The sequence below is a fragment of the Kitasatospora sp. NPDC101235 genome (assembly GCF_044767505.1).
GTDB lineage: Bacteria > Actinomycetota > Actinomycetes > Streptomycetales > Streptomycetaceae > Kitasatospora.
Map to the genome: position 1 here is coordinate 1 of NZ_JBIWNZ010000002.1, position 113,676 is coordinate 113,676.

At 73.6% G+C, this 113,676-nt stretch carries 95 protein-coding genes, 4 tRNA genes and 1 pseudogene (1 of these 100 only partly in view); 66 read left to right on the plus strand and 34 right to left on the minus strand.

The genetic code is table 11. The annotated features are described in order from the left end of the window. The first annotated feature begins 189 nt into the window (after positions 1 to 189). The 5 genes from ACIRRH_RS03480 to ACIRRH_RS03500 all read left to right on the plus strand — a co-directional run bounded on the left by ACIRRH_RS03480 (position 190) and on the right by ACIRRH_RS03500 (position 2,313). Positions 190 to 504, plus strand: coding sequence for a helix-turn-helix transcriptional regulator (locus ACIRRH_RS03480; protein WP_224285451.1), 315 nt, complete (start codon positions 190 to 192; stop codon positions 502 to 504). Then, positions 501 to 911, plus strand: coding sequence for an SRPBCC domain-containing protein (locus ACIRRH_RS03485; protein WP_403061129.1), 411 nt, complete (start codon positions 501 to 503; stop codon positions 909 to 911). The genes ACIRRH_RS03480 and ACIRRH_RS03485 overlap by 4 nt, the downstream gene beginning before the upstream one ends. A 99-nt stretch (positions 912 to 1,010) precedes the next feature. After that, positions 1,011 to 1,502, plus strand: coding sequence for a hypothetical protein (locus tag ACIRRH_RS03490; protein WP_403061132.1), 492 nt, complete (start codon positions 1,011 to 1,013; stop codon positions 1,500 to 1,502). A 137-nt stretch (positions 1,503 to 1,639) separates the two neighbouring features. Further along, positions 1,640 to 1,993, plus strand: coding sequence for an antibiotic biosynthesis monooxygenase family protein (locus tag ACIRRH_RS03495; RefSeq protein WP_403061135.1), 354 nt, complete (start codon positions 1,640 to 1,642; stop codon positions 1,991 to 1,993). Positions 1,994 to 2,058: 65 nt separating this feature from the next. Beyond that, entirely contained in the window at positions 2,059 to 2,313 is a 255-nt protein-coding gene (locus tag ACIRRH_RS03500; protein ID WP_403061138.1) for a hypothetical protein, read from the plus strand. A gap of 40 nt (positions 2,314 to 2,353) precedes the next feature. Here ACIRRH_RS03500 and ACIRRH_RS03505 read toward each other — a convergent pair whose 3' ends face one another. Together ACIRRH_RS03505 and ACIRRH_RS03510 are read right to left on the minus strand one after the other, a co-directional pair. Then, positions 2,354 to 3,025, minus strand: a complete 672-nt coding sequence (locus tag ACIRRH_RS03505; RefSeq protein ID WP_403061141.1) for a DsbA family oxidoreductase — start codon at positions 3,023 to 3,025, stop codon at positions 2,354 to 2,356. 122 nt (positions 3,026 to 3,147) lie between these two features. Next, complete coding sequence (locus ACIRRH_RS03510; protein WP_403061144.1) at positions 3,148 to 3,861, minus strand: tetratricopeptide repeat protein; 714 nt, start codon at positions 3,859 to 3,861, stop codon at positions 3,148 to 3,150. Here ACIRRH_RS03510 and ACIRRH_RS03515 point away from each other — a divergent pair. After that, positions 3,829 to 4,659, plus strand: a complete 831-nt coding sequence (locus ACIRRH_RS03515; protein WP_403061147.1) for a hypothetical protein — start codon at positions 3,829 to 3,831, stop codon at positions 4,657 to 4,659. The two genes, ACIRRH_RS03510 and ACIRRH_RS03515, sit on opposite strands and share 33 nt — an antisense overlap. Here the strand turns inward: ACIRRH_RS03515 and ACIRRH_RS03520 are convergent. Then, a complete protein-coding gene (locus ACIRRH_RS03520; protein ID WP_403061150.1) occupies positions 4,635 to 5,030 on the minus strand; it encodes a MerR family DNA-binding protein in 396 nt (131 codons plus the stop codon). The two genes, ACIRRH_RS03515 and ACIRRH_RS03520, sit on opposite strands and share 25 nt — an antisense overlap. On the opposite strand from ACIRRH_RS03520, the pseudogene ACIRRH_RS03525 reads away from it, so the two are divergent. Then, positions 4,999 to 5,346: pseudogene (locus ACIRRH_RS03525) on the plus strand (oxidoreductase); the annotation flags it as partial. The gene ACIRRH_RS03520 and the pseudogene ACIRRH_RS03525 sit on opposite strands and share 32 nt — an antisense overlap. Positions 5,347 to 5,357: 11 nt before the next feature. Here ACIRRH_RS03525 and ACIRRH_RS03530 read toward each other — a convergent pair. Together ACIRRH_RS03530 and ACIRRH_RS03535 are read right to left on the minus strand one after the other, a co-directional pair. Next, the gene (locus ACIRRH_RS03530) at positions 5,358 to 5,876 is read right to left on the minus strand and encodes a hypothetical protein (RefSeq protein WP_403061153.1); all 519 of its coding nucleotides are present in this window, start codon (positions 5,874 to 5,876) and stop codon (positions 5,358 to 5,360) included. A gap of 105 nt (positions 5,877 to 5,981) precedes the next feature. Further along, complete coding sequence (locus ACIRRH_RS03535) at positions 5,982 to 6,698, minus strand: chitinase (protein ID WP_403061156.1); 717 nt, start codon at positions 6,696 to 6,698, stop codon at positions 5,982 to 5,984. Between the two features lie 240 nt (positions 6,699 to 6,938). Between ACIRRH_RS03535 and ACIRRH_RS03540 the strand changes: the two genes are divergently transcribed. Further along, the gene (locus ACIRRH_RS03540; RefSeq protein ID WP_403061159.1) at positions 6,939 to 8,900 is read left to right on the plus strand and encodes a hypothetical protein; all 1,962 of its coding nucleotides are present in this window, start codon (positions 6,939 to 6,941) and stop codon (positions 8,898 to 8,900) included. 21 nt (positions 8,901 to 8,921) lie between these two features. Here the strand turns inward: ACIRRH_RS03540 and ACIRRH_RS03545 are convergent, their stop codons facing one another. Beyond that, on the minus strand, positions 8,922 to 9,143 hold the full coding sequence (locus tag ACIRRH_RS03545) for a DUF6011 domain-containing protein (protein ID WP_403061162.1): 222 nt from the start codon (positions 9,141 to 9,143) through the stop codon (positions 8,922 to 8,924). 61 nt (positions 9,144 to 9,204) lie between these two features. On the opposite strand from ACIRRH_RS03545, the gene ACIRRH_RS03550 reads away from it, so the two are divergent. Next, positions 9,205 to 9,972 carry a TetR/AcrR family transcriptional regulator gene (locus ACIRRH_RS03550; RefSeq protein ID WP_403061165.1) on the plus strand — a complete coding sequence of 256 codons (768 nt, stop codon included), beginning with the start codon at positions 9,205 to 9,207 and terminating at the stop codon, positions 9,970 to 9,972. On the opposite strand, the gene ACIRRH_RS03555 is transcribed toward ACIRRH_RS03550, so the two are convergent. Beyond that, the gene (locus ACIRRH_RS03555; RefSeq protein ID WP_403061168.1) at positions 9,956 to 10,357 is read right to left on the minus strand and encodes a winged helix-turn-helix transcriptional regulator; all 402 of its coding nucleotides are present in this window, start codon (positions 10,355 to 10,357) and stop codon (positions 9,956 to 9,958) included. The two genes, ACIRRH_RS03550 and ACIRRH_RS03555, sit on opposite strands and share 17 nt — an antisense overlap. Positions 10,358 to 10,458: 101 nt before the next feature. Here ACIRRH_RS03555 and ACIRRH_RS03560 point away from each other — a divergent pair, with 101 nt between their 5' ends. Beyond that, positions 10,459 to 11,310, plus strand: coding sequence for an SDR family oxidoreductase (locus tag ACIRRH_RS03560; protein WP_403061171.1), 852 nt, complete (start codon positions 10,459 to 10,461; stop codon positions 11,308 to 11,310). A gap of 293 nt (positions 11,311 to 11,603) precedes the next feature. Next, positions 11,604 to 12,584: an EamA family transporter RarD gene (rarD, locus tag ACIRRH_RS03565; RefSeq protein ID WP_403061174.1), complete on the plus strand. Its 981-nt coding sequence runs from the start codon at positions 11,604 to 11,606 to the stop codon at positions 12,582 to 12,584. Here the strand turns inward: rarD and ACIRRH_RS03570 are convergent. The 3 genes from ACIRRH_RS03570 to ACIRRH_RS03580 are packed head-to-tail and all read right to left on the minus strand — an operon-like array spanning position 12,574 to position 15,829. After that, entirely contained in the window at positions 12,574 to 13,485 is a 912-nt protein-coding gene (locus ACIRRH_RS03570; RefSeq protein ID WP_403061177.1) for an ABC transporter permease, read from the minus strand. The genes rarD and ACIRRH_RS03570 overlap by 11 nt on opposite strands. Then, entirely contained in the window at positions 13,472 to 14,587 is a 1,116-nt protein-coding gene (locus ACIRRH_RS03575) for an ABC transporter ATP-binding protein (RefSeq protein WP_403061180.1), read from the minus strand. The genes ACIRRH_RS03570 and ACIRRH_RS03575 overlap by 14 nt, the downstream gene beginning before the upstream one ends. Before the next feature lie 3 nt (positions 14,588 to 14,590). Then, positions 14,591 to 15,829, minus strand: a complete 1,239-nt coding sequence (locus ACIRRH_RS03580) for an outer membrane lipoprotein carrier protein LolA (protein ID WP_403061182.1) — start codon at positions 15,827 to 15,829, stop codon at positions 14,591 to 14,593. A gap of 182 nt (positions 15,830 to 16,011) precedes the next feature. On the opposite strand from ACIRRH_RS03580, the gene ACIRRH_RS03585 reads away from it, so the two are divergent. Both ACIRRH_RS03585 and ACIRRH_RS03590 read left to right on the plus strand, forming a co-directional pair. Beyond that, positions 16,012 to 18,630, plus strand: coding sequence for a bifunctional FO biosynthesis protein CofGH (locus ACIRRH_RS03585; protein ID WP_403061185.1), 2,619 nt, complete (start codon positions 16,012 to 16,014; stop codon positions 18,628 to 18,630). Between the two features lie 163 nt (positions 18,631 to 18,793). Beyond that, positions 18,794 to 19,909 carry an ADP-ribosylglycohydrolase family protein gene (locus ACIRRH_RS03590; protein ID WP_403061188.1) on the plus strand — a complete coding sequence of 372 codons (1,116 nt, stop codon included), beginning with the start codon at positions 18,794 to 18,796 and terminating at the stop codon, positions 19,907 to 19,909. Between the two features lie 104 nt (positions 19,910 to 20,013). Here the strand turns inward: ACIRRH_RS03590 and ACIRRH_RS03595 are convergent, their stop codons facing one another. The 3 genes from ACIRRH_RS03595 to ACIRRH_RS03605 form a co-directional block, all read right to left on the minus strand. Then, entirely contained in the window at positions 20,014 to 20,229 is a 216-nt protein-coding gene (locus ACIRRH_RS03595) for a DUF397 domain-containing protein (protein WP_403061191.1), read from the minus strand. Then, the gene (locus tag ACIRRH_RS03600; RefSeq protein WP_403061194.1) at positions 20,226 to 21,089 is read right to left on the minus strand and encodes a helix-turn-helix transcriptional regulator; all 864 of its coding nucleotides are present in this window, start codon (positions 21,087 to 21,089) and stop codon (positions 20,226 to 20,228) included. Before ACIRRH_RS03600 ends, ACIRRH_RS03595 begins: the two co-directional genes overlap by 4 nt. 600 nt (positions 21,090 to 21,689) lie before the next feature. Further along, a complete protein-coding gene (locus ACIRRH_RS03605; RefSeq protein ID WP_403061197.1) occupies positions 21,690 to 22,430 on the minus strand; it encodes a GPP34 family phosphoprotein in 741 nt (246 codons plus the stop codon). A 298-nt stretch (positions 22,431 to 22,728) separates the two neighbouring features. Between ACIRRH_RS03605 and ACIRRH_RS03610 the strand changes: the two genes are divergently transcribed. Next, positions 22,729 to 25,164 carry a hypothetical protein gene (locus ACIRRH_RS03610; RefSeq protein ID WP_403061199.1) on the plus strand — a complete coding sequence of 812 codons (2,436 nt, stop codon included), beginning with the start codon at positions 22,729 to 22,731 and terminating at the stop codon, positions 25,162 to 25,164. A 140-nt stretch (positions 25,165 to 25,304) separates the two neighbouring features. Here the strand turns inward: ACIRRH_RS03610 and ACIRRH_RS03615 are convergent, their stop codons facing one another. Then, entirely contained in the window at positions 25,305 to 26,843 is a 1,539-nt protein-coding gene (locus tag ACIRRH_RS03615) for a glycosyltransferase family 39 protein (RefSeq protein WP_403061202.1), read from the minus strand. A gap of 242 nt (positions 26,844 to 27,085) precedes the next feature. On the opposite strand from ACIRRH_RS03615, the gene ACIRRH_RS03620 reads away from it, so the two are divergent. Then, positions 27,086 to 27,158, plus strand: a tRNA-Arg gene (locus ACIRRH_RS03620). A 264-nt stretch (positions 27,159 to 27,422) separates the two neighbouring features. Then, the gene (locus tag ACIRRH_RS03625) at positions 27,423 to 29,891 is read left to right on the plus strand and encodes an FtsX-like permease family protein (RefSeq protein WP_403061205.1); all 2,469 of its coding nucleotides are present in this window, start codon (positions 27,423 to 27,425) and stop codon (positions 29,889 to 29,891) included. Between the two features lie 42 nt (positions 29,892 to 29,933). Here the strand turns inward: ACIRRH_RS03625 and ACIRRH_RS03630 are convergent, their stop codons facing one another. Beyond that, positions 29,934 to 30,302 carry a nitrilase-related carbon-nitrogen hydrolase gene (locus ACIRRH_RS03630; protein ID WP_403062390.1) on the minus strand — a complete coding sequence of 123 codons (369 nt, stop codon included), beginning with the start codon at positions 30,300 to 30,302 and terminating at the stop codon, positions 29,934 to 29,936. Further along, on the minus strand, positions 30,280 to 31,131 hold the full coding sequence (locus tag ACIRRH_RS03635) for a phosphatase PAP2 family protein (RefSeq protein ID WP_403061207.1): 852 nt from the start codon (positions 31,129 to 31,131) through the stop codon (positions 30,280 to 30,282). Before ACIRRH_RS03635 ends, ACIRRH_RS03630 begins: the two co-directional genes overlap by 23 nt. Before the next feature lie 423 nt (positions 31,132 to 31,554). Between ACIRRH_RS03635 and ACIRRH_RS03640 the strand changes: the two genes are divergently transcribed. Together ACIRRH_RS03640 and ACIRRH_RS03645 are read left to right on the plus strand one after the other, a co-directional pair. After that, positions 31,555 to 32,526: a sigma-70 family RNA polymerase sigma factor gene (locus ACIRRH_RS03640; RefSeq protein WP_224281973.1), complete on the plus strand. Its 972-nt coding sequence runs from the start codon at positions 31,555 to 31,557 to the stop codon at positions 32,524 to 32,526. A gap of 149 nt (positions 32,527 to 32,675) precedes the next feature. Next, on the plus strand, positions 32,676 to 32,897 hold the full coding sequence (locus tag ACIRRH_RS03645; RefSeq protein WP_403061210.1) for a hypothetical protein: 222 nt from the start codon (positions 32,676 to 32,678) through the stop codon (positions 32,895 to 32,897). A 33-nt stretch (positions 32,898 to 32,930) separates the two neighbouring features. On the opposite strand, the gene mscL is transcribed toward ACIRRH_RS03645, so the two are convergent. The 4 genes from mscL to ACIRRH_RS03665 all read right to left on the minus strand — a co-directional run bounded on the left by mscL (position 32,931) and on the right by ACIRRH_RS03665 (position 37,639). Then, positions 32,931 to 33,350, minus strand: coding sequence for a large conductance mechanosensitive channel protein MscL (mscL, locus tag ACIRRH_RS03650; RefSeq protein WP_403061213.1), 420 nt, complete (start codon positions 33,348 to 33,350; stop codon positions 32,931 to 32,933). Between the two features lie 643 nt (positions 33,351 to 33,993). Beyond that, entirely contained in the window at positions 33,994 to 34,302 is a 309-nt protein-coding gene (locus ACIRRH_RS03655; RefSeq protein ID WP_403061216.1) for an FmdB family zinc ribbon protein, read from the minus strand. A 127-nt stretch (positions 34,303 to 34,429) separates the two neighbouring features. Further along, on the minus strand, positions 34,430 to 35,818 hold the full coding sequence (locus ACIRRH_RS03660) for an MFS transporter (RefSeq protein ID WP_403061218.1): 1,389 nt from the start codon (positions 35,816 to 35,818) through the stop codon (positions 34,430 to 34,432). Positions 35,819 to 36,154: 336 nt separating this feature from the next. Further along, a complete protein-coding gene (locus tag ACIRRH_RS03665) occupies positions 36,155 to 37,639 on the minus strand; it encodes a potassium/proton antiporter (protein WP_403061221.1) in 1,485 nt (494 codons plus the stop codon). A 239-nt stretch (positions 37,640 to 37,878) separates the two neighbouring features. On the opposite strand from ACIRRH_RS03665, the gene ACIRRH_RS03670 reads away from it, so the two are divergent. After that, positions 37,879 to 40,596 (plus strand): penicillin acylase family protein, encoded by a 2,718-nt coding sequence (locus tag ACIRRH_RS03670; RefSeq protein ID WP_403061224.1) that lies wholly within the window; start codon positions 37,879 to 37,881, stop codon positions 40,594 to 40,596. Between the two features lie 63 nt (positions 40,597 to 40,659). Here ACIRRH_RS03670 and ACIRRH_RS03675 read toward each other — a convergent pair whose 3' ends face one another. After that, complete coding sequence (locus ACIRRH_RS03675; RefSeq protein WP_403061227.1) at positions 40,660 to 41,235, minus strand: 5-formyltetrahydrofolate cyclo-ligase; 576 nt, start codon at positions 41,233 to 41,235, stop codon at positions 40,660 to 40,662. Positions 41,236 to 41,298: 63 nt separating this feature from the next. On the opposite strand from ACIRRH_RS03675, the gene ACIRRH_RS03680 reads away from it, so the two are divergent. From ACIRRH_RS03680 to ACIRRH_RS03725, 10 genes are all read left to right on the plus strand, one after another. Next, a complete protein-coding gene (locus tag ACIRRH_RS03680; RefSeq protein WP_403061230.1) occupies positions 41,299 to 42,219 on the plus strand; it encodes a GGDEF domain-containing protein in 921 nt (306 codons plus the stop codon). A 51-nt stretch (positions 42,220 to 42,270) separates the two neighbouring features. Beyond that, positions 42,271 to 43,191: a UTP--glucose-1-phosphate uridylyltransferase GalU gene (galU, locus tag ACIRRH_RS03685; protein ID WP_403061232.1), complete on the plus strand. Its 921-nt coding sequence runs from the start codon at positions 42,271 to 42,273 to the stop codon at positions 43,189 to 43,191. Between the two features lie 34 nt (positions 43,192 to 43,225). Next, positions 43,226 to 44,563, plus strand: coding sequence for a gephyrin-like molybdotransferase Glp (gene glp / locus ACIRRH_RS03690; protein ID WP_403061235.1), 1,338 nt, complete (start codon positions 43,226 to 43,228; stop codon positions 44,561 to 44,563). A 127-nt stretch (positions 44,564 to 44,690) separates the two neighbouring features. After that, entirely contained in the window at positions 44,691 to 45,131 is a 441-nt protein-coding gene (gene moaC, locus ACIRRH_RS03695; protein WP_403062393.1) for a cyclic pyranopterin monophosphate synthase MoaC, read from the plus strand. Next, entirely contained in the window at positions 45,128 to 45,631 is a 504-nt protein-coding gene (locus ACIRRH_RS03700; RefSeq protein WP_403061238.1) for a molybdenum cofactor biosynthesis protein B, read from the plus strand. Before moaC ends, ACIRRH_RS03700 begins: the two co-directional genes overlap by 4 nt. Before the next feature lie 38 nt (positions 45,632 to 45,669). After that, a complete protein-coding gene (locus ACIRRH_RS03705; RefSeq protein WP_403061241.1) occupies positions 45,670 to 46,254 on the plus strand; it encodes a GNAT family N-acetyltransferase in 585 nt (194 codons plus the stop codon). Positions 46,255 to 46,404: 150 nt separating this feature from the next. After that, positions 46,405 to 47,406 (plus strand): hypothetical protein, encoded by a 1,002-nt coding sequence (locus ACIRRH_RS03710; RefSeq protein ID WP_403061244.1) that lies wholly within the window; start codon positions 46,405 to 46,407, stop codon positions 47,404 to 47,406. Between the two features lie 82 nt (positions 47,407 to 47,488). After that, positions 47,489 to 47,562, plus strand: a tRNA-Ala gene (locus tag ACIRRH_RS03715). 351 nt (positions 47,563 to 47,913) lie between these two features. Next, entirely contained in the window at positions 47,914 to 49,110 is a 1,197-nt protein-coding gene (locus ACIRRH_RS03720; RefSeq protein ID WP_403061247.1) for a glycosyltransferase 87 family protein, read from the plus strand. Positions 49,111 to 49,153: 43 nt separating this feature from the next. After that, entirely contained in the window at positions 49,154 to 50,770 is a 1,617-nt protein-coding gene (locus ACIRRH_RS03725; protein ID WP_403061250.1) for a DUF2079 domain-containing protein, read from the plus strand. Positions 50,771 to 50,836: 66 nt separating this feature from the next. Here the strand turns inward: ACIRRH_RS03725 and ACIRRH_RS03730 are convergent, their stop codons facing one another. Then, on the minus strand, positions 50,837 to 51,709 hold the full coding sequence (locus ACIRRH_RS03730) for a peptidase (RefSeq protein WP_403061253.1): 873 nt from the start codon (positions 51,707 to 51,709) through the stop codon (positions 50,837 to 50,839). Between the two features lie 2 nt (positions 51,710 to 51,711). After that, entirely contained in the window at positions 51,712 to 53,040 is a 1,329-nt protein-coding gene (locus tag ACIRRH_RS03735) for a VWA domain-containing protein (RefSeq protein ID WP_403061256.1), read from the minus strand. Between the two features lie 165 nt (positions 53,041 to 53,205). Between ACIRRH_RS03735 and ACIRRH_RS03740 the strand changes: the two genes are divergently transcribed. The 5 genes from ACIRRH_RS03740 to ACIRRH_RS03760 all read left to right on the plus strand — a co-directional run bounded on the left by ACIRRH_RS03740 (position 53,206) and on the right by ACIRRH_RS03760 (position 58,848). Further along, positions 53,206 to 54,057 carry an ATP-binding cassette domain-containing protein gene (locus ACIRRH_RS03740; protein ID WP_403061259.1) on the plus strand — a complete coding sequence of 284 codons (852 nt, stop codon included), beginning with the start codon at positions 53,206 to 53,208 and terminating at the stop codon, positions 54,055 to 54,057. Continuing rightward, positions 54,057 to 54,740: an ABC transporter gene (locus ACIRRH_RS03745; RefSeq protein WP_403061262.1), complete on the plus strand. Its 684-nt coding sequence runs from the start codon at positions 54,057 to 54,059 to the stop codon at positions 54,738 to 54,740. The genes ACIRRH_RS03740 and ACIRRH_RS03745 overlap by 1 nt, the downstream gene beginning before the upstream one ends. A 174-nt stretch (positions 54,741 to 54,914) precedes the next feature. After that, positions 54,915 to 55,406, plus strand: a complete 492-nt coding sequence (locus ACIRRH_RS03750) for a DUF1269 domain-containing protein (RefSeq protein ID WP_403061271.1) — start codon at positions 54,915 to 54,917, stop codon at positions 55,404 to 55,406. 389 nt (positions 55,407 to 55,795) lie between these two features. Beyond that, entirely contained in the window at positions 55,796 to 57,286 is a 1,491-nt protein-coding gene (locus ACIRRH_RS03755) for an amino acid permease (protein ID WP_403061274.1), read from the plus strand. Positions 57,287 to 57,414: 128 nt separating this feature from the next. After that, positions 57,415 to 58,848 carry a glycosyltransferase 87 family protein gene (locus tag ACIRRH_RS03760; protein ID WP_403061277.1) on the plus strand — a complete coding sequence of 478 codons (1,434 nt, stop codon included), beginning with the start codon at positions 57,415 to 57,417 and terminating at the stop codon, positions 58,846 to 58,848. Positions 58,849 to 58,878: 30 nt separating this feature from the next. Here ACIRRH_RS03760 and ACIRRH_RS03765 read toward each other — a convergent pair whose 3' ends face one another. Together ACIRRH_RS03765 and ACIRRH_RS03770 are read right to left on the minus strand one after the other, a co-directional pair. Further along, positions 58,879 to 60,627, minus strand: a complete 1,749-nt coding sequence (locus tag ACIRRH_RS03765; RefSeq protein WP_403061280.1) for a penicillin-binding transpeptidase domain-containing protein — start codon at positions 60,625 to 60,627, stop codon at positions 58,879 to 58,881. Between the two features lie 187 nt (positions 60,628 to 60,814). Beyond that, a complete protein-coding gene (locus ACIRRH_RS03770; protein WP_403061283.1) occupies positions 60,815 to 62,605 on the minus strand; it encodes a dolichyl-phosphate-mannose--protein mannosyltransferase in 1,791 nt (596 codons plus the stop codon). Positions 62,606 to 62,702: 97 nt separating this feature from the next. Between ACIRRH_RS03770 and rsmI the strand changes: the two genes are divergently transcribed. The 7 genes from rsmI (at position 62,703) to ACIRRH_RS03805 (ending at position 70,835) form a co-directional block, all read left to right on the plus strand. Further along, entirely contained in the window at positions 62,703 to 63,572 is an 870-nt protein-coding gene (rsmI, locus tag ACIRRH_RS03775; RefSeq protein ID WP_403061286.1) for a 16S rRNA (cytidine(1402)-2'-O)-methyltransferase, read from the plus strand. 235 nt (positions 63,573 to 63,807) lie between these two features. Continuing rightward, positions 63,808 to 64,233 carry a hypothetical protein gene (locus ACIRRH_RS03780; RefSeq protein ID WP_403061288.1) on the plus strand — a complete coding sequence of 142 codons (426 nt, stop codon included), beginning with the start codon at positions 63,808 to 63,810 and terminating at the stop codon, positions 64,231 to 64,233. Between the two features lie 86 nt (positions 64,234 to 64,319). After that, on the plus strand, positions 64,320 to 65,942 hold the full coding sequence (gene metG, locus ACIRRH_RS03785; protein ID WP_403061291.1) for a methionine--tRNA ligase: 1,623 nt from the start codon (positions 64,320 to 64,322) through the stop codon (positions 65,940 to 65,942). Position 65,943: 1 nt separating this feature from the next. After that, positions 65,944 to 66,849, plus strand: coding sequence for a TatD family hydrolase (locus tag ACIRRH_RS03790; protein ID WP_403061294.1), 906 nt, complete (start codon positions 65,944 to 65,946; stop codon positions 66,847 to 66,849). 89 nt (positions 66,850 to 66,938) lie between these two features. Beyond that, positions 66,939 to 67,934, plus strand: a complete 996-nt coding sequence (rsmA, locus tag ACIRRH_RS03795; RefSeq protein WP_403061297.1) for a 16S rRNA (adenine(1518)-N(6)/adenine(1519)-N(6))-dimethyltransferase RsmA — start codon at positions 66,939 to 66,941, stop codon at positions 67,932 to 67,934. Beyond that, positions 67,931 to 68,848 (plus strand): 4-(cytidine 5'-diphospho)-2-C-methyl-D-erythritol kinase, encoded by a 918-nt coding sequence (locus ACIRRH_RS03800; RefSeq protein ID WP_403061299.1) that lies wholly within the window; start codon positions 67,931 to 67,933, stop codon positions 68,846 to 68,848. Before rsmA ends, ACIRRH_RS03800 begins: the two co-directional genes overlap by 4 nt. 121 nt (positions 68,849 to 68,969) lie before the next feature. Next, positions 68,970 to 70,835: an ABC-F family ATP-binding cassette domain-containing protein gene (locus ACIRRH_RS03805; RefSeq protein WP_403061302.1), complete on the plus strand. Its 1,866-nt coding sequence runs from the start codon at positions 68,970 to 68,972 to the stop codon at positions 70,833 to 70,835. A 6-nt stretch (positions 70,836 to 70,841) separates the two neighbouring features. Here the strand turns inward: ACIRRH_RS03805 and ACIRRH_RS03810 are convergent, their stop codons facing one another. Then, on the minus strand, positions 70,842 to 72,773 hold the full coding sequence (locus tag ACIRRH_RS03810) for an FUSC family protein (RefSeq protein ID WP_403061305.1): 1,932 nt from the start codon (positions 72,771 to 72,773) through the stop codon (positions 70,842 to 70,844). A gap of 391 nt (positions 72,774 to 73,164) precedes the next feature. Here ACIRRH_RS03810 and ACIRRH_RS03815 point away from each other — a divergent pair, with 391 nt between their 5' ends. From ACIRRH_RS03815 to ACIRRH_RS03830, 4 genes are all read left to right on the plus strand, one after another. After that, on the plus strand, positions 73,165 to 73,647 hold the full coding sequence (locus ACIRRH_RS03815; protein ID WP_403061308.1) for a hypothetical protein: 483 nt from the start codon (positions 73,165 to 73,167) through the stop codon (positions 73,645 to 73,647). After that, the gene (locus ACIRRH_RS03820) at positions 73,604 to 75,313 is read left to right on the plus strand and encodes a hypothetical protein (protein WP_403061311.1); all 1,710 of its coding nucleotides are present in this window, start codon (positions 73,604 to 73,606) and stop codon (positions 75,311 to 75,313) included. Before ACIRRH_RS03815 ends, ACIRRH_RS03820 begins: the two co-directional genes overlap by 44 nt. A gap of 99 nt (positions 75,314 to 75,412) precedes the next feature. Beyond that, a complete protein-coding gene (locus ACIRRH_RS03825; protein ID WP_403061314.1) occupies positions 75,413 to 76,798 on the plus strand; it encodes a S8 family serine peptidase in 1,386 nt (461 codons plus the stop codon). Positions 76,799 to 76,945: 147 nt separating this feature from the next. Next, complete coding sequence (locus ACIRRH_RS03830) at positions 76,946 to 78,289, plus strand: MFS transporter (RefSeq protein ID WP_403061316.1); 1,344 nt, start codon at positions 76,946 to 76,948, stop codon at positions 78,287 to 78,289. 12 nt (positions 78,290 to 78,301) lie between these two features. On the opposite strand, the gene ACIRRH_RS03835 is transcribed toward ACIRRH_RS03830, so the two are convergent. Then, positions 78,302 to 78,898, minus strand: a complete 597-nt coding sequence (locus ACIRRH_RS03835; RefSeq protein ID WP_403061319.1) for a flavodoxin family protein — start codon at positions 78,896 to 78,898, stop codon at positions 78,302 to 78,304. 156 nt (positions 78,899 to 79,054) lie between these two features. Here ACIRRH_RS03835 and ACIRRH_RS03840 point away from each other — a divergent pair, with 156 nt between their 5' ends. The 5 genes from ACIRRH_RS03840 (at position 79,055) to ACIRRH_RS03860 (ending at position 83,048) form a co-directional block, all read left to right on the plus strand. After that, positions 79,055 to 79,489: a winged helix-turn-helix transcriptional regulator gene (locus ACIRRH_RS03840; protein WP_403061322.1), complete on the plus strand. Its 435-nt coding sequence runs from the start codon at positions 79,055 to 79,057 to the stop codon at positions 79,487 to 79,489. A 98-nt stretch (positions 79,490 to 79,587) separates the two neighbouring features. Beyond that, positions 79,588 to 79,663, plus strand: a tRNA-Thr gene (locus tag ACIRRH_RS03845). 170 nt (positions 79,664 to 79,833) lie between these two features. Then, positions 79,834 to 80,502 carry a LuxR C-terminal-related transcriptional regulator gene (locus ACIRRH_RS03850; protein WP_403061324.1) on the plus strand — a complete coding sequence of 223 codons (669 nt, stop codon included), beginning with the start codon at positions 79,834 to 79,836 and terminating at the stop codon, positions 80,500 to 80,502. Between the two features lie 219 nt (positions 80,503 to 80,721). Further along, on the plus strand, positions 80,722 to 81,684 hold the full coding sequence (galE, locus tag ACIRRH_RS03855) for a UDP-glucose 4-epimerase GalE (RefSeq protein WP_403061327.1): 963 nt from the start codon (positions 80,722 to 80,724) through the stop codon (positions 81,682 to 81,684). A 335-nt stretch (positions 81,685 to 82,019) separates the two neighbouring features. Continuing rightward, positions 82,020 to 83,048, plus strand: a complete 1,029-nt coding sequence (locus tag ACIRRH_RS03860; RefSeq protein WP_403061330.1) for a LuxR C-terminal-related transcriptional regulator — start codon at positions 82,020 to 82,022, stop codon at positions 83,046 to 83,048. A gap of 135 nt (positions 83,049 to 83,183) precedes the next feature. On the opposite strand, the gene ACIRRH_RS03865 is transcribed toward ACIRRH_RS03860, so the two are convergent. Next, positions 83,184 to 83,681 carry a MarR family winged helix-turn-helix transcriptional regulator gene (locus ACIRRH_RS03865; RefSeq protein ID WP_387749532.1) on the minus strand — a complete coding sequence of 166 codons (498 nt, stop codon included), beginning with the start codon at positions 83,679 to 83,681 and terminating at the stop codon, positions 83,184 to 83,186. 110 nt (positions 83,682 to 83,791) lie between these two features. Between ACIRRH_RS03865 and ACIRRH_RS03870 the strand changes: the two genes are divergently transcribed. After that, on the plus strand, positions 83,792 to 84,589 hold the full coding sequence (locus tag ACIRRH_RS03870; protein WP_403061333.1) for a methyltransferase domain-containing protein: 798 nt from the start codon (positions 83,792 to 83,794) through the stop codon (positions 84,587 to 84,589). Between the two features lie 37 nt (positions 84,590 to 84,626). Here ACIRRH_RS03870 and ACIRRH_RS03875 read toward each other — a convergent pair whose 3' ends face one another. Both ACIRRH_RS03875 and ACIRRH_RS03880 read right to left on the minus strand, forming a co-directional pair. Next, on the minus strand, positions 84,627 to 85,229 hold the full coding sequence (locus ACIRRH_RS03875; RefSeq protein ID WP_224285115.1) for a TetR/AcrR family transcriptional regulator: 603 nt from the start codon (positions 85,227 to 85,229) through the stop codon (positions 84,627 to 84,629). A gap of 206 nt (positions 85,230 to 85,435) precedes the next feature. Then, complete coding sequence (locus ACIRRH_RS03880; protein WP_403061336.1) at positions 85,436 to 86,494, minus strand: acyl-CoA desaturase; 1,059 nt, start codon at positions 86,492 to 86,494, stop codon at positions 85,436 to 85,438. Between the two features lie 249 nt (positions 86,495 to 86,743). Between ACIRRH_RS03880 and ACIRRH_RS03885 the strand changes: the two genes are divergently transcribed. The 6 genes from ACIRRH_RS03885 to ACIRRH_RS03910 all read left to right on the plus strand — a co-directional run bounded on the left by ACIRRH_RS03885 (position 86,744) and on the right by ACIRRH_RS03910 (position 91,640). Then, positions 86,744 to 86,814: transfer RNA gene (locus ACIRRH_RS03885), tRNA-Gln, on the plus strand. 143 nt (positions 86,815 to 86,957) lie between these two features. Further along, positions 86,958 to 88,412, plus strand: a complete 1,455-nt coding sequence (glmU, locus tag ACIRRH_RS03890; protein WP_403061339.1) for a bifunctional UDP-N-acetylglucosamine diphosphorylase/glucosamine-1-phosphate N-acetyltransferase GlmU — start codon at positions 86,958 to 86,960, stop codon at positions 88,410 to 88,412. A gap of 201 nt (positions 88,413 to 88,613) precedes the next feature. Beyond that, positions 88,614 to 89,591: a ribose-phosphate diphosphokinase gene (locus ACIRRH_RS03895; RefSeq protein WP_403061342.1), complete on the plus strand. Its 978-nt coding sequence runs from the start codon at positions 88,614 to 88,616 to the stop codon at positions 89,589 to 89,591. A gap of 279 nt (positions 89,592 to 89,870) precedes the next feature. After that, positions 89,871 to 90,464: a 50S ribosomal protein L25/general stress protein Ctc gene (locus ACIRRH_RS03900; protein WP_403061345.1), complete on the plus strand. Its 594-nt coding sequence runs from the start codon at positions 89,871 to 89,873 to the stop codon at positions 90,462 to 90,464. 146 nt (positions 90,465 to 90,610) lie between these two features. Then, entirely contained in the window at positions 90,611 to 91,189 is a 579-nt protein-coding gene (pth, locus tag ACIRRH_RS03905) for an aminoacyl-tRNA hydrolase (protein WP_224281799.1), read from the plus strand. A 136-nt stretch (positions 91,190 to 91,325) separates the two neighbouring features. Then, on the plus strand, positions 91,326 to 91,640 hold the full coding sequence (locus ACIRRH_RS03910; protein WP_403061349.1) for a hypothetical protein: 315 nt from the start codon (positions 91,326 to 91,328) through the stop codon (positions 91,638 to 91,640). A 71-nt stretch (positions 91,641 to 91,711) separates the two neighbouring features. Here ACIRRH_RS03910 and ppc read toward each other — a convergent pair whose 3' ends face one another. Next, complete coding sequence (gene ppc / locus ACIRRH_RS03915; protein WP_403061352.1) at positions 91,712 to 94,510, minus strand: phosphoenolpyruvate carboxylase; 2,799 nt, start codon at positions 94,508 to 94,510, stop codon at positions 91,712 to 91,714. 259 nt (positions 94,511 to 94,769) lie between these two features. Between ppc and ACIRRH_RS03920 the strand changes: the two genes are divergently transcribed. Beyond that, positions 94,770 to 96,038, plus strand: coding sequence for a sensor histidine kinase (locus ACIRRH_RS03920; protein ID WP_403061355.1), 1,269 nt, complete (start codon positions 94,770 to 94,772; stop codon positions 96,036 to 96,038). Positions 96,039 to 96,102: 64 nt separating this feature from the next. On the opposite strand, the gene ACIRRH_RS03925 is transcribed toward ACIRRH_RS03920, so the two are convergent. Then, positions 96,103 to 96,630 (minus strand): SUKH-3 domain-containing protein, encoded by a 528-nt coding sequence (locus tag ACIRRH_RS03925; RefSeq protein ID WP_403062396.1) that lies wholly within the window; start codon positions 96,628 to 96,630, stop codon positions 96,103 to 96,105. 60 nt (positions 96,631 to 96,690) lie between these two features. Continuing rightward, a complete protein-coding gene (locus tag ACIRRH_RS03930) occupies positions 96,691 to 97,152 on the minus strand; it encodes a YwqJ-related putative deaminase (RefSeq protein ID WP_403061358.1) in 462 nt (153 codons plus the stop codon). A gap of 648 nt (positions 97,153 to 97,800) precedes the next feature. On the opposite strand from ACIRRH_RS03930, the gene ACIRRH_RS03935 reads away from it, so the two are divergent. The 4 genes from ACIRRH_RS03935 to mfd all read left to right on the plus strand — a co-directional run bounded on the left by ACIRRH_RS03935 (position 97,801) and on the right by mfd (position 107,595). Then, positions 97,801 to 98,802: an SMI1/KNR4 family protein gene (locus tag ACIRRH_RS03935; RefSeq protein WP_403061361.1), complete on the plus strand. Its 1,002-nt coding sequence runs from the start codon at positions 97,801 to 97,803 to the stop codon at positions 98,800 to 98,802. Positions 98,803 to 98,869: 67 nt separating this feature from the next. Continuing rightward, complete coding sequence (locus ACIRRH_RS03940; RefSeq protein WP_403061364.1) at positions 98,870 to 101,563, plus strand: SUKH-4 family immunity protein; 2,694 nt, start codon at positions 98,870 to 98,872, stop codon at positions 101,561 to 101,563. 266 nt (positions 101,564 to 101,829) lie between these two features. Beyond that, positions 101,830 to 103,245 (plus strand): hypothetical protein, encoded by a 1,416-nt coding sequence (locus ACIRRH_RS03945; protein WP_403061367.1) that lies wholly within the window; start codon positions 101,830 to 101,832, stop codon positions 103,243 to 103,245. Between the two features lie 690 nt (positions 103,246 to 103,935). Continuing rightward, positions 103,936 to 107,595, plus strand: a complete 3,660-nt coding sequence (gene mfd, locus ACIRRH_RS03950; protein WP_403061370.1) for a transcription-repair coupling factor — start codon at positions 103,936 to 103,938, stop codon at positions 107,593 to 107,595. Between the two features lie 122 nt (positions 107,596 to 107,717). Here the strand turns inward: mfd and ACIRRH_RS03955 are convergent, their stop codons facing one another. After that, entirely contained in the window at positions 107,718 to 108,335 is a 618-nt protein-coding gene (locus ACIRRH_RS03955) for a DUF4352 domain-containing protein (RefSeq protein ID WP_224284424.1), read from the minus strand. A 209-nt stretch (positions 108,336 to 108,544) separates the two neighbouring features. Here ACIRRH_RS03955 and ACIRRH_RS03960 point away from each other — a divergent pair, with 209 nt between their 5' ends. The 4 genes from ACIRRH_RS03960 to ACIRRH_RS03975 all read left to right on the plus strand — a co-directional run. Further along, complete coding sequence (locus ACIRRH_RS03960; protein WP_403061373.1) at positions 108,545 to 110,701, plus strand: N-6 DNA methylase; 2,157 nt, start codon at positions 108,545 to 108,547, stop codon at positions 110,699 to 110,701. A 193-nt stretch (positions 110,702 to 110,894) separates the two neighbouring features. After that, positions 110,895 to 111,584, plus strand: a complete 690-nt coding sequence (locus ACIRRH_RS03965) for a hypothetical protein (protein WP_403061376.1) — start codon at positions 110,895 to 110,897, stop codon at positions 111,582 to 111,584. Then, a complete protein-coding gene (locus ACIRRH_RS03970) occupies positions 111,581 to 113,209 on the plus strand; it encodes a protein kinase (RefSeq protein ID WP_403061379.1) in 1,629 nt (542 codons plus the stop codon). The genes ACIRRH_RS03965 and ACIRRH_RS03970 overlap by 4 nt, the downstream gene beginning before the upstream one ends. 147 nt (positions 113,210 to 113,356) lie before the next feature. Then, a protein-coding gene (locus tag ACIRRH_RS03975; RefSeq protein ID WP_403061382.1) for a MazG family protein crosses the window boundary here: on the plus strand, positions 113,357 to 113,676 show its 5' end (the start). Its footprint extends 718 nt past the window's final position; 320 of the gene's 1,038 nt are visible here — the first part of the coding sequence; it begins with the start codon at positions 113,357 to 113,359; its stop codon lies beyond the right edge, outside the window.

Consider the following 113,676-nt stretch of genomic DNA (forward strand, 5'->3'; position numbering starts at 1 on the left):
GGACCCTGTGGGAGAGTAGGACGCCGCCGAACAATTCTTCAGAAGAACCCCCATCCGGGACCCGGATGGGGGTTCTTCGCATTTCCGGGCCGGCAGCGGGCCGGGCGTGGCGGGCAGGTGACTGTCCCCAGTCCCCGGACGCGTCGGAGGTTCTTGACGCGTCGGAAATTTCCGACGCATACTGGTGTCATGCCAACGGACGTGTTCGGCGCGCTGGCCAACCCAGTGCGTCGCAGACTGCTCGAAAGTCTGCGAGAAGGCCCTCGCTCCACAGGGGAACTGGCCGGGATGTTCGAGCTCGGGAGGCCCGCGGTCTCCGAGCACCTGGCGGTGCTCCGTGCCGTCGGGCTGGTGCGCGAGGAGCCACGTGGCCGACACCGCTTCCACCACCTCGAACCGGCACGGTTGGCCGAGGTGAGCGAGTGGCTGCATCCGTTCGAGCACTACTGGAAGCAGCGCCTGGACGCGCTGTCCGACCTTCTGGACGAAGACAACGGGACATGACCGAGAACAACACCATCACCTGCGAGAAGTTCCTGCCCCACCCGCCGGCGGCGGTGTGGAAGGCCCTGACCGACCCTGACCTCCACGCCCGCTGGTGGGCCGCCGGCGACATCAAGCCCGTCGTCGGGCACCGCTTCACCCTCGACATGGGCAACTTCGGCAGCCAGCCCTGCGAGGTGACCGAGGTGGACGACCAGCGGCTGCTGGCCTATCGGTTCGCCGAGGGCTCGCTCGACACCACCATCACCTGGACGCTGCACCCGGAGGGTGGGGGCACCCGCCTCGTCCTCGTCCACGCGGGCTTCGACCTCGACTCCCCGATGGGCCGACAGGCGTACGACGGCATGGGCAAGGGCTGGCCCCACGTCCTGAACCGTCTCGACTCCGTCCTGGGCGGGACCGCCTGAGGAGATCACGGGAGGGCCGGCCGGGCCGTCGCGGCCCGGCCGGGCCCGAGAGCGATGGGACAGCACCGGCACCGCCCTGAAGCGAAAGTGATCGATCTCGTGATCTCGACTCAGAACGCGCCCGAGCCCGACCGCACGGGCGAGTTCACGACCCGCCTCGACAGCACCTGGGAGTGGTGGCACGCCGCCATCGAGGAGGCCCAGGACGGCCGTTGGATCCGCAGCCCCGTCGAGCGCCAGGTGATGGACGACCTCGCCGCCGCGACCGTCGGACTCGGCTACCTGGATCCGTCCGTCGAACTGCCCCTGCGCAACCGGCTCTGCCGCATCGCCACCTGGGCGGGCGTGCTCCGGCTCGCCGCCCGGGCCGGCGGCTGGGAACTCGTCCCCGTCACCGGGGTGACCCCGCCGCGGCCCGCGGGGATGGCCGAACTGCTCTCCGCCGTCCATGCGGTGGGGGAGCAGGGTGAGACCTGGCTGCGGCGGCTCGGCGCTGACGGGCCGCCACCGCCCCGTGCGGTCGCCGGTTTCGAGGCCTTCCTGTTCGGCCCGGGCTCGGTCGAGGACCTCCGCCAGTTCTTCTACGACTAGTGCCGCACCGGTCGACGTTCGCCCCGGTGTTCCCCGGCGGAGGAGCTCCGACGGTTTGGCAAAGAGCTGGATCCCTTGTGGATCCCGTTCGGCAAAGACGTTGGATCGTCAGGTGCGCCCCGCCTTACGGTGACGTCGTGAGCAATGATGCGCAAGCGCCTGTCGTGCCCGTCGAGGCCTATGAACCCCCCTACTACGCGGCTGTCTTCACTGCGGTGCGAACCCAGGACCAGAGCGGCTACAGCGAGACCAACGAACGCATGGAAGACCTGGTGAAGGGCATCCCTGGGTACCTGGGGATGGACTACGCGCAGACTCCTGGCGGGCTGGCCATCACCGTCGCGTACTTCCGTGACGCCGACGCCCTCACGGAGTGGCGGACCAATGCCGAGCACCGCGCGGCGCAGCGGCGCGGGCAGGCCGAGTGGTACCAGCGCTACACGCTGCACGTGGCGAAGGTGGAGCGGAGCCACGGGTTCGTGCGGGGGTGACTTCCGCAAGCCCGACAGCAGTTGCCGAGTCCAGGTCAGTCGGGCAGGGCCCGTAACCTGCTGGTGTGACGACTCCCTGGCCCGACGAGGCCACGTTTGCCCGCGGCGAGCGGGTGGCGCTGACCACCCCGGACCCGCCGCGCCCCGAACTCGGCCACCTGGGCGAGACGATCGTGGGCACCCGGGGCGTGGTCCTTGAATGCGTCATCGTGGCCGACGACCGGGACGGCGGCCACGTCGGGCCCGTGTACCACGTCGAGACGGAGGACGGCAGCCCTTGGCGGCTGCGGCCGGAGTTCCTCGACTCCCTCGACCGCTAGCACGGAAGTCGGCCCGTCCGGCTTCCTGCTGCCGCACGCCTCATTCCTTCGGCGCGAGCGGCGTCAGCGGCAGGGCGACCCGGCTCTCCCAGGCCTGCTCCAGCGCCCGGGTGAACGTTTCCGCGGGCTGGGCGCCGGAGACGCCCAGCCGCCGGTCCAGGACGAAGAACGGCACGCCCGTCGCCCCCATGGCGGTTGCCGTGGTCTCGTCCTCGCGCACCGCCTCCGCGTGGGCCTCCGGGTCGGCCAGGACGGCCGCGGCCGCCTCGCCGTCCAGCCCGGCCTCGACGGCCAGCTCGACCAGGCGGCCCGCCTCGAAGGCCGAGCGCTCCTCGGCGAAGTTCGCCCGGTACAGCGCGTCCAGCAGCTGCCCCTGGCGGCCGTGCTCCTTGGCGAAGTGCAGCAGGCGGTGCATGTCGAAGGAGTTCGCGGCGTCGCGCCCCTCGCGCAGGTACGGCAGGCCCTCGGCGTGCGCGTTCTCGGCGATCCGGGCCTCCGCCGCCTCGGCCTGTTCCAGGCTCATCCCGTACTTGGCGGCGAGCAGCGGCACGACCGGACGCGCCTCGTGCGGCGCCCGCGGGTCCAGCTCGAAGGAGCGGTGGACGACCTCCACCTCCTCGCGGTGCGGGAAGGCCGCCAGCGCCTGCTCGAACCGGGCCTTGCCGACGTAGCACCACGGACAGTTGACGTCGCTCCAGATCTCCACGCGCACGGCGCCGCACTCCTTCCAGCCTCGCGCGGACCTCCCGCGCCGACGCCTGGCGCAACGCCTCCGAGCACCTGGATATTTCTCTCACTGAAATATCCGGGCCGGCCGGTCGGCGGCCTCCTGTCTCAGCGCCGCTCCCAGGCCTCGCGCTGGGCGGGCACCGTGGGGATGGCGGCGACGGCCTCGGCGTAGCGGCCGTGCCTGCTCAGGATCTCGGCAACCGCTCGGTGGGCCCCGTGCTCGGTGGACGACCGGAGCAGGTCGAGGGCCTCGTCCGTCCGGCCGTCCAGATCCAGCAGCCAGGCCAGCGTGGTGTCCCACTGGCCGGGCTCCCGCTCGCTCAGGGCCCGCGCCTCCGCGATGCCCTCGGCGTAGCGCCCGGCCTTCGCGAGCAGGCGCAGCCGGGTGTGGCGCAGTACATCGCAATGCGCGTCGACGTACGCGGCGCCGAGGCCGTCCACGAGCTCCAGCGCCCGCTCCGGGCGGCCCGCCCTGATCAGCAGTTCGATCGCCTCGTGGAGGAGGAGGTTCCCTTCGGCGTGCTCGTACGTGGGCCGTCCGACGTCGACGGCCTCGTCGAGGCGTCCCTGGCGGGCCAGGAAGGTCATGAGGCGCCAACGGGCGTGCCGGCCGTCCGCTTCGAGGGCCTCGCGCAGGACGGCTTCGGCCTCCCGGACCCGCCCCTGCTCCTCCAGCACCTCCGCGTACCGGTTCCGGGCGAGCTGCGCGTGCTCGCCGGCGGCCAGCTCGTGGAGCCGGTCGATCCGGCCCTGGCCGGCGAGGAGGTCGGCGTACAGCCAGGCGACGTGCGGGACGACGGGCAGGACCTGGCCCAGCATCCGGATCGCCTCGTCCGCCCGGCCCATGCGCTCCAGGACCCGGGCGTACAGCGGCGGGCCGCGGCGGCGGCGAAGGCGGGTGGCGGGCACCTGCGGGAGGGGGAGTGCGAGGCGGTCGCCGTACCGGCCGCCGCCGACCGCCCGCTGGCGGTGCGGGCCACCACCGAACCGTCGGTGTTCGACGAGGAGCCGACCGTCGCGACCCTGGAGATCGAGCTCGGCCTGCCATGGCCCGAGGGCGTGGACGGTCCGGTGCTGCTCGGGGACCTGCCGGTCGACCGGTCCGGCATGGTGGTCGGCGACGCCGTGGGGCTGGACGCGTGGACGGGGCTGGAGGACGAGCCGGCCGACGGGCTCGCCGACCTCTCCTACTGGGGCCGGTACGAGGACGACGCCCACGCGCGGTTCGGTGGCGAGCGGATCCCCCAGCACGGCGGCGTCCAGGGACCGTACGGGTGGCTCGACCTTCCGGTGGCGGAGGCGGTCGCGCTGGAGGCCGAGCTCAGCACCTGGCGGGGCGGCCTGTGGCGCAGGGGGGTGGCCGTCATGGTGGAGAAGCACGTCGACTACCTCCGCTTCCGGCGGGCGGGCGTGCACCACCCGCTGAAGGCCGGCGTGATCGAGGTGGGTGGCTGCCGGGTGCTCGGGATCGACTGGTGCCAGGGAGACCACTCGCTCCGGCACCACGGCGGGCGGGACTGGGGCCAGGCCTTTCCGGTCACCCTCGAAGCCGACGGCGCGGGCGGCACGGTGCTGCGCTGGACCATCCCGCCCTACGAGGAGGGCGAGGACGACTGACGGGGAGCGGGCGGCGGGTCCGCCGGCGAACCCGCCGTCGGGTCCCAGAGCCCGGCGGCCTCGCCGCGAGCCAGGTGGTCGGCGTAGACGGCGGCCTTCCAGGCGATCAGCGAGCGGCACTCCTCCAGTGCCCGGATCCGCTCGTCGACGCGCTGCTGGTGGACGTCCAGCAGCCGCAGCCGGTCGGCTTCGTTGCCCGGTCCCTGCCGTACCAGTTCGGCGAAGTGGCGGAGGTCGGCGAGCGGCATGCCGGACTCGCGCAGCTTGATGCAGATCTCCAGCCACTGCACGTCGAGCGCGGCATATCGCCGGCGCCCGCCCGCCGTGCGCCGCACCGGGCGGGCGTTCGCGCTCCATCCGGGCAAGATCATCACCGGGCTCCAGCGGGAGATGACCCGGCAGGAGCAGGTCGAGCGCGGCTGGGTGGACGCGCAGGGCAGGGTGATCGGCGCGGGCTTCAAGACTCCTTCCCAGGGTGCCGCGACCGGTCTGTGGGCGGCCACCTCGCCGCTGCTCGACGGCCGCGGCGGCCTCTACCTGGAGGACTGCGAGGTCGCCCGGCTCTGCGGCCCGGACACCCCGATGGACGACGGCGGCGTCCGTCCGTACGCCCTCGACCCCGACGAGGCCGCCCGCCTCTGGGAGCTTTCGCTGGCCGCGACCGGCGCCGCACCGGTGATCCGCTGAGCCTCGGGCCGCTACAGGCTCATCCAGCAGTACAGCTGCTCGCCGGCCGCCCGCGCCCGCCGGGCGAGGGATATCAACTCCTCGGCCAGCGGAAGCAGATCGGACTGGTCGGCGCCGTCCCACTCCTCCGCCTCGGCCCACCGTCCGACGACCTCCGGCACGCGCTCGTCGGGCACCCCCGCGAGTGCGTCCCGGGCGGCGGTGCCCAGCTCGGCGGCCCACGGGCCCGTCGCCCACGGGTCGTCCTCGTCCTCGGGCCCGGACGGGCCGGGCTTCGGCGTGGTCGGCCAGACCGCCGTCTCCGTCACCAGGTCGACCCGCCACGGCTCCCCGAGGGCGGCCGCCACCAGCTGGCCGAGCAGGACGTCCGGATCGACGCCCTTGGCCTCCACCCCGTCGAAGGCCCCGTCGAAGGCCTCGTCGGAGGAGCCGTCGCCGTCGAGCGGCGGCAGCCCGCCGTCCCTGAGCTCCAGCGCCCGGACGACCGTTGCCGCATCGGCCGCGCGGAAGTAGTCGGTCAGCACACCCATCGCGGCCACACCTTCGTTCGACGTAGGGCGCCAGTGAAGCAGCCGGCACTGACAGGGAGTGGGAAGTCGGCCCGGTCGACTTCCCACTCCGGGCCGAGGGCCCCGTCAGCAGGAGAGGCTGCCGCCTCCGACGTCCGTCTTCAGGGCGCCGACGAACTTCCTGAACAGGTTGATCCGGTCGTCGCGCTGGTCCGGGTTCTTGCCGTCGCACTCCAGGGCGCCGTTGATGGTGCGGATGGTCTCGCCGAAGCCCTTGTCGTTGACGACGGCGTCGTGCGAGGTCATCCGCCCGGCGCCGGTCTGGCTGTTCCAGAACCAGAGGGCGGTCTTCCAGGAGACGGCCGGGTCCTTCTCGGCCCTGTACGGGTCGTGCAGCAGGTCGATGTGCAGGGCGTCGCCGGCCGCCTTGTAGTTGAAGTTCCAGCTCAGCTGGAGCGGCCCGCGCCCGTAGTACGCGGACTGCCCGGCCGGACAGCCGTACGGCTGCGAAGCGTCGCAGTAGTGCGGGTAGTTGGCGGTGTTCTGCTCGACGACGTACCGCAGGCCGCCGGTCTCGTGGCTGACGTTGGCGAGGAAGGCCGCCGCCTCGCGCCTGCGGGTGGCGTCGTTGCCGGTGGTGGTGAACTCCGGGTAGGCGCTCAGGGCGTCGACCAGGCCCTTGTAGGTGTAGAAGCCGCTCCGGTCCGGGAACATCTGGTTGAACTGGGACTCGCTGACCACGAAGGAGCCGGCGGCGGAGGCCGGGGCGGTCTGGCCGGCGATGGCGAGGGTGCTCAGAAGGGCGGCGGAGGCCGCCAGTGGCAGGGTGCGCGAGAGCTTCATCGATGTCCTCGATTCCGGTGGCAGGGTTGGCACTTCGCCGGCGAAGAACCTCGGACATCGTGGTGGGCGCCGACCGCCGGCCGTGCCCCTCGGAGGTCTAAACCACCCGTACGAGTCGTATCCGATCCACGAGCTGGACGACGGCCGCCTCCGGGGTGATCATGAGGCTGTCGGTCGCGCCGGATAGCCTCGTGCGGAGCGGGACGGAACAGGGCGAGGCCACCGGGGGAGCAGGGGCGAATGAGCGGTCGAAGCGGCGACGATGGCGACGAGCGACTGGCGGCCGAGGGTGAGGTCGCGGTCGCCCGGCTGGCGATCCACTCCGGCGACCTGAGGCACGCCGCCGACCACCTCTGCGACGCGGTACTCGCCGATCCCCAGCTGCCCGAACTGCACGAGGCGCTGGCCGAGTTGTGCGCGGCGGCGGGCGGCCCGGCGGCGGCCCGCGAGCTGTTCCCGCTGGACGGCCGGGTGTACCTCGGCACGGTGGCCTGCCGGGCCCACGTGGAGGCCGCCGCCGGGGACTGGGACACCGCCGTCGGTCTGCTCGCCTCCGCCATCCAGTACGAGCCGGCCCGCCCCTGGGCGCACGCCGCCTGGCTCGCCCGCGAGGACCTGCCCGGCCTGGTCGACCCGGACGCCGTCGCCCAGGCGGTGGCCCGCGCGACCGGCGCGCTGCCCGACCCGCTCCCGGCCGAACCGGCCGACGCCGTACGGCCGTTCCACGACTTCGTGCAGGCCGTGCTGGCCCGCCACGGCGACCACGTGCCGCTGCTGGCGATGGCCTCCGGTCTGACCCGTCGGCTCGGCGACACCGCCCGCGCCGTCGAACTCGCCGAGCGGGCCCACCGGTTGACCCCCGGCTACCTGCCCGCGGTGATGCTCGGCAACGCCCTGCGCTCGGCCGGCCGCCCGGAGCGGGCGCTCGCCGTCTGGGAGGCCGAGCTGGCGAGGGTCGCACCCGACCGCGACGACTCCAGCAGCTACCTCGCCGTCGACGTCGCCGAGCTGTACGGCGCCCTCGGCCGCCCCGCCGAGGGCCTGCCCTGGCTGGACCGGGTGCTCGCCGCCGAGCCCGACCACCCCAAGGCCGGCCCGGCCCGGTACGGGCTGCGCCACGCCCTCGACGGCGACCCGGCCCACCTGCTCGGCCTGGCCGACCACCACCGCGCCCACCCCGAGCACGAGTACGCCCAGGAGCTGCTGGAGCGGCTGAGCCACCGGGAGCCCTGGCTCGGCCTGGTCTCCGGCGCCACCGAGGCCACCGTCAACGTGCTGCACCAGGTGCTCGCCGCCTCCGGCACCGACCGCGACACCGAGATCGACTGCACGGCCTCCACCGTGGAGCCGCCCAGCTCGGTGCTGGCCGTCCGGCTCGCGCTGCCGCGCTCCACCGTCGGCTACCAGGCCGTCGGCGAGCCCGACCCCCGGCTGCCGCTGACCGAGCCCACCATCCGGATCTGGGCCTGGGACGGCACCGACCCGCGCCCGGCCGTCGCCTCGCCCGCGCCGCAGAGCGCCGAACTCGTCCGCGCCACCGCCGAGATCTTCTGGCCGACCGTCCCCGCCGCCTACGACCACGCCGTCCGGCTGGCCGGGCTGCCGTTGGACGACCTGCTCGGCGTCCTGGTCCACCCGCCGATGCCGCGCGAGGACGAACTCGGCCGCGCCCTGCTCGCCCACCAGCCCGAGCTCTGGGTGCGGGCCGTCCAGGTCTTCGCCTGCCTCGGCATCGCCCACCACCGCACCGACCAGCCCTGGGAGGGCTCCGAGCGCCGCCGCGTGCTGCGCGACCTGCTGCTCGGCCCGGAGGACTGGGTGGTCGAGGCGGCCGGCTTCGCGCTGGTCGCGATCGGCTGGACCCAGCCGCGGACCCGGGCCGACGTCGCCGCCCTGCTCCAGCAGCGGCTGCACCACGGCGCCAGGGCCCGCCGCACCCGGGTGGTGACGATCCTCCGCTCGCTGTCCGCTCTGGTGCTTGCCGCGCCCTGGATGTCCGACGAGGACCGCGCGCTCGCCCGGCACCTGACGGCCCGGGAGGACGCCGCCGACGCCGGGGCGGAGACCGAACCGGAAACGGCGGACCGACCGGGGACGGCGGACCGACCGGGGACGGCGGACCGACCGGGGGCGACGGAGGAGCCGGAGCCTGCGGGCGAGCCCCGCCCCGGCCGCCTGCGCCGCCTCTTCGGCAGAGGCTGAGGGCGGTCGCCCCGGGCCGTCCTACCCCACCCCGGGCAGCGGCTCCTGGTCGACGTCGAACCGTGCGACCCGCTCCGCCGGGTCCCGGCACTCCGGGCCCAGCCGCAGCATCCGCGACTCCGGGTCGTGCAGCGGCCGGTGGCAGCGGCGGCAGGTCACCCGCGGGCGGAGGGTCCGGGCGGTGTCCGTCCCGGGGAGCGGTTCGGGGCCGGTCGGACCGGGCGGGTTGGTCGGGCTGGTCATGGGGAGACGGTAGCCGTCCGCTCCGTCAAGGCCCCCTGCCGGTGCGTGAAACGATGGGCCCATGGCCACCGACCGCAGCAGCGCAGGAGACCCGGCCCGCACCCTCGCCCTGCTCTGGGGGTTCACCGCCGAGGAGAAGCCCGGCCGGCGCGGGCCCCGGCAGGCGCGTTCGACCGGTGAGATCGCCGCCACCGCGATCGCCCTCGCCGATGCCGAGGGCGTGGACGCCGTCACCATGCGCCGGGTCGCGCAGGAGCTGGGGCTCTCCCCGATGGCGCTCTACACCTACGTGCCCGGCAAGGCCGAGCTGCTCGACCTGATGCTGGACACCGTCTACGCCACGATGCCCCGCAGCGCCCCCGCCGACCAGGGCTGGCGGGCCCGGGTCACCGCCGTCGCGGACGACAACCGCGCGCTGCACCGCGCCCACCCGTGGGTCGCCACCGTCTCCACCAGCCGCCCGCCGCTCGGGCCCGGCCTGATGGCCAAGTACGAGTACGAGCTGCGGGCCTTCGAGGGCACCGGGCTGTCCGACGTCGACCTGGACGCCGCGCTGGCCCACCTGCTCGGCTTCGTCCAGACCTGTGCCCGGATGGCCGTCGACGAGCGCGCCGCCCGGCAGGACAGCGCGATGACCGACGAGCAGTGGTGGGCCGCCAACGCCGGGCTGCTCGCCCGGGTCTTCGACCCCGAGCGCTACCCGGTCGCCGCGCGGGTCGGTGCCGCGGCCGGTGAGGCGCACGGCGGCGCGTACAGCCCGGACCACGCCTACGCCTTCGGCCTGGCCCGGGTCCTGGACGGGCTCGACGCCCTCATCGCAGGGCGGTAGCCCGCCCGTCGTACTCCTGGCGCGCCGCCTCGACCTCCGGCACCCGCCGCTCCGACCAGTGCGCCAGTGCCGCGACCAGCTCCGCCGCCTCCCGCCCCAGCGGGGTGAGGCTGTAGTCGACCCGCGGCGGGATCACCGGGTGCGCCTCGCGCAGCACGAAGCCGTCCCGCTCCAACGTCTGGAGGGTCTGGGCGAGCATCTTCTCGCTGACTCCGGTGACCTTGCGGCGCAGCTCGCTGAACCGGTAGCCGCGCTCGTTCAGCGCGCCCAGCACCAGCACGCCCCAACGGCTGGTGACGTGCTCCAGCACGCCCCGGGAGGGACACATCCGGTCGAAGACGTCGGCGGGAGGCAGCCCGCCGGGCTTCAGCTCGCTTACCTTCATGTCAGTACCCTACTTTGAAGTGCGTACTTTCGAAAGGTTAGTGCCATCTCTAGGGTGAGTTTCGAGGTCAGAACCGCTTCACCATCCCTGAGGAGCCCACCATGTACGTCGTCACCGGTGCCACCGGCCAGCTCGGCCGTCTCGTCGTCGAGGGCCTGCTGGCCGAGGTCCCCGCGAGCGAGGTGGCCGTCGCCGTCCGCTCCGCCGAGAAGGCCGCCGACCTGGCCGCACGCGGTGTGGCCGTCCGGGTGGTCGACTACGACAGGCCGGAGACCCTGGCCGGTGCCTTCGCCGGGGGCGACCGGGTGCTGCTGATCTCGGGCAGCGAGGTCGGCCGCCGGATCCCGCAGCACCGGGCCGTGGTGGAGGCCGCCAAGGCCGCCGGGGTCGCGCTGCTCGCCTACACCAGCGCGCCCGGCGCGGCCACCTTCCGGCTGGCCGACGAGCACAAGGCGACCGAGGAGCTGATCCTCGCCTCCGGTCTGCCGTACGCGTTCCTGCGCAACGGCTGGTACACCGAGAACTACCTGGGCGACGCGGCCGGCACGGTGGCGCGCGGCGTGGTGCTCGGCAGCGCCGGGGAGGGCCGGATCGCCACCGCCCCGCGCCGGGACTACGCGGACGCCGCGGTCGCGGTCCTGACCGCGAAGGACGACCGCGGGAACGCCGTGTACGAGCTGAGCGGAGACGCCGCCTGGAGCCTGCCCGAGCTGGCCGCCGAGCTGGCGCAGGCCTCCGGCAGGCCGGTCGAGCACCGGGACGTCACCCCGGCCGAGCACCTGGACGCCCTGGTCGGCGCGGGCCTGCCGCAGGGCTTCGCCGAGGTCCTGGTGGACGTGGACGCGGGCATCGCGCGCGGCGAGCTGGCCGGCACCCCGGGCGACCTGGCCCGGCTGATCGGCCGTCCGACCGTCCCGCTGGCCGAGTCCGTCCGTGCGGCCCTGAACGCCTGAGCCGCCGCGACCCCGAGACTCCTTGGCCGCCGCGACCCCGGGGCTCCTTGGCCGCCGCGCCCCCCGGACTCCTGAGCCGCCGCGCCCCCCGGACCCCTGAGCGGTCGCGTCCCCCGGACCCCTGAGCGGTCGCGGCCGTGGACTCCGGAACGTCGCAGCTCCGGGCCCCGGAGGCGCCGGACGTGTCCGGCACTCAAGCAATGTCATGACCAAAATCCGAAAACGGAGATGACAGTCGCCCCTCCCGCCCGCTACCGTCGCCTCGACACACGCGCGCGGGAGGACACTCGGCCATGGCGGACACAGACCAGCAGGACAACGGCCGGGGACTCTGGTACGGCGTCGCCGCCTACGGCATCTGGGGACTCTTCCCGCTGTTCTGGCCGCTGCTGGAACCGGGTGCCGCCGACGACATCCTGGCCAACCGGATGGTCTGGTCCCTGGTCGCGGTCGTCCTGCTGCTGATCGCCCAGCGGCACTGGGGCTGGATACGCCCGCTGCTGCGCCAGCCCCGCCGGCTCGCCATGCTGGCCGGGGCGGCCACCGTGATCTCGGTGAACTGGGGCGTCTACATCTGGGCCGTCAATGCCGGGCACGTGGTCGAGACCAGCCTCGGCTACTTCATCAACCCCCTGGTCACCATCGCCTTCGGCGTCCTGGTGCTCAAGGAGCGGCTGCGCAGCGCGCAGTGGACGGCGGTGGGCATCGGCGCGGCCGCCGTCGCCGTGCTGACCGTCGCGTACGGGCAGCTGCCCTGGATCGCGCTCACCCTGGCGCTCTCCTTCGCCACCTACGGACTGCTGAAGAAGCAGGTCGGGCTGAGCGGGCTGGAGAGCCTGGCGGCCGAGAGCGCCTTCATGTTCCCGTTCGCCCTCGGCTACCTGGTCTACCTGGAGGTCTCCGGGCGCGGCACCTTCGGGCACACCGTGGCCGGCTCGTACGGCTGGGGGCACTCCGGGCTGCTGATGCTCAGCGGGGTGATCACCGCGATCCCGCTGCTGTTCTTCGGCGCGGCCGCCGTCCGGGTGCCGCTGACCGTGCTCGGGCTGCTCCAGTACCTGGCGCCGGTGTTCCAGTTCCTGATCGGCGTCGCGGTGTTCCACGAGTCCATGCCGCCCGCCCGCTGGGCCGGCTTCGGCCTGGTCTGGGCCGCGCTCGCGGTGCTCACCTGGGACGCGCTGCGCCAGGTGCGGGCCGACCGCGCGGCGCGGGCCGCGGCACGGCCGCAGCCCGCACCCGCGGAGGCGGCCGCCCGCGAGGCCGTCACGCGCTGATGTCCCGGCTGGTGAAGCGGGACCAGGCCGCCGAGCCGAACACGGCGACGTAGGCGGCCTGGAGGCCGAGGTCCTTCAGCACGCCGTCCCAGTGCATCGGTGCCCGCAGCAGGTCCGCGAAGCTCGGCCAGTAGTGGGAGAACAGGAACGGGCTGATGGCGTGCAGCTGCGGGAAGGCGTCCATGATCTGGACGGTGATCACCAGCCCGACGGTGGCGGCCATCGCCGCGATGCCGCTGCCGGTGAGCGTGGAGACGAACAGCCCGATCGCCACCAGCCCGGCCAGCGAGGCCGCGACCACCAGGGCCACCAGCAGGGCGCGCAGCAGCGCGTCGCCGAGGCCGATGGTGTCCCCGGAGATCAGCGTGACCCGGCCGAGCGGGAAGAGCGCGGCGCCCGCGGCCAGTGCCGTCACCGCGACCGCCGCCGTGGCGGCCAGGCAGAACACCAGTCCGGCGGTGAACTTGGCGGCCAGCAGCCTGGTCCGCCCGGCCGGGGCGACCAGCAGGTAGCGCAGCGTCCCGGCGGCCGCCTCGCCCGCCACCGAGTCCCCGGCGACCACGCCCACCGTCATCGGCAGGAAGACCGGCAGGGCCACCGCGAGGGCGGTGAAGACCAGGAAGAGCCCGTTCTGCGTCGTCTGTGCGATGAAGCTCGGACCGCCGCCGCCCTCGTGCGGGCTGTCCGTGTTGAGCTTGATCACCACGCCGATCAGGATCGGCAGCGCCGCCAGGATGCCCAGCAGCACCTTGGTGCGCATCCGGCGGAAGGTCAGGTGCAGCTCGCTGCGGAACAGCGCCAGGAACCCGGCCGCCGTCTGCGGCCGCCGGCCGGTGCCGGTCGGCGGCGTCCCGGCCTGCGACGGCCTCTGCGCCTGCGACAGCGCCTCAGCCCGCGACATCGAAGCCCTCCCCGGTCAGCGCCACGAAGGCGTCCTCCAACGTGCCCCGCTCCAGCCCGAAGCCGTGCACCCGCACCCCGGCCTCGACCAGCGCCGCGCACAGCCTGGGCAGCGCCTCCTCATCCAGGACGCCCGGTTCGCCGTCCACCCGGTCCTCGCCGGGCACCAGGGCGGTGACCCGGTGGGCCGCCAGCACCTCCGCGGCCCGCGCCACGTCCGGGGTGCGGACCACCAGCCGGCCCTGCGCCCGGGCGGCCAGCTCGGCGACGGTGCCCTGCACCACCAGCCGGCCCCGGGACATCACCGCGGCGTGGGTGCAGACCTGCTCGATCTCGTCCAGCAGGTGCGAGGAGAGGAACACCGTGGTGCCCTCCGCCGCGACCTCCCGGACCAGCGCCCGGATCTCCCGCATGCCCTGCGGGTCCAGCCCGTTGGTCGGCTCGTCCAGCACCAGCAGCTCGCGCGGCTGGAGCAGGGCGGAGGCCAGGCCCAGGCGCTGCTTCATGCCCAGCGAGTACGCGCGGGCCTTCTTGCCCGCCGCGGCGCTCAGGCCGACCCGCTCCAGCGCCGTGTCGACCCGCTGCCGGCGGGTGCGGGGGTCGGCGGTCGGGTCGGCGGCGTCGAAGCGCACCAGGTTGTCCCGTCCGGAGAGGAAGCCGTACAGGGCCGGGCCCTCGATCAGCGCACCCACCCGGGGCAGCACGGTGGCGACGGACTGCGGCATCGACTCGCCGAGGACGGTGGCCACGCCCGAGGTGGGGGCGATCAGGCCCATCAGCATGCGGATGGTGGTGGTCTTGCCGGAGCCGTTGGGGCCCAGGAAGCCGAAGACGGAGCCGCGCGGCACGGCCAGGTCCAGGCCGTCCACGGCGAGTTGGCCGCTGCGGAAGCGCTTGGTCAGGCCGCGGGTCCGGATGACGTCGTCGGTGCCGGAACCGGGCGGGTCGGCGGCCTCACGAGGGGCGGCATCGGGAGAGGCGGCGTCGCGAGAGGCAGGGGAGGCGGGGGAGGCGGGTGGAACGGGCGCGGGGTACGGGCGCGGTTCCGCGCCCGTACCCCCGGCCGGCTCCGTAACGTCCCCCGTTACGGGAGCCTTGGTCATCCGTCAGTTCACCCCAGCGGCGTGCTGGAGGACCGGCAGGGTCACCGCGCCGGCCAGGACCCGGCCGTCGTCGGTCAGCAGGACGTTGAGCACCTTGGTGCTCACCAGGGTGCCGCCGTCGACCGGCTTGCCGAGCGACTTCACCATGGCCTGCGGGTTCAGCGACTGCGCCGCCTTGTCCCCGTGGCCGCCGTGCTTGCCGCCCTTGGCGTCGCCCTTCGGCGCCGCGTCCACCGCGCTGGGCAGCCGGGTGGAGACGACCGTCGTCCAGCCCTCGCCGATCACGTTGACGCCCCCGGGCGCCCCGGTGCCCCGGTGCTCCCGGGCCTCGCCCGGCGCGCCCTTGGCCGCGCCGTCCGCCTTCTGCTCCGTCACCTTGGCGCCCGCGGGGGCGGTGAAGTCGAAGGTCTTGTCGGCCGGCTTGGCGAAGGAGACCTGGGTGAAGCGGACGTTCAGCACGGTGCTGCCGTCGACGGACTTCACCGCCACCGACAGCGGCACCCCGTTGTCGGCGGCCACCGCGATCCGGACCTCGGCGAGGGTCGAACCGGACTGGGTGGGCTTCACGCTCAGCTGGTAGGCGTTCTGCCCCGCCACCTTGGCCGTCTCCGCGACGGTCACCGAGGTGGTGCCGGCGCTCTCGGCCAGGAACTGCTTGGCGGCCTCCTGCGGGGTGGTCGGCAGCTCGGACAGCGGCGCCTTGGCGTGCTGCTCGCCGGCGGCCCGCCCGGTCATGTGCACCGCGGTGTTGGACGAGCTGTCCCAGGCCCAGGCCTGGTCACCGTTGCGGACCAGGCTGTAGCCGGCCATCTTCTCCAGCACGTCCACCCGCTGGCGGTCCGGGCCGTCCACCGCGATCCGCAGCGTCTGGTCCCCACCGAGCAGGCCGAGCAGCTTGGACTTCGGGTCCGCGGCGGAGCCCTGGCTGTCGCCGCCGTGCCCGCCGACCGCCCCGCCGGCCGCGCCCAGCAGCTGGCCGGGCACACCGAGGTCGGTGCTGATCGAGACCGTCCCGGACAGCGCCTGCGTCTCGGAGCCGAGCACCTTGGCGACCAGTTGCTCCGCCGTCAGCGCCGGCAGGTCGGGCGCGCCGTCGGCAGCCAGCGCCGGGACCAGCCCCACCCCGGCGGCGATCACCGCGACCACCGCCACCGGCACCCCGGCGCGCATCAGGACGCGTCGCCGGGAGCGGTACGGCACGCCGCCGTCCAGATCGTCCCCCGCCGCCTTCTCATTGGTCATGGCGTCCTCAACTCCTCCGCGTCCGCGTGTGTTTGCTCCTGCTCCTCCATTAGAGGCCGCCGCGCCGCCGCCGTCATCGCCCTGTGGGGGCAGATCGGGGTGGCCTTCTTGGGTACACCGACCCTGAGACGGCCTCAGGGTTGGATCCACCCTGGGTCCCATCGCTGGCGTAGGGTCGCGCCATGGACGGAACCGCCACGGACGCCAGCACCCCGCCGACCGCGAACGCGATGCGCCGCGCCCTGCGCCGCGCCCGGGACGGCGTCGCCCTCGACGTGACCGAGGCCGCCGTGCTGCTCCAGGCCAGAGGCGAGGACCTGCTCGACCTCTGTTCCAGTGCCGCGCGGGTCCGGGACGCCGGCCTCGAAGCGGCCGGCCGCCCCGGCGTCATCACCTACTCCAAGAGCGTCTTCATCCCGCTCACCCGGCTCTGCCGCGACAAGTGCCACTACTGCACGTTCGCCACCGTCCCCGGCAGGCTCCGCCGGGCTCGGGCCACGGTGGGGGCACCTCCCGGGCGAAGCCTGGGGGCGTACATGTCCCCGGACGAGGTGCTGGAGGTGGCCCGCCGGGGCGCCGAACTCGGCTGCAAGGAAGCCCTGATCACGCTCGGCGACAAGCCCGAGGACCGTTGGCCCGAGGCCCGCGAGTGGCTGGACGCGCACGGCTACGACGACACCATCGCCTACGTGCGCGCCATGTCGATCCGCATCCTGGAGGAGACCGGCCTGCTGCCGCACCTCAACCCCGGGGTGCTGAGCTGGACGGACTTCCAGCGGCTCAAGCCGGTCTCCGCCTCCATGGGCATGATGCTGGAGACCACCGCCACCCGGCTGTGGAGCGAGCCCGGCGGGCCGCACTTCGGCTCCCCGGACAAGGAGCCCGCCGTCCGGCTGCGGGTGCTGGAGGACGCCGGGCGCAGCTCCGTCCCGTTCACCAGCGGCCTGCTGATCGGCATCGGCGAGACGTACCGGGAGCGCGCCGAGTCGCTGTTCGCGCTGCGCAAGGTCTCCCGCGCCTACCACGGCGTCCAGGAGCTGATCCTGCAGAACTTCCGGGCCAAGCCGGACACCGCGATGCGCGGCATGCCGGACGCCGAACTGGACGAGCTGGTGGCCACGGTGGCGGTGGCCCGGCACCTGATGGGCCCGGCCGCCTGCCTCCAGGCCCCGCCGAACCTGGTGGACGGCGAGTACGAGCGGCTGATCGCGGCCGGCATCGACGACTGGGGCGGGGTCTCCCCGCTCACCCCGGACCACGTCAACCCCGAGCGCCCGTGGCCGCAGATCGAGCAGCTGGCCGAGCGCTCGGCGGCGGCCGGCTTCGCACTGCGCGAGCGCCTCGCGGTCTACCCCGAGTACGTGCGCCGCGGCGAGCCCTGGCTGGACCCGCGGGTGCTGCCGCACGTGCGCGCCCTGGCCGACCCGGCCACCGGCCTGGCCGACCCGGACGCGGTCGTCCGCGGCCTGCCCTGGCAGGAGCCCGAGGACCTGCCGGAGTCGTACGGGCGCACCGACCTGCACGCCACCATCGACACCGAGGGCCGCACCGGCGACCGCCGGGCCGACTTCGAGGACGTGTACGGCGACTGGGAGGTGCTGCGCGAGCAGGTGCTCGCGAAGGGCGCCCCCGAGCGGCTGGCCGGGGACCTCCGGGAGGCCCTGGCGGTGGCCGCGGACGACCCGACGAGGCTGACCGACGACCAGGCGCTGGCCCTGTTCCACGCGGACGGTCCGGCCCTGGACGCGCTGTGCCGGATCGCCGACTCGGTGCGCCGGGACGCCGTCGGGGACGACGTCACCTACTGCGTCACCCGGAACATCAACTTCACCAACGTCTGCTACACCGGCTGCCGCTTCTGCGCCTTCGCCCAGCGCCGCACCGACGCGGACGCCTACACCCTCTCCCTGGAGCAGGTCGCCGACCGGGCCGCGCAGGCCTGGGAGGTGGGCGCCACCGAGGTCTGCATGCAGGGCGGCATCCACCCGGACCTGCCCGGCACCGCCTACTTCGACATCGCCCGCGCGGTGAAGGAGCGGGTGCCCGGCATCCACGTGCACGCCTTCTCGCCGATGGAGGTGGTCAACGGCGCGACCCGCACCGGGCTGTCGGTCCGGGACTGGCTGCAGCGGGCCAAGGAGTCCGGCCTGGACACCATCCCGGGCACGGCCGCCGAGATCCTGGACGACGAGGTCCGCTGGGTGCTCACCAAGGGCAAGCTGCCGGCCGCCACCTGGGTCGAGGTGGTCACCACCGCGCACGAGCTGGGCATCCGCTCCTCGTCCACGATGATGTACGGGCACGTGGACACCCCGGAGCACTGGCTGGGCCACCTGCGGCTGCTCGCGGAGATCCAGCAGCGGACGGGCGGTTTCACCGAGTTCGTGACCCTGCCGTTCATCCACACCAACGCCCCGGTCTACCTGGCCGGCATCGCCAGGCCCGGCCCGAGCGCCCGGGACAACCGCGCGGTGGTCGCGATGGCCCGGCTGCTGCTGCACCCGCACATCCCCAACATCCAGACCAGCTGGGTCAAGCTGGGCGCCGAGGGCGCGGCCGAGATGCTCCGCTCGGGGGCCAACGACCTCGGCGGCACGCTGATGGAGGAGACCATCTCGCGGATGGCGGGCTCGGCGTACGGGAGTCACAAGTCGGTGCGCGACCTCCAGGCGATCGCCGGGGCGGCGGGGCGCCCGCACCGCCAGCGCACCACCACGTACGGCGAGGTGCCGGCCGAGCGGCAGGCCGCGGCGCTGGCCTCGGACGGGCACCTGCCGGAGCTGCTGCCGGTGCTGGACTGATCCCGGGCGGCTTCCCGGCCGCCGCCCGTACGGCGGCCGGGACGGGGCACCGAAGTCGGAGGGACGACGTCGATTCGATCGGCTCTTCGAATACAGTGCGAGGGCGCGCGCCCGGCCGAGCGTCGCGCGGACCCCCACACCCGAGGAAAGGCGCCCCGTCGTGATGCCACTGTGGTCACGCGCCCAGCAGCAGGACTACCGCAGCCGGGTGCGGGGCTGTCTGCTCGGCGGTGCCATCGGCGACGCGCTCGGTGCCGGCGTCGAGTTCGAGTCGCTGGAGAAGATCCGGGCCCAGCACGGCCCGCAGGGCGTCACCGGCTACGTCCCCGCCTACGGGCGCACCGGCGCCGTCACCGACGACACCCAGCTCAGCCTCTTCACCGTCGACGGGCTGATCCGCGCGCACATCCGGCGCGACAGCGGTAGCTGGCACCCGCCCACCGACCTGCACCTGGCCTACCTGCGCTGGGCCGCCACCCAGCGCGACTGGGGCCCGGACGAGCGCCGCCCCGACCTCGGCTGGCTCGGCCGCGAGGAGTGGCTGTACGCCCAGCGCGCCCCCGGCCAGGGCTGCCTGTCCGGCCTCAGCGGGGCCGACGCCGGGCGGCTCGGCACCCTGGAGGCCCCCAAGAACCCGCACTCCAAGGGCTGCGGCACCGTGGTGCGGGCAGCGCCCTTCGGGCTGCTCACCACCTGGGAGCCGGGCCTGGTGTTCCAGCTCGCGGTGGAGTGCTCGGTGCTCACCCACGGCCACCCCACCGGCTACCTCGCGGCGGGCGCGCTCGCGGTGATCGTCCAGTCCGTCGCCCGCGGCGGCACCCTGGAGGAGGGCGTCCACCTCGCGCTCGCCCTGCTCTCCGAACGGCAGGCGCACGAGGAGACCACCGCCGCGCTGCGGGCGGCCCTGGACGCGGTGCGGGCCGGCGAGCCGTCCGCAGACCGGGTCGAGGCGCTGGGGGAGGGCTGGGTGGCCGAGGAGGCGCTGGCGATCGCGGTCTACAGCGCCCTGGTCGCGCACGACGTGCGCTCGGGCCTGCTGCTCGCGGTCAACCACTCCGGTGACAGCGACTCCACCGGCGCGATCTGCGGCAACCTGCTCGGGGCCCTGCACGGGGACACCGCGCTGCCGCCGGGCCTGCTGGCCGGGCTCGAAGGGCGCGGGGCGATCCTCGAACTCGCCGACGACTTCGTGCTGGAGCTGGTGCACGGTGCCGAACTGCACGACCGGCAGACCCCGGAGGGCGCCAACTGGACCGCCCGCTACCCGGTGGTGAGCTGAGACCGGGGGCCTGACACGGAAGTTGCCCGTAGCGCCGACCGCCGCCGACGGGCGACGGCACCGCTACGGGCAACTGGTCCGAGTGCGGAACCGCGTGGGGTGGGTCAGCCGGGGAGCTCGCCGAAGGCGCCGCCCGCCGCCGCCGAGGCGAAGGCGTTCCAGGCCTCGGCCGAGAAGCGCAGTTGCGGGCCCCGGGGGTCCTTGGAGTCCCGGACGGCCACCTCCCCCGCGCCTGGGACGGCGATCTCCACGCAGGCGCCTTGGCCCCCGCTGTGACTGCTCTTGCGCCAACGGGTTCCGTACTCGGACGGGGTGATCATTCGTGGAATTCCTTCTCGATGTCGGCTATCAGCGACCGGCTCTCCGCGACACCGAGTGCGGCCGCTCTCAGGTAGTCGTACAGACCGGTATAGCGGCGCACGTCCGCCTCCTTCTCCAGGTACAGATCGCTCGTCACACCTTCGAAGTAGACAACCGTGGAATCGGCTGACTCGGGGAACTCCAGCAGCGAGAATGTCCCGGTCATGCCGGGATGGGCGCCGTGCGAGAACGGGATCACCTGGATGGTGATGTTCGGGCGCTGGCTGAGCTCCATCATCTGCTGCAGCTGCTGGGCCATCACCGCCTTGCTGCCGACCTCGCGGCGCAGCACCGCCTCGTCTATGACGGTCCACAGGCTGCCCAGCCGGTTCTCGCCGTGGACACGCTCCTGGCGCTTCATCCGGACCTGGACCCGGCGCTGCACGGCGACCGCGTCGGTGTCCGGCTGGGTGCCCTCGACCACGGCCTGGGCGTAGTGCTCGGTCTGCAGCAGGCCGGGGACGAAGGAGGACTCGTACGCGCGGATCGAGGAGGCCTCGGCCTCCAGCCCGATGTAGACGCTGTACGGGGTCGGCATGTCGTTGAAGTCGTGCCACCAGCCGCGCTGGCGCGACTCCTTGGCCATCTCCATCAGGCTGGCGCGCAACTTGTCGTCGGGCACGTTGTACACGTCGCAGAGGTCGCGTACGTCGCGCTGGCTGATGCTGCGGCGGCCGTTCTCCAGCCGGCTGATCTTCGACTGGGAGACCATCAGCCGGCCGGCGACCTCCTCGGCCGTCATACCCAGGCCCTCGCGGAGCTTGCGCAGCTCCGAACCGAGGCGCCGGCGGCGCACGGTGGGATTGACGTTGGCGGACACTTCGACCTCCGGCCGGACCTCTGGTGCTCGTTGGAACGGCAGTCCTCGGAACACTTCGGACATTGGGACCAACCCCCCTGACTTGGAGCAGCATGTCACCTTGGGCCAGGTCGGCGCCGGGGAATCACAGCAGCGCGGTAGAACAGATCATCGGAAAAGCACTTCCGCGAGACAGCGAAAGCCCCCAGGTGGTAATGCGGCTCGGCGACTCGGACAGGTGCTGCGGCGGCCGTCCCCGGACCGGCCCGCACGTGCCCCCGGCACCTGCGGGGCGGGCCGCTGCCGGGTGTCCGGGGACGGCAGAGGGGCGGTCGCCGGGCGACTCGCGTCGCGGGGCGACCGCCCCTCGGTACTGCTGGTGGTGCCGGTGCTGCTGATGGTGCGTCCGGCGCATCCGGTGCTCGTCGTGCTTCCTGGTGCCGGTGGCACCGGCCGTGCGTCGGGTCGCTCGGCGCCGTCGGGCAGCGTGAGCGGGGCGGCGTGCGCCGTCGGTGGCGCGGCCGGTGGCGTCGGGCGCCGTGGTGGCTGCCCGCCCGGCCGTGCGGACCGTTCAGGCCCCGGCGGTCCTCCGGGCTTCCCCGGCCGTCCTGGCCTCCCCGGTCAGCGGACGCCGACCCGGGAGGCGGGGACCCGTCCGCCCGAACCCCGGCCCGCCGTACGGGCGCCGGGACGGCCGGCAGCGGCCCCGGAACCCTGGGAAGAACGGTTCTGCTGCGCCGGCAGGCCGTTCTGCACGTCCATCACGGCGTGCGCGACCATCCCGCCCAGCGGGTCGTACCGGATCAGGTCGCGCAGCCGCGACCGCGAGGAGCGGCCCTCGTTGCCCGGGTACAGGTGCTTGCCCAGCCCGACCGAGTGGGCGAGCGCCGCCAGCGCGGCCGTCCGCGGGTCCGGTGGAACACCGGTGCGGATCGCGGTGTCCAGCCGTTGCTTGATCGCGGCGTTGGTGCAGTCGTCGGACGCCTGGTACCGGGTCGTCGGCAGCACCCCGCACATCTGGCCCGGCACGGCCGTGACCATGCCGCAGCGCTCCAGGTGCGCCAGATAGGTCTGCCGCAGCCCCAGCCGGGGCCCGCCGATCCAGTGCGCCGCGCGGACCGGACTGCCGCGACGGCGCAGCAGTTCCAGTGCGTGGTCAAGGGTCGGGTCGCCGGTCGGCCGTGCGAGCACGACGGCGATCCGGTCTCCCTCCGGTACGATCCGTCCGGCCAGGGACAGCTCGACGAGCTGCGCCCCGGCGAGTCCGAGGTCGAGGGTCTGCGGCTGCGCCGTGGTACCCGTGGTCGGGTCCAAAGCGAGCAGCAAGAGTTCCTCGGGAACAGTTCTGCGGCTCTTGCCCATCCAAGCCTCCCCGCGTGGATGAGAGACAGGGTGACGCCTCTCACACGGGCTTGTCGAGTACGCCTCCGAATCGTGACCTTGCGGTGAAGGCACGGAACCGGTGGCGGCAGGCCTTGCGTCTGACCGGTGAACAGACCGCGGTGTGGCCGGGCGACGACAATAAGCGCCGGTCGGGCGGGGTGTGCGCGGTCGGAACGGCCGCCGGTGGCGGAGACTGTACAGGTACACGGGGCGGGGCGTCGGCTTCCCGAAATCGGGTTCGCCGGTGCCCCGCCGGGCGTTGAGGAGGCTGGGATACGTGGGCGAGTCCCCCGACAGGGTGCTGAGGGACGGCGAGGGGCGGCAGCGGGACCGCGAACGCGAACGGACCGGTCCGGCGGCCGGCGGTGCCGAGCCGGCCGAGGGCGGCTCCGGGCCGACGGCCGACGGGGCGTCAGCCGTCGCCGAGGCGACCGCCGAGGCCTCCTCCGGCACCTCGCCTGACACCTCGTCCGACACCTCCTCGGGCAGCCCCGAGGAGCCCTCCGGCGAGGCGGCCCCGGAGGCGTCCGCCGACGCTCCGGCGGCAGCGCCCAAGGGCGGCTCGACCGTGCAGCTCCGCGTCCGGGATGTGGACAGCAGGACGACGATGCTGCGGCTGCCGGTGGACAACAAGACCACCGCGCTGCGGCTGCCCGAGGAGCTGGTGAAGGCTGCCGACACCGGGAGTTCCGGAGGTGAGGGCGAGAAGAAGGAGTCCTCGCCGGAAACCGCAGAGGTGGCCGGGCCCGCCGGGCGTCCGGTCGCCGCCGACCCGCGTCTCGCCATGCGGACGGGCGTCGCGGTGGCGGCGAAGGCCGGGGAGAAGGCGGGGGAGAAGGCCGCCGGACCGGCCGGGGAGACCGGCTCCGAGGGCGGCTCCGAGTCGGCGGCCGCACCGGCCGGGAAGGCGACCGACGCAGCGGCTGATGAGGCCGACCAGGCCGACGAGGCCGATGGGACGGAGCAGGCCGAGAAGGTCGAGAAGGCCGAGGCCGGGAAGGCCGGGAAGGCCGGGAAGGCCGGGAAGGCCGAAGACGCCGGGACCGGGGACGACCCGGAGGCCAACGGCGACGCCGGGGACACCGGCGCCGAGGACGCTCCCGCCAACGGCGACGTGACCCTCGCGCTGACCAAGACCGGGCAGCCTGGTCAGCAGTCGGGTCAGGCCGAGAGGCTGGAGAAGCCCGCGTCGCTGCGCGCCCCCGTGGCCGGCACCGTTCCCCCGGCTGGCACCGTGCCGGAGCCGAAGCCCGAGCCGCGTCCGGAGCCCAGGCCCGTCCCCGAGCCCGAGCCGACCCCCGGTCCGGCGCCGCTGCCGAAGCCGACTCCGGTGCCCGCCCCCGTGCCGCCCCCGAAGCCGCTGCCGGAGCCCGACCCGCAGCCGGTGCCGCCGGTGCCGCCGCTGCCCGCGCCGGAGCCGCTGCCGTCGCCGGAGAACACCGCCGAGGCGATGGAGGTCCTGGCCTCCCTCAACGCCCGCCCGGTCTCGCCGCTGCGGCGCGCCCTCAAGCGGGTGACCATCTGGACGGTCTTCCTCGCCGTGGTGCTCGGCGTGCTCGTGGTGGCCCAGCTGCTGCGCCCGCTGCCGGACCCCAAGCTGAGGACGACCGCCGCGAGCGGCTACAGCTTCTCCGGTGACGCGCTCGACCTCGCCTGGCCGGCCAAGGGCCAGTCCGCCGCCGAAGTGGTCGGCGTCGGCAGCCTGGGCAGTTCGGGCCCGGAGACGCCGGCCTCGATCGCCAGCGTCACCAAGGTGATGAACGCCTACCTGATCCTCCAGAAGTACCCGCTGAAGAAGGGGGAGAGCGGCCCGAAGATCACCGTCGACAAGCAGGCCGCGCAGGAGTCCGGCAACGTCGACGAGTCCAAGGTGACGCTCACCGAGGGCCAGGTGCTCACCGAGTACCAGGCGCTGGAACTGCTGATGCTGCCGTCGGCCAACAACGTGGCCCGGCTGCTCGCCCGCTTCCACTCCGGCTCCGAGGCCGAATTCGTCAAGGCGATGAACGACACCGCGGCCAAGTTCGGCATGGCCAACACCATCTACGCCGACCCGGCGGGCTACAACCCGGACACCAAGTCCACCGCCAAGGACCAGCTGAAGCTGGCCGAGCAGGTCATGCAGGACGAGATCTTCCGGCAGATCGTCTCCACCCCGGAGACCAACTTCAACAACGCGAAGATCCTCAACACCAACAACCTGATCAACCCGAAGACCGGCGTCATCGGCGTCAAGACCGGCTCCAGCACCCCGGCCGGCGGCTGCCTGATGTGGGCCGCGTACAAGGAGATCGGCGGCGTGCGGCGGCTGATCCTCGGCGTCACCCTGGGCCAGCCGCCCACCTCGTCCAACCCCGGCGACGGCATCCTGCCGACCGTGCTGAAGGTCAGCGGCAAGCAGATCCAGGCCGCGCAGAACGGCCTGACCAGCCAGACCGTGGTGAAGAAGGGCGACGTCGTCGGCTCGGTGGACGACGGGCTCGGCGGCAAGGTCACGGTCGTCGCGACCAAGGACCTGGTGGTGGCGGGCTTCCCCGGCATCTCCGGCACGGTCACCCTGGACACGTCGAAGATCGGCCACACGGAGCAGGCCGGCAAGGAGGTCGGCGTGCTGCGGGTGGGCACGGGTGAGGACAAGGTGGAGGTCCCGGTCGCCCTCCAGTCGGACCTGAACCCGCCGTCCATCCAGTCCCGGCTGCTGCGCACGCTGTGAGCCGCTGAGCCGCTGAGCCGCTGAGCCGCTGAGCACGCCGAGGCGTCGAACGCAGGAAGAAGGGGAGCCGGTCCGCACCGGCTCCCCTTCTTCTTTCCGGCATGTCCGTCTTCCCCCGGCCGGGTCCGTGTCCCCCGGCCCTAGGCGTTCGGGTCGAGCAGCGCGAGCGTGAGCCCGCCGAGCGGCGTCACCCGGTCCGGTTCGCCGTACTGGCTGCGGAGCACCTGCGCCTGGTCCGTCGGCATCGAGCCCAGCGGGTCCTCGGTGTCGCCGAGGACCACCAGCCAGATCCGGGACACCCCGCCCAGGCAGTCCTCCGGCCGCGGGCAGGGCGTCGGCGAGAGCTCCTCGGCGTCGTCGGCGCTCTGCGCGACGAAGACCGGACGGGGGCGCACGTCCGAGGGCAGGTAGTAGCTGACGCCCGGCCAGGCCATCGCCCAGGACTGGTCGCCCAGCGGGGCCGCCATCCCGTCCCCGGAGCGGTAGCCGGCCGAGATCTCCCGGGCCGCCGCCTTGAACGGCTCCTCCGAGCCGTTGTGCGAACCCACGTACCGCAGCGCGGGCTGCTCCGGCAGCGTCGCCACGGCCGGTACCGCGAGCAGCCCGACCGTCAGCAGCCCGGCCACCGCGACGGTCCCCCGGGGCGCCCGGCCGCGCCGTCGGGCCAGGGCCGTCACCGTGCCGTACACCGCCCCGGCGCCGCCGCCGGCCAGCACCGCCCAGGCGGGCACCGTGAACAGCAGGTACCGGTCGAGGAAGTACGAGGTGTCGCTCAGACGGGACACCAGCCAGACGCTCACCACCGGCAGCTCCGCGAGCAGCAGCACCTGCCAGGCCTGGATCCGCCGGCCGGGCAGCGCCAGTGCCGACAGCACCAGCGGGACGAAGGCGTAGAACACGAGGTCCGAGCCGAACAGGTGCTCGCCGAAGGAGGCGAGGCCGCGCGTGGAGGGGACTGCGATCCAGCCCAGCTGCCGATCCGACTGCCGGCTGCCCAGCAGCACCACCGGCAGCACCGGCAGCGCCGCCACCACGACCGCCAGCGGGTACTGCCACAGCAGCCGCCGGTCCGTCTCCGCACGGGTGCGCCACAGGTGCAGCGCCAGGAGCCCCACCTGCCCGGCGACCGTGCTGAAGGAGATCAGGTGCCCGGCGCCGGCCAGTGCCATGGCCACGCAGTACGGCGCCCAGCGCCGCCAGGTCGGCCGCTCCAGCGCCCTCAGCAGGAAGTACGAGGCCGCCGCGATCGCGCAGGTCACCAGCGCGTAGGAGCGCGCCTCCTGGGCGTACCGGGAGATCTCCGGGGGCACCGCGAGCAGCAGGCCGGCGGCGACCGCCGCCACCCGGCTGCCGAACAGCCGCTCGGCGGTGAGCGCCACGAGCGCCGCCGCCCCGGCCATCGCCAGCACGGAGGGTATGCGCAGGGAGACCGTCGAGTCGCCGAACACCGCCGTCCAGCCGTGCATCAGCAGGTAGTACGCGCCGTTGCTGGCGTCGATGTGCTGGAGCAGCCGCAGCAGGTCGCCCAGCGAGCGGGTGGCGACCGTCCAGGTCGCGATCTCGTCCCGCCACAGGTCCGGAGTCCCCAGCCGGTATCCACCCACCGCCAGCATGGCCACCGCGGGCCACACCCACACCTGCCCCAACAGCCGGCCCACCGGGTGCACAGCAGGTCTCATCAGGTCCTTCGCCTCCTCAGCGCGACGTGCCGGGACGAATCCCACCCTGCCCGGCAGGCTACTGGACCCGCCTGATGCCCAGTCGGCCGCCCACGGCCCCTCCGTCGCCGTGAGACGCGCCCCGCGGACCCAGCCGTGCCCGCGACATCGGCGCCCTTGATCCGGCAGGATCCACAGGACGCGCCCCCGAGCCCCACCCCTGATCCGGTACGCTGTGAACGGCCTGGTAGCACCCGGGCCGCGCCTCAGTAGCTCAGGGGATAGAGCACGGCTCTCCTAAAGCCGGTGTCGCAGGTTCGATTCCTGTCTGGGGCACGACGAACACGCAGGTCGCAGGCCCTCCGCCCACTCGGGCCGGAGGGCCTGCGGCATTCCCGGGGCCGCCCGCTGCCCTCCCGTGGGACCGGGGTCAGGGGCGGCGTACCTCTCCGGGAGGAGGAGGCGGAGGGCGGCCGTCCACCTGCGGAGTGATCATGAAACAGACCTCGTGCTGACGGGGCGTGGTCACTCCGCTCCTAGGCTCGATGAGACCCCTGCCGGAGCACCGTTCCCGGTCAGGGCGGGACGAGCCGGGGAACCATGACGACGTACCGATACACCGTGGCCGAGCTGCGCGGCCAGCTGCGCCAACTGCTCCTGAGCGGCGCCGCCATCGCGCTGGGGGTGGCCTTCCTGATCGCCTCCGTCAGCGGCAGCGGGGCGCTGGTGGACTCCTACAGCCAGACCGCGGCCGCCGAGGTCGGCCCCGGCGACATCCAGGTGACCAGGAAGGCCGCGGCCGGCGGGCTGGACGCGGCTGCCGCGGAGCGGGTGCGGCAGACCGCCGGGGTGGCCGCGGTGGCTCCACGGCTGACCGGCAAGGGCGGCGTGCTGACCGCCGACGGGCGTCCGCTCGACCGGACCGCCGCGGTCAGCGCCGTCGCCGAGGACCCGGCGCTGCGCTGGCAGCTGCTCAAGGACGGCCGCTGGCCCGCCGGCCCCGGCGAGGTGCTGCTCGACACCGGGACCGCGCACCGGCTGGACGCCACCGTGGGCGCCGAGGTGCACCTGACCCGGGCCGACGGCACCGCCGCCACCGCCCGGCTGGTGGGCACCCTGGACGAGCGGGGCGCACCGAGCCTCGCCGGAGTCCCGATCATCGGCGTCCCGGCGAGTGCGGTCGCCGGCTACGCGACCGGCGTCACCACCGACCGGCTCGACGTCAGGGTCGCCCCCGACGCCTCCCGGACCCGGACCGTCGAGGACCTGCGCGCCGCCCTCGGCACCGACACCGAGGTGCACACCCGCGAGGCCTCCGTCACCGAGGTGACCCGGCAGAGCGGCACCATGTACGGCGTGGTGCTGATCGCCGCACTCTCCTTCGTCCTGATCGCGCTCGCGGTGGCGCGGATGGTGGTCGGCAACACCTTCACCGTGGTGCTCGCCCAGCGGACCCGCCAGCTCGCCCTGCTGCGCTGCGTGGGCGCCGACCGGCAGCAGCTGCGCCAACTGATCCGCCGCCAGGGGCTGCTGCTCGGGGTGGGCGCCTCGGCGGCGGGCGTGCTGCTGGGCGTCGCCCTCGGCGCGCTCGGCACCGCCGTGGTCGGCGGGCTCGACCTCGGGCCGGTGCACCTGTCGCTGATGCCGTCCCCGCTGACCTGCCTGCTGGCCGGGCTGTTCGGCGTGCTGCTGACCCTGCTGGCCGTCCGCGGCCCGGCCAAGGCCGCCGCGGCCGTGCCGCCGATCGCCGCGCTCGGCGGCACCCCCGCGCCGGCCGGCGGGGCGGCCAGGGTGCGGGCCGCGGTGTGGACCGGCGGGCTGCTGCTCGCGGGCACGGCGCTGCTGGTGGCCGGTGCGCTGACCCCGCCGCCGCTGTCGCTGCTCGCCGTCACCGTCGGTGCCATCGCCAACTTCTTCGGGGTGCTGCGGCTCTCCCACCGGGTGCTGCCCGCGGTCGTCGCCGTGCTGGGCCGGCCCGCCCGCAAGCTCGGCGGTACGGCCGGGCGGCTCGCCACCCAGCAGCTGCGGCTCAACCCGGGCCGCACCGGGGCCACCGGCTCGGCGCTGTTGCTCGGCGTGACCGTGATGGTCGGCGCGGTCACCGCGCTGGACATCACCTCACAGTCGCTGGTGCCCGTGGTCTCCGCGCGCCAGCCGGGGGTCTTCTCGGCGACCGTCACCGGCGGCGGCGCCCTGCCCACCGGTGCGCTGGGTGCGCTCGGCGCCGAGCACGGGCTGACCGTCACCCCGGTCCGCTCGGCCACCGTCGACCTCGACGGCCGGCCCACGGTGGTCGCCGCCGTGGACCCCACCCGGCTCAACTCCTCGGCGGACGACGTGGACCGGGCCCGCGCGCTCACCGAGGGTGCCGCACTGAGCATGCTCGGCGAGACCGGGGTGCGGCGGGCCGGCGGCGTCGAGCTGCGGCTCCAACCCGGCCGCAGCAGCCTGCCGTTCACCCTGCAGAGCGGCGCCACCGTGCTGGTGACGCCCGCGACCCTGGACCGCCTCGCCCCCGGTGCGCCCGTCACCACGGCCTGGATCAGCCCGGCCGCGGGCGACGACCGGCCGACCGCCCGTCGCGCCCTGGACCGGGCCCTCGCCGACCACCCGCAGGTGACCGTCGCCGACACGGCCGCCCAGGCGGACACCCTGCGCTCCCTGCTGGACCGGCTGAAGACCGTCAGCATGGCTCTGCTGTCCTTCTCCGTCGCCATCGCCGGCCTCGGCGTCGCAGCCACCCTGATGCTCAGCATCAGCGAACGCTCCCGCGAGATCGGCATGCTGCGCGCGATCGGGATGTCGCGCGAGCAGCTGCGCCGGATGCTCACCCTGGAGGCGCTGCTGCTCTCCCTGGCCGGCGCGCTGGTCGGGACCGGCCTGGGCGCCGCCTACGGCTGGGCGGCCGCCCGCTCGGTCACCTCGACGGTGGGCACGGTCGGCACTCCGCCGGTCCTGCCGGTGCTGGCCGCCCTGGGTCTGACTGTCCTGGTCGGCCTGGCTGCTGCGGTGCTGCCGGCCCGCCGGGTCGGGCGGATGAGCGCGGTGGCCGCGATGCGGGCTGCCTGACCGCAATCGCGGCCGGTGCGTCGGGAGCCGGCAGCCAGGGGCTCAGGCCAGGGTGAGCCGGGCCCGGGGCGCGGGCGGCCGGCCGGTGGCGAGGGCGAGGTCGGCGAGGAGGGGCTCGGTCTCGCGGGTGGTGCGCAGGACGGCCAGGTCGAGGTCGACGACGACGAGTTCGCGCCGGTCCTCGCTCGCCTCGGCGATCAGTCGGCCGTCCGGGCCCCAGACCGCGCTGCCGCCGCAGGCGTGCCGGCCGCCGGTGTGGCCGGTGTGGTTGGCGAGCACCGTGTGGAGGGTGTTGTCGAGCGCGCGGGCCGGGAACCAGGTGACGGGTGTCGGACATGGCCGCCACGCCGGCGGGGCGGCCCGCAGCGGTCGCTGGGGTGACGGACTCTCAGCGGACGGTCTCGTCGGGATGGTCGACGGGGCCGCCCGCGGCCTCCTCCGTCCGCGCGCCGTCCGGCCCGTCCTCGTCCAGCGGGGAGGCGGTGTGCGTGGACCGCTCGGCGGACACGACGACCCGCTGCACCCGGGGCCTGGTGCGCCAGTTGACCCGCCGTACGTCCCGGGCCAGCGCGCCGGGGCGCCAGACCTGGATCACCGCGGTCACGGCACCGAGCACGATTCCGGCGGCCAGCCAGCCGGCCAGCACGTCGCTGGGCCAGTGCACCCCGAGCGCGACCCGGGTCCAGCCGATGGTCAGCACCGTTGCCGCCGCCACCACGCAGGCGGCGGTCCGGCCGCGCCGGTGGACCCGGTACCAGAGCAGGCCGACCAGGACGGCGCAGGTGATCGCCGAGGTCATGGCGTGCCCGGAGGGGAAGGCCGGGCCGCCGGCGTGCGAGACCGGATCGGTGAAGGAGGGGCGGCTGCGGTCGAAGGCCAGTTTCAGCGCCCACTGGGCGCCCCAGCCGATCAGGGCCTGGGCGGCCACCCAGCCGGCCAGCACGCGGGCGCCGATCAACCAGAGCCACCCGGCCGCGATCCCGAGCAGCGTACGCATCGTGACGGTGCCGCCGATGTCGGAGAGCGTCTGCACCGAGGCGGTCCAGATCCGGTGCTCCCGGGCATAGGTGTGCAGTTCGCCGATCCACTCCTGGTCGAAGCGGACCAGCGGGCGCCACTGGCCGGTGACCAGAGCCGCCAGGAGGCCGAACAGCGCGGCACAGCCCAGCGCGAGCGCGGCGTCCCGAAGGAGACTCCGGTTACGCGCAGCGAGGCGGGTCGTGCTGTTGGTCAGGTGCATGGCTGACACCTTCCCAGTGTCCAGTGCCGAGCAAGAGCCGGAGTGATAGCGATTCGGCATCGTTTGTGAGGAGGACCTGCGTGCGCCGGGGTGTGGCGCGGGCGGAAAACGGAGCGCGCGGGGAACGTCGGCGGCCGTTCGCGGGTTCAACGGGTGAGCGGCGGTCGCGTGTAGGGCGAGTGAAGAAATCACTCCCGGAACGGTCACCCGGTGGCACGGGAAGTGCTCGGCCGATCACTGATTGTCCAGAACCGGCGTGAAAATCGGCAGGATACTGCATCGCCGGGAAGAATCTGAGGGACTTGGGAATGTTGTCCGGATTCTGTTCGTTGGATCGTTACGTGTGAGGCCCCAGGGGCCCGCACTTCTTGCCCTCACGAGGCAGGCAGGCAGACCTCGGCAACACCAGCAAAGGGAGCAAGCATGGCCACCCGTGCCGTCGTTCGCGACAGGGCCGACCGGAGTCGCGCGGCCCGCCCGACCAACCTCGAGGCCGACCGCGACCTGGTCGGCATGTACCTCGACGAGATCGCCAGGACACCCCTGCTCGATGCCGCCGAGGAGGTCGAGCTCTCACTGCGGATCGAGGCCGGCGTGTACGCCCAGCACCTGCTGGAGGAGGGCGAACTCCCCGACGGCGTCACGCGTGAGGAGCTGGAGGCGATAGCCGCCGACGCCGAGCGTGCCAAGGACGTCTTCATCCGCTCCAACCTCCGGCTCGTGGTCGCCGTCGCCCGTCGCTACCCGCGCAGCGGCCTGCCGCTGCTGGACCTCATCCAGGAGGGCAACGCGGGCTTGGTGCGCGCCGTCGAGAAGTTCGACTACGCCAAGGGCTTCAAGTTCTCCACCTACGCGACGTGGTGGATCCGGCAGGCGATCACCCGGTCCATCGCCGACCAGTCCCGCACCATCCGGCTGCCCGTGCACCTGGTGGAGGAGCTGGGGCGGATCCGGCGGGTGCAGCGGGAGAAGTCCAAGGAGCTGGGCCGCGAGGCGGAGCCGGCCGAGATCGCGGCCGAGCTGGACACCACCGAGGCCCGGATCAAGGACGTGCTGGACTGGGCGCGAGACCCGGTCAGCCTCAACATGTCGGTCGACGACGAGGGCGAGACCCAGTTCGGTGACCTCGTCGAGGACACCGGGGCCACGTCCCCCGAGGACGCCGTGATGGTCATGCTCCGCCGCGAGGAACTGGACGACCTGATCGGGCGGTTGGACGACCGCACCGCCTCGATCATCCGCTCCCGCTACGGGATGGAGGACGGCCGCGAGCGCACCCTCACCGAGGTGGGCAAGCAGCACGGCCTCACCCGCGAGCGGATCCGCCAGATCGAGAAGCACGCGCTGGCCGAGCTGAAGAAGATCGCCGACCACGCGGGCTTCGAGGCCGCCTGAGAGTCCGCCCGAGAGTCCGTTTGACGGACCACCCGGCCCACTGGCCGAGCCTCACCCGGGCCCTGGCGCGGAGCACTCCGCACCGGGGCCCGAGGCGTGCCACGGGGCTCTTAGGCTGGAGGGAAGGGACGAGCGAGGGAGTGGACAGCGTGAACGATCAGGGACAGGAAAAGGACCGGGAGCAGGACCAGGGCCAGGAGTCGCGGAAGGCCGCGGCGGCCAAGGCCCGACTGGTCTTCCGGGACCCGATGGACCAGCAGTCCAGGGACGACACCGATGCCGGCTGGGGCGACCGCCCCGGGGCCGGCGGCAGTGGTGGGCGGGGGCTGGACTGGTACCTGAGCCAGCGCCCGCCGCACCACGGGGGCTGAGGAACGGGGAGCGGGGCGAACGGCGCCTGCCGGTCAGCGAAGCGGCGTGACCAGCGCGTCGCGGATCTCGGTCAGCAGTTGGACCTCCTTGAGCTCGGCCTCCGCCGCCTCCTCGGCGACGGTCTTGCGGTGGGCCGCCAGCTTGTTCATGGGCACGATCAGAACGAAGTAGACGACCGCCGCGGTGATCAGGAACTGGAGCGCGGCGCTGAGCACCGATCCCCACAGGATGAGGATTCCGGACGTGACCTCACCGGTCGGGCTCACCTCGCAGGGCCCCTTGAGGCAGGAACTGTAGGACGAGAGGTCCTTCGTCCCGAAGACGCCGACGAGCGGATTGATCACACCCTTGACGAAGGCGTTGACGATGTTGGTGAAAGCCGCCCCGATGACCACGGCCACGGCGAGTTCGACGACATTTCCACGCAGCAGGAATTCCTTGAAGCCCTTCATGCCGCCTCGAACGACGAAGCCTTCTCCCGGTTACGGGTGATCTTCCGCAGGCCCGGACTGACAACCCGTCCGGCCCAGTACACCTCCCTGGGGCGGCGGCAGCCCGGCCCGCGCGGGCCCCAGCGCCAGTGCCGCCGCCACCGCGAGCAGCACCAGCACGGGCACCCCGGCCCGCCGCCGCACCGCACTGCGCCAGCGGTGCCACCTGCCGCACCCGCGCCGGATCGGCGGGAAGCTCGGAAGCTCCTGCCGGGGTGGCACGGCGGGTGCGGGCAGTGGAAGAGGCAGGGGCAGGGAGAAGCTCGTGGTCGTCATCGACGCACCTCCGGAGTGTCGGCGGGCCCGCCTCTCGCGGACCGGATGCCCACACGATGAGCGTTTCCGGCGAACTCGGAAAGTCCTTTCCCCAGGCCTGTGGAAAACCCGCCCCTGTGGATAACTTCGTTCACCCGCACGAGTCAGTCGGACCCGTCCGAGGTGACGGGAAGCCTGCGGCCCGGGGTGGCAGGAAACCGGCGACGGAAACGACGGGACCGACGGGACCGACGGGAACGCGGAAAGGCCCGTCGCCCCCGCGTGGAAGCGGGGCCGACGGGCCTTTCCGAGGTCTACGGACCGTCCGGGCCGGTGCCCGGCGCCGAGGTCAGCTCGCGGCCGGAGCCGGGCTGGACGAGGCCGAGGAGCCGGAGCTCGACGGCGTCGAGGAGGGCGCGGGCGTGGAGGACGGCGTCGGGGAGGTCGACGAGGACCCTGCGCCCACCGAGCTGCTGGAGGAGGAGCGGCTGTCGGTCCGGTAGAAGCCGGAGCCCTTGAACACGACGCCCACGGCCGAGAAGACCTTGCGGAGCCGTCCCTGGCAGTCGGGGCACGTGGTCAGTGCCTCGTCGGTGAACTTCTGCACCGCCTCCAGGCCGTTGCCGCACTCGGTGCACTGGTACTGGTACGTGGGCACTTGTCTTCCTCCTGGCACTCTCGCCTGATGAGTGCTAACGATGGTCAATGATGCGGCATTCCGCGGGATCAGTCCAGCGACTGCGGTGTGAGATGGACCGGGGCCCGGCCGCCGGACCGCCGCCGCCTCAGCCCTTGGCCGCGCCCACCAGCTGCGCGGCACCACCGTGCTCCGCGTAACCGGAGCCCGGACCGCCGGCCGAACCGGAGCCCGGACCGGCAGCCGCAGGAGCGCCCGACCCGACCCCCGGCGCCACCAGCAGGTGCCGCAGCGAGGCCAGCACGATCAGCCCCAACCCGGCCCCGGCGACCGGCACCAGGAACCCGGTCGAGGGCCCGTGCCCGTCGATCAGTCGGCCCGCCGCCATCGAGCCGACCGCCAGCCCCAGTCCGATGGCGCCGGTCAGCCAGGTGAAGGCCTCCGTCTTGGCCCCGTCCGCGACCAGCGTCTCGACCAGGGTGTAGCCGCTGATCAGGGTCGGCGCGATGGCCAGCCCGCAGAGCAGCCCGGCGACGGTCAGCGCGACCAGGTTGGGCATCGCCCACAGCACCGAGCAGCCCAGCACCAGCAGCGCGTAGCTGATCAGCATCCGCTGCTGCACCGGCCGCCGCCAGGCGATCACGCCGTACAGCACGCCGGCCAGCATCGAGCCGCCGGCGAAGATCCCGTACACGGTGCCGCCGGCGTCGTGCTGCCCGACCGAGTCGGCGAAGGCGTTCACCGAGACCTGCATGCCGCCGAAGACCGCGCCGACCCCGAGGAAGGTCCCGGCCAGCAGTCGGACGCCGGGGGAGGCGAGCGCCGAGGCGCGCCTGGTGCCGGGTTGCGGCACGATCCGGGTCGGTGCGGTGCGCCGCTGGGCGGCGAAGGCCAGGCCGCCGACGAGGGTCAGCGAGGCCTCGGCGACCAGGGCGGTGGCCGGGTTGGCGAGGGCGGCGATGCCGGAGGCCAGGATCGGGCCGATCACGAAGGTGAACTCGTCCGTCACGGACTCGAAGGCGAAGGCGGTGCTCACCCGGGCCGCGGAGGCCTCGGAGGCGCCGTCCGCGGTGAACTTGGCCACCCAGCGGGCCCGGACCATCGCGCCGACCTGCGGCACGCTCGCCCCGGCCGGGACGGCGGCCAGGAACAGGCACCAGGCGGGCGCGTGGCCGAGTGCGAGCGCGATCAGCACGCCGACCGAGACGGCGTGCACCAGGACGGTCGGCACGAGCACCGCGGCCTGGCCGTAGCGGTCGGCGAGCCGCCCGGTCTGCGGCCCGACCAGGGCCTGGGCGACGGCGGCGACCGCGGTGACCGTACCGGCGGTGCCGTACGAGCCGTGGGTCTGGGTGACGAGCAGCAGGATGCCCATGCTGAGCATCGCGTACGGCAGCCGCGCGACGAGGGCGGGGGCCAGGAACGTCCAGGCCCCGGGAGTGCGGAGCAGCTCGCCGTACCCGACACGGGCGGGGGCCGGAGCTGCGGGGGTGGCCGCGAAGTCCGCGGCGGTGTCGACCGTTCGGCGCGCCGTCACGGTCGGTCCTTCCTGCTGCCTGGTAGCGCGGCAGGGCATGGTGTGGCCCCGACGGCGCCGAGAGTCGTCCTCTCGCGCGTCGACCGGGGTAGATACCGGGTCGGTCCGGCGTGGTGGCCGGGGCCGGACCGCGGCCGCCGAGCGGTCGCGCCAACTCTGCGTCAGGCAGATGCTGGGGGTGGTCTAGCTGTGGTTATACGGCGTGGTCGAACCAGCATACAGTTACGCGCGTAGACCCCGCCAGCCCCACCCGTCCCGGCGACCCGGCCGCCCTGGCCCTGGAGCACCCCGGCCGGGGCCTGCCGGGGCCCGGTGGGGGCAGGCGAGGGCCCGCCCTCACCGCCCGTTCAGCCACCCCGCGAGCTTGCCGCCCTTGTCCACGGCCCGCAGCCGCCGCTCCGCCGCCTCGCCGACCTCGTCCGTGGTGACCACCAGCAGCTCGTCCCCGCCGCGCAGCATCGTCGCCTTGTCCGGCACGAAGGAGTTCCCCTCGCGCACGACCAGGGTGACCGCCGCCCCCTTGGGCAGCCGCAGCTCGCTGATCTCCACGCCCGACATCTTCGAGGTGGGGGAGAGCGTGACCGACAGCAGGTGTCCGTGCAGCTTCTCCAGCGGGGCGGACTCGATGCCCAGGTCCTGGCCCATGTCGCCCTCGTCGATCCGCAGCCGCTTGGCCACCCACGGCAGGGTCGGTCCCTGGAGCAGGGTGAAGACGACGACCAGGATGAAGACGATGTTGAAGACGTCCTCGGCCTGGTGCGCGCCGGACACCACCGGGATGGTGGCCAGCACGATGGGCACCGCCCCGCGCAGCCCGGCCCAGCTCAGCAGCGCCTGCTCGCGGGCCGGCACCGTGAAGGGGGTCAGCGAGACCATCACCGACAGCGGCCGGGCCAGGAAGACCAGCACCCCGCCGATCACCAGTGCGGGCACCACCGCGTCGCCCATGGACTCGGGCGTGACGAGCAGGCCGAGCAGGACGAACATGCCGATCTGCCCTATCCAGGCCAGCCCGTCGGCGAAGCCCCGGACGGCCGGGCCGTGCGGGAGCTTGGAGTTCCCGAGTATCACCGCACTGATGTAGACGGCGAGGAAGCCGGAGCCGTGCAGCAGCGCGCCGCCGGCGTACGCGAGCACGGTGAGCGCCATCACGGCGATCGGGTAGAGGCCCGAGGAGGGCAGTGCGACGTGCTTGAGCCCGTAGGCGCCTATCTTGCCGACGGCCAGGCCTATCACGGCGCCGATCGCCAGCTCGGCGATGATCGTGCCGATCAGGACGTACCAGGAGTCCAGCTCCCCGGTGGTGGCGAAGGCGACGACCAGGATGACCACGGGCGCGTCGTTGAAGCCGGACTCGGCCTCCAGCAGGCCGGTGAGCCGGTGCGGCAGCCGGACCATCCGCAGCACCGAGAAGACGGCGGCCGCGTCGGTGGAGGAGACGATGGCGCCCAGCAACAGCGAGGTGCGCCAGTCCAGGCCGACCAGCCAGTGCGCGCCGGCCGCGGTGGTGAACACGCTGACGCCGACGCCGACGGTGGCGAGCACGGTCGCGGCCGGCATCACCGGCTTGATCTCGCGCCAGCTGGTCTTGATGCCGCCCTCGGCGAGGATCACCACGAGCGCCGCGTAGCCGAGCACCTGGGTGAGCTCGGCGTTGTTGAAGGTGACGCCGATCCCGTTCTGGCCCAGCGCGACACCGATCCCCAGATAGATCAGCAGGCTGGGCAGCCCTGATCGGGTGGAGAGGCGTACGGCGCCCACCGCGAACAGCAGGATCACGGAGGACTCAAGCAGGAGCTGGTTCAGGTGGGAGACGTTCACGCAGGGGCACCTCGGGCAGGCAGGGGCGGGCGGGGTGTCTGGTGGTGCTGTGGGGTGACCCGTTAAGAAGTCGTCAATGCTCCTCTTGCGGATCGTTACGCAGTCTAACATTTTGCCATATCTTTAGCTTGGTCCCCCGTTCACGGTGCCCGGCCGACTCGGCCTAATGTGGTGCCCTGTCACGGCCGCAGGCCCTGGACACGCCCGCCCGCCCCGAAGTCAGGACCGCAAGGACCCAGATGCCCCGCTCGAAAAAGTTCCGGCGCGCCCGTCTGATCGTGATCGTGCTGGTCGTGCTGCTGGTGGCCGGCACCGGCTACGGCGGCTACCGCGGGGTCTCCGCGGTCCGCGCCTCCTTCCCCGAGGTCGACGGCAGCGTCAAGGTGGCGGGCCTGAGCGCGCCCGTCGACGTCAAGCGGGATGCCAACGGCATCCCGCAGCTGTACGCCGACACCGCCGAGGACCTGTTCCGCGCCCAGGGCTACGTCCAGGCGCAGGACCGTTTCTGGGAGATGGACGTCCGCCGGCACATCACCGCCGGCCGGCTCTCCGAGATGTTCGGCGACGGCCAGGTCGACACCGACGCCTTCATCCGCACCATGGGCTGGCGGCAGGTGGCGCAGAAGGAGTACGACACCAAGCTGTCCCCGGAGACCAAGAAGTACCTCCAGGCCTACTCGGACGGCGTGAACGCCTGGCTCGCCGAGCACCCCGGCGGCGCGAAGGCCTCGCTGGAGTACAGCCTGCTCGGCGTCGTGAACAGCGGCTACCAGCCCGAGCAGTGGTCCCCGGTCGACTCGGTGGCCTGGCTCAAGGCGATGGCCTGGAACCTCTCCGGGAACCTCCAGGAGGAGATCGACCGCTCGCTGCTGGCCCAGGACTTCGGCCCGGACAAGATCGCCGAGCTCTACCCGGACTACCCGTACGCCCGCAACGGCACCATCGTGAAGACCGGCACCGTGACCGGCGACAACTACCGCCCCGCCGACGGCTCCTCGCCGTCCGGCGCGACCACCGGCACCGCCACCGCCCAGGGCGCGGCCACCACCAAGGCGCTGCTGCAGGGCCTGACCGACCGGGTCGACTCGATGCCGCAGCTGCTCGGCCGCCCCGGCCAGGGCATCGGTTCCAACTCCTGGGTGGTCGCCGGCTCGCACACCACCACCGGCAAGCCGCTGCTGGCCAACGACCCGCACCTCGGCCCCGGCCTGCCCTCGGTCTGGTACCAGATGGGCCTGCACTGCCGGACCAACTCCCCGGCCTGCCAGTTCGACGTCTCCGGCTTCACCTTCGCGGGCATGCCCGGTGTGGTGATCGGCCACAACAAGGACATCGCCTGGGGCTTCACCAACCTCGGCGCGGACGTCACCGACCTCTTCCTGGAGAAGGTCACCGGCCCGGACACCTACCAGGTCGACGGCAAGGACGTGAAGTTCGACCTCCGCAAGGAGACCATCAAGGTCGCCGGCGGCGAGGACCGCACCATCACCGTCCGCACCACCCAGACCGGCGCCCCGCTCATCTCCGACCAGAGCAACGAGCAGCAGAACGTCGGCAAGTACGCCCCCAACGGCACCTCCGCCCCCGACCGCGGCACCGGCGGCTACGGCGTCGCCCTCCAGTGGACGGCGCTCAGCCCCGGCAAGACCATGGACGCCGTCTTCGAGCTGGACAAGGCGAAGAACTGGGACGAGTTCCGCAACGCCGCCAAGGACTTCGCCGTCCCCGCGCAGAACCTGATCTACGCCGACGCCAAGAACATCGGCTACCAGGCCCCGGGCACCATCCCGGTCCGCGGCAAGGGCGACGGCAGCTACCCGGCGCCCGGCTGGGACTCCGCGTACCAGTGGAAGGACCCGATCCCCTTCGGCGCGCTGCCCTGGAGCCTCAACCCCTCGGCGGGTTACATCGTCACCGCCAACCAGGCCGTGGTGGACCCGAGCTACAAGTACAGCCTGACCAAGGACTGGGAGTACGGCACCCGCGCCAAGGAGATCACCGACCAGATCGAGGGCCTGCTCAAGAACAACGGCAAGATCTCGCCGGACGACATGCAGACCCTCCAGCTGGACAACACCAGCGTGATGGCCAAGACGCTGGTGCCGCTGCTGCTCAAGCAGCCGATCAGCGACCCGTACGTGCGCGAGGCCCAGGACCTGCTGAAGGACTGGAACTTCCACCAGGACGCCGACTCGGCCGCCGCCGCCTACTACAACGGCGTCTGGCGCCAGCTGCTGACCCTGGCCTTCGGCCAGAAGTTCCCGGCCGACCTGCGGGCCAAGGACAACTGCCTGCTGGTCCGCCAGCAGAGCGACCCCACCAAGCCGGACAGCTCCGCCAAGATCGTCACCGAGTGCGGCACCCGCGAGCCGGGCAAGGCCCAGCCGGACGGCGGCGACCGCTGGACCGAGGTGGTGCGCCAGCAGCTGGAGAAGCCCGACAGCTCGTGGTGGACGTACATCGACGACCAGCACAAGGAGCAGAAGGGCCTGGACAACCTGCTCCAGGAGGCGATGAAGAACGCCCGCCAGGAGCTGACCTCGCTGCTCAGCAAGGACATCTCCACCTGGAGCTGGGGCCGCCTGCACAAGCTGGAGCTGCGCGAGCAGACCCTCGGCACCGACAACTCCTCGATCGCCTCCGGTGCGGTGCACAAGCTGCTCAACCGCGGCCCGTACCGGCTCTCCGGCGGCTCGGCGGCGGTCGACGCGGCCGGCTGGAACGCGGCGGCCGGCTACCAGGTGGACTGGATCCCGTCGATGCGCATGGTGGTCGACCTGAACGACCTCGACTCCTCGCGCTGGGTCAACGTCGGCGGCGCCTCCGGCCACGCCTTCCACGACAACTACAACGACCAGACCGACATCTGGCTCAAGGGCAAGCTGCTGACCTGGGCCTACTCGCCGGACGCGGTCGAGAAGGCCACCAAGCACAAGCTGGTGCTCACCACCGGCTGACGCCCGTACGGCTCGGCCACCGGCGGCCCCGTTCCCCCCGAGGGAGCGGGGCCGCCGCCGTTCTCACCCGAGCCTGCGCACCCCCGAGGGCAGGACCGCCAGGTCGACCGGCAGGTCGTGCGGCTCGGCCGGCACCCGCTCCAGCAGCTCGTGCTCGTACAGCAGCACCGCCAGCACCGGCCGCACGCCCGCCCGCGCGAGCCGGGCCAGCACCCGGTCGTAGCTGCCGCCGCCCCGGCCCAGCCGCAGGCCGGAGCGGTCCACCGCCAGGCCCGGCAGCAGCACCACCGCGGCCTGCGTCACCGCCTGCGGGCCGAGCCGCGGGCCGACCGGCTCCAGCAGCCCGCGCCCGGCCGGGGCCAGTGCGCCGGGCCCCGCGTACTCGGCCCAGTCCAGGTCGTTGTCCGGCAGCAGTACGGGCAGCAGCACCCGCACCCCGCGCGCCCTCAGCGCGTCCAGCAGCGGCCGCGTCCCGGGCTCGGCGCCCACCGAGACGTACGCGGCCACGGTGGCGCCCGCGGCGGCCAGTTCCCCGGCGTGCCCGGCCAGCGCCTCGGCCGCCGCGGCGCGCTCCTCGGCGGCCAGTTCACGCCGTTGCGCCAACAGCCGTGTCCTCAGGCCGTTCTTCTCGTTGTGCATCCGATCCTCCTGGTCTCCGCACCGTCGACGCGCAGAGCCTGACACGCGAAAGGGCGTCCCCCATTGACCACCCCGCTGCTGGTCCAGGCCCTGGCCGCACTGAGCGTCCCGGCGCTGGCCGGCGCCACCGCCCTCGGACTGCGCGGACGGCGGGAGCGGGCCGGGGCCGCCGCCGGGGAGGAGCGGCTGCGCGGACGGATCGCCGAACTGGAGGAGCGCTGCGCCGAACTGGAGCGCACCGCCTCCTGCGACCCGCTCACCGGCGTGTGGAACTACCGTCACCTCCAGCTCACCCTGGACCGGGAGATCGAGCGGGCCCGCCGTGCCGAGCACACCGAGCAGGCCGACGGCCCGCGCCCGCTCGCCGTGCTGATGCTGGCCATCACCGGTTTCGACGCGGTCGTCGCCGAGCACGGCCGGGGCCGGGCGGGCGCGGTCCTGCGTGACCTCGCCCAGCGGCTCGCGATGGAGATCCGCCGGGCCGACACCCTCGGCCGCTACGGCGGCGAGGAGTTCCTGGTGGTGCTGCCGGACACCGGGGCCGAGGGCGCCGCGCAGGTCGCCGAGCGGCTGGTCTGGTCGGTCCGCCGGCACCTGCTGCTGGACTGGTCCTCCGGCCCGCGCGAGTCCCGCCCGGCCACCGGCAACGGCCTGACCGCCGCCGCCGGCATCGCCGTGCTGCCCGACGACGGCACCCACGCGGCAGTCCTGCTGCGCGCCGCCGACGCGGCGCTCGCCGAGGCCCGGGCGGCCGGCGGCGACTGCTGGCGGCTCCAGGCCCGGCACGCCGGGGAGCCCGACCGGCCCCGCACCGACCGCTCCGAACAGGCCACCTGCACTCCCGATCACGGACCGGATGCCGAACGTGACCGTTCGGGAAAGGCGGGTAGTCTGTCGGCCTGTGTCGGCCGGGACCCATTCGCCCAGCCGGTCGTGTCCCATACGCCTGCCACTGTGGCCGGGTCGCGCGACGTGCTGTCCTAGCCGACCGCCTGCGCTCGGCCGGGCGAAAACGTGCCTGAGTAAGGTAAACGCATGACGACGACCAACTTCCGAGTTCCGGTAACCAAGGCCGTGGTACCCGCGGCCGGACTGGGCACCCGTTTCCTCCCGGCGACCAAGGCCACCCCGAAGGAGATGCTCCCGGTCGTCGACAAGCCGGCGATCCAGTACGTCGTCGAGGAGGCCTCCGCCGCGGGCCTGTCCGACATACTCATGGTCACCGGCCGCAACAAGCGCGCCCTGGAGGACCACTTCGACCGCGCCTACGAGCTGGAGGAGCTGCTGGTCCGCAAGGGCGACGAGCAGCGCCTGGCCCGGGTCCGCGAGTCCGTCGAGCTGGCCAACATGCACTACGTCCGCCAGGGCGACCCGAAGGGCCTCGGTCACGCCGTGTCGGTCGCCGAGCAGCACGTCGCCGGCCAGCCCTTCGCCGTCCTGCTCGGCGACGACCTGATCGACCCCCGTGACCCGCTGCTCTCCCGCATGATCGAGGTTCAGCAGCAGCTCGGCGGCTCGGTCGTCGCCCTGATGGAGGTCGACCCCTCCCAGATCCACCTCTACGGCTGCGCCGCCGTCAAGGCGAACGGTTTCGGCGAGGACGTCTTCCAGGTGACCGACCTGGTCGAGAAGCCCGAGCCCGGCGAGGCCCCGTCGAACTACGCCGTGATCGGCCGCTACGTCCTCGACCCGCTGGTCTTCGACGTGCTGCGGGAGACCCCGCCCGGCCGCGGCGGCGAGATCCAGCTGACCGACGCCCTGCGCGAGCTGACCCGCCGTGAGACGGCGGACGGCGGCCAGGTGCACGGCGTGCTCTTCAAGGGCCGCCGCTACGACACCGGCGACCGCGCCGACTACCTGCGCGCCATCGTCCGTCTGGCCTCCGAGCGCGAGGACCTGGGCCCGGAGTTCCGTTCCTGGCTGCGGGAGTTCGTCGGTTCCGAGATGCAGGCCTGACGCAGGACCGACCACGACAGAGAGCGAGCCGCCGATGACCGGGTCCACCGAGCACAGCACCACGCCCAGCGCCTGTTGCGACGCCGGAGCGGACCCGGCCCCGGCGGCCCCCCGGCTCTGGACGGTGGACGAGCACCTCGCCGACGTGCTGGCCGCGGTCGGCCCGCTGCCCGCGATCGAGCTCCAGCTGCTCGACGCCCAGGGCTGCCGGCTCGACGAGGACGTGACCGCCGACGGCGACCTGCCGCCCTTCGACAACAGCTCGATGGACGGCTACGCGGTCCGCACCGCCGACACCGAGGGCGCCACCGACACCTACCCGTCGGTGCTCTCGGTGGTCGGCGACATCGCCGCCGGCGCCGACCGGCTGCCCAGGGTCGGCCCCGGCCAGGCCGCCCGGATCATGACCGGCGCCCCGCTGCCGCCCGGTGCCCAGGCCGTCGCACCGGTCGAGTGGACCGACGGCGGCACCGGCACCGGGGTGGCCGCGGCCGCGATGACCGCCCCCGTCCCGGACGAGGAGGTCCGGGTCCTGCGCCCGGTCACCGAGGGCGCGCACATCCGCCGCCGCGGCAGCGACGTCGCGGCCGGTGCCCGGGTGCTGGAGGCCGGTACCCGGCTCGGCCCCGCCCAGCTCGGCCTGCTCGCCGCGATCGGCCGTCCCACCGTGAAGGTCCGCCCGCGCCCCCGGGTCGTGGTGCTGTCCACCGGCAGCGAGCTGGTCCAGCCCGGCCGGCCGGTCGGCCCCGGGCAGATCGCCGACTCCAACAGCTTCACCCTGACCGCGGCCGCCCGGGAGGCCGGCGCCGTCGCCTACCGGGTCGGCGCCGTCCCGGACGAGGCCGACCGGCTGCGCGCCGTCCTGGAGGAGCAGCTCGGCCGGGCCGACCTGATCGTCACCAGCGGCGGGGTCAGCGTTGGCGCGTACGACGTGGTCAAGGAGGTCTTCGAGTCCTACGGCGGGGTGGACTTCCGGCGCCTGCGGATGCAGCCCGGCAAGCCGCAGGGCTTCGGCCGGATCGGTGGCGCGGCCGGGGTGCCGCTGCTCGCCCTGCCCGGCAACCCGGTGAGCGCCTACATCTCCTTCGAGCTCTTCGTCCGCCCGGTCATCCGCACCATGCTCGGGGCCCCCGACGTGCACCGCCCGGTCGTCCGCGCGCTCTGCCCGGTGGCGCTGCGCTCCCCGGCCGGCCGGCGGCAGTTCCTGCGCGGCCGCTACTCGGCGGCGGACGGCACGGTCCAGCCGGTGGGCGGCGCCGGGTCGCACCTGGTCGGCGCGCTGGCCCGGGCCGACTGTCTGATCACCGTCCCCGAGGAGACCACTGAACTGCCGGCCAGCAGTTCGGTGGACGTGGTGTTGCTGGACTCCTGATCAGCTCCCCGGACCGGGGAACGGTACGGTAGCGCGGTATTCGACCTGCGCGCCTCTGGAGTTACCCGTGACGACACCTCCCCCCGGCGACCGCCTCACCCACGTCGACGACCAGGGCGCGGCCCGGATGGTCGACGTCTCCGAGAAGGCCACCACCGCGCGCACCGCCGTGGCGGCCGGCCGGGTGCGGGTCTCCCCGCGGGTGGTCGAGCTGCTGCGCGGCGAGGGCGTGCCCAAGGGCGACGCCCTCGCGGTGGCCCGGATCGCCGGGATCATGGGCGCCAAGAAGACCCCGGACCTGATCCCGCTCTGCCACCCGATCGCGGTCTCCGGCGTCAAGGTCGACCTGGCCGTCGCGGACGACGCGGTCGAGATCACCGCCACCGTGAAGACCGCCGACCGCACCGGCGTCGAGATGGAGGCGCTGACCGCCGTCGCGGTGGCCGGGCTGACCGTCGTCGACATGGTCAAGGCGGTGGACAAGGGTGCCACGATCGAGTCCGTCCGGGTGCTGAGCAAGACCGGCGGCAAGAGCGGCGACTGGTTCGCCCCGGAGGTGGACGCATGAAGGCGCTGGCCGTGACGGTGTCCAACAGGGCCTTCGCCGGGGTCTACGAGGACAGGGGCGGCCCGCTGCTGGTGGCCGGCCTGACCGCGATGGGCTTCACCGTCGACGGCCCCCGGGTAGTCCCGGACGGCGACCCGGTGGAGGCCGTGCTGCGCGAGGCCGTCGCGGCCGGCTACGACGTCGTGCTGACCACCGGTGGCACCGGCATCTCGCCGATGGACCTCACCCCCGAGATGACCGCCCGGGTGATCGACCGCCAGGTCCCCGGCATCGCCGAGGCCATCCGTGCGTACGGCCGGGAGAAGGTGCCGACCTCGGCGCTCTCCCGCGGGCTCGCCGGGCTCGCCGGACGTACCCTGATCGTCAACCTGCCGGGCTCGACCGGCGGCGTCCAGGACGGCCTGGCCGTCCTGGAGCCGCTGCTCGCCCACGCCGTCGACCAGCTCGGCGGCGGGGACCACCCCCGGACCGACGCCCCAGCAACCGGGAGAGCGCACTGAACGCCGGCTGGCCGGTAGAACTCCACGAGGGGGAGGTCGTGCTGCGCCCGATCCGGGCCCGCGACCAGCGCGAGTGGCAGGAGGTGAGCCGCCGCAACCGGGACTGGCTGCGCCGCTGGGAGGCCACCGTGCCGCCCGGCCCGGCGGGCCGGGCGGCCGGCCCCCGCCCGACGTACCGGCAGATGGTCCGCTTCCTGCGCGGCGAGGCCTCGGCCGGCCGGATGCTGCCCTTCGTCGTGGTCTACAAGGGCCAGCTGGTGGGGCAGTTGACCGTCGGCGGGATCACCTGGGGATCGATGTGCTCGGCGAACATCGGGTACTGGGTGGACGAGACGGTGGCCGGCCGGGGCATCATCCCGACCGCCGTGGCGCTCTCGGTGAACTACTGCTTCCGCACGCTCGGACTGCACCGGATCGAGGTCTGCATCCGCCCGGAGAACGGTCCGAGCCGGCGGGTGGTGGAGAAACTCGGCTTCCGCTCGGAGGGAATCCGTCCGCGCTATCTCCACATCGACGGCGACTGGCGGGACCACCTCGTCTACGCGCTGACCGACGAGGAGGTCCCGGAGGGGATGCTGGAGCGCTGGCGGGCGCTCAGTTCCGGGCGCGAGCCAAGTAATTGAATATATGTTCGAAAGAAATATCGATCTGGCATCGGCGGGGCACCGGACCCCCACAAATACCGGCAAAATAGTCGGAGAATCAGCTTGATCACACGACACGCCGCACCAAATTGCTGCCAGGCCTTCCCCGGCGCCCGTACGGTGTGAATCGTGAGCAGTAGCGGCCTTATCTACGCCGTCATCGTAGGGGCCTGGGCCGCCTATCTGGTGCCGATGTGGCTCCGCAGGCAGGACGAACTCAACGAGGCGCGCCCGACGGAACGCTTCAGCACCGCCATCCGCCTGCTGGCCGGGCGTTCGGCGCTGGAGCGGCGGGCAGCCCGGGCCCTGGGCGACGAACCGCGTGACGGCGAGCAGAGCAACGACGGTCCTCCCGAACGGGACGAGGCCGCCTCCGGCGACCCCGCGCGGGAGCCCGAACCCCCGGCGCAGCGCCCGGCCGAGCGGTCGGCCCCCGAGCCGCGGGCCGGTGTCGAACGCCGGGCGCGTCTGCTGGCCCGCCGACGCCGGATGGTCACCGCCCTCTTCCTCTCCTTCGCTCTCGGTGCGGTGGTCGCCGCGGTGGCCGGACTGGCCTTCCTCTGGGTCCCGGCGGTCCCGGCGGCCCTCCTCACCCTGTACATCGGCCACCTGCGCAAGCTGGAGCGCCAGCGGTACGAGGTGAAGCTCGACCGGGTGCGGGCCGCCCAGGCGGCCGAGCGGCTGCGCAAGCGCGAGCAGCAGCGGGCCGAGGCCCCGGCGCCCGGCGGCGCCCCGGCCGAGGCCCCCGCCGTCGCCGGGCCGGCCCCGTCCGCGCGCGCCGAGGAGCGGGCCGTGCGCCGTCCGCACCTGCGGCTGGCCGCCGACCCGGAGCAGGCCACCGTCTTGGTGTCCTCCGCCTCCGCGGTGGCCGAGGCGACCGAGCACGAGGAGTGGGTCGACGGCATGCGCGAGCGCGGCGCGGCCGGCCCGGACTCCTGGGAGCCGGTGCCCGTCCCGCTGCCGACCTACGTGACCGCTCCGGTCGCCCCCCGGGTCTCCCGCGGCCTCGACCTGTCGGCCCCCGGCACCTGGACCGCCGGCCGCCCCGCCGAGTCCCGCAAGACCCCGCTCTTCGACCAGTACGCAGAGCCGCAGGCCCCCGAGTCGCGCCCGCGCGCGGCCAACGAATGACGTGGGCCACCCCCCGACCAGCACCGCGATCCGGGGGGTGGTCACGAACCCCCTCCGAAAGGTGCTAGAGTTTCTTCTCGTTGGGGCTGTGGCGCAGTCCGGTAGCGCACCTCGTTCGCATCGAGGGGGTCAGGGGTTCGAATCCCCTCAGCTCCACCCAACGGACCGGCTCAGGCCGGTCGACGAAATCCCGCCGGGAGGCAACTCCCGGCGGGATTTCGCGTTTTGGGGTCCGGGCCGGGTGCCGGAGCCGCCCCCGGGGCGACTGTGGGCGAGGTCACATCGCCCTTCCGGGCCCGTTTCTGACGCGGTTTGGGGCTCAGGGGGGTCGGTTATGGTGGGTGGGCCCAGACGCTGACGAGGGAACGATCTGGTCTATCTCGACGGGGTGCCATCGCGGTGCGCGAGTTCGGTCTGAAACGGTGGGTGCGGCGGTCGGCCCCGGAGGAGCCCGGCGGCGCAGCGGAAACCGGAAGGCCGAATTCCTGGACCCTCCCGGCGGCCTGCGTGGCGGCGGTGTCGCTGGCGGTGTTCGCCTGGTTCCGGCACAGCCACGGGGCCACCATGGTCGACATGCTGGTCTACCGGGCCGAGGGCGAGGCCGTCGTCCGCGGCGAGGACCTGTACGCGATGCGGCTGCCCGGCTGGGACCTGCCGGCCACCTACCCGCCGTTCGCGGCGATGCTCTTCGTGCCGAGCACCTGGTTCGGCGTGAGCACCCTGCGCGTCCTGGTGATGCTCCTCAACTACGCGCTGCTCGCCGCGGCCGTGCACCTGTCGCTCAAGCTGGCCGGCTGGCCCAAGCAGCACCGCGCGGCCGTGGTGATCCTGGCGACCGGCCTCGGCATCTGGCTGGAGCCGGTCTTCACCACCTTCCAGTACGGCCAGGTCAACCTCGGCATCCTCTGCCTGGTCCTGTGGGACCTGACCCGTTCGGACCGCAACCGCTTCAAGGGCGTGGGCATCGGCCTGGCCACCGCCATCAAGATCACCCCGGGCCTGTTCGCCGTCTACCTGTTCCTGACCGGCCGGGTCCGGGCCGCCCTGGTCTCGGCCGGCACCTTCCTCGCGGCGGGCCTGATCGGCTGGGCCGCGCTGCCCGACGCCTCGCACGGGTTCTGGACCACCTACCTCTGGGACCCGAGCCGGGTCGGCGTGACCGTCCTGGTGGACAACCAGTCGCTGCGCGGCGCCGTCTGCCGGCTGCTCGACGTCAACGACCCGGGCCTGGTCGGGCTCATCGCCTCGGCGCTGGTCGGGGCGTTCGGGCTCGGGGTGGCGGTACTGGCCGGGCGCTCGGCGCGGGTGCTGCGCCGGGCCGACGCCTGGGGCGCGGTCTGCGCCGCGCTCACCGCGCTGCTGGTCTCGCCGATCAGCTGGACCCACCACTGGGTCTGGTGCATCCCGCTCCTCGCCCTGCTGGCGGTGGAGGCCAGGACCAGGGCCCGGCAGGTGCTGTTCGGCCTGACCCTGGTGGTGTTCCTCTCCCACGTCATGTGGACGGTGCCGCACCGGTGGGGCCGCGGGGTCGCCTGGTACTGGCAGCTGCCCGGCGCGATCTACCCGCCGATCGCGATCGCCGTCCTGGTCGTCCTGGGCGTGCGGCTGTACCGCGCCCGGCGGCAGGCCGCGGACGGCACCGGCGGCGGGGCCCCGGCGGCCGCCAGGCCGGACCGCGATCCCGCGCTGACGAACCGGACCTGACGGTCCGGACCCACGGACCCAGACCGGACGGATCGGACCCGACGTGACCACCCAGACCGCACCCTCGCCGACGGCCGCCGTGCCCGCCGCCCGCCGGATGGCCACGGCCGTCCTGCTCGGCCCGGCCCGGCGCACCGTGCTGCTCACCGCGCTCTGCTTCGCGGTGACCTGCGCCATCGGCCTGCAGGGCTGGACGTCCGTGTCGCTCGGCGGCTTCGACCTCGGCATCTTCGACCAGGGCGTGCGCGGCTACGCCCACTTCGGGCTGCCCGTCTCGACGCTGAAGAGCTTCCACCACGAGTTCCCGCCCGGCTTCTCGCTGCTGGGCGACCACTTCTCACCGGTGCTGGCGCTGCTCGCGCCGCTGTACTGGATCTGGGACGACCCGCGCTCGCTGATCATCGGGCAGTCGCTGCTGTTCGCGGCCGGGGTGCCGCTGGTCCGGCGGATCGCCGGGCACGCCTTCGCCGGCGCCGAGCCGCGCACTGCCCGTCGGGCCGCCGACCTGGCCGGCCTGGTCTACGGGCTCGGCTGGCCGCTGCTGGTCGCCGCCCGGGTCGGCTTCCACGAGGTCGCCTTCGCGGTGCCGCTGACCCTGCTGATGCTGGAGCGCGGACTGGCCCGCCGGTACGGCACGGTGGTGCTCGCCGCCGTGCTGCTGTGCTGCACCAAGGAGGACCTCGGCCTGATGGTCGGGGCGTACGGCCTGGTGCTGCTGGTGCGCACCCGCCGCACCGGCGACCGGGCGGGCCGCTTCACCGGCCTGGGGCTGCTGCTGGGCGGGCCGGTCGCCTCGGCGGCCGCCATCACCTGGCTGATCCCGGCGATGGGCGGGGAACCGGGCTACTACTGGAACTACGCGGCGCTCGGCACCGACGGCGGCGACGCGGTGAAGCACCTGCTGCACGACCCGTTCCTGCTGGTGCAGACCGCCTTCGACCAGCCGCTCAAGCCGCTGCTGCTGCTGTGGCTGTTCGGCACCATGCTGCTGCTGCCGCTGCGCTCGGCCACCGTGCTGTGCGCGGTGCCGCTGCTGGCCGAGCGGGTCCTGTCCAGCAACCCCAACCACTGGTCGATCGCCCGGCACTACGACTCGCTGCTGTGGCCGATCCTGCTCACCGCCGCGATCGAGGTGCTGGGCCGGCTGAGCGGCACCGGGCGGCCGGAGCGGAGCGTGCGGCGGGCGCGCGGGCTGGGCCTCGGCGCGGCCGGCATCGCGCTGGTGGCCGCGGTGCCGATCGGGCTGCTGCCGCTGGCCGTGCCGTCCTCCTGGGCGCCCAAGCCGAGCGAGGCGGCGCTGGTACGGGCGGCCGCACTGATCCCGGACGGGGCGTCCGTCGAGGCGGACAACCAGATCGCGCCGCGGCTGACCGCCCGGACGGACGTGGTGCTGGTCGACGGCACGCCGCGCGGGCGCGAGTACGTGCTCACCCGGGGCGACAAGCGCTCCTTCCCGTTCAAGACGGACAAGGAGCAGGCCGAGCGGATCCAGCTGCTGCTGGCGCACGGCTACCGGCAGCTGTGGGCCGAGGACGGGGTCGTGCTGCTGCACCGGGAGGGCGACGAGCCGATCCCCGGCGAGCACGTGCCGGGGCCGGGCAGCGAGCCGGTCCAGGACGAGGTCCCGTCCGACGTGGGGCACAACCTGTTCCGCGGCTGAGCGCGGCTTCCCGCAGACGCCGGAGGGCCGGCCGGAACGACGTCCGGCCGGCCCTCCGGGGGTGCCTCAGAGGCGGTCCGAGCCGGCGTGGCTGCCGCTCTGGTGGGAGCCCTGGGACGGGACGGCGCCGTAGCGGCCGGGCCGGTGGCCGTGCGGGTGCCGGGTCAGGTTGTAGCCGAGGACGCCGGCCAGCGCGGCCAGGAAGCCGCCGCCGATCGTCCAGTACCAGCGGCTGTTCCAGCCGGAGAACCAGCCGGTGTACCAGTGCTCCTCCTGGGCCACCGGGGCGGCCGCCTTGGCCGTGCCGGCGCCGCCGCCGACCGGCGGGACCAGCGGGGCCTTCAGCTCGCCGCCCTCGGGCTGGGCGTTGTCGGCGTCGCCCTTGGCGGCGACGTGCAGCTGGACCGAGGAGGCCAGGCCGAGGTCGGGCTGCGGCACGTCGCCGACCGACAGACGCACGTAGTAGGTGCCGGGCAGCGGGTCGCCGGACCACGGTTCGGCCCAGGTGCGGACCTCACGCAGGGTGCAGTTCAGCGCCAGGGTGGCGGCGCTCTGGTCGGCGGTGGCGTTCTGGGTGCCGGCGGTGCACGACTGGCGGCGGCGCAGCCCGTCGAAGACCTCGACGGACCACGTCTGTGGGCCGTGCCGGTCGGCGGCGGGGGCCAGGTTGACGGTCAGGTCGACCGTCGGGGTCTGGCCCTCGGAGGCGCCGAACGCCCAGTACAGGTAGTCACCCGTGGAGACGGAGACCTTGGCGTCCTGGCCGGGGGAGAGGTTGACCGCGGTCAGGAAGGAGGTGCCGGCCTTGGTGGCCGGGGCCGGGGTGCCGCTTGCGCTGGCCGAGGGGGACGGCGAGGCGGCCGAGGCGGCCGGGGCACCCAGGGCCAGGGCGGGCAGCAGGGCGAGGGCGGCGAGGGCGCCGCGAAGCATCGTACGCATGGTCAGTTCTCCCGCCAGACGGCGATCCGCCAGCGCGCGATCCAGCCGAAGACCAGACCGAAGGCCAGGCCGGCCAGGGTGAGGGTGAGCAGCAGGATCCAGCCGCGGCCGAGGCCCATCGCGGCGCCCTCCGGGGCGGGCGAGGCGGAGGCCAGGTCGACGGTCAGCTCCAGCGGCAGGCCGGGGTCGGCCTGGACGCCGGCCTGCGGGGCCAGCGAGTTGCTGACGACCAGGCAGACGGTCGTCTCCGGCTTCTCCTTGGAGTCCTTGGACGCGGTGGGGCCGGTGGTGACGTAGCCCTTGGAGTCGTCGGTTGACCAGCGCAGGCCGGTGGAGACCACGTCGGTGCGGGAGCTGCCGGCGTCGGTGCCGCGGACCAGCTCCTGGCCGGTCGCGCTGGTGGCCTGGAGCAGCACCCCGTAGTCCCTTGCCACCGGGCGGTCGAGGGCGACGCTGACCGAGGCGCGCAGCTCCTGGCCCGACTTGACCGGGACCTTGTAGACGCGGTGCTCGGAGAACTTCTCGCGGTCGGTGTAGACGCCCGGGGCGAGCACCGGGGCGCTCTCGCACTTGTCGGTGCCGGTGGTCTTGACCGGGGTCACCGTGTAGGTGTCGTTGGAGCGGTCGACCAGCTGCTTCACCTTGTCGGTGAGCTGCTCCTGGGTGCGGACGTCGGTGTAGGTGCCGCCGGTCGCGTTGGCGATGCAGAGCAGCTGCTGGCGGGTCTTGTCGTCGTGGGCCAGGCCCAGGGTGTCGACCACCAGGTGGATGCCCTGGGAGGCGAGTTCGCGGGCGACGTCACAGGGGTCGGGCGGGGTGCAGGTGTCCTCGCCGTCGGTGATCAGCACCACGCGGCGGGTGGTCTCGCCCTTGCCGAGGTCCTGGGCGGCGCCGCGCAGGGCCAGGCCGATCGGGGTGAAGCCGGTGGGCCGCAGGGTGGCGACGGCGGTCTTGGCCTCGACCTTGTTGGTCTTGCCGACCGGGTAGAGCTGCTTGGTGTCCAGGCAGCCCTGGGCCTTGTCGTTGCCCGGGTAGGTCGCGCCCAGGGTGCGGATGCCGAACTCGGTCTCCGCGGGCAGCGCGTCGATCACCTCGTTCAGCGACTGCTGGGCCACCGAGATGCGGCTCTTGCCCTGAATGTCCGCCTCGCGCATGGAGCCGCTGACGTCCAGGACGAGGTCGACCCGGGGGGCCTCCTTGGCCGCGGGGGCGTTCCCGGCTGGTGGTTCGTCGGCGTGGGCGGGCAGGCCGAGGAGCAGCGAGGCGCTCGTTATCGCCAGGGCTGCCAGCAGGCTGCCGAGCCTGGTCTGTGGTCGTCGTCCGGTATTCACCCGCCCGATCCTAGGGAGCATCAGTTCGCCCTGGCGAAACGAGTCCGGTTCGCGCACCGACCCGCCCCGGTGTGAACTCCGGCGCGTGGACGGGGAGTCGGTGCTCACGCCGGCCTTAACCGGGCTGGATAGCCTTCCGTGAACAACGGACCGGAAGGAGGCCCGATGGAGCTGGCGGCGGTCGGCAAGCGGTACGGGCGGCAGGGACGGTGGATCCTGCGCGGGGTCGATCTGAGGGTCGGGCCGGGCGAGTTGGTGCGGATCGCCGGGCGGAACGGGAGCGGCAAGTCGACGCTGCTGCGGATGGTCGCCGGGATCGAGCGGCCGAGCACGGGGCGGGTGATGCGGCCCGGCCCGACGGCGTACGTGCCCGAGCGCTTCCCGCCGGCGCTTCCCTTCGACGCCGCGTCCTACCTGCTGCGGGTGGGCCGGGTGCACGGGCTGTCGGCGGAGCGGGCGCGGCAGCGGGCGGAGGAGTGGCTGGACCGGTTCGGTGTCGCGGACCGGGCGGGCACGCCGCTGAGCCGGCTGTCGAAGGGCACCTGCCAGAAGGTCGCGGTCGCCCAGGCGCTGCTCCCCGAGGCGCGGGTGCTGCTGCTGGACGAGGCCTGGACCGGGCTGGACCCGGAGGCCCGGGCGGTGCTGGACGAGGCGGCCGCCGAGCGGGCGGCGGCGGGCGGCACGGTGCTGTTCGTCGACCACGACCCGGCCCGGCTGGCCGGGCTGACCAGCGCCGCGTACCGGGTCGGTGCGGACGGTGCGCTGCGGCCCGTCGAGGACGGGGAGGGGGAGCCGGCGTGGGACGGTCCGGCGATGGTGGTCGAGGTGGACGTCCCGGACGGCTCCCCGCTGCCGGAGCGGCTCCCGGGGGTGCCGGAGGCCACCGCGCTGGCCGGGACGGCGGTGCGGCTGGTGGTGCCCGCCGTGCACTCGGACGCGCTGCTGCGCCGGCTGCTGCTGGGCCGCCCGGCCGTCCGGGTGCTGGCGGTGCGGCGGCACGAGGAGGGGGAGCGGTGATGGCGCAGATCGGTGCACTGACCCGGTACCACCTGGAGCTGCTGTTGCGCTCGCACGCCTGGCTGCCGCCGTTCCTGGCGTACGCGCTGCTGCTGGTGATCGGGGTGGCGGCGGGCGATCCGCTGCTGGGCGGTCTCGGCTTCGGCGCGGGGGTGCTGCTGCCGGTGAGCGCCTGGTACGTGCGCAGCGCGCTGAGCGCGGAGCCGCCGGCCTCGCGGGCCTGCCTGGTGGCGGCGGCGGGCCCGGTCCGGGTCCATCTGGGCGCGCTGCTGGCGGCGCTGACGGTGTCGCTGGTGCTGGCCGTCGGCCAGGTGGCGGCGGTGTGGTGGACCAGCGGGCCGGTGGCCGACCCGGGGGCGCGGCAGGAGCCGGGGGCCGGGCCGGCGGTGCTGGCCGGGCTGGTGGCCTCCGTGGTTTGCGCGCTGCTCGGGGTGCTGGCCGGGGCGGTGGCGAACCGGCCGGTGCTGGTCCGCGCGCAGTACGGCATTCCGGCGGCGCTGGGGCTGGCCACGCTGCTGCTGGTGGTGCCGGTCTCGCCGGCCAACACGGCGGTGAGCGGGCTGGTGTCGGCGGCCCGGACCGGCCGGGTCGCGGTGCCGTGGGCGAGCCTGCTGGTCGCCGCCGTCCTGCTGGCCGCGGTCGGCGCGGGGGTGGCGGCGCTGGCCGGGCGGCGGTCGGAGTGACGGCCCGGGGGGCGAACCGGCGGGCCCGGGTGATTCCGGTAATAGCAGACACGCCGTAGCGAAGGGTCCATACATACGGATAGCGCTCGTTAGGGTGACGAAACGGGACAGGGGCGCCGCCGCACCGGCGCCCGGACCCGGCCGGCCTGTCCGACACCCTGGAAGGACCCCGCAATGAGCAACCTCTTCGCGATCGCCTACCCGGACCTCGCCACCGCCCAGACGGTGCGCAACGAGGCGATCGGGCTCCAGAAGCAGAAGCTGATCGAGCTGGAGGACGCGGTCGTCGTCGAGCGTCGCGCGGACGGCAGGATCAAGCTGCACCAGCAGGTCAGCACGACCGGGGCGGGCGCCGCGAGCGGCGCGCTCTGGGGCGGGGTCATCGGCCTGCTGTTCTTCATGCCCCTGGTGGGCGCGGCGGTCGGCGGCGCGACCGGGGCGGCGGTCGGCGCCTCCACCGACATCGGGGTGGACGACGACTTCATGCGCCAGGTCGGCGAGCACCTCCAGCCCGGCACCGCCGCCGTCTTCCTGCTGGTGCGCAGGGCGACCGCCGACAAGGTCGTCCCGGCGCTCGCCCGCTACGGCGGGCAGATCATTCAGACCTCGCTCTCGGCCGAGGCCGAGGCCGAGCTCAGGGCGACCGTCGAGGCCTCCCGCGCGTAGGGCGTGTCGCCCGCCCTTCCCTGTCCGAACGCCGATCGGGGCGGACCGGCTCCCGCCGGTCCGCCCCGATCGGCGTTCCCCGGCCGTCGGCACCGCGCGCCGGGAACCGCCGCCGGGCCGGACCGGTGCTCGGCGGGATGCCCTCACAGGGGTGCTGAGCTGCTGCTTTACCCACCGAGTGGCAGAAGCGCCGTTTACGAAGTGTCCGGTTTGTACAGCACTATGCGCCAATTCGGACAATGCGCCGGTTCGGACTGTTCGTTTGCGACACTGGTGCTTTCGCCGGGTACTGTCCCATGTTTGTTCGGTTGATCCCCCGATGACACCTAAGGGCATTTCGGGTGACCAGCCGCCAGGACACCCTCCCCCCGCCCAGAAGGACCGCAGTTTTGGCCAGCAACACCCTTGGTGCGCGTCTGCTGCGACGCAAGCCCGTCTCGACACTGATCGCGGAGACCGAAGGCAAGGACGCCCTCCCAGCCGGCGCGCCCGAGGAGGGCGGGCGCTCCGGCATCCACCTGCGCCGTTCGATCGGCCTGTGGCAGCTGTCCTCGATCGGCATCGGCGCGACCATCGGCACCGGCATCTTCTTCGTGCTGAACACGGCGGTGCCCTCGGCCGGCCCGGCCGTCATCCTGTCCTTCGTGATCGCCGCGGTCACCGCCGGACTCACCGCGCTCTGCTACGCCGAGATGGCCTCCGCGATCCCGGTCTCCGGCTCCTCGTACTCCTACGCCTACGCCACTCTCGGCGAGGGCGTCGCCTTCGGCGTCGGCGTCTGCCTGCTGATGGAGTACGGCGTCTCCGCCTCCGCGATCGCGGTGACCTGGGCCGAGTACCTGAACAAGTTCTTCGACCTGGCCTTCGGGTTCAAGATCCCCGAGCAGCTCTCCGGCGCGCCGGACAGCACCCACTGGTTCAACCTGCCGGCGCTGCTGCTGGTCGCGATGGTCTGCTTCCTGCTGATCCGCGGCGTCAGCGAGTCGGTGAAGGTCAACGCGGTGATGGTCGCGATCAAGATCCTGATCCTGCTGATGTTCATCTGCGTGGCGCTGACCGGCTTCCACTCCGGCAACCTGACCCCGTTCATGCCGCTCGGCATCAGCGGCGTCCAGATCGCCGCGTCCAGCATCTTCTTCTCCTTCATCGGCCTGGACGCCGTGTCCACCGCCGGTGAGGAGGTCAAGAACCCGCGCCGCACCCTGCCGATGGCGATCATCATCTCGCTGGTCGTGGTGACCGTGCTCTACATCCTGGTCGCCCTGGCCGGCATCGGCGCCCAGCCCTGGCAGAAGTTCGAGGGACAGGAGGCCGGCCTCGCCCAGATCCTCCAGGACATCACCGGCCAGAGCTGGCCCGCGATGGTCTTCGCGTTCGGCGCGATCGTCTCGATCTTCAGCATCACCCTCGTGGTGATCTACGGCCAGACCCGCATCCTGTACTCGATGGGCCGCGACGGCCTGCTGCCCCGGCGCTTCGCCGAGCTCTCCCCGCGCACCGGCACCCCGATCTGGAACACCATCGTGGTGGGCCTCGGGGTGGGCGCGCTGGCCGCGTTCGTCCCGCTTCGGGTCCTGGCCGACATCACCAGCCTCGGGACGCTCATCGCCTTCTCGGTGGTCTCGATCGGCGTGATCGTGCTGCGCCGCACCCAGCCCGACCTGCCGCGCGGCTTCAAGGTGCCCGGCTACCCGGTCGTCCCGCTGCTCAGCATCGGCTTCTGCATCTACCTGATCAAGGGCCTGCACGCCGACACCTTCCGGGCCGGGGCGATCGCCCTCGGCGTCGCCGTGGTGGTCTACTTCGGCTACAGCATCAAGCACTCCCGGCTGGAGCGGGCCGAGCGGCAGTCCGTGTCCTCGGACAACACCTCCGGCTGACCCGGAAGCAAACCCCCGTGTGAAGGGCCGCCGACCGCCACGGCACCCGGCGGCCCTTTCACGCCATCGCCCGTCCGGTGTCCGCCGTCTTGGCGACAGGGCCCGGTTCCCACCCATAACCTTCCACCATGGTGAGCACCCGCACGCCCGGCTACTCCCGCCCGCGCGGCCGCTTCACCGGCCGCGGCAGAACGCCGGCCAAGACCTCCGCGACCGAGGCGTCGTCCCGAACCGGACGACCGCCGCGCGGTTTCTCCGCCCGGCCCTTCCCCCGCCAGCGCGGCGAGAGCACCTTTCCGCCCACGCTTGATCGGCTGAATGCCGCCAGGCTCGCCGGGCTCGCCTCGATGCGGACCGTCCAACTGCTCGGCTGCCTGGTCGCGGCCGGCTGGGCCGCCGCCTTCCCGCTCGTCTCCGACCTGGCCAACCAGCGGCTGTGGGGCATGATCGCGGCCCCCGCCTACGTCCTGGCCGGACTGCTCTGCCTGACCCTGCCGCGCCGCTTCGCGGCCCACGCCGCCGCCGCGGTCGCCCTCGTCGGGGCCGTCCTGATCCCGCTCGGGCTGCTCGCCCTGCAGGGCCGCCACCAGTCCGAGGTCATGGTGGTCGAACGCTCGGCCCACCTCCTGCTCACCACCGGCACCGCGTACCTGCCGCACCCGGTGGTGGTCACCGACTACAACCCGTACCTGCCGGCGATGTCCCTGTTCGGGATGCCGCGCCAGCTGCTCGGCGACTCCACCGCCTTCGCGCGGGTCGCCGGGGACGCCCGGATCTGGTTCGCGCTGACCTTCTTCGTCTGCCTGCTGGCCGCCTGGCGGCTGCTGCGGACCTCCCGCCCCGGCAGCGGCGACCCGCGCGCGCCGCTGCTGCCGCTGGCCGTCCTCACCGCCTCGCCGCTGATCGCGCTCGCCCTGGTGGTCGGCGGGGTGGACCTGCCGCTGATCGGGGTCTGCTGCCTGGCCATGGCGCTCGCCGAGCGGGACCGCACGGTCGGCGCCGGTCTGGTGCTCGCCCTCGCCTGCACCCTGAAGTGGACGGCCTGGCCCGCGCTGCCAGTCGCCGTCCTGCTGCTCTGGCGGCTGTACGGCCGGCGGCCCGCGGCCCGGACCGCGCTGATCGGGGTCGGGGTGAGCGCGTTGGTGATCCTGCCGTCCGCGCTGGCCCAGCCGGACGCACTGCGCGAACAGGTGGTGCGCTTCCCGCTCGGGATGACGGCGATCCGCACCCCGGCGGGCAGCCCGCTGCCCGGCAAGGTGCTGGCCGGCTTCGGGCCGACCGGGCACGCGATCTCGTTGGCGCTGATGACCGTGGCCCTGGTCGCGGTGGCGATCTGGCTGCTGGCCCGGCCGCCGGTCTCCGCGATCGCGGCGGCCGACCTGCTGGCCGCCGGGCTCGCGATCGCCTTCATGTTGGCCCCGGCCGGACGGTTCGGGTACCTGGCGCTGCCGGCGGTGCTGGTGATCTGGCCCCGGCTGGCGGCCGGGCGCTGGAGCAGTCGGCGCCCGGCCCCGCCCGGCCGGGTGCGGGGAAAGCCGCAGCCCGCCCTGCCGCGAGGCTGAGCGGGCTGCGGGGGTGCGGCTCCCGGAGGCTCAGCGGCCGCCGGCGGCCTTCAGGATGGAGGCGACGGCCGGGCCGGCCGCGTCCACGCCGTGGCCGCCGCCCTGCACCTCGGCGGCCACCGCGATGTTGCCGCGGTAGGCGGTGAACCAGCTGTTGGTGACGTCGACGCCGGCGACCTCGGCGGAGCCGGTCTTGGCGCCCGCGTTGTCGGTGATGCCGGCCATCACCTCCTTGGCGGTGCCGCCGGAGGCGGTGGCCGCCATCATCGCCTTCAGCTTGCCGGCCACGTCCGGGGACAGCGGGCGGGCGGCCTTCTGCTGCGGCAGCTCGGCGACCAGGATCGGCTGCTTGAACTCGCCGCTCTGCACGGTGGCGGTGACCGAGGCGATGGCCAGCGGGTTCATCTGGACCTTGCCCTGGCCGATGTAGTTCATCGACTGCTCGTCCTTGTTGGTGCCCGGGTCCGGCACCCGGCCGTCGGCGTTGGGCAGGCCGGTCTTCCACTCCAGGCCGATGCCGAAGACGTCCTTGGCCTCGCCGGCGAGGCTGGTCGGCTTCAGACTGGCCAGGCCCTGATTGATGAAGGCCGTGTTGCAGGACATCATGAAGTCCTGCTGGAGCGTGTTGTTCGGGAAGGCGCCCGGGAAGGAGTTCGGGATCGGGTGCGCGTTGCCGCTCTTCTCCGGGCAGGCCACCACGGTGTCCGGGTTGACCCCGGCCTCCAGCAGCGCCGCCGAAGTGACGATCTTCATCGTCGAGCCCGGTGCGAGCAGCCCGGTGAAGGCCCGGTTCTGGCCGTTGGACGGCGAGTTGGCGAAGGCCAGCACCTGACCGGTGCTCGGCTCGATCGCGACGATGGAGCCGGGCTTGCCGCCCAGGTCGGTCATCGCCTTCTCGGCGGCGGCCTGGAGGGTGTTGTCGATGGTCACCTTGAACGGCTTGCCCGGCTTCGGCTCGACGATGGTGAACAGCTTGTCCGCTGCGCCCTTGCCGGCCGGGTCGGAGATCACCACCGCGCTGCCCGCGTCCTGCTCCTTGGCCGGGTCCGGCGGCAGCAGCTTGTTGGCGTTCTCCTGGAGGGTGTTCATCAGCGCCGGGGTGAGCGAGGCGCCCTGGACCGGCTTGCCGTTGCGGTCGACCACGGTGGACGGCGGGGAGTAGACCGGCTGGACGGCGATGGTCTCGTTGCCGGACAGGTGGGGGTGGATCACCGACGGGGCCCAGTGCACGGCCGGGGTGTTGTCGCTCATCTTCACGACGCCCAGGAAGCCCTGGTAGTCCCAGGCCCGGTTGGTGCCCGCGAACTCGGCGCGGGCCTTGAAGGACATCAGCGTGCCGGTGGGCCCGGGCGTGGCGGTGGCGGACGGCGAGTCGGCCGCACCCGGTGTCGCGGAGGCCCCGGCGGACGGCTTGGCGGCCGGGGCGGGGGTGCCGGTGGCGGCGGCGAAGACCTGCTGGGTGGTCGGGCCGAACGGGGTGAGGGTCAGCGCGCTCGGCTTGACCTGGTCCCTGAAGGCGGTCAGGGCGGCGGTGGCCGCGGCCGGGTCGTCGGTCAGCGAGGCCGCCTTGGCGATGTCGCCGGCCGCCCAGGCCGCCAGGAAGTCCTTCGTGCCGGCTGCCGCCTGCTCGGCCGACGGCGGTTCGGCGACCACCGTACGGGGCTTCTTGCCGTTGGATCCGCCCGAGTCGCTCATCAGGCTGTACGCGCCGTAGCCGCCGCCCGCGAGGACGGCGATGGACACGCCGGTGATGATGCCGATCTTCGCGCCACTGCGCATGGTGCAGTTCCCCCAGGGGTCTCGCGGCCGGGCGCAACCGGCCGGGGCCGGAAACGCGGTACCCCCCCACCCTAGGCAGCGCGGATCGGTGCGCCGGCGAATCGCCCGGGACTTGTGACGGATCTGGTACGTGTCGTGCACCGCATACGGACGGTTCGCGGGAACCCGGTGTGCACGGGGCGGCGGATCAGATCCAGGTGTTGAACCACATCCGTCGGCGCCAGTCCTCCAGCGGGATGGTCTGCCCGGTGAACAGCGGGAAGAAGAACAGGAAGTTCCAGACGATCAGCAGGACCAGCAGGCCGGCCGCCGCGGAGCCGATGATCCGGCGGTCCCGGGAGGCGCCGGCCGGGCCGATCAGGGCGCCGATCAGCATCGTCACCGCGAGCACCAGGAACGGGACGAAGACCACCGCGTAGAAGAGGAAGATCGTCCGCTGCTGGTAGGCGAACCAGGGCAGGTAGCCGGCGGCCAGGCCGCAGAGCAGCGCGCCCGCCCGCCAGTCCCGCCGGGCCGCCCAGCGCCACAGGCAGTAGGCCAGCGCCGCGACGCCCGTCCACCACAGCAGCGGGGTGCCGATGCCCAGCACCTCGCGGGCGCAGTCGGCGGCGGTGCAGCCGGACTGGCCGTACTTGGGGGACTCGTAGTAGAAGGACACCGGCCGGCCCAGCACCAGCCAGGACCACGGGTTGGACTGGTAGGTGTGCGGGTCGCTCAGGCCGACGTGGAAGTCGTAGACCGTCGAGTGGTAGTGCCACAGGGCGCGCAGGCCCTCGGGTATCCACGGGAAGTCGGTGGAGCGCCCGGCCGCCCAGTCCCGGCCCCAGCCGCCCTGGCCGGGGGCGGTGCTGCTGGCGAACCAGCCCCACCAGGACGCGACGTAGACCGCGGCCGAGACCACGACGACCGAGACGAAGGCCGGCACCACGTCCCGGGCGAGCACGGCCAGGAACGGGCGCGGGGCGCCGGCCAGGCGGCGGGCGCCGACGTCCCAGAGCACGGTCAGCAGGCCGAAGGCCGCCATGACGTACAGGCCGCTCCACTTGGTGGCGCAGGTCAGGCCGACGCAGACGCCGGCCGCGATCCGGTACGGGCGCCACCCCAGGTTCAGCCGCTGGGCGAGCTGCGGGTTCTCGATCCCGCCCAGTCTCCGGGCCAGCAGGGCCCGGGTGCGGTCGCGGTCCAGCAGCAGGAAGCCGAAGGCGGCGAGGGTCCAGAACATCACCACCAGGTCGAGCAGGGCCGCCCGGCTGAGCACCAGGTGCAGGCCGTCCACCGAGAGCAGCAGGCCCGCCACACAGCCGAGCAGCGTGGAGCGGAACATCCGGCGGGCGATCCGGGCCACCATCAGCACCGACAGGGTGCCGAGCAGGGCCACCGCGAACCGCCAGCCGAAGGGGTTCATGCCGAACAGCTGCTCGCCCGCGCCGATGATCCACTTTCCCACCGGCGGGTGCACCACGTACGAGGGCGTCGCCCGGTACGGGACGGCGGCGCCCGGCGTCATGATCGTGGTGTTGGCGTCCTCCGGCCAGCTGATCTCGTAGCCGCCGTGCCAGAGCGCGTAGGCGTCCTTGGCGTAGTACGTCTCGTCGAAGATGATCGCGTTCGGCTGCCCGAGGTCGGTGAACCGCAGGACGCCGGCGAACACCGCCACCGCGATCGGACCCAGCCAGCCGGCCCAGCGGCAGAGGAAGAACCACAGGCCCTGCGGCAGCGAGACGCCCATCCGCAGCAGCAGCGGCGACTGCGGCACGTCCCGGGGCGTCACCCGGGGGTCGTCCGGCATCGGCGGCGCCAGGCGCTCGGTGAGCGTCCCCGCGGGACGGGCGGTGTAGCCGAACCGGGCCAGGCGTTCGCGCCAGTCGGCGGGCCCGGTCCGTGGTGAGCGGGGGGACGGCAGGCCGACGCCGCCGTACGCGGAGTGGTCCGTACCAGTGGGCGTCTGCGCCGCCGTGTCGCCGTTCATCCGCCACATCGTAGGGGCGCTTCTCGCACGCGTGTCCGCTCCCTCGGAAGCTGCCCGAATCGTCACCAAAAGCCCTGGGCGCTCGGCAGCTGCAAGGATGGGGACCGTGACAGGAGTACTCGTTCTCGCAGGCACCCCCATCGGCGACGTCTCGGACGCCCCGCCCCGGCTGGTCAACGAACTGGCCACGGCGGACGTGATCGCGGCCGAGGACACCCGGCGGCTGCGCCGGCTCACCCAGGCACTCGGGGTGACCCCGGCGGGACGGGTGGTCTCCTACTTCGAGGGCAACGAGGTCGGCCGCACCCCCGAACTGGTCGAGGCGCTGCTCGGCGGCGCCCGGGTGCTGCTGGTCACCGACGCCGGCATGCCCTCGGTCTCCGACCCCGGCTACCGGCTGGTCGCCGCCGCCGTGGCCGCCGACGTCAAGGTCACCGCGGTGCCCGGACCCTCGGCGGTGCTCACCGCGCTCGCGCTGTCCGGCCTGCCGGTGGACCGCTTCACCTTCGAGGGCTTCCTGCCGCGCAAGAGCGGCGACCGGGCCCGGCAGCTCACCTCGATCGCCGCCGAGCCGCGCACCATGGTCTTCTTCGAGGCGCCGCACCGGATCGCCGAGGCGCTGACGGCGATGGCCGAGGCGTTCGGGCCGGAGCGGCCGGCCGCCGTCTGCCGCGAGCTCACCAAGACCTACGAGGAGGTCAAGCGCGGGCCGATCGGCGAGCTCGCGGCCTGGGCGGCCGAAGGCGTCAAGGGCGAGATCACCGTCGTGGTCGCCGGCGCCCCGCCGGCCGCGCCGCAGGAACTGACCCCGGCCGAGCTGGCCCGGCTGGTGGCCGTCCGCGAGGAGGCCGGGGAGCGCCGCAAGGAGGCCATCGCGGCCGTCGCGGCGGAACTCTCGCTGCCCAAGCGGGAGGTCTTCGACGCGGTTGTGGCGGCGAAGAAGGAAGGCCTGGGGGGCGGCCCGGGAAAGGGGTGAATTCCGGGGCTTGCGTTGCTCGCGGGGAGTCGTACCTTGGAGGGAAGGCCCCGGTAAACACCCGCTGAGCTGAAGTTTCGGTCGCGGTTCTCGGTCCTGGGGAGGCCCTTCGTATAGGGCTGCCCAACCCGCATCCAAGTCTTCACAAGTGGGGCATCGGCCGAGGCGGTCCGGGCATTTCCTGGAAGGGAAAGACCCAGCCGGACGAACGTCCGGCGGGCGCTGGGAGACGGCTATGAGCGATGTTGTCGGCAGCCCCCGCGGTGGCAATGCGCTGAGCACGGCCGGCCTGGCCGGCCGGCCGCACACTCCCGTCGAGACCGTACGGGAGGCCTACTCCTTCGCGTGCCTGCGCTGCGCGTACGGATGGGAGCAGGCGTACGACATCGAGCACCACGTGGCCAGGGACGGGCACGTCGTGTTCGAGTACCACGCCAACGGCGTCCGGGTGCCGTCCCCGCTGCTCAAGCCGACCTGCCCGGGGTGCGGCGGCCACACCGTTCGGATCATGCGCGAGGGCCGGGTGGCCTCCGCGGACCAGCCGTGGCAGCACGCCCCCGGCTACCCGGCGCACGCCGAGCCGGCCGGGACGCCCCCGGTGGTCGAGCCCGTCCAGCCGCGCGGACGCTGGGCCCGGTTCTGGTCGCGGCTGCTGGGCTGACACCGGGGCGACGCAGGAGGGACCGCCCCCGGCCGGGAGACAACTCGGTCGAGGGCGGTCCGCGCGCCCGACTAAGCTTTCCGACCATGGCGGCCACTGCAGACCACAGCACCACCGGGGCGAGCGCCCCGGCGTACTACGTTTCCACCCCGATCTACTACGTCAACGATCGCCCGCACCTGGGCCACGCGTACACCACCGTGGCGGGCGACGTCCTCACCCGCTGGCACCGCCAGCGCGGCGAGAAGGTGTGGTACCTGACCGGTACCGACGAGCACGGTCAGAAGATCATGCGGACCGCCGAGGCGAACGGCGTCAGCCCGCAGGAGTGGTGCGACAAGCTGGTCGAGGAGGCCTGGAAGCCGCTCTGGGAGCACCTGGAGATCGCCAACGACGACTTCATCCGCACCACCGAGGAGCGGCACACCGCCCGGGTGCAGGAGTTCGTCCAGGACCTGTACGACAAGGGCGAGATCTACAAGGGCGGCTACTCCGGCCCGTACTGCGTCGGCTGCGAGGAGTTCAAGCTCCCGTCCGAGCTGCTCGACGGCGCGACCGCGGACGAGAAGCTCTGCTCCGTGCACAAGCGGCCGGTCGAGTGGCTGGAGGAGGAGAACTACTTCTTCCGCCTCTCCGCCTACGGCCCGCAGCTGCTGGAGTTCTACGCGGCGAACCCGGACTTCATCCAGCCGGCCTCGGCCCGCAACGAGGTGCTGCGCTTCGTCGAGCAGGACCTCAAGGACCTCTCGATCTCCCGTTCCACCTTCGACTGGGGCGTGCCGCTGCCCTGGGACGAGAAGCACGTCCTCTACGTGTGGGTCGACGCGCTGCAGAACTACATCACCGCGGCCGGCTACGGCAGCGACCCGGAGCGCTTCGCCGAGCTGTGGCCCGCCTCCGTCCACCTGGTCGGCAAGGACATCCTGCGGTTCCACGCCGTCATCTGGCCCGCCATGCTGATGGCCGCCGGACTGCCGCTGCCCAAGCGGGTCGTGGCCAACGGCTGGCTGATGGTCGGCGGCGAGAAGATGTCCAAGTCCAACCTGACCGGCATCGCGCCCACCGACCTGACCTCGCACTTCGGGGTGGACGCGTACCGCTACTACTTCCTGCGGGCGATCCCGTTCGGCACCGACGGCTCGTTCTCCTGGGAGGACTTCACCGCCCGGTACACCTCCGAGCTGGCCAACGACTTCGGCAACCTGGCCTCCCGGGTCGCCGCGATGGTCGGCAAGTACTTCGACGGGGTGCTGCCCTCCGCCACTGCCGCGGGCGACGCCGAGCAGGCCGTGGCGGACGGGCTGACCAGGGCCGTCGAGACGGCCGACCGGAAGATCGGCGAGGAGCTGGACTTCGCCGGCGGCCTCGCGGCGATCTTCGAGTTCGTCAAGCAGGTCAACGGCTACCTCACCGAGCAGGAGCCCTGGAAGGTCGCCAAGGACGACTCGGCCGAGGGCCGGGCCCGCCTGGCCACCATCCTCTACACCGCCGCCGAGGCACTGCGCGCCACCGCCGTGCTGCTCAACCCGGTGATGCCGTCCACCGCCGAGAAGCTGTGGGCCTCGCTGGGCGCCGAGGCCGCCGGGCTGGGCGCGCTCTCCGCGCAGACCGTCGCCACCGTGGCCGACTGGGGCCGGCTGCCCGCCGGTGCCACCGTCACCAAGGGCGAGATCCTCTTCCCGCGCCTCGAAGAGAAGCCGACCGCCTGACATGGCCGCCAAGGACGACCGGTCGACCCCGCCGCCGCTGCCGGAACCCCTTTCGGTGGCGGTGGCCGACTCGCACACCCACCTGGACATGCAGTCCGGCACCCCGGCCGAGGGCCTGGCGAAGGCCGCCTCGGTCGGGGTCACCACGGTGGTCCAAGTGGGCTGCGACGTGCCCGGCTCGCGCTGGGCCGCCGAACTGGCGGCGCAGTACGAGCAGGTGCACGCGGCCGTCGCCCTGCACCCCAACGAGGCGCCGCGGATCTTCCTCGGCGACCATGGGGGCACCTCCCAGCCCTCTGGGGCTGGGGGAGGCTGGTCCGGGCAGCAGCGGAAGGCCGGCGGCGCCGCCGCGCTGGACGAGGCGCTCGCCGAGATCGACCGGCTCGCCGCACTGCCGCAGGTGGTGGCGGTCGGCGAGACCGGCCTGGACTACTTCCGCACCGGGCCGGAGGGCGTGGAGATCCAGAAGGAGTCGTTCCGCCGCCACATCGAGATGGCCAAGCGGCACGGCAAGGCCCTGGTCATCCACGACCGGGACGCCCACGAGGACGTCATCGCCGTCCTGCTGGAGGAGGGCGCCCCGGAACGGACGGTCTTCCACTGCTACTCCGGCGACGCGGAGATGGCGAAGACCTGCGCCGAGAACGGCTGGTACCTCTCCTTCGCCGGCCCGGTCACCTTCAAGGCCAACCAGCCGCTGCGCGACGCCCTGCTCGCCACCCCGCCGGACCGGATCCTGGTCGAGACCGACGCCCCGTTCCTCACCCCGCACCCCTACCGCGGCCGCCCGAACGCCCCGTACCTGATCCCGGTCACGGTGCGCTCGATGGCCGCCACCCTGGGGCTGGCCGAGGACGAGCTGTCCGCGGCCATCGCGGCGAACACCGCCCGGGCCTTCGGCTACTGAGCCCCGCCTCCGGCCACTGATCCGGACCGAGCGGTGCCCTTCGGATCGGCGAGTCCGGAGGGCACCTCCGGCGCCCGTATCCTTGGCGCGTGAGCACCACCGACCCCACCCCTGACAGCCGCCCCCAGCCTCCGGCCGGGGGGACCCCCTTGCTGGGCAGCGCCGACATCCGGGAGCTGGCTGCCGCGTTCGGCGTGAAGCCGACCAAGCAGCGCGGGCAGAACTTCGTCATCGACGGCAACACCGTGCGGCGGATCGTCCGCGCCGCCGAGGTGACGGAGCAGGACGCGGTGGTGGAGGTCGGGCCCGGGCTCGGCTCGCTCACGCTGGCGCTGCTGGAGGTGGCGCGGCACGTGACCGCGGTCGAGATCGACCCGGTGCTGGCGCAGCACCTGCCGGACACCGTCGCGGCCCGGATGCCGGGCAAGGCGGACTCGTTCGACCTGGTGTTCAGCGACGCCATGGAGGTCACCGAGCTGCCCGGGCCGGCGCCCACCGCGCTGGTCGCCAACCTCCCGTACAACGTCGCGGTGCCCGTCCTGCTGCACATGCTGGCGACCTTCCCCAGCATCGAGCGGACCCTGGTGATGGTGCAGAGCGAGGTCGCCGACCGGCTCGCCGCCAAGCCGGGCAACAAGGTGTACGGAGTCCCGTCGGTCAAGGCCAACTGGTACGCCGACGTGAAGCGGGCCGGCGCCATCGGGCGGAACGTGTTCTGGCCCGCCCCCAACGTCGACTCCGGGCTGGTCTCGCTGATCCGCCGCGAGCCGCCGAAGACCAGCGCCAGCCGCGAGGAGGTGTTCGCGGTGGTCGACGCCGCGTTCGCCCAGCGGCGCAAGACCCTGCGCGCCGCGCTGGCCGGCTGGGCGGGCTCCGCCGCCGGGGCCGAGCAGGCGCTCGCGGCGGCCGGCATCGACCACAAGCTGCGCGGCGAGATGCTGACGGTGGAGCAGTTCGCCGCGATCGCCGAGCACAAGCCCGCCGGGGACAAGACCGTCGAGCACAAGCCCGCCGAGCACAAGCCCGCCGAGCACGAGACTGCCGAGCACAAGCCCGCCGAGCACACGACCGAGGAGTCCGCGTGATCACCGTCCGGGTACCGGCCAAGGTCAACGTCCAGCTGGGGGTCGGCGGGCTGCGCGCCGACGGCTTCCACGACCTGGCCAACGTCTTCTTCGCCGTCGCCCTCGGGGACGAGGTCACCGCCACCGACGGGGAGGGCGTGACGCTGAGCTGCTCCGGGCCGGACGCCGCCGTCGTCCCGCTGGACGACAGCAACCTCGCCGCCCGCGCCGCCCGGCGGCTCGCCGCCCACCACGGCATCGCCGACCCGGGCGTGCACCTGCACATCGCCAAGGCCATCCCGGTGGCCGGCGGGATGGCCGGCGGCAGCGCCGACGGCGCTGCCGCACTGGTCGCCTGCGACGCGCTCTGGCAGCTGGACACCCCGCTTCCGGTGCTGCTGGAGCTGGCCGCCGAACTCGGCTCCGACGTGCCGTTCGCCCTGCTCGGCGGCGTCGCACTGGGCCGCGGCCGGGGCGAGATCCTGGAGCCGCTGGCCGTCGGGGGCACCTTCCACTGGGTCTTCGCGGTCGCCGAGGGCGGCCTGTCCACCCCCGCCGTGTTCCGCGAGTGCGACCGGCTGCGCGAGGAGGCCGGCACCGGCTCCAGCGACACCGACGTCCCCACCCCGGACGCCGACCCGGCGCTGCTCGCCGCGCTCGCCGAGGGCGACGCCGTCGCCCTGGCCGCCGCGCTCGCCAACGACCTCCAGCCCGCCGCGCTCTCGCTGCGCCCCGCGCTCGCCGCCACCCTGCGGGCCGGCACCGAGGCGGGCGCGCTCGGGGCGCTGGTCTCCGGCTCCGGGCCGACCTGCGCCTTCCTGGCCAAGGACGCCGAGGCCGCCGCCGTGGTGGCCGAAGCACTGAGGGCCTCCGGCACCTGCCGGACCGCGCACGCCACCCACGGGCCGGTGCCGGGGGCCTCCGTCGCGGGCTGACGCGGTGAAGGTGCTGCGGCGGGCCCATTAGGCTGGAGAGATCGGGGTGTCCCCGAGAGGGGTGCCCGGCCGTCGAGCGGTGGGCCGCCCCGCGACCGCCGAACCCAGGAGCGCAGCACACGTGGCCGTCAACCTCGCCACCATCGAGTCCGTCACGAAGGTCTACGGCACCCGCACCCTGCTGGACGCGGTCAGCCTGGGCGTCAGCGAGGGCGACCGGATCGGCGTCGTCGGCCGCAACGGCGACGGCAAGACCACCCTGATCCGGATGCTCGCCAAGCTGGAGGAGCCGGACGGCGGCCGGATCACCCACTCCGGCGGGCTGCAGATGGCCGTCCTCACCCAGCACGACTCGCTCGACCCCGAGGCCACCATCCGGCACGAGGTGATCGCCGACCGGGCCGACCACGAGTGGCTCGGCGACGCCCGCATCCGCGACATCATCGAGGGCCTCTTCGGCGGCCTCGACCTGCCCGGCTTCGCCGACGGCCTGGACACCGTCATCGGCCCGCTCTCCGGTGGTGAGCGCCGCCGGATCGCCCTCGCCAAGCTGCTGCTCGGCTCGCCCGACCTGGTCATCCTCGACGAGCCCACCAACCACCTCGACGTCGAGGGCATCAACTGGCTCGCCGCGCACCTCCAGAAGCGCCGCTCTGCTCTGGTCTGCGTCACCCACGACCGCTGGTTCCTCGACCAGGTCTGCACCCGGATGTGGGACGTCCAGCACGGCGAGGTGCACGAGTACGAGGGTGGCTACTCCGACTACGTCTTCGCCCGCGCCGAGCGCTCCCGGATCGAGGCCGTCGAGGAGCAGAAGCGCCAGAACATGGCCCGCAAGGAGCTGGCCTGGCTGCGCCGCGGCGCCCCCGCCCGCACGTCCAAGCCGCGCTACCGGATCGAGGCCGCCAACGCCCTGATCGCGGACGTGCCGGAGCCGCGCGACAAGTCCGAGCTGATGAAGTTCGCCAACGCGCGGCTCGGGAAGACGGTCTTCGACCTGGAGGGCGTGACCGTCAAGGCCGGCCCGAAGCTGCTGCTGGAGAACGTCACCTGGCAGCTCGGCCCCGGCGACCGGATCGGTCTGCTCGGCGTCAACGGCGCCGGCAAGACCTCGCTGCTGCGCGCCCTGCGCGACGCGTACGCCTCGGAGGGCGACGTCCAGCCGGCGTCGGGCGTCATCAAGGTCGGCAAGACCGTGCGGCTGGCCTACCTGTCGCAGGAGGTCGCCGAGCTGGACCCGGCGACCCGGGTGCTCCAGGCCGTCGAGCAGGTCCGCTCGCGGGTCGACCTCGGCAAGGGCCGGGAGATGAGCGCCGGCCAGCTGTGCGAGCAGTTCGGCTTCGGCAAGGACAAGCAGTGGACGCCGGTCGGCGACCTCTCCGGTGGCGAGCGGCGCCGGCTCCAGCTGCTGCGGCTGCTGATGGACGAGCCCAACGTGCTGTTCCTGGACGAGCCCACCAACGACCTGGACATCGAGACGCTCAACCAGCTGGAGGACCTGCTCGACGGCTGGCCCGGCTCGATGATCGTCATCAGCCACGACCGCTTCTTCATCGAGCGCACCACGGACACCGTCCAGGCGCTGCTCGGCGACAAGAAGATGCGGATGCTGCCGAACGGCGTGGACGAGTACCTGGAGCGCCGGGCCCGGATGGCCGCCGCGGTACCCGCTGCCGCTCCGGCCGCGTCGGGCGCGTCGGGCGCGTTGGGCGCGTCGGGGGTCTCGGGCGGCTCGGGCGCTTCGGCTGCCGAGGGTGCTGCTCCTGCGCTGTCCGGCGGGGACCTGCGGGCGGCGAAGAAGGAGATGCAGAAGCTTGAGCGGCAGATCGCCAAGCTGGACGAGAAGGAGTCCAAGCTGCACGCCCAACTCGCCGAGCACGCCGCCGACTTCTCCAAGGTCGCGGAGATGGACACGCAGCTGCGCGCGGTCCGGGAGGAGAAGGAGGAGCTGGAGATGAGCTGGCTGGAGTTGGCCGAGCAGGTCTGAGCCGGGTCAGCCGGTTCGGAGGAGCGTTTCGAGCTCCTCCGCCGCACGGCCCAGTGCGCTGCGCGTCGGGTCGTGCGGGGCGGTCGGACCGGCCGCCGGGTTCGTCGGCGGGCGGTGCGCCCGGGCGGCGGCGGTCAGCTCGTCCAGCGCCTGCCGCACCCGGTCGACCTCGGCCGGGTCCGGCACCCGGCCGCCGTACCGGATCTGCGCCGCGAAGGCCGCCACCGCGCCGCCCAGCCGCTCCAGCGCCGCCGTCGCCGGCAGCCACCGCTCGGCCAGCCGGCCGGTGGGCGGGGGCTCGGCCAGCCCCTGCTGCACCTCCCGGCGGGCGTCCGCCAGCGACCGGTAGGCCGTACGGCGCAGCCACACCTGGGCGTTGCCGTTCCGGAGGACGGAGTCGAGGTAGGCCCGCAGCGCCGTCGCCGCGTCGACCAGCTTGGGCTCGATCCGGTGGCGCGGACGCTCCGGCCACAGCAGGCAGCCGAGAAGCAGGACGACCGCGCTGGCCAGCACGGTGTCCAGGACCCGGGGCCAGAACTCGGCGGCGCTGCTCTGCCCGCCCAGCTGGAGCAGGACCAGCGCCATCGGCGTCATCACCACGGTGTTCAGCCCGTAGTGCGCCGCCGTGGCGTACGGGAGCAGGGCCACGCAGAGGGCGGCCATCGCGGTCAGCGCCCACTCGTCGGTGGTGACCACGAGCAGCGCCGCGGTCACGGCCACCCCGAGCACCGTGCCGACCGAGCGGCTCACCGCGCGCAGGAACACCGAGCCGAGGTCCGGCTTGAGCACGAAGGCGATCGTCATCGGCACCCAGTAGCTCTTGCTGAGCGGGTAGTTGGCGGTGACCGCCGAACCGGCCGCGATGCACAGCGCGACCCGCAGCCCGTACCGGACCGAACCCCGGGACAGCAGCCGCGCCCGCAGCCGCCAGGGGTCCGGCGGCGGCGCGGGGGCGGTGCCGAGTCGGGTGTCGCGGCCGGCCACGGTGTCGGCGGCGGCGCGCAGCGCCACGTCCAGGGCCTGCCGCGACGGGGTGTCGGGCCGCCAGTCCGGGACGGCGACCTCGCCGCCGCCCTGCCGCACGGCGGCCGCCAGCCGGTTCGGGACCTCGGCCACCTCCGGCGGGACCGGGCGGCGGGCCCACAGCAGGCCGGTCGCCGCCTCGGTGGCGGCGAGGGCGGCCTCGTACATCCGGCTGCGGCGGTCCTGGCGGTCCCGGTGGTCCCGGTGGTCGCTGTGGTCCCGGTGGCCCCGGCGGTCCCGGTGGCTCGTGCCGAGGAGGTCCTGGAGCTGGTTCAGACGGGCCGTCAACACCTGGCGCGAGGCGGCCGCCCGCGGGCCGCCCAGGTCGGCGAGCGTGCGGCCGAGCGCGTCGTACGCGGCGGCCAGCGCCCGGTTGCGCGGATCCGCGGCGGGCCGGTTCGGTGCCCCCGCCGGCAACCCGAGCAGCACCACGAACGCGGCCCCGACCGGCAGCATCGGCGCCGCCGCCCACCACGGCTGCGGCAGCGGCATCCCACTGCCCAGCGCGGCCGACACCAGCAGCAGCATCCCGGCCGCCGAACCGCGCGGACCGGTCGCACTCAGTGCGCCGGAGGCGAAGGCGGTCAGCGTCAGCGCGACACCCAGGACGAGGCCGTCCGCGTCGGCGTGCTGGAGGGCGGTGCCGATCAGCATGCCGAGCGCGGAGGCGAGGACGGCCGTCCCGATCCGGGCGGTCCGAAGCCTGCCCGGCTCGACGCGGTCGTTCATCGTCGCGTGCATCGCCCCGAGCCCGGCGAACACCCCCAGGTCCAGCCGGTGCGCCAGCAGCCCCACCGCCAACGGCACCGCCATGCCCACCGCCGCCCGCGCCATCAGCGCCACCGGAACCGGCGGCCGCGCGGGCCGCGCAGCACGGGCCCACCAGGGGGAGGGGGAGGCGTCGGAGGAGCTCACGCGGTCACGTCCGTTCTGCGGCCTTGGGTCGCTGCTGTGCGACATTGCGCGGCAGATGGGGCGTACCGGGTCAGTCTACCCAGGGCCGCTGTGACGGCTCGTACGTGTCAAGTTCGTACCGATCGCGTACGGGCGGGCCAAGGGCCCTGCCGGTCCGACGGGGGTGGTGGCTACGATGACGGAGGCGGAAACCGTCCACAGGGCGGACGGTGCGCCGACCAGAACGGTACGACCCAGAAGTTGACGGTGTGTTTGCGGCCCGGAGCGGCCCGGGGACGACCCGGGCGCGGCCGGCCGTACGGGGGAGAGGTGAACTGCTGTGGCAGAAGGTAACGGGAACGGGTCGGAGACTCCTGCACCGGCGAACCCTTCGGGGGACACGACGCCGTTCATGCTGGAGCAGAAGCTTCCATGGCCCCTGGGCGGGATCAACGTCGCCCCCATCGTCAGCACGGTGCAGACCAACGTCAGCGCCGGGGACCTGGTGGCGGCCTTCGGGAAGCAGAACGTCAAGGTCGAGCTCGACACGCTCACGACGTTCGCCGGGAAGGTCGAGGCCCTGCTCGCCGCCATGGAGGGCTCGGCGGCGGCGCCGTACAAGCTCCAGGAGCAGAAGCTGACGGGCAAGAGCTTCGCGAGCGCGGAGTTCGCCGAAGCGACGGCCCTGACCAGCGCTTACGAGAAGGTGCACGCCCAGCTCGTCCAGCTGCACAAGGACCTTGCGTCGCAGATCCAGGCGATGCAGACGGCGGTTTCGCGGACGGCGAGCATCTACGGGACCAACGAGGACCACACGACGGCTGCACAGAACGCCGTCGCCAAGAACGCGGGTGTCACCACGTCGGCACCGGGATCGGGCGACGGCAAGTACTAATGGCGGTCCGGGGAGAGTTCTACGGGGAGACGGGGAGCAAGTAGTGGCAGCCAGCACGAACTTCGAAGGCATGGAACACGCCCACCTGCGCAAGATGGTGGACAGTACGGATCCGACGACGATCCTCAGCCGCGGCACCCAACTGCAGTCGGCCGGACGGGTGCTGAAGGAGCTGAGTGCGGCGCTCAAGTCGCACGTCGGAAACGTCACCTGGGAAGGGCCGGCTGCCGAGAACTTCAAGACCTGGGTCAACAACCTGCAGCAGTCGGCGCAGATCATCGGCGACCACGCTGCGACGGCCGGTGACGCGATGCACCAGGCCGGCGAGGCGCTCAGTACCGCAAAGGTCGCCGTGCCGGAGCCTCCGAAGACGGAGATCCAAGCGGTCAACAAGTACAACAGCCAGTCGAACCTGGTGAAGGTGCCCCAACTCGCCGTCGGTCAGTCCGTCGATGCCTACATGAAAACGGTCGACCCCAAGTGGGTGACGGCGACGGAGTTCAGCCTGGCCAAGGCGAAGGTCGAGAAGGAGCACCAGGAAGCCGTTCTCCAGATGGAGAAGCTGGCACAGGCGTACAGCGCGGCGACGACGACGCTGAACGGGATTCCTTCGGATGTGGTGCTGCCGGGGACGCCTGGTGATGGCGCCGACAAGGGCGATTCGTCGACTGTTTCGGGCGGCAGTGGTGGCTCGGCGGGTTCTGGCGGCTCAGTTCGCAGCCCCCGTTTGCGCGGTGGAAGCGTCGATGGCGGGTCCAACCCGTCCGGCGGCGGAGGCTACGGCGGAGGAAAGGTCCTGCCCCGTGACCCGGGCTTGGGCGGTCCTGGCCCGTCCAACCCGGGTAACACCCCGACCCCGCCGCACGGCGGTGGAGGCCAGCTGCCGCCCGCGCCGCAGGACCCGGGGATCTCGACCCCGCCGTCCTACCCGTCGGACCCGGTCAACCGTCCGGGCACCGACCTCAACAGCCTGCCCCCCGCGCCGACCCTGCCCACCCAGACCGGCCCGTACGGCCCCGGCGGCGGCCAGGTGCCCACGGACGGACCGACCAGCCTCCCCGGCTACCCGAACGGGCCGAGTGGCCCGAACACCGGACCCGGCGTCCCCGGTGGCGGCCCGGTTCCGGGCCGGGTCGGACCGGGCGGCGGGACGTTCCAGAACAAGGGCGGCGGCCAGATCCAGCCGCGTACAACCCCGTTCGGCGGTGGTCCGGGGCAGGGGAAGAGCGGCACCCCGGGGCTGCCCAGTGGGACGGTCTTCGGTGCCCGTGAGGCAGGACCGGGCGGCGGCCGGGTCGGCGGGCCGGCCGGCATGGGTGGTGGCATGCACCCCGGCATGGGCGGCGCCCACGGTGGGGCGGTCGGCGCCGGCGGCGGATCGCGCGGCCGAGGTCTGGCCTCGACCACCGGCGGGACGGTGGGAGGTCGCAAGGGACCGACCGCGGGCGGGGAGTTCACTCCTGGCGGTACGGGCCTGCGCAACCGCGCGGCGGGTGCTGCCGAGGGCGGTACGCAGCCTAGGCAGAACGGCATGATGGCGCCTGGAATGGCGGGTCACGGCGGCCGGAACGAGCGTGACCGCCGCAAGCGGGCCGACTACCTGCACGAGGACGAGGAGACCTGGACGAGCGGTACGCCGCACAGCAACCCGGACGTGATTGAGTAGGACGGCAATGACTGCCCGGCCACTGGGCCTCCCCAGTGGCCGGGCAGGCTTGTTCGGGGCGCGCTTCCCGGTCGACGGAGAGATTGACGAGGAGTTGTGATGGGGCGGACGAACGCGCGAGCGCGTTGGCGGGCTGCTGCTGCGGCACTTCTGGCGGCGGGAATCGTGGTCGGCCCGGTCGCAGCGCCCGCGGTCGCCGAGGACACGATTCGGCAGCAGCAGTGGCATCTGGAGGCGATGCACGCCTCGGAGATGTGGAAGGTCACCAAGGGACAGGGCATCACTGTCGCGGTCATCGACAGCGGGTTCAAACTGGATCACCCTGACCTGGAGGGGCAATTCCTGCCGGGCAAGGACTTCAGTGGGAGCCCCGGTGGTGTGGGGTCCTTCGCGGACGGCCACGGCACGAGTATGTCCAGCCTCATCGCTGGGACCGGCAAGGGGAACGCGGGGACCGGCGCACTGGGTCTGGCTCCTGGCGTCAAGATCCTCCCGCTGAAGATCAACTCTGGAAAGGTCGGGTCGCTCGTTTCGACCGACTTCCTGGATCAGATCGGGCAGGCCGTCAATTACGCCGTTGACCAAGGCGCAAAGGTTATCAGTATTTCGCAAGGGATTGACGCGGTAACGGCTCTCCCGGCAGATGTGGCGAAATTTAGCGGGGTCATCGCGGCGGCCAGAGGGAAGGGAGTTTTGGTATTTGCTGCGGTCGGGAACGAAGCTGAGAAGGGGAATCCGATCGAGTATCCTGGCGCGCTCCCCGGGGTGGTCGGCGTCGGAGCTTCGGATCGAAACGGAACTGTTACGGCAGAGTCCGAACGGGGCCCGCAAGTCGTACTTGTAGCGCCTGGGATGGACATGATCGCGGCTTGCACATCGTCTACGGGCTATTGCAAGGGTCACGGTACGTCGGACTCGACCGCCGTGGTGTCGGCCTCGGCGGCATTGGTGTGGGCGGCGCATCCGGACTGGACGGGGAACCAGGTCCTGCGGGTGCTCATCAATACTGCGGGGAAGGCGAATGAAGGCGCCGCCCGCAACGATCTCATCGGTTACGGGGCAGTGCGGCCGCGAATCGCTCTGACGGATCCGGGCGATCCGGGCCCTGCGAACGTGTCGCCGCTTCCGGCCGATGCGGCTACGCCGTCGGTGGCTCCGCCGAGTGCACCTGCTTCCGCGTCGGCGGTGCCGGCCCCGGTTGAGAGTCCGACCGATGTGGCGGTTGGCGTGCCGTCTGCGCAGCCGAAGGCGGAGAAGACGTCGGGTTCCAGCAGCACTCTGCCGATCGTGGGGGGTGTGGCGGCCGGGCTGGTGCTGGTGGCGGGCGTGGTGTTCGCCGTGCTGAGGCGGCGGAGGCCGGCCGCGCAGCCCGAGGTGGCCCAGGTCCCGCCGGTGCCGTCGCAGCAGTCGATGGGGGCGGTGCCTCCGCCTCCGCCGTCGTACCAGCCGCCGGTGCCGCCGGAGGACAACCCGTACGCGAGGTAGGCGCGTACGCGAGTCGATGACATGTGTGAGGGCGTCAGGGGAACCTGGCGCCCTCGCGCATGTCGGGGGCGTGGGGCGGCGGGTGTGCGCCGCGGTCACTCGGGTGGGGGCTGGTGAGGGTGGGGCGGGGTGGTGAGGGTTGGTGGTATGGATGCGGAGGGTGCTTGGCAGGTCGGGCAGGTCGGGCAGGTGCGGCGGGCGGCGGCTGCGGCGCTGATCGGGACGGCGATCGAGTTCTACGACTTCTTCATTTACGGGACGGCGGCCGCGTTGGTGTTCGGGCCGGTGTTCTTTCCCGGGCTGGGCACGGTGGGGGCGCTGTTGGCGGCGTTCTCGGTGTACGCGGTGGCGTTCCTGGCCCGGCCGGTGGGGGCGGTGGTGTTCGGGCACTTCGGGGACCGGGTGGGGCGGAAGGCGACGCTGGTGGTGTCGTTGCTGCTGATGGGGCTGGCGACGGCGGCGGTGGGGCTGTTGCCGGGGTTCGGGGTGTGGGGGTGGTGGGCGCCGGCGGCGCTGGTGGTGCTGCGGGTGTGTCAGGGCGTCGGGTTGGGCGGCGAGTGGGGCGGGGCGGCGCTGCTGATCGCGGAGAACGCGCCGCCCGGGCGGCGGGGGCGGTACGGGGGGTTCCTGCAGCTGGGGCCGACGATCGGGTTCGTGCTGGCGAACGGGGTGTTCCTGGCGCTTCAACTCGGCCTGGACGAAGGGGCGTTCCGTGCGTGGGGCTGGCGGGTGCCGTTCCTGGCCTCGTTCGTCATGGTCGTGGTGGGGCTGTTCGTCCGGCTGCGGGTCGAGGAGTCGCTGCTGTTCCGGACGGAGGAGCGCCGGGATCGGCTGCCGGTGCTGGAGGTGCTGCGCGAGCACTGGCGCCCGGTGTTGGCGGGCAGCGGGGCGATCACCGTGGGGTACGCGCTGTTCTACCTGACCACGACGTACGCGCTGGCGTACGCGACCACCGGGCTCGGGGTGGCGAGCACGGTGGTGCTGTCGATGCTGCTGGCCGGCGCGGTGGGCATGGCCGTGACGGTGTGGCTGAGCGCCTCGCACAGTGACCGGTGGGGGCGGCGGCGGACCCTGGGGTGGGCGACGGGCCTGGCCGCGGTCTGGTCGCTGGTGTTGTTCCCACTGCTGGAGACGGTGAGCCGTCCGCTCATGTTCGGTGCGCTGGCGGGGGCGATGGTGGTGCTGGGCTGCCTGTTCGGGCCGCTGGCGGCGTTCCTGCCGGAGCTGTTCCCGACCCGGGTGCGCTACACGGGCGCGGCGCTGACGTACAACCTGGGCGGGGTGGTCGGCGGGGCGACGACGCCGTTGGTGGCCACCCGGCTGACCGGGGCGTACGGGACGGCGCAGCCGGTGGGCTGGTACCTGGCGGTGCTGGGTGTGCTGGCCCTGGCGTGCCTGCGGATGCTGCCGGAGAACACCGGTGCGGAGCTCGGGTCGGTGGACGGCGGACGCCGCCGGGCGCCCCGGCTGGGGGCGGACCCGGCGGCGTAGGTGTGCGGGGGTTCAGCCCGCCAGTGCGGCGCGGCCGGCGAGCACGACGGCGGTGTGCCGGGCGACGCGCTCGCCCAGGTGCTCGGCGGTGGCGATGTCGGCCTTGTGGACGGCCTCCGGGCCGGCGTCGGACGGGGACGAGGCGGCGGCACCGTTGAAGAAGCCGAGCCGGTTGAGGTCGTTCTCGGAGGCGGTGGTGGCGTTCCAGCCGGGCTTGAGGCCGAGGTTGACCCAGCTCATGCCGTGCTGGGCGGCGAGGGTCTGGAAGAAAGCGAGGGTGCTCGCCTTGTCGCCGCTCTTGGACGCGGAGTTGGTGAAGCCGGCCGCGACCTTGTCCTTCCAGGCGTCGGTGAACCAGCGCTTGCTGGTGGCCTCGGCGAAGACGTGGAAGGCGCCGGAGGCGGTGCCCATGTAGGTGGGGGAGCCGAAGACGATCGCGTCGGCGGCGTCCAGCTGGGCCCACTGCTCCTCGGTGATGGTGTCGACGGCGATCAGGACGACCTCGGCACCTGCGGCGGCGGCGCCACGGGCGACGGCCTCGGCTATCACGGCGGTGTGGCCGTAGCCGGAGTGGTAGGCGAGGGCGACGGTCGGACGGATGGCGGTCATGCGGGACTCCAGGGGGACGGGCGCGGGCCGGCGGGCAGGGGTCGGGACGGGGCAGGCACGCCGCGGTGGTCCGCGGCCTCGATCGGTCTCCAATATAGACTAGGTCTCTATTGGTTACCAAGGCTGGATTGGAGACCTCGGGGCTACCCTGGATCCATGACGACGGAGGAAGCGGCCCGGGTCCGGGCCGGACAGCCCGCGGAGCGGGAAGTGCGCGACGGGCAGGAGTGCGACGTGTTCGCCCGGCTCTGTCCCAGCCGCGACGTGTTCGCCGAGCTGGCCGACAAGTGGTCGATGCTGATCCTGATGAGCCTCCTCGGGTGCGGGCCGCAGCGCTTCTCCGAACTCCAGCGCGGGGTCGGCGGGGTCAGCCGCAAGATGCTCACCCAGTCCCTGCGCAACCTGGAACGCAGCGGCCTGGTGCTCCGTACGGTCTTTCCGGAGACGCCGCCGCGGGTGGTCTACGACCTGCTGCCGCTCGGCCGTGAGCTGGCCGAGCTGCTCGCGCCGGTCGGCCGGTGGACGGAGCACCGCGCCGGCCGGATGATGGCGGCCCGCGAGGAGTTCGACGCGGCGCACGCCGAGGGCTGAGAGCGTGGGAGCGGGCGGGGTGGGGGCCGATTTCCCTTCCGGGCCTGCAGCCGTGTAATGTCTTCCTTGTTCGACCGGCCCGGTGAAAAGCCTGGCAAGCCCCTATAGCTCAGTCGGTAGAGCGTCTCCATGGTAAGGAGAAGGTCTGCGGTTCGATTCCGCATGGGGGCTCCATCGAAAGACCCTCGCCTCACGGCGAGGGTCTTTCGCGTTCCCCGGCCGGTTCCGTACCGCCGACACGCCACGGCCTAGCGGGTCGGGTACGGAATGCGCTGTGATGGTGCGTCATCGGCCGCCTGCCCGAGGGGTGCAGGCGCGAGCCGGACCCCGACCGGGAGGGCGTCATGGGTGTTCGACTCGTGGTGGTGGACGACCACCGGCTGCTGGCCGAGGCACTGGCCACCGCACTTCAGCTGCGCGGCCACCGGGTACTCGCGGTCGGTTCCCCGGCCGGCGTCGCCGCCGACCTGGTGGTCGGACGGCGGCCCGAGGTGTGTCTGCTGGGGGTGGCGGCGCCGGGGGAGGCGGGCGCCTTCGACGGGCTGCGCCGGATTCGTCGCGAGCGCCCCGAGGTGGCCGTGATCGTGCTCGGCCCGGTGGGCGAACTGCACGGAGTGGCAGGGGCGTTCGCGGCCGGCGCGGCCGGGTACGTGCCCAGCGACGAGCGGATCGAGGTGGTCGAGCGGGCCATCGGGCGGGCGCGCGCTGGTGAGGCCGCGGTCGCGGTGGACATCCTGCGCGGGGCCTTCGACCAACTGCTGCGCCCCGCGGCCGAGCCGGACGACGAGGCCGTGCGGTTGCTGCGGCTGCTGACCCGCCGTGAGGTGCAGGTGCTGGCCCGGATCGCGGACGGCGAGGACACCGCGGCGATCGCCGCCGGGATGCGGATCGCCGCCAGCACCGCCCGGACGCACGTCCAGCGGGTGCTGATGAAGCTTGGCGCGCGGACCCGCCTGGAGGCGGCGGCGGTGGCGGCGCGCACCGGTCTGCTGGAGCGGATGGCCGGGGGCTGAGGGGCCGGCGGACGGACAGGCCCGACGGACGGGGCCGGTGGACAGAACCTGTGGAGGCCCCGGGGTAGCGCCGGGTGTCCGACGGCTGAGGGCCAGGCGAGAAGGCCGGAAGCCGTGGTCCGGAGCACCCCAATGGGATTGGGAGAATGACCAGTCGTACGCATTCCGTCGATGGCTTCCGCCCGACCGGGCGGACCGTCGTTCGCTGGAGGTCGCAACATGAGTAAGTACCTGGTCACGGGTGGCGCCGGCTACGTCGGCAGTGTGGTCGCCGCCCACCTGCTGGAGGCGGGGCACCAGGTGACCGTCCTGGATGATCTCTCCACCGGTTTCCGCGAGGGTGTCCCGGCCGGTGCCGAGTTCGTCGAGGGCCGGATCCAGCAGGCCGACAAGGTGCTGGACGGTTCCTTCGACGGCGTGCTGCACTTCGCCGCCTCCTCGCAGGTCGGCGAGTCGGTCACGGACCCGGAGAAGTACTGGCGCAACAACGTGGCCGGCTCGCTGGAGCTGATCAGCGCGATGCGCGCGGCGGGCGTGCGCAAGCTGGTCTTCTCCTCCACCGCCGCCACGTACGGCGAGCCGGAGGCCGTGCCGATCGCCGAGACCGCCCGTACCGCGCCGACCAACACCTACGGCGCCACCAAGCTCGCGGTGGACCACCTGATCACCAGTGAGGCCGTCGCGCACGGCCTGGCCGCCGTCTCGCTGCGCTACTTCAACGTGGCCGGTGCGTACGGTGCGTACGGTGAGCGGCACGACCCCGAGTCGCACCTGATCCCGCTGGTCTTCCAGGCCGCGCTGGGGCAGCGTCCGCACATCGCGGTGTACGGCGACGACTACCCGACCCCGGACGGCACCTGCATCCGCGACTACATCCACGTCGCCGACCTGGCCGAGGCGCACCTGCTGGCGCTGGACGCGGCCAAGCCGGGCGAGCACCTGATCTGCAACCTGGGCAACGGCAGCGGCTTCTCCGTGCGCGAGGTGATCGAGTCGGTCAAGCGCGTCACCGGCCGGGAGATCCCGGTGCAGGTCGCCGGCCGCCGGGCCGGTGACCCGGCGGTGCTGGTGGCCTCGGCCACCCGTGCCCACGAGACGCTGGGCTGGACCCCGCGCCGTCCGAACCTGGACGAGATCGTTGCCGACGCCTGGACGTTCACCCTGGCGAAGAACGGCCGGTGAGCAACGGCCGGTGAGCAACGGCCGCCGAGGAAGGGCCGGTTGGGGAGCGGTAGGCCCGACCGCCCGTGGCGTCGCTCCCGGAACCTCCGGGAGCGACGCCCTCGGCGAGCGGTCAGGCGGTTCAAGTCCCGTCACTCACGCATCTTCTGACGAAACTTCACCGAATCGCCACGAGCGCGTTTCCCGCCCCGTAGGCTGAGTGCGGTACCGGTGGGGGCCGGCGCCCTTTCGGCCTCACCGGCCGCCGGTGGGCGGGCGGAGCGGAGGGTCCGGAACGCGGATGCCGGACCGGTCCCCGCCCCCGGGCTCGGGCGGTGTGAGCAGGGGGAGGGACGATGGGGCGGATTCGCGTCCTGGTGGTCGACGACCACCGGATCTTCGCCGAGGCGCTGGCGGCGGCGCTGGCCGCCGAGCCGGACGTGGAGGTGGGGGCGGCCGGCAGCGCCGCCGCCGCCGAGCGGGCCTTGGAGCGTGCGGCCGGCGAGGGTCGCGCCTACGACGTGGCACTGATCGACGCCGACCTCGGCGCCGAGGCGGCCGGTCCGGCCGGAGCGTTCGGAGCAGCCGGCACGGCCGGATTACCCGGCGGGCCCGGAGTCGCCGGTCCGCACGGAGTGCCGGGAGTGCCGGGAGCAGGCGGAGCGCACGCCCGCCGTCGTCCCGGTGCGGAGCACTCCGAGGAGGCCCGGCGCGGCCGCGCCGCCACGCCCGTGCCGCAGCCGCGCCGGCCGGCCGTACCGCCGGGGGCGCCGGTTCCGTTGTCGGGCGGGCCGCCGCCCGGCGTCCGGCCTGTGGTGGACCCGCTGCGCGGCGACCAGCTCAGATCCGCCGCCCCGCCGCCCGACGGCATCACCCTGCTGGCCCGGCTCCGCCGCACCCACCCCGGGCTGCGCGCCATCGTCCTGGCCACCGCCGACGATCCGCACCGCGCCGCCCGTGCCCTGCACGCGGGCGCCACCGGCTGGGTGGCCAAGGAGAGTTCGCTGGCCCGGCTGCTCGCGGTGATCCGGGGCGTGCTGCGGGACGAGACGCACCTGCCGCCCGCGCTGCTCACCGGGGTGATCCGCGAGCTCACCACCGCCCGGCGGGACCGCACCGAGAGCGAGCGGCTGGTGGACACCCTCACCCCGCGGGAGAAGCAGATCCTGCGCTGCATGGTCGCGGGCCTCGGCCGGCAGGCCGTCGCGGAGCGGCTCTACCTGTCGCCGCACACCGTCCGGACGCACATGCAGAACGTGCTGGGCAAGCTCGGGGTGCACTCCACGCTGGCGGCCGTCGCGGTCGCCCGCCGGGCCGGGGTCAGCCCCGCGGAGCCGGCCGCGCCTCCGCCGCCCTCGGTGGTCGGCACCGTCGACCGGCCCTGAGGCGGAACCCGAGTCCGAGCCCGCGCCCGAGTCCGCGCCCGAGTCCAAGCCCGAGTCCGCGCCCGAGTCCAAGCCCGAGTCCGCGCCCGAGTCCAAGCCCGAGCCCGAGTCCGCGCGCAGGCCCGGGAGCCGTCGTCAGCCCGGGATGTTGTCGAACGGGGCGACCAGCAGCCGCAGCAGCGCGGCGAGTTCGGTCTGCTGGCCGGAGGTGAGCTGGGCGAGCAGTTCGCGCTCGTGCGCGAGCAGCCCGGCGAGCGCCTGGTCGGCGCGGTCGCGGCCGTCGTCGGTGAGCCGGACCAGCACGCCGCGCCGGTCGTCCGGGTCGGGCAGGCGCTTGACCAGGCCCTTGCCCGTGAGCCGGTCGATCCGGTTGGTCATGGTGCCGGAGGTGACCAGGGTCTGGGTGAGCAGCTGGCCGGGGGAGAGCTGGTACGGGGAGCCGGCCCGCCGCAGGGCGGTCAGGACGTCGAACTCCCAGGGCTCCAGGCCGTGCTCGGCGAAGGCGGCACGGCGGGCGCGGTCCAGGTGCCGGGCGAGCCGGCTGACCCGGCTGAGCACCTCCAGCGGCTCCACGTCGAGGTCGGGGCGCTCCCGGCGCCACGCTGCGACCAGCCTGTCGACCTCGTCCTCCATGACGATCAGTGTATCGGTGGATGTGTCGATGTGAAGTCTCTTGACATCGAGAAATGTGCCAGCGAGGCTAACCGGGATATCTTGATGTCGAGATACTTTCGAGGTGGACCATGACCACTCCCGTCTGGGACCCGGCGCAGTACCTGCGCTTCGCCGACGAACGCACCCGCCCGCTGCGCGACCTGCTCGCCCGTGTCCCCGCCCTCCCGCACCCCGGTGCCGAGGTGATCCTGGACATCGGCTGCGGCCCCGGCAACTCCACCGCCGTACTGCGCGAGCGGTGGCCGCACGCCCGTCTCACCGGCGTCGACAACTCCGCCCCGATGCTGGCCACCGCCCGCACCGAGGGCGAGCCGGACGCCGAGTACCTGCTCGCCGACGCCCGTGACTACGACCCGGCCCCGGCCGGGCCAGACCTGATCGTCTCCAACGCCACCCTCCAGTGGGTGGACGGGCACCTGGCGCTGCTGCCGCGCTGGGCGGACGCCCTCGAACCCGGCGGGGTGCTCGCCTTCCAGGTGCCGGGCAACTTCGAGGCCCCCAGCCACACCCTGCTCGCCGACCTGCGCCGCAGTGCCCGCTGGCGGGACGCGCTCGGCGAGGAGGCCGTCCGGGCCGGCGTGCACCAGCCCGAGCGCTACCTCGACGCCCTGGCCGCCGCCGGCTGCCTCCCGGACGTCTGGGAGACCACCTACCGCACCCTGCTGCCGGGGCCGGACCCGGTCCTGGAGTGGGTCAAGGGCACCGCGCTGCGCCCGGTCCTCACCCGGCTCACCGACCCGGCCGACCGGGCCGCCTTCCTCGCGGAGTACGGGCGGCTGCTGCGCGAGGCCTACCCGGCCGGGCCGCACGGGACGGTGTTCCCGTTCCGGCGGATCTTCGCCGTGGGGACCAAACGGGCGGACTGAGCCGGCCGGGGTGGGGCAACCGGTTCGGTCCGGCCGGTCAGCCCTTGCGCTCGCCGACCAGCTTCGGGTGCCGCTCCAGGCCCTCCAGGCCGTGCCAGGCGAGGTTCACCAGGTGCGCCGCCACCGTCGCCTTGTCCGGCTTGCGGACCTCCAGCCACCACTGCCCGGTCAGCGCGACCATCCCGACCAGCATCTGCGAGTACATCGGGGCCAGCCGGGCGTCGAAGCCGCGGGACTTGAACTCCAGACCCAGGATGTCCTCGACCTGCGTGGCGATGTCGCTGATCAGCGAGGCGAAGGTGCCGGTCGACTGGGCCACCGGGGAGTCCCGGACCAGGATCCGGAAGCCGTCCGTCGAGGTGTCGATGTAGTCCATCAGCGCGAAGGCCGCCTGCTCCAGCAGCTCGCGCGAGTGCCCGCCGGTCAGTGCCCCGGTCACCATGTCCAGCAGGAGCTGCATCTCGCGGTCGACGACCACCGCGTACAGCCCCTCCTTGCCGCCGAAGTGCTCGTACACCACGGGCTTCGACACCCCGGCGCGCTCGGCGATCTCCTCCACCGAGGTGCCGTCGTAGCCGCGCTCCGCGAAGACCGTCCGGCCGATCTCCAGCAGCTGCTCGCGCCGCTGCTTGCCGGTCATCCGGACCCGGCCGCCCCGGCGGCGCGGGGCCGAGCCGCCTCCGGCGCCCCGGTCCGGACCTCCGCCGGCGGTGCCGGCCGCCGGTGCAGCGGCCCGCGGACGGGCCGACGCCGTGGCGGGCGCGGCGTCCGTCCGCGTGCTGTGGTGACCGCCTGTGCTGTCTGCGCTGCTCCCGTTCACCCCTACATCATGCTGGAAGTGCCGCCTCATGCGGCGCGGCGGGCGGCGATCCGTTGTGCGTCCGGCCAGCGGACGTCCCGGACCCAGCCGGCCAGCTCGAACCAGCGGATCAGTCGGGCCGAGGAGTCGATCTGCCCGCGCAGCACCCCGTGCCGGGCCGCGGTCGGGTCGGCGTGGTGCAGGTTGTGCCAGGACTCCCCGCAGGAGAGCACGGCGAGCCACCAGACGTTGCCGGAGCGGTCCCGGGAGCGGAACGGGCGCCGGCCGACGGCGTGGCAGATCGAGTTGATCGACCAGGTGACGTGGTGCAGCAGCGCCACCCGGACCAGCGAGCCCCAGAAGAAGGCGGACAGCGCGCCCTCCCAGGACAGGCTCACCAGGCCGCCGATCAGCGCGGGCAGCAGCAGCGAGAGGGTGGTCCAGAGCCAGAACAGCCGGGAGATCCGCCTTATCGCCGGGTCGCGCACGAGGTCCGGGGCGTACTTGAGCTGCGGGGTCTGTTCCTCGTCGAACATCCAGCCCATGTGGGCCCACCACAGGCCCTTCATCAGCGCCGGGACGCTCTCCCCGTAGCGCCACGGCGAGTGCGGGTCGCCGTCCTTGTCGCTGAACCGGTGGTGCTTGCGGTGGTCGGCCACCCAGCGCACCAGCGGGCCCTCGACCGCGAGGCTCCCGGCGATCGCCAGGGCCAGGCGCATCGTCCGGTGGGCCTTGAACGCGCCGTGGGTGAAGTAGCGGTGGTAGCCGACGGTGATGCCGTGGCAGGTGAGGAAGTACATGGCGACGGTGATCGCGAGGTCCGTCCAGCCCAGCCCCCACCCCCAGGCCACCGGGACGGCGGCCACCAGGGCGGCGAACGGCACGAGGATGAACAGGGAGAGCGCGATCCGCTCGGCCAGGCCCTGCTTCTCCCCGCCGCGGGTGGCGGACAGCCGGGTGGTCGAGGTGTCGGCGGGGCCGGGGGTCTCGACGGTCTCGACGGCCTGGGCGGTCTCGGTGGGATCGTCGGGGTCGGAGTCGGAGTCGGGAGACGGAGTGCGGGACGCGGCGTTCCCCGCGCGCGCCTCGCCTGCCTGGATGGTCATGGGCGTCCCTTTGCGGCGTCCCGGAAACGGGAGAGGAGCGGAGCTACGGTGGCGTAACCTACGGCATCGTAGGTTGCGCTCCGCGGCCAGCGGAACACTCCGCCGCGCGGCGCTTGAGTGAATTCACCCGACTGGATGGATGAACCGCGGGTCGGACGGGTTCGGTCGCCGAAGGCGGAATCCGGGCCGCGGATCGGTGCAAGTCGATACCCACGGCAGGGCCCTCTCGGGTAGGGTCTGACACGACTGTCCGCCGTGGTGTAATGGCAGCACAGGGCCCTTTGGAGGCCTTTGTCTGGGTTCGAATCCTAGCGGCGGAGCCTCTTCACGCCTCGGGTTCGGGCGTTTTCCACCGCGCCGGTATTGTCGGTGCTGCTCGGCGGACTGTGCGAATGGCGACCGGCCTGGGTCCGGGCCGGGCCTGCTCTGCCCTCTCTGTGAACCTACCGAGGAGCCTCCCCGCATGGGTGCCAATTCGCTTGCCGCCGTTGTCGTGCTCGCCGCTGGTGGCGGGACCCGGATGAAGTCGAACAAGCTGCCCAAGGTCCTGCACGAGGTGTGCGGACGCTCGCTGGTGGGTCACGCGGTCTCGGCGGCCCGGGAGCTGGCGCCGGGTGAGCTGGTCGTGGTGGTCGGCCACCAGCGCGAGCAGGTCGTGGCGCACCTGGCGGAGCATTACCCGGCCACGCGCACCGCGGTGCAGGAGGAGCAGAACGGCACCGGCCACGCGGTGCGCACGGCGCTGGAGTCGCTGACCGCCGACGGCCTGGTGCTGGACGGCACGGTGATCGTCACCGCCGGCGACTCGCCGCTGCTGACCGGGGAGACCCTGCGCCGACTGGCCGACGCCCACACGGCCCAGCAGAACGGCGTCACCGTGCTGACCGCCGTCGTCCCGGAGCCCTTCGGCTACGGCCGCATCCTGCGGGACGAGGACGGCACCGTCGCCGCGATCGTCGAGGAGCGGGACGCCAGCGCCACCCAGCGGGCGATCGCCGAGATCAACTCCGGCGTCTTCGCCTTCGACGCCAAGCTGCTCACCGAGGCGCTGGGCGAGCTCACCACGGACAACTCGCAGGGCGAGGAGTACCTGACCGACACCCTGGAGATCCTGCGCAAGGCGGGCCACCGGGTCGGCGCCGTGGTGGCCGAGGACCACCGGGACATCCTGGGCATCAACGACCGGGTCCAGCTGGCGCAGGCCCGCCGGCTGCTGAACGACCGCCTGCTGGAGCGGGCGATGCGCGAGGGCGTCACCGTGGTGGACCCGGCGACCACCTGGTTCGACGTGCAGGTCAGCTACGAGCCGGACGTCGTGGTGCTGCCGAACACCCAGCTCCAGGGCGCCACGCACCTGGGCGAGGGCTGCGAGGTGGGCCCGAACTCGACCCTGAAGGACACCACGGTCGGCGTCGGCGCCCGGGTGAGCAACACCACGGCCGACGGTGCCGAGGTGGGCGAGCTGGCCACCGTCGGCCCGTACGCCTACCTGCGGCCGGGCGCCCGGCTGGCCCGCAAGGCGAAGGTCGGCACCTACGTCGAGGTGAAGAACTCCGAGCTGGGCGAGGGCGCCAAGGTGCCGCACCTGTCCTACATCGGCGACGCCACCATCGGCGAGGGCACCAACGTCGGCGCGGCCTCGGTCACCGTGAACTACGACGGCGTGAACAAGCACCGCACGGTCATCGGCGCGCACTGCCGTACCGGCTCGGACAACATGTTCATCGCCCCGGTCACCGTCGGTGACGGCGCCTACACCGGCGCCGGCTCGGTGATCACCAACGACGTCCCGGCCGGGGCGCTCGGTGTGAACCGGGCCACGCAGCGCAACATCGAGGGCTGGGTCGAGCGCAAGCGCCCCGGCACGGTATCCGCGCAGGCCGCGAAGGCGGCGACGGACGGGGCCGAGCAGGCCTGAGCGGGCGGGCCGGGGCCCGAGGGGCGGTCCCGGGGCGGACGGTTTCTGCGCGGGCGCGTAACCTTGGGGACATACGTGCGCCACTGGGCTTACCGCCCGTGTCCAGGCGTACCGACAATTCCCCAACCCGTGCCGCGAGCGGGCCCTGCCTGCCCGCACCGGGTCGAGGGTTCAGCGTTCGCAACGCGAGGAGACGGTGCAGTGAGCGGGATCACGACGTCGGGTGAGAAGAAGCTGAAGCTCTTCTCCGGCCGTGCCCACCCGGAACTGGCGACGGAGGTGGCCGAGGCGCTCGGGACCGAGCTGGTCCCCACCAAGGCCCTGGACTTCGCCAACGGCGAGATCTACGTCCGCTTCCTGGAGTCCGCGCGCGGTGCGGACTGCTTCGTGATGCAGAGCCACACGGCTCCCATCAACCAGTGGATCATGGAGCAGCTGATCATGATCGATGCTCTGAAGCGGGCCTCCGCCAAGAGCATCACCGCGATCCTGCCGTTCTACGGCTACGCCCGCCAGGACAAGAAGCACCTCGGCCGCGAGCCCATCTCGGCCCGCCTGGTCGCCGACCTGCTGCGCCAGGCCGGTGCCGACCGCCTGATGGCCGTGGACCTGCACACCGCGCAGATCCAGGGCTTCTTCGACGGCCCGGTGGACCACCTGTTCGCGCTGCCGCTGCTGGCCGACTACATCGGCGAGAAGGTCGACCGCTCCAAGCTGACCGTCGTCTCTCCGGACGCCGGCCGCGTGAAGGTCGCCGACCAGTGGTGCGACCGGCTGGACGCCCCGCTGGCGATCATCCACAAGCGCCGCGACATCACCCAGGCCAACACCATCCTGTCGGCCGACGTCGTCGGTGACGTCAAGGGCCGGGTCTGCGTGCTGGTCGACGACATGATCGACACCGCCGGCACCATCTGCGCCGCGGCCGACGCGCTGTTCGACAACGGCGCCGCGGACGTCGTGGTGGCGGCCACCCACGGTGTGCTCTCCGGCCCGGCCGCGGACCGGCTGAAGAACTCGCGGGTCAGCGAGTTCGTGTTCACCAACACGCTGCCCACTCCGGCCTCGCTCCAGCTGGACAAGATCACCACGCTGTCCATCGCCCCGTCGATCGCCGCCGCGATCCGCGAGGTGTTCGAGGAGGGCTCGGTCACCAGCCTCTTCGAGGGCGTGCACTGACGAAGGCCCGTGCAGGCGGCCCCGGTCCGGACGGACCGGGGCCGCCGCCGATTTCACGGGAGGCCGCCGGTGCGGTTAGACTCGTGAAACTGCTCGGCGAGGGATGCCGTGTGCCTGCTCGACGGGTGCCCGCTCCGTGATCGACGCGCTGCCGGTGCCGGATTCCCGTCCGCCGGCAGGCCGTTGCCGCCGAGTGACCCCCGAACGTACTGAGGGTGTGGTCCCGGCGGTTTTTCGCGTTGTCTGCACCCCGCGCCAGTTTCCACGAGGAGTGCAGTCGTGTCCGAGATCCGTATTGCCGCTGAGACCCGTACCGAGTTCGGCAAGGGTGCCGCCCGTCGCGCCCGCCGCGCCGGCTTCGTCCCGGGTGTCGTCTACGGCCACGGCCACGCCCCGGTTCACCTGAACCTGCCCGGCCACGACCTGATGATGGCCCTGAAGACCCCGAACGCCCTGCTGGTCGTGCCGATCGACGGCAAGGACGAGTACGTGCTGCCGAAGGCCGTCCAGCGCGAGGCCATCAAGCGCAACATCGAGCACGTCGACCTGCTGCTGGTCAAGCGCGGCGAGAAGGTCACCGTCGAGGTTCCGGTCCACACCGAGGGCGAGCTGGCCGCGGGCGGCAACCTGCTGGAGCACGTCCTGCAGGCCCTGCCGATCGAGGCCGAGGCCACCCACCTGCCCGAGGCCGTCACCGTCTCCGTCGAGGGCCTGGAGGCCGGCGCCGCCGTCCACGCCAAGGACATCGTCCTGCCGGCCGGTGTCGCCCTGGCCGTCGAGGGCGACGCCGTCGTCCTCCAGGTCATCGCCGCCCAGGCCGCCCCGGCCGAGGAGGAGGCCGCCGAGGCCGAGGCCGAGGGCACCGAGGCCTGAGCCTCTTAGCGCTGGTCGCTGAGACCGCTGCCCCGGGCGCTCCCGTCGGAGCGCCCGGGGCAGCGGCGTGTCCGGGATGATGACGTCGAGCGCGAAGGCGAGGAGCAGCACATGGGCGAGCGGATCACGGAAAGGTGCGCGGGGGCATGAGCGAGGACTACGACGGCCCCTGGCTGGTGGTGGGGCTGGGCAACCCCGGGGAGCAGTACGCCCGGAACCGGCACAACATCGGCTTCATGGTGGTGGACCTGCTGGCGCAGCGGATGGGTGCGAAGTTCAAGGCGCACAAGAGCCGGGCGCAGGTGGCCGAGGGGCGGTTGGCGGGCAGGCGGGTGGTGCTGGCCAAGCCGATGTCCTTCATGAACCTCTCCGGCGGGCCGGTGACGGCGCTGCGCGACTTCTACAAGGTGCCGGCCTCGGCGCTGATCGCGGTCCACGACGAGCTGGACATCGACTACGCGGCGCTGCGGCTGAAGCTGGGCGGCGGGGACAACGGCCACAACGGGCTGAAGTCGATCACCAAGTCGCTGGGCCCGGACTACCACCGGGTGCGCTGCGGGATCGGCCGCCCGCCCGGCCGGATGGAGGTCGCGGACTTCGTGCTGAAGGACTTCTCCGCGACCGAGCGCAAGGAACTGGAGTGGTTCGTGGACCGCTCGGCGGACGCGGTGGAGGCGCTGCTGTCCGAGGGGCTGGAGCGGGCCCAGAGCACGTACAACTCCTGACCGCTCGTCAGGGCCGTGTGTGGGGTACGCAACAGTCGTACAACGCTTGCCCGTCCAAACCTGAATCGGTGTGAGAACCCTGTGCGGGATCGGATACCGTCGGCCCGGTACGCGAACGAGCCTTGGGGAGTTCTCGATGCGGAGATTGCGTCCGGTCCGCCGGGTGGCCGGGCTGAAGCGGCTCGGACGGCGGGTCTGTGCGGCCGGTGCGCTGGGGGCGGCCGGGGTCCTGCTGTCGAGCGGTGCGGTGGCGCACGCCGAACCGGTCGCGGAGTCCGAGCCGGAGGTCTCCCCGGAGCCGGCGGCGGCACAGTTCGCCCCGGTGCTCGGCGACTCGATGGGCCCCGACGCGGGGCTGCTGGCGGTCGGCGGCGGTCTGGTGGTGGCGGCCGGCGGCGCGGCGCTGTGGCTGAAGCGCAGGCGCGCGGGCGAGGGCGAGGGCGCGGAGTAGGAACCTCACGGCGAGGGGCCGGTGTCCCGAGGACGGGACACCGGCCCCTCGGCCGTTCTCGGGTCCGGCCGTCAGCCGGTGTTGCGCAGGCCGGCGGCGATGCCGTTGACCGTCAGCAGCAGCGCGCGGGCGCGCAGCGGGTCGTCCTGGCGCCCGGCCGAGAGCTCCTCGCGCTGGCGGCGCAGCAGCGCGACCTGGAGGTAGGAGATCGGGTCGAGGTAGGCGTCGCGGACGGCGAAGGTCTGCTTCAACACCGGGTTGTGCTCCAGCAGTTCGCTCTCGCCGGTGAGCCGGAGCACCTCGCGCAGGGTGAGGGCGTGCTCGGCCTTGATCTGGTCGAAGACGTGGTGCAGCTCGCCGGGCACCAGCTGCTCGACGTAGTGGCGGGCGATCCGCAGGTCGGTCTTGGCCAGCGTCATGGCGACGTTGGACAGGAAGTTGCGGAAGAAGTGCCACTCGCCGTACATCTCGTCCAGCACGTCGCGCAGGCCCGCCGCGCGGGCGGCGGCGAGGCCGGATCCGACGCCGTACCAGCCGGGGACGATCTGCCGGGACTGGGTCCAGCCGAACACCCACGGGATGGCCCGCAGGCCGTCCAGGCCGGCGCCGGAGTCGGGGCGGCGGGACGGGCGGGAGCCCAGGTGCAGCGAGGCTAGCTGGTCGACCGGGGTGGAGGCGAAGAAGTACTTCGGCAGGTCCTCCTGCTCGACCAGGGTGCGGTAGGCGGTGTGGGCGGCCTCGGAGACCTGGTCCATCGCGGCGTCCCAGCGGGCCAGCGACTCGGGGGCCTGGCGCGGGGCGGTGTGCAGCGCGGAGGCGGAGAGCGTGGCGGAGAGGGTCAGCTCCAGGTTCTCCCGGGCCAGCGAGGGGAGCAGGTACTTGTCGGAGATGACCTCGCCCTGCTCGGTGACCTTGATCTCGCCCTCCAGGGTGCCCCAGGGCTGGGCCAGGATGGCCTCGTGCGAGGGGCCGCCGCCGCGGCCGACGGTGCCGCCGCGGCCGTGGAACAGGCGCAGCCGGATGCCGTAGCGGTGGGCGACGTCGCGAAGCCGGCGCTGGGCGCGGTGGATCTCCCACTGGGAGGTGGTGATGCCGCCGAACTTGGAGGAGTCGGAGTAGCCGAGCATGACCTCCTGGACGTCGCCGCGCAGCGAGACGAGCAGGCGGTAGGACGGGTCGGAGAGCATCTCGTCGAGGATGCGGTCGGCCTGCTGGAGTTCGTCGGTGGTCTCCAGCAGCGGCACGATGCCGATCTTGGCGATGCCGGCGTGCAGGTCGATCAGGCCGGCCTCGCGGGCCAGCACGGTGGCGGCGAAGACGTCGTCGGCGCCCTGGCACATGGAGATGATGTAGCTCTCGACGATCTCGTCGCCGAAGCGCTCGAAGCCCTGGCGGATGGTGTTGAACACGCCGAGGGTCTTGGTGCCGGCCTCGTCCAGCGGGGCCGGGGTGGGGGCGAGCGGGCGGCGCGAGCGGAGCTCCTTGGCGAGCAGCTTCTGCCGGTACTCGCGGGGCATGTCGGCGTAGCGCCAGGCCTCCTCGCCGAGCCGGTCGAAGAGCTGGCCGAGGGCGTGGTGGTGGGCCTCGGCGTGCTCGCGCACGTCCATGGTGGCGAGCTGGAGGCCGAAGGCCTCGACGGTGCGGATGGCGCGGGCGAGGCGGCCGTCGGCGATGAGCTCGCCGCGGTGGGAGCGCAGTGAGTCCTGGATCAGCCGCAGGTCGGCGATCAGCTCGCGGGTGCCGAGGTAGTCGCGGCCCTCGATGTGCGGGGTGCCGCCGGCCAGCCGCTCGCGGGTGTTCTCCAGCTTGAGCCGGATGCAGGTGGCCTTGAGGCGGTAGGGCTCCTCGGCGTTCATCCGCTTGTAGCGCGGGCTGAGTTCGGGGAGCAGGTGCAGGTCGGTGTTGAGCGAGGCGAGCAGCTCGACCGAGGCGCCGGCCAGCCGCTCGGAGGTGGAGAGCGTGTTGCGCAGGTCGTCGATCGCGGCGAGCGCGTCCTTGATGCCGTACTCGTGCTGGAGGTTGAGGACGTCCCAGGTGACCTGCGGGGTGACGTTGGGGTTGCCGTCGCGGTCGCCGCCGATCCAGGTGCCGAAGGTGAGCGGCCGCACGCCGTCGGGCAGGCTCAGGCCGACCCGGGCGAGCTCCTCGTGCAGCTCCTCCAGGACCTCGGGGACGGCCTCGCGGTAGAGCTCGTCCAGGTAGTAGACGGCGTTGCGGGCCTCGTCGGTGGGCTCGGGGCGGGCGATGCGCAGCTCGTCGGTCTGCCAGAGCAGGTCGATGACCTCGGCCAGACGGCGGTCGGCGGAGCGCTTGGCGCTGCTGGTCCGGGCCTGGTCGGCGGCGGCCAGGCCGGAGGTGACCTCGTCGCGGTGGATGCGGTCGAGGAGTTCGCCGATCCGGCGCAGCTTGTTGAGGACGCTGCGGCGGGCGGCCTCGGTGGGGTGCGCGGTGAAGACCGGGCGGACCGCCAGGTGGGCGAGGGTGTCCTGGAGGTGCTTGGTGTCGGCCTCGGCGAGCTGGTCGGCGGTCTGCGCGAGCAGCGAGCCCTCCCGGGCGCGGCGGGTGGCGAACTCGCGGCCGCGGTGCACCTGCTCGGTGACGTTGGCGAGGTGGAAGTAGGTGGAGAACGCCCGGACCAGCTTGGCGGCGGTGTCCAGGTCGATGTCGGAGAGGAGTTCGGCGGTGGCCTCGCCGTCGGTGCGGCTCAACAGGCGGACCTGTTCGACCAGGCCCAGCAGCTGGGGGCCCTCCTGGCGGACCAGCGTCTCGCCGAGCAGGTCGCCGAGGCGGCGGATGTCCGCACGCAACGCGGCATTGTCGGCGACGACGGGCGTGGGGCTGTCCGCCGGGTTGGGGACCGGAGCGGTCACGGCTGGCTCCCTGTGGTGGTGGGGTTCGGCAACGGCTCATCGTCACAGGTCCACACGCGTGTGGCGGGTGTGACGCGTGCGGACCGCGCTGTCCGACGCGACCAGCATAGGTCTCGGGGCGGGCGCTGTCCGCGAGGTGGCCGGATGGCGGACAAGGCTGCCGAAAACCACCTATGGTCTGGACCACTTGGCGGCTTCGTGGAGTGCTCCGGGCAATCCCGGTGGGGAGGGGAGGGGGTTGCCGCTTACGCTGTGGGGCATGAGCAAGTCGCCTGGGGAGCGCATGCCGGTCCGTTCGTTCTGGTGGTGGAAGCGGCCGCGCAGCGCTTTCCTGGACATCGGGCTGGCGCTGCTCGCCGCGGTGGAGTGCGCGGTCAGCACGATCGCCTTCCTCTCCTCCCGGATCCACGTCAGCACCGCGGGAGCGGTCGGGATAGCCGTGCTCGGCACACTGGCCGGCGGCTCGCTGGTGGTGCGCCGGCGCTGGCCGGCCGTCCCGGTGCTGGTGACGCTGCTGGTGATGCCCGGGATGCTGGGCGTGGTGCTGCTGGTGGTGGCGCTGTACACGCTGGCATCGACCTGGGAGTGGCCCCTGAGGCGGCGCCGGGTGGTGGCGCTGTCCGCACTGGCCTTCGCCGAGGCGGCCGCCGTGATGGCGGTGTCGCTGATGACGCCCGGGGACGCGCCGGTGGACCCGCCGCCGCTGTGGGGTCAGATCCTGCTGTCGCTGCTGGTGTCGGTCGGGCTGACCGTCGCCCCGGTGGTGACCGGACTGTACGTCGGTGCGCGGCGGCGGCTGATCGATTCGCTCAAGGACCGCGCGCACGGCCTGGAGACCGAGCTGGACCTGCTGGCCGAGCAGGCGCAGGAACGCGCCCGCCGGGCCCGGCTGGAGGAGCGCACCCGGATCGCCCGGGAGATGCACGACGTGGTGGCGCACCGGGTGTCGCTGATGGTGGTGCACGCCGGGGCGCTGGAGCGGATCGCCGGCAAGGACCCGGACAAGGCGGCGCAGAGCGCCAAGCTGATGGGCGAGGTGGGCCGGCAGGCGCTGAACGAACTGCGCGAGATCCTCGGGGTGCTGCGGATGGACGACGAGCGGCAGCCGGAGCCCGACTCGCTGGCCGGGCTGCCGCGGCTGGTGGACCAGTCCCGGGCGGCCGGGATGGCGGTGACGCTGACGGTCAGCGGCAGCCGGCAGGAGTTCACCGGCGAGGCCGAGCAGACCGCCTACCGGGTCGTCCAGGAGGGCCTGACCAACGCGCACAAGCACGCCGGCGGCGCCCAGGTGTCCGTCCTGCTCTCCTACGCGCCGAACGGGGTGCGGGTGGCCGTGGTGAACGCCTGCCCGGGCGGCGAGAGGGGCGCGGCGAAGCTGCCCAGCGGGGGCAACGGGCTGGTCGGGATGCGGGAGCGGGTGATCGCGCTGGGCGGCACCTTCTCCTCCGGGCCGGAGGCGGACGGCGGGTTCCGGATCGAGGCGGTGCTGCCGTCCCGGCTGGCGGTGCGGGCCGAGCGGCTGCGCTGAGGCGGGCCCGGCGATTCGTGCCGGACCGGCACGCGGGAGTGGCCGGACAGCCCCTGAGCGGCCCTCAGTACTCCTCGGCGGTGCGCAGCCGCTCCGGGGCGGTGCCCAGGACCAGGGTGGAGATCGCCTGGTCGATGCCCTGGCCGAGGAACCACTCGCCGGTGTGGTCCAGGCTGAAGACCCGGCCCTCCTCGTCGACGGCCAGCAGCGCCTGCCCGTACGCCTCCTCGCCGAGCGGGGCCAGCCGGGTACCCAGCGCCCGGCCGAGGTCGAGCAGGGTGCGCGGCTGGTGCAGACCGCACAGCGGGTCGATCAGGAACGGGGTGCGGGCCAGCTGGCGGCCCGGGCCGGACAGGTCGAAGGCGAGGCCGCCGAACTCGGCCCAGGCCTCCACCGCCGCCGGGAACACCGCGTGCCGTGCGCCGGCGGGCGCGCCGTACCCGGCCAGGGTGTCGGCCCACTCCTCGGCCTGCCGGATCTGCCAGCGGCCGGGGTGCCAGCCGGCCGCCTTGAGCTCGGCGGCGACGTCGGCCGGGAAGCGCGGGCGGGTCCGGGCGCCGGCGGGGGAGAGGGTGGCCGGTGCGGGCGGGATGGGCGGGTTCAGGGCGGGCTCCAGGGCTGGGGGACGGGGGACGTGCCGGCGCTCGGCCGGTCAGCGCGCGGGCGGCCCGACGGCGACGCTGCGCACGGTGAAGTGCTCCAGCATCGGAGCGCAGGAGCGGCACGGCGGGGCGTGGCTGCCGTGCGCCGGGTCGCCCTCCTCGCGGATGCGCACGGTCGTCATCCGGGAGCCCTTGAGCGCCTTGCGGGCCTCGTGCAGGGTCATCGGCTTGCGGGCGGCGCGCTTGGAACGCCTGCCGTCGACCGCGGCCAGGTACTGGGAGAGCAGGACGGCCTCCGGGCAGCGGCCGGTGAACCGCTCGCGGGCCTCCGTCGGCAGGGTGTCCAGGAAGTCGGCGACCAGGTGGTGCAGCACCGGGCGGCGCGCGTCCTTGTCGCCCGCCAGGGTGTGCACCTCGCCGCCCTTGAGCGACAGCGCGGCGGCGACGGCGGGCAGCAGGCTGTCGCGGTGGTGGCGCAGCACGGGCGGGCCCGCCGGCTCACCGGTGGTCATCCGTCGTCCTCCTCCTCGTAACCCGGCGTCGGCCGGGGTGGCCGGGCCGATCCGGGGCAAGCCTGTCAAACGACACCGACAACCGCACAACCGGGGTGCGGCGGCCGCCGGCGCCGCGACGGACCGGCCGGGAGGCCATCCGATGCCGACCGGATGCGCACGTTCTCGTCACGACTTGTCCGCTGATCTGCCGAAACGGCCCCCGGTGCGCGGCCGGTACCGTTCCGGCAGCGGGCCGACGGGCTGCGGCCGACCGTGCGGGCAGCCGTCGGCGGGCCCGACTCCGGTGCCGGCGTCGGACGTTGAGGCCGGTGGGGAGGGCCTGCCGCCCGCTGCGACGAGCTGCCGGGCGGGCCGGACGGGCCCGCCCTGCCCCGGACCGCACCCGGCACCGGAGTGCACTGTCCGTCCGGCGCCGGTCCACCGGCAACCCGCGTTCCGTCACCTCGGCCATCGTGAGGGGGAGTTCCCGGTCGCCGGGCGGGCGGTTGTGACCCCGGGGGTGCTCCCGGGCGGGGGCCGGGGCGCGGACCGGTACCGGGAGCCGCCCTCGGCCCCCCGTCCGCCTGGCGGACGGGGGGTTGAAGGCAGGCCCTAGGCTGGTGCCCAGCAAGCACCGTATTTGCAGCAGCCAGTGGGGGCTCCCAGATGACGACAGGTCGGCCCGGCGTCGCCGCCGCACCGAACGCGGCGTACGCAGGTCAGGTGGTGCAGTTCCCGGACCCGGTCCGCGCGGAGCGGCACCCCGCCGGGGTCAGGGTGGACGAGTACGGCTTCCCGGACTTCGGCCCGTACGCCGCCGCCGCGGCCGAGGTGGCCGACCCGCCGGAGGGCTTCGGCGTGGACGAGCTGCGGCTGACCGACTACGTCTCGGCCAACGCCGCGCTCTACACCCAGGGCCACCCGCTCTGGGCCGACCTCTCGACCGCCGTCGCCACCCCGCCCGGCTGGACCTGGCACCACGCGGTCGGCCGGGCCGCCCCCGGCTGGCGGCGGATGGAGCTCGTCCCGGTCGAGGTCAAGGCGCTGCTGCGGCACCACGGCGGCCTGGCCATCTCCCGGGCCGACCACACCCGCCGCGGCACCCGCCCCCTGCAGGAGCGCCGGCCGGTGCACTTCTCGCTGGCCAAGGACGGCGGCGACCCGATCGGCGTCCCCGAGGACCTGGTCCAGCGCGCCGAGGAGCGCCTCGGCTACCGGCTGCCCGACGCCTACCGCACCTTCCTCAAGCTGGGCGGCGGCCGCGCCCCGGTCGGCGTGGCGCTGGACACCGAGCTCGGACTGCTGCTCGACCAGCCGTTCCTGACGCTCAGCGAGGAGTACGGCACCGAGGACGTCGTGTACGCCAACAAGTGCCTGCGCGACCACCTCACCAAGGACTACCTGGGCATCGCCTACGCGCAGGGCGGCCTGGTCGCGCTCAAGGTGCGCGGCGAGCGGGCCGGTTCGGTCTGGTTCCACCTCCACGACGACGCCCGCGACACCGGCGCCCCGGAGGCCCCGGAGGACCGCTGCGCCCGGCTGCTGCTGCCCTGCGGCGAGGACTTCGACGCCTTCCTGCTGCGGCTGGCGGGCAGCCCGCCGGAGCTGGAGACGGTCGCGGAGCTGATGGTGGACGGCGGGTTCGCCCGGGCCGTCCCGGTGGGCTGAGGCACGTGGTCGCGATGGTGTCGGTGGAACGGGGGACGAAGAGGATGCGGACAGGGGTGAACCGGGCGTGGTGACGTACGCGCAGGCGCAGGAGCTCGCCGAGGAGTGGATCAACGGCGGGGTGCCGCGCTCGCAGCAGCGCGAGGTGCGGGTCCGGGAGTTCGACCTGGGCTTCGTCTGCTGGGCGGTGGCGCCCGCGGGCGCGGCCGACGGCACGGGCGGTGCGGGCGGCGGCTCGGGGGAGGCGCGGCTGGTGATCGCCCGGGACTCGGGCGCCAGCACGCTGTGGCCCGCGCTGCCCGTCAACGAGGTGGTCCGACAGTACGAGGAGGTCTACGGGCGGCCGGTGGCGGCCAACCCGGCCGGGGCGGCGAAGCCCTCGCCCGGGCCCGTGGAGGCGACCTCCTTCCTGCTCAGCCCGCCGCAGTGGCTCCAGGAGGCGGGGGCCGCGGCGATCGCGGCGGAGGCGGAGCGGCTCGGGACGGCACCGGCCGGCCCGCAGGGGGCCGCTGCCGGGGCCCCGGCTGCCGCTGCTGCCGCACCCGTGGAGGAGCCGCCCGCGCCGGCGCCGCGGCCCGCGCCCGCAGCGCTGACCGAGCCGCCGGTCTCCGACCGGCCCGCCGGGGACGCGCCGACCATGCTCGCGCCGCCGCCCGGGCACGAGGAGCCGGCCGTCGCTCCGCGACCCTCGCAGCCGCAGCCGCAGCCGCAGCCGCAGCCGCAGCCGCAGCCGCAGGCCGCGGCGCCGGTCGCGCCCGTCGCGCCGCCCGTTGCGCCGGTCCAGCCGCCGGCCGGGGCCGTCCTGATGCCCGAGGGGCTGCGGACCACCGGCTCGGACCTGCCCGAGCCTGCCGCGCCGGCGGGTGCCGAGGCCGCGACCATGCTGATGCCGCCGGCGAGCGGCGGCTACGGCATGCCCCCGGTCCCGCCGTCCGCCGCGCGGCCGCAGGGGGCGCAGCCCCCGGTTGCCGAGCCGCCCGCCGCCGCGCCGGCCCCGGCACCCGCTCCGTCCGCCGAGCCGGCTCCCACCCTGCTCGCCTCGCCGGACGCCATGCCCGGACTGATGGGCCTGCCCGGAGCCCCGGCCGCCCCGCCCGCCGGCGGTGCGCCGGTGGAGCACGCGCCGACCATGCTGGCCCCGCCCGGCGGTCTGCCCGGCCTCGCCGGTCTGCCCGGTGCTCCGGTCCCCGGTGCTCCGGCACCCGGCGCCCCGGCACCCGGTGTGCCGGAGGGAGCCGTGCCGCAGGGCGGGCTCGGCCGGGGCGCGGCCTCGGCCCCGCCGCCGCCCCCGCCGGCCGCGCTGCGCAGCGGCCCTGCCGGTTCCCCCGGTGCGGGTGCCGCCCCCGCCGGGCTGGGGCGCAACGCGGGTTCGGCCCCGCCGCCGCCCCCGCCCGCCGAGCTGAAGCACACCCCGGGCGCCGGCACGCCCGCCGCCGGCCCCGGCGGCCGCGGCGCCGGCTCCGCCCCGCCGCCCCCGCCCCCGGCGGGTCTGCGCGGCGGTGAGGCCCCGGCGCCCCCGCAGGGCGCGCCGACCGCCGGCCCGCCCGCGTCCGGGGCGGCGTACGAGGCGACCCAGCTCGCGGGCGCGATCGACCCGGCGCTGCTGAGCGGCCCGGCGGACCCGGGCACCCCGCCGTCCGGCGGCCCTGCCGTCCCGCCGCCCGGCGGCCCGGCGACCCCCGCCGCGCCCGCGGCCGGCTACGGCTACCCGAACGCGGGCGGCGCCGCCGGGGTCGTCCCGCCGGCGGCGGTGCCCGGCTCGCCGCAGCCCGCGCCGGTGCCCCCGGGCGTGCCCGCGGTCGGTCCGGGGTACTTCGCCGCGCTCAGCTACCGGGGCCCGGACGGCTCGGAGCAGAAGCTGCTGCACCGCAGCGAGCCCGGCACCCCGCACCCGGAGTGGAAGATCCTCCAGGACCTGCGCCGGCTCAACGTGCCGCCGGAGCAGGTGCTGGAGCTCTACACCGAGCTGGAGTCGTGCGACCTGCCGGGCGGCTACTGCAACCGCATGATCGCCGCGTCCTGGCCGAACGTCCGGCTCACCCACACCGCCCCCTACGGCCGCGACCACGCATCCCGGCAGGCCGGGATGGCCGAGCTGCTCGACCACCTGGACGAGCTGCACCAGCTGGCCTCCGGCGCCCAGCGGGTCCGCCCCTTCCGGGTGCCGCTGCCCGCGCCGGGAACGGTCCAGGCGCTGCCGCCGCTCCCGCCGCAGCAGCTCGCCCAGGAGATCGGCGCCGCCTTCGGGCAGAACCTGTTCCGCTACGAGCAGCGCGCCGTCTCCCGCCAGGGCGTGCCCGAGCCGGTGTCCCAGACCCTGATGTGGGCCGGGCTGCCGCGCGACTTCGGGCCGTTCTTCTGGGCGCAGGCGCAGGAGGGCCGTCCGATCCCGACGCTCGCCGAGCTGGCCGCCGAGCGCGGCCTCGCCGCGGGCCCGGACTTCGGCGGCTACCTGGTGCTGGGCAACGACTACGGCCGCCAGCTGTGCGTCCAGTACGGCACCGCGCACGTGGTGGCCGTGGACATCGAGGGAACCGGCCAGCCGCCCCGGTTCGTCAACAGCGGTGTACCGGAGTTCGTCCGCTCGCTGGCCCTGCTGGGCCGGATGTGGCGGCTGCGGTACGGGCTGACGCCGGACCAGGCCGGTCGCTGGACGACCGACTTCCAGGCCCAGCTCGCCGCGATCGACCCGGCGGCCCTGCAGAACGCGGACACCTGGTGGGCCGTGCTGCTGGAGCAGTTCTGGGACGGCCTGCTGTAGCGGGCCGTCGCCGATCCTCGCAGGTGGGGAGGGGTCGTTCCGGTGTCCGGAACGACCCCTCCGGCACGTCGCCGCAGCTGTGCCTCGTTGGGGTTTCGCCCGGATCTGCGCAAAATAGGTCAAGAGGGTGGGTCCATTCGACCAGTCCTCGACACAATCCGGTCCGTACGACGGCGGAATCCGGCCCCGGGCTCCGAACCGGTTCCGGATCCGTCCGTTCCGTCCGATCATGGGCTCCGCAGCCCGCGAAACGAGGGGAAGAGCCCATGAGCGACGCCGTCCCCCAGTACGGCTTCACCCAGGCCCGCCGTGGCTACGCGCCCGAGCAGGTCGACCGAGCCCTTGCCGCCCTCACCGCGCAGCGTGACGAGGCGTGGGAGCGGCTGAGCGTCCTGGGAGCCGGCATCCGGCAGATGGAGGCCCGGCTGGCCGACATCCGCCGGACCGCCGAGGAGGCCCCGGAGCCCGACTACCAGGTGCTCAGCGAGCAGGCCGCAGGACTGGCCGCGATGGCCGAGAACGAGGCGCGCGCCGTCCGTGAGAAGGCCGAGCGCTTCGCCGAGGACCTGCGGGACGAGGTCTACGAGGCCGGGCAGGCCGCCGCCCGCGCTGCCGCGGAGTACGGCACCACGACCCGCGCCGACGCCGACGCGGCCGTCCGCCGCACCGAGGAGCGGACCCGCGCCGAGGCCGAGGGCATCCGGGCCGACGCCGACCGGGAGAGCCGTTCCGTCCGGGACACCGCCACCGCCTACGCCGCCAAGGTGCGGGTGGCCGCCGCCGAGGCCAGCGAGCAGGCCGAGGCCGAGCTGGCCGCCCGGCGCCGCAAGGCCGACGAGACCTTCGCCGCCGCCCAGGCCAAGGCCGACGCCGAGGACACCGAGGTCTCGGCGACCGCCGAGCGCCGGGTCAAGGAGGCGGAGCAGAAGCGGGAGACCGTGCTGAACCGGATCAAGCAGCTGGAGGCGGACGCCCAGGCCAAGGCCGACCAGATGGTCGAGCAGGCCCGCCGGGAGGCCGAGAAGATCAACGCGGCGAGCGAGGGCGAGCAGCGCGAGTTCGACACCCGGCTGGAGACGGTGCAGCAGCACCTGGACCACATCAAGGCCACGCTGGCCTCGCTCACCGGGGCGGCGGTCGGTCAGATCGAGCCCGAGGTGGCGGCAGCCGCTGCCGCCGCGGTCGCGGCCTCCCAGGCCTCCGCCGAGGTTGCTGCGGTCCCCGCTCCGCAGGACGCGGTCGAGGACGCGGTCGAGGACGCCGTCGCCGACGCCGCGCCGGTGGACTCGGAGGCGGACACCGGGGAGATTCCGGTGGCGAACCTGCGCAAGGCCCTGGCCCCCGCGGCTCTCGCCGGGGACAAGGGCACCGTCCAGGAGAAGTCGGCGACCGTGCTGCGGACGCCGGTGGTCGGCGGCAGCGCCGCGAAGGCCATCGGCGGCCTTGTGGTGGCCGGCCCGGTGCCGCCGAAGCCGGCCTCGCCGCCCGCCGAGGAGATGCTCGACGGGAAGGCGGTCGACGGGAAGGCCGCTGCCGGGAAGGCGGTCGACGGGAAGGCCGCTGCCGGGAAGGGCGCCGAGGGGCGGTCGGAGGAGGAGACCCGGATCGTCCCGAAGATCGTCATCGTGGACGACGGCAGCGACTACGCGACCCCCCACACGGTGAGCTACCGCCGCCGCTGACCGGCCGGCCCGCCCGCCCTCGCGTCGCGAAGGCCCCTGGAAACCACCGGGTTTCCAGGGGCCTTCGCCGTGCCGGGCGGGCCGTGCCGGCCGGAGTGGGGCCGGGGGAACGGGCGGCGGCTGTCCGGGACAGGAGGGCGGCCGGCGGGGTAAGCCCCCGGGAGCGAAAGAGGCCGAGACCCGTGGCGCCCTCCAGGAAAGGGCGCCACGGTTCCCGGCGCTTGGGCGGGCGCCCCCACCCAGGGCCGCCCGGCCTCGCACCTCCGACCCCCATCGGGGGTGCGACAGTGCCCCCACAGCCATCCCCCACGGTTGGGTGCGGCGGGCACGTTCACCATGGTGCGCGATCTCCATGGACGGCCAGTGACAGGAGTATGTCCAGTTCGTGGCGGATAGCCGTGCCCGGTCCGGTGCGGCTCACGGTTGGTTCGTCCACCAGCCGGTCCGGTGTTCCGTCCAGTCGTTCGTTCCCGGATGTGCTCCTGACAAAACGGGGCGTGACGGTCGAGCGGGTGTCCGGCGGTCAGGCCCCGGTCCGGCCCCGCCGACGCCGTGGACCGCGTGCGTGTCCGTGCCGCGGCGTAGGCTGGAGACCCCCGGCCGCTCGGCGCGCCGGGCCGTTCGCGTTGCCCCGGCGGGCCTTCGCCGCCCCGGGGCAGCACCAGCCACGGGACGAAGAAGAGACCCCAGATGAGCCTGACCGGACTGCTCGATGTCGTCGCGCGGGACGCGGCGCTCGCCGAGGCGATCGAGGCGGCCACCGCCCTCGGAGCCGCGGCCGGTGGACGCCGCCACCTGGACCTGGTCGGGCCGCCCGCCGCCCGGCCGTTCGCCATCGCCGCACTGGCCCGCGCGCTCGCCGGGCAGGCTGCCGGGGACCGGGGCCGCCCGGTGCTCGCCGTCACCGCGACCGGCCGCGAGGCCGAGGACCTCGCGGCGTCGCTGCGCTCGCTGCTGCCCGCCGACGCCGTCGCCGAGTTCCCGGCCTGGGAGACCCTGCCGCACGAGCGGCTGTCGCCCCGCTCGGACACCGTCGGGCGCCGGCTGGCCGTGCTGCGCCGGATCGTGCACCCGCGGCTTGATGGGGGCACCTCCCAGCCGGAGGCTGGGGGAGACCCGGCGGCCGGGCCGGTCCAAGTGATCGTCGCCCCGGTCCGCTCGGTGCTCCAGCCGCAGGTCAAGGGGCTGGCCGAGCTGGAGCCGGTGGCCGTCCGTCGGGGTGAGTCGTACGACCTGGAGGAGGTGGCCCGCAGGCTCTCCGCCGCCGCCTACGCGCGCGTCGAACTGGTCGAGAAGCGCGGCGAGTTCGCCGTCCGCGGCGGCATCCTGGACGTCTTCCCGCCGACCGAGGAGCACCCGCTGCGGGTGGAGTTCTGGGGTGACGAGGTCGAGGAGGTCCGGTACTTCAAGGTCGCCGACCAGCGCTCGCTGGAGATCGCCGAGCACGGCCTGTGGGCGCCGCCCTGCCGGGAGCTGCTGCTCACCGACGAGGTGCGGGCCCGGGCCGCCGAGCTGTCCGCCGAGCACCCCGGGCTGGCCGAGATCCTGGACAGGATCGCCGAGGGCATCGCGGTCGAGGGCATGGAGTCGCTGGCGCCGGTGCTGGTGGACGACATGGAGCTGCTGCTGGACGTGCTGCCGCTCGGCTCCGTCGCGGTGGTCTGCGATCCGGAGCGGGTCCGCACCCGGGCCGCCGACCTGGTGGCGACCAGTCAGGAGTTCCTGCACGCCTCCTGGGTCGCGGCCGCGGCGGGCGGGGACCGGCCGATCGACCTGGAGGCCATCGACGTGTCCGCCGCCTCGCTGCGCTCGCTCGCCGAGGTGCGCCAGCACGCCGGTGAGATCGGGCTGCCCTGGTGGTCCGTCAGCCCGTTCGCGACCAGCGAGTCGACCGTCGACGGCATCCTGGAGTTCGACGCCAACACGCTGACCCTCGGCATGCACGCCGTCGAGGCCTACCGGGGCGACACCGCCCGGGCGATCGCCGACGCCAAGGAGCGGCTGGCCGCCGACTGGCGGGTCGTCATGGTGACCGAGGGCCACGGCCCGGCCGCCCGGCTCGCCGAGGTGCTGGGCAACGAGGGCATCCCGGCCCGCCTGGTCGCCGACCTCGCCGAGGCGCCCACCCGGGACGTCGTCCACGTCTCCTGCGGCTCGATCGAGCACGGCTTCGTCGACGAGAAGCTGAAGCTCACCGTCATCACCGAGACCGACCTGTCCGGTCAGAAGTCCTCCACCAAGGACATGCGGCGGATGCCCTCGCGCCGCCGCAACGCGATCGACCCGCTGGCGCTGGTGGCCGGCGACTACGTCGTCCACGAGGCGCACGGCGTCGGCAAGTACGTCGAGATGGTGCAGCGCACCGTCCAGGGCGCCACCCGCGAGTACCTGGTGCTGGAGTACGCCCCCGCCAAGCGCGGCCACCCCGGCGACCGGCTGTTCGTGCCGACCGACCAGCTCGACCAGGTCACCAAGTACGTCGGCGGCGAGGCCCCGACGCTGCACCGGCTCGGCGGCGCGGACTGGGCGAAGACCAAGCAGAGGGCCAAGAAGGCGGTCAAGGAGATCGCCGCCGACCTGATCAAGCTGTACTCGGCGCGGATGGCCGCCCCCGGCCACACCTTCGGTCCGGACACGCCGTGGCAGCGCGAGCTGGAGGACGCCTTCCCGTACGCGGAGACGCCGGACCAGCTGACCACCATCGCCGAGGTCAAGTCCGACATGGAGAAGTCCGTCCCGATGGACCGGCTGATCTGCGGCGACGTCGGCTACGGCAAGACCGAGATCGCCGTGCGGGCCGCGTTCAAGGCCGTGCAGGACGGCAAGCAGGTGGCGGTGCTGGTGCCGACCACGCTGCTGGTGCAGCAGCACTTCTCGACCTTCGCCGAGCGCTACGCCAACTTCCCGGTGACGGTGAAGGCGCTGTCCCGCTTCCAGACCGACAGCGAGGCCAAGGCCGTGCTGGAGGGGCTGTTCGAGGGCTCGGTGGACGTCGTCATCGGCACCCACCGGCTCTTCTCCTCCGAGACCAGGTTCAAGGACCTCGGCCTGGTCATCGTCGACGAGGAGCAGCGCTTCGGCGTCGAGCACAAGGAGCAGCTGAAGAAGCTGCGCGCCAACGTGGACGTGCTCACCATGTCCGCGACCCCGATCCCGCGCACCCTGGAGATGGCGGTCACCGGCATCCGCGAGATGTCCACCATCACCACCCCGCCGGAGGAGCGGCACCCGGTGCTGACCTTCGTCGGACCGTACGACGAGAAGCAGATCTCGGCCGCGATCCGGCGTGAACTCCTGCGCGAGGGCCAGGTGTTCTACATCCACAACCGGGTGGAGTCGATCGACAAGGCGGCCGCCCGGCTGAAGGACCTGGTGCCCGAGGCGCGGATCGCCACCGCGCACGGGCAGATGGGGGAGACCCAGCTGGAGAAGGTCGTCGTCGACTTCTGGGAGAAGGAGTTCGACGTCCTGGTGTCGACCACGATCGTGGAGTCCGGCATCGACATCTCCAACGCCAACACCCTGATCGTGGAGCGCGGCGACACCTTCGGCCTCTCCCAGCTGCACCAGCTGCGCGGCCGGGTCGGGCGAGGCCGCGAGCGCGGCTACGCGTACATGCTGTACCCGCCGGAGAAGCCGCTCACCGAGACCGCGCACGAGCGGCTGGCCACCATCGCCCAGCACACCGAGATGGGCGCCGGCATGTACGTCGCGATGAAGGACCTGGAGATCCGCGGCGCGGGCAACCTGCTCGGCGGCGAGCAGTCCGGGCACATCGCGGGCGTCGGCTTCGACCTCTACATGCGGATGGTCGGCGAGGCGGTGGCGGAGTTCCGCGAGTCGCTGGCGGGCGGCGGGGAGCCGGAGGAGGAGCCGCTGGAGGTGAAGATCGAGCTGCCGGTCGACGCCCACGTGCCGCACGACTACGCGCCCGGCGAGCGGCTGCGGCTGCAGGCGTACCGCTCGATCGCGGCGGTCAACTCGGAGGAGGACATCAAGCAGGTCCGGGACGAGCTGGTGGACCGCTACGGCAAGCTGCCCGAGCCGGTGGAGAACCTGCTGCTGGTCGCGGCGCTGCGGCTGTACGCCCGGCGGTGCGGGATCTCGGACATCACCCTCCAGGGCTCCAACGTCCGCTTCGGACCGGTGGAGCTGCGGGAGTCCCAGCAGCTGCGGCTGAACCGGCTCTACCCGCGCAGCCAGGTGAAGGCGGCGGCCCAGCAGCTGCTGGTGCCGCGCCCGAGCACCGGGCGGATCGGCGGCAAGCCGCTGGTCGGGCGGGACCTGCTGGGCTGGTGCACCGAGTTCCTGTCGGCCATGTTCGACGACCTGGCGGGGGCGAAGAAGTAGCGTCCGCCCTTCTGGTGGTCCACGGCGGTCTCGGGCTCTGCCCCGGGGCCGCCGTTCCGTGTGTACGGGCACCGGCCGTCGTCGGCGCGGCGCGGTGGCCGGCCGGACTGTGAGCGGACGCGTCAGCCGAGCTTCCACTGGCCGGTCTGCGGGGCGAAGCCGCTGTCGAGGCCGAACTGGGCCTTGTCGAGCTGGGCGTCCTTCGGGACCTCGAAGGTGACGAAGCCGAGGGCACTCTCGCCGGGGGCGATGTTCGCGGGGACCTGGAAGCCCGGGCCGGCCTTGGTGGTCGCGACCGTGCTGCCGAAGGCCTGGCCCTGGGCGTCCACCACCTTGGCGCCGTTGCCCGGGGCGTCGCTGTAGGCCTTCTTGCCACTCGCCTTGATCCGGAACTGGATCGAGACGAAGCGCTTGCCGTCGGCCGGGTGGGTGAACTCGTCCTCGCCCTCGGCGTTGTCGACCACCTTCACCAGCGTCACGTCGGCGGTGTCGGCCGGGTCGTTGCCCTTGAGCGCGATGGTGTCGCCGACCTTGGCGGGGGCCTTGGCGGTGTCGGCGGGCTTGCTCCCGGCCGGCTTGGCGGCCTCGGAGCCGGCGGTGGCCGCCGGCTGCTTCGCCTCCGTCGAGACGGAGGAGCCGCCGGTGGAGTTGCACGCCGTCGCGCTCAGGGCGACCAGCGCGGCGCCCAGCAGCAGGGTGGCGGTGCGACGGGTGGCGGTACGGCGGGCGTTCGCGGACATGGGGTGTCTCCCGGTGATCGGTGGTCTTCCCTGTGCCGCCCCCGTTCGGTGGCGACGGAAGGATCACACCACCGAGGCGTGAACCCTGTCAATGTGATTTCACAAAAGAGCTCTGTTCACATGTGAACCGGGTGCGGGAGGTGCGTCGCTATGCTGTGCGGTCACAGCGCCCCTCGCTGCGCGGTCGCAGCCCCACCGAAGGAGCCCCCGTGCCGGACCGTCCCGAAGTGACCGCCGCCGAGATCGCCCGGCTGGCCGGCGTCGGCCGGGCCGCGGTCAGCAACTGGCGCCGCCGCCACCCCGACTTCCCGCGCCCGGTCGGCGGCACCGACGCCAGCCCGGCCTTCGCGCTCGACGAGGTCGAGTCCTGGCTGCGCGCCCAGGGCAAGATCGCCGAACTCCCGCTGCTGGAACGGGTCTGGCAGCTCGTCGACACCCTCCGCGACCCGGCCGGCCACCCCGCCGCCCCGCTGGTCGAGGCGGGCGCCCTGCTCCTGCTGCTGCACCGCGAGCCCGAACGGTGGGCCGATCTCGCCGGCCGACCGGACACCCGGCTCGCCCTCGCGCTGCCCCGGGCCGTCGCCGGCACCGCCGTGCACGCCTTCGGCCCGGACGGCGCCCGCACCCTCGGCCTCCCGGGCCTGTTCGGCAGCACCCAGCTGGGCCTCGCCCGGATGCTCGCCGAACTCGCCGCCCAGGCCGGCCCGGTCGGCGCGTACGAGCAGCTGCTCACCCGGTACGCCGAGGCCAACACCCGTCAGCTCAGCCCCACCCCGCCGGAGGCCGCCGAACTGCTCGTCGCCGTCGCCGGCGTCCCCGCCACCGTGCTCGACCCGGCCGTCGGCCTCGGCGCCGTCCTGCTCGCCCACCCGCCGACCACCGGACGCTACGGCCAGGACGCCGACCCGGTCACCGCCGCCCTCGCCCGGCTCCGGATCGCCCTGCACACCCCCGCCGACGAGCCCGGCCCGCTCCCGCTCGACCTGCGGGCCGGCGACGCGCTGCGCGCCGACGGCTTCCCCGGCGACACCTTCGAGGCCGTGCTCTGCCAGCCCCCGTACAACGAGCGCGACTGGGGCCACGACGAGCTGCAGTTCGACACCCGCTGGCCCGGCGGACTCGTCCCGCCGCGCGGCGAGTCCGAACTCGCCTGGGTGCTGCACTGCCTCGCGCACACCCGCCCCGGCGGCCTCGCCGCGCTGCTGCTCCCGCCGACCGTCGCCGCCCGCCGGGCCGGCCGCCGCGTCCGGGCCGAACTGCTCCGCTCCGGCGCGCTGCGGGCCGTCATCGCGCTGCCCGCCGGAGCCGCCCCGCCGTACGGAGTCCCGCTGCACCTGTGGGTGCTGCGCGCGCCCCGGCCGGGGAGCGACTTCCGCCAGGTGCTGCTGCTCGACGCGGGAGCGGCGCACTCCGGTCAGGCCGCGGCCGCCGGGTCGCCGGCCGTCGAGGGCGGCCGGGACAAGGTCGACTGGCCCGAGCTGCGCTGCACCGTCCTGGAGGCCTGGCGCGGCTTCGACCTCGCTGCTCGCGAAGGCCTGCCGGTCCCCGCCGACCGCCCCGGCGTCCACCGGGCCATGGCCGCCATCGACCTGCTCGACGACGAGACCGACCTCTCCCCGGCCCGGCACGTGCCGCCCGCCGCCCCGCTCGGCGGCGCGGCCGAACTCTCCCACCTCGGCGGCCGGCTGGCCGAGCTGCTGGCCGAACTGCCCGACCCGGCCACGCTGTTGCCGCAGCCGGACGCCGCGCCCGACGGGGCGTCCGGGACCGCTCCCGTCGGTGTGGTCACCATCGGCGAGCTGGTCCGCGGCGGTGCGCTGGAGGTGTACTCCTCCGGCGCCGGTGCCGCCACCCGACCGGCCGGTGCGGAGCCGGGCGGCACCCCCGTCGTCACCGACCAGGACCTCGCCACCGGCGCCGCGCCCAGCGCCGTCCTGACCACCGGCCCCGGCCCGGCCGGGGACGTCCGCACCCGCCCCGGCGACGTCCTGGTACCCGCCCTCGGCGGCGGCACCGCCCGGGTCGTCCCCGCCGAGGGCCCGCTGGTCGGCGCCGCCCTCGGCCGTCAGCTCCACCTCCTGCGGCCCGACCCCTCGGCCCTCGACCCCGAGTTCCTGGCCGGCCAGTTCCGCTCCACCGCCGGCACCCGGCGCGCCGCCAGCCACGCCACCACCACCGCCCGACTCGACATCCGCCGGGTCGAGCTGCCCCGGCTCCCGCTCCCCGCCCAGCAGCGCCTCGGCGCCGTCTTCGCCCGCCTCGCCGCCTTCGACACCGCCCTCACCCAGGCCGCCGCCCTCGGCCGCAGCCTCGCCCAGGCCGCCACCGACGCCCTGGCGACGGGCAACCTGGTGCCGCCGGCCTGAGGTCCGTCCCGGAGGTGACTCCCGCTCAGTAGCGGCTCAGGACCGACGCACGCCGGTGATGGTGCGGCCGGTCCGATACCGATGCGGCAGCGGTCGGGACGGAAGCCCTCCGGACCGGCCGGGCCGGGCGGTACGGTGAGCGGAACCGTCCGCACCGCCCTCGGTGCCGGTCCTCACCAGCTCAGGAGCGCGCATGTCAGGGCAGTACCCCGGGCAGTTCGGACCGCCGCCCGGCGGAACGCCGTACGGGCCGGGGCACGGGCAGGGCTACCCGCCGGGCTACCCGCCGGGCACGGTGCCGGGCGCACTGCCCGCGCCGACGGCGGTGGCCGGGCCGGCTCCGATCCCCGGCCGGTTCGGGGTGACCGCGCGGGTGCTGTGCGCGCTGGCCCCGCTGCTCACCGTCGGCCTGCTCGGGGTCGTCCCCTCGCTGCTGCTGGCGGTCCGGCGCCGACGGGCGTACGACATCGCCGGCGCGGCGGTGTTCTGCGCGCTGCTGCTCACCGTGATCGTCTCCGCCGGGGTCGCGGGCGGCCTGAAGAACCCGACCGCCGACACCACCGGCCAGATCACGCTGACCGTGCTCTGGTTCCTGCCGACGGCGCACTTCCTGGTGATGGACAGCCGCGTGGTCTGGCTGGCCGGGCGACCTGCGCCGCAGGCCGTGTCGCCGTACGCGGTGCCGAACGTCTCGCCCTACGCGGCGACCGTGCCCGGGTACGGGGTGCCCGCGTCCGCCGTGCCGACCGCGCCCGCCACCCCGGCCCCCTCTGCGCCTGCCCATTCGGCCCCGACCCCCTCCGTTTCGGCCCCCGAGACCGCCCACGACCTGCGCGAGCTGGGCGAGTTGCTGCGCCGCCAGGCCCGCCAGGACCGGCCGTGACCGCCGCCCGGCTGATCGCCAGCCGCTACCGGCTCACCGAGAAGATCGGCCACGGCGGCATGGGCCAGGTCTGGGCCGGGCAGGACGAACGGCTGCACCGTCCGGTCGCGGTTAAACTGCTGCGCCCCGAGCACCTGGTCCCCGGCGGGACCGGCTCCGACGGCGAACGGGCCCGCCACGGCGACGAGTTGCACCGCCGCTTCCTGCGCGAGTGCCGGGTCACGGCCGCGCTCGACCACCCCGGGCTGGTCACCGTCTTCGACGCCGGCGAGGACGAGGGCGAGCTCTACCTCGTCATGCAGCGCATCCCCGGTGTCAGCCTGGCGGACCTCATCGCCGAGGACGCGCCCTTCCCCGTCGAGCGCGCGGCGGCCGTCGCCGCGCAGCTGTGCACCGCGCTGGCCGCCGTCCACGCCATCCCGGTGGTCCACCGCGACCTCAAGCCGAGCAACGTCATGATCCGCGAGGACGGCCGCACCGTCCTGCTCGACCTCGGCATCGCCACCGCCCTCGACACCGAGAGCACCCGGCTCACCCTCACCGGCGTGCCCGTCGGCAGCCCTTCCTACATGGCCCCCGAACAGGCCCTCGCCGCCACCACCGACCCGCGCAGCGACCTCTACGCGCTCGGCTGCCTGCTGCACGAGATGCTGGCCGGCGAGGAGCCGTTCCGGGCGCCCACCGCGCTCGGCGTCCTGCGCCGACACGTCGACGAACCGCCCGTCCCCCTGCGGGAGTTGCGCCCCGAGGTGCCGCAGCCGCTGGAACAGCTGGTGCTCGACCTGCTCGCCAAGCAGCCCGCCGACCGCCCCGCCGACGCCCGGACCGTGTACGCGCGGCTGCTCCCGTTGCTGCCCCAGGCCGACGGCGCCCCGCAGCCCCGCTACACCCCGCTGCCGGACCCGGCCCGCCCCTTCCGCTACCCGCACCAGCCGCAGCCGCCGGCCGCGGCGGCCGCCCCGGCGCCCGCGGTCCGCTCCGAGCCACGGCCCTTCCTCATGCCGCCCGCCCCCGCGACACCCCCCGCCGTCCCCGCGGGCCCGGACCTCGGCGCCGAGTGCGCCCGGCTCTCCGACCTGGTCGACGCCGGCCGCCACACCGAGGTGCTCGGCCTCGCCGCCCGCCTGCTGCCCCGGGCCGAGGCCGAACTCGGCGACGCCGCACCCCTGGTGCGCACCATCCGCACCATCCACGCCCGCATCCTCCTGCACGAGGGCCACCCCCAGCAGGCCCTCCCCGAGTACCGCCGCCTCGCCGCCACCGCCGACGGCGGCCCGTACGGCCCCCAGGGCCTCGACCACCGCTACCGCGCGGCCATCTGCCTCGAACGGCTCGGACACGGCGCCGAAGCCCTCGCCGAGTACCAGGCACTCCTCACCACCCACACCGCCCGCCTCGAATCCGGCCTCGACACCGACCCCGAGCGCAGCTACGACCTCCGCGAACGCATCGGCCTCCACCTCGCCGCCACCGGGGACCCCCAGAACGCCTGGCAGTGGCTGCTCCCCCTCCTCCTCGACCGCGAACGCCGCGACGGCCCCCACCACCCCACCGTCCGCCGCCTCCGCCAGTCCCTGTCCACCCTCACCCCCGCCTCCACCCCCTGGCCCCCGCCCCACCCCTGATCCCCACCGCCCCCGCCCGCCCGTGTCTCCCGTCCTCACCCCCCCGCGCGGCGGCGGCCGCTGCCGGTGTCCGGGCCCGGGGCGGAGCTCAGGCAGGGTGTGGGGACACGGGCGGGCGGGGTGCGGGCGCGGGGGTAGGTTCGGGGTGTGACGACGAATGCTGTGCCGACGAAGACTCCGGGCGCGAAGTTGATCCTGCTGACCACCACCCACCGGGTGGCCCCCGGCCTGCTGGCGTGGCCGGCGTGGGAGGCGTTGCGGTCGGCGGGGCGGGTGCTGGTGGGGGACGAGGGGCATCCGCAGGTGGCGGCGGTGCGGCAGGCCGGGGTGGTGGTGGAGGCCGTGCCGGCCGGGTCGGCGCCCGCGTTGGCGCGGCTGCTGACCGGGCAGCCCGCCGGGACCGGGCCGACGGTGTGGCTGGGCAGTCCGGACGGGGACCCGGGACTGACCGACGCGCTGGCGCGGCT

Coding starts and splice junctions, on each gene's coding strand:
- ACIRRH_RS03480 (WP_224285451.1), top strand. CDS start 190: ATGCCAACGGACGTGTTCGGCGCGCTGGCCAACCCAGTGCGTCGCAGA.
- ACIRRH_RS03485 (WP_403061129.1), top strand. CDS start 501: ATGACCGAGAACAACACCATCACCTGCGAGAAGTTCCTGCCCCACCCG.
- ACIRRH_RS03510 (WP_403061144.1), bottom strand. CDS start 3,861: ATGCTGGGCCAGGTCCTGCCCGTCGTCCCGCACGTCGCCTGGCTGTAC.
- ACIRRH_RS03520 (WP_403061150.1), bottom strand. CDS start 5,030: ATGATCTTGCCCGGATGGAGCGCGAACGCCCGCCCGGTGCGGCGCACG.
- ACIRRH_RS03530 (WP_403061153.1), bottom strand. CDS start 5,876: ATGGGTGTGCTGACCGACTACTTCCGCGCGGCCGATGCGGCAACGGTC.
- ACIRRH_RS03535 (WP_403061156.1), bottom strand. CDS start 6,698: ATGAAGCTCTCGCGCACCCTGCCACTGGCGGCCTCCGCCGCCCTTCTG.
- ACIRRH_RS03540 (WP_403061159.1), top strand. CDS start 6,939: ATGAGCGGTCGAAGCGGCGACGATGGCGACGAGCGACTGGCGGCCGAG.
- ACIRRH_RS03545 (WP_403061162.1), bottom strand. CDS start 9,143: ATGACCAGCCCGACCAACCCGCCCGGTCCGACCGGCCCCGAACCGCTC.
- ACIRRH_RS03550 (WP_403061165.1), top strand. CDS start 9,205: ATGGCCACCGACCGCAGCAGCGCAGGAGACCCGGCCCGCACCCTCGCC.
- ACIRRH_RS03555 (WP_403061168.1), bottom strand. CDS start 10,357: ATGAAGGTAAGCGAGCTGAAGCCCGGCGGGCTGCCTCCCGCCGACGTC.
- ACIRRH_RS03560 (WP_403061171.1), top strand. CDS start 10,459: ATGTACGTCGTCACCGGTGCCACCGGCCAGCTCGGCCGTCTCGTCGTC.
- rarD (WP_403061174.1), top strand. CDS start 11,604: ATGGCGGACACAGACCAGCAGGACAACGGCCGGGGACTCTGGTACGGC.
- ACIRRH_RS03570 (WP_403061177.1), bottom strand. CDS start 13,485: ATGTCGCGGGCTGAGGCGCTGTCGCAGGCGCAGAGGCCGTCGCAGGCC.
- ACIRRH_RS03575 (WP_403061180.1), bottom strand. CDS start 14,587: ATGACCAAGGCTCCCGTAACGGGGGACGTTACGGAGCCGGCCGGGGGT.
- ACIRRH_RS03580 (WP_403061182.1), bottom strand. CDS start 15,829: ATGACCAATGAGAAGGCGGCGGGGGACGATCTGGACGGCGGCGTGCCG.
- ACIRRH_RS03585 (WP_403061185.1), top strand. CDS start 16,012: ATGGACGGAACCGCCACGGACGCCAGCACCCCGCCGACCGCGAACGCG.
- ACIRRH_RS03590 (WP_403061188.1), top strand. CDS start 18,794: ATGCCACTGTGGTCACGCGCCCAGCAGCAGGACTACCGCAGCCGGGTG.
- ACIRRH_RS03595 (WP_403061191.1), bottom strand. CDS start 20,229: ATGATCACCCCGTCCGAGTACGGAACCCGTTGGCGCAAGAGCAGTCAC.
- ACIRRH_RS03605 (WP_403061197.1), bottom strand. CDS start 22,430: ATGGGCAAGAGCCGCAGAACTGTTCCCGAGGAACTCTTGCTGCTCGCT.
- ACIRRH_RS03615 (WP_403061202.1), bottom strand. CDS start 26,843: ATGAGACCTGCTGTGCACCCGGTGGGCCGGCTGTTGGGGCAGGTGTGG.
- ACIRRH_RS03625 (WP_403061205.1), top strand. CDS start 27,423: ATGACGACGTACCGATACACCGTGGCCGAGCTGCGCGGCCAGCTGCGC.
- ACIRRH_RS03635 (WP_403061207.1), bottom strand. CDS start 31,131: ATGCACCTGACCAACAGCACGACCCGCCTCGCTGCGCGTAACCGGAGT.
- ACIRRH_RS03640 (WP_224281973.1), top strand. CDS start 31,555: ATGGCCACCCGTGCCGTCGTTCGCGACAGGGCCGACCGGAGTCGCGCG.
- mscL (WP_403061213.1), bottom strand. CDS start 33,350: ATGAAGGGCTTCAAGGAATTCCTGCTGCGTGGAAATGTCGTCGAACTC.
- ACIRRH_RS03670 (WP_403061224.1), top strand. CDS start 37,879: ATGCCCCGCTCGAAAAAGTTCCGGCGCGCCCGTCTGATCGTGATCGTG.
- ACIRRH_RS03675 (WP_403061227.1), bottom strand. CDS start 41,235: ATGCACAACGAGAAGAACGGCCTGAGGACACGGCTGTTGGCGCAACGG.
- galU (WP_403061232.1), top strand. CDS start 42,271: ATGACGACGACCAACTTCCGAGTTCCGGTAACCAAGGCCGTGGTACCC.
- glp (WP_403061235.1), top strand. CDS start 43,226: ATGACCGGGTCCACCGAGCACAGCACCACGCCCAGCGCCTGTTGCGAC.
- moaC (WP_403062393.1), top strand. CDS start 44,691: ATGGTCGACGTCTCCGAGAAGGCCACCACCGCGCGCACCGCCGTGGCG.
- ACIRRH_RS03700 (WP_403061238.1), top strand. CDS start 45,128: ATGAAGGCGCTGGCCGTGACGGTGTCCAACAGGGCCTTCGCCGGGGTC.
- ACIRRH_RS03730 (WP_403061253.1), bottom strand. CDS start 51,709: ATGCGTACGATGCTTCGCGGCGCCCTCGCCGCCCTCGCCCTGCTGCCC.
- ACIRRH_RS03740 (WP_403061259.1), top strand. CDS start 53,206: ATGGAGCTGGCGGCGGTCGGCAAGCGGTACGGGCGGCAGGGACGGTGG.
- ACIRRH_RS03745 (WP_403061262.1), top strand. CDS start 54,057: ATGGCGCAGATCGGTGCACTGACCCGGTACCACCTGGAGCTGCTGTTG.
- ACIRRH_RS03750 (WP_403061271.1), top strand. CDS start 54,915: ATGAGCAACCTCTTCGCGATCGCCTACCCGGACCTCGCCACCGCCCAG.
- ACIRRH_RS03760 (WP_403061277.1), top strand. CDS start 57,415: ATGGTGAGCACCCGCACGCCCGGCTACTCCCGCCCGCGCGGCCGCTTC.
- ACIRRH_RS03765 (WP_403061280.1), bottom strand. CDS start 60,627: ATGCGCAGTGGCGCGAAGATCGGCATCATCACCGGCGTGTCCATCGCC.
- ACIRRH_RS03770 (WP_403061283.1), bottom strand. CDS start 62,605: ATGTGGCGGATGAACGGCGACACGGCGGCGCAGACGCCCACTGGTACG.
- ACIRRH_RS03780 (WP_403061288.1), top strand. CDS start 63,808: ATGAGCGATGTTGTCGGCAGCCCCCGCGGTGGCAATGCGCTGAGCACG.
- metG (WP_403061291.1), top strand. CDS start 64,320: ATGGCGGCCACTGCAGACCACAGCACCACCGGGGCGAGCGCCCCGGCG.
- ACIRRH_RS03790 (WP_403061294.1), top strand. CDS start 65,944: ATGGCCGCCAAGGACGACCGGTCGACCCCGCCGCCGCTGCCGGAACCC.
- ACIRRH_RS03815 (WP_403061308.1), top strand. CDS start 73,165: ATGCTGGAGCAGAAGCTTCCATGGCCCCTGGGCGGGATCAACGTCGCC.
- ACIRRH_RS03825 (WP_403061314.1), top strand. CDS start 75,413: ATGGGGCGGACGAACGCGCGAGCGCGTTGGCGGGCTGCTGCTGCGGCA.
- ACIRRH_RS03830 (WP_403061316.1), top strand. CDS start 76,946: ATGGATGCGGAGGGTGCTTGGCAGGTCGGGCAGGTCGGGCAGGTGCGG.
- ACIRRH_RS03835 (WP_403061319.1), bottom strand. CDS start 78,898: ATGACCGCCATCCGTCCGACCGTCGCCCTCGCCTACCACTCCGGCTAC.
- ACIRRH_RS03840 (WP_403061322.1), top strand. CDS start 79,055: ATGACGACGGAGGAAGCGGCCCGGGTCCGGGCCGGACAGCCCGCGGAG.
- ACIRRH_RS03850 (WP_403061324.1), top strand. CDS start 79,834: ATGGGTGTTCGACTCGTGGTGGTGGACGACCACCGGCTGCTGGCCGAG.
- galE (WP_403061327.1), top strand. CDS start 80,722: ATGAGTAAGTACCTGGTCACGGGTGGCGCCGGCTACGTCGGCAGTGTG.
- ACIRRH_RS03860 (WP_403061330.1), top strand. CDS start 82,020: ATGGGGCGGATTCGCGTCCTGGTGGTCGACGACCACCGGATCTTCGCC.
- ACIRRH_RS03865 (WP_387749532.1), bottom strand. CDS start 83,681: ATGGAGGACGAGGTCGACAGGCTGGTCGCAGCGTGGCGCCGGGAGCGC.
- ACIRRH_RS03870 (WP_403061333.1), top strand. CDS start 83,792: ATGACCACTCCCGTCTGGGACCCGGCGCAGTACCTGCGCTTCGCCGAC.
- ACIRRH_RS03875 (WP_224285115.1), bottom strand. CDS start 85,229: ATGACCGGCAAGCAGCGGCGCGAGCAGCTGCTGGAGATCGGCCGGACG.
- ACIRRH_RS03880 (WP_403061336.1), bottom strand. CDS start 86,494: ATGACCATCCAGGCAGGCGAGGCGCGCGCGGGGAACGCCGCGTCCCGC.
- glmU (WP_403061339.1), top strand. CDS start 86,958: ATGGGTGCCAATTCGCTTGCCGCCGTTGTCGTGCTCGCCGCTGGTGGC.
- pth (WP_224281799.1), top strand. CDS start 90,611: ATGAGCGAGGACTACGACGGCCCCTGGCTGGTGGTGGGGCTGGGCAAC.
- ACIRRH_RS03910 (WP_403061349.1), top strand. CDS start 91,326: ATGCGGAGATTGCGTCCGGTCCGCCGGGTGGCCGGGCTGAAGCGGCTC.
- ACIRRH_RS03920 (WP_403061355.1), top strand. CDS start 94,770: ATGAGCAAGTCGCCTGGGGAGCGCATGCCGGTCCGTTCGTTCTGGTGG.
- ACIRRH_RS03930 (WP_403061358.1), bottom strand. CDS start 97,152: ATGACCACCGGTGAGCCGGCGGGCCCGCCCGTGCTGCGCCACCACCGC.
- ACIRRH_RS03935 (WP_403061361.1), top strand. CDS start 97,801: ATGACGACAGGTCGGCCCGGCGTCGCCGCCGCACCGAACGCGGCGTAC.
- ACIRRH_RS03945 (WP_403061367.1), top strand. CDS start 101,830: ATGAGCGACGCCGTCCCCCAGTACGGCTTCACCCAGGCCCGCCGTGGC.
- mfd (WP_403061370.1), top strand. CDS start 103,936: ATGAGCCTGACCGGACTGCTCGATGTCGTCGCGCGGGACGCGGCGCTC.
- ACIRRH_RS03955 (WP_224284424.1), bottom strand. CDS start 108,335: ATGTCCGCGAACGCCCGCCGTACCGCCACCCGTCGCACCGCCACCCTG.
- ACIRRH_RS03965 (WP_403061376.1), top strand. CDS start 110,895: ATGTCAGGGCAGTACCCCGGGCAGTTCGGACCGCCGCCCGGCGGAACG.